The sequence below is a fragment of the Solilutibacter tolerans genome (assembly GCF_900155935.1).
GTDB classification, from domain to species: Bacteria; Pseudomonadota; Gammaproteobacteria; order Xanthomonadales; family Xanthomonadaceae; genus Solilutibacter; species Solilutibacter tolerans.
Window position 1 is genome coordinate 281,420 of record NZ_FTLW01000003.1, and the last position, 108,581, is coordinate 390,000.

97 protein-coding genes, 1 tRNA gene, 2 rRNA genes, 1 other RNA gene, 1 pseudogene and 1 riboswitch (2 of these 103 running past the window's edge) are annotated in these 108,581 nt (G+C 62.1%); of the genes and pseudogenes, 46 read left to right on the forward strand and 56 right to left on the reverse strand.

Annotated features, from left to right (window positions below; translation table 11 throughout):
• The 8 genes from BW989_RS07570 to BW989_RS07605 all read left to right on the forward strand — a co-directional run.
• Positions 1 to 365, forward strand: the 3' portion of a protein-coding gene (locus BW989_RS07570; protein ID WP_076587273.1) for a TMEM165/GDT1 family protein. It extends 211 nt beyond the left edge of the window; only the last 365 of its 576 coding nucleotides appear in the window; its start codon lies off the left edge, out of view; its stop codon occupies positions 363 to 365.
• 27 nt (positions 366 to 392) lie between these two features.
• Entirely contained in the window at positions 393 to 1,691 is a 1,299-nt protein-coding gene (locus BW989_RS07575) for a NupC/NupG family nucleoside CNT transporter (RefSeq protein ID WP_076586958.1), read from the forward strand.
• 4 nt (positions 1,692 to 1,695) lie between these two features.
• Complete coding sequence (locus BW989_RS07580; protein ID WP_076586960.1) at positions 1,696 to 2,643, forward strand: ribokinase; 948 nt, start codon at positions 1,696 to 1,698, stop codon at positions 2,641 to 2,643.
• Between the two features lie 87 nt (positions 2,644 to 2,730).
• Positions 2,731 to 3,066, forward strand: coding sequence for a YegP family protein (locus BW989_RS07585; RefSeq protein ID WP_076586962.1), 336 nt, complete (start codon positions 2,731 to 2,733; stop codon positions 3,064 to 3,066).
• A gap of 109 nt (positions 3,067 to 3,175) precedes the next feature.
• On the forward strand, positions 3,176 to 5,320 hold the full coding sequence (locus BW989_RS07590) for a TonB-dependent receptor (protein ID WP_076586964.1): 2,145 nt from the start codon (positions 3,176 to 3,178) through the stop codon (positions 5,318 to 5,320).
• Positions 5,321 to 5,333: 13 nt separating this feature from the next.
• On the forward strand, positions 5,334 to 6,407 hold the full coding sequence (locus BW989_RS07595) for a PepSY-associated TM helix domain-containing protein (protein WP_076586965.1): 1,074 nt from the start codon (positions 5,334 to 5,336) through the stop codon (positions 6,405 to 6,407).
• Between the two features lie 31 nt (positions 6,408 to 6,438).
• Positions 6,439 to 7,425: a tRNA dihydrouridine synthase DusB gene (gene dusB / locus BW989_RS07600; protein ID WP_076586966.1), complete on the forward strand. Its 987-nt coding sequence runs from the start codon at positions 6,439 to 6,441 to the stop codon at positions 7,423 to 7,425.
• 39 nt (positions 7,426 to 7,464) lie between these two features.
• A complete protein-coding gene (locus BW989_RS07605) occupies positions 7,465 to 8,301 on the forward strand; it encodes a class I SAM-dependent methyltransferase (RefSeq protein WP_076586968.1) in 837 nt (278 codons plus the stop codon).
• Here BW989_RS07605 and BW989_RS07610 read toward each other — a convergent pair.
• On the reverse strand, positions 8,295 to 9,341 hold the full coding sequence (locus BW989_RS07610) for a metal-dependent hydrolase (RefSeq protein WP_076586970.1): 1,047 nt from the start codon (positions 9,339 to 9,341) through the stop codon (positions 8,295 to 8,297). The genes BW989_RS07605 and BW989_RS07610 overlap by 7 nt on opposite strands.
• A 152-nt stretch (positions 9,342 to 9,493) precedes the next feature.
• Here BW989_RS07610 and metK point away from each other — a divergent pair, with 152 nt between their 5' ends.
• Entirely contained in the window at positions 9,494 to 10,729 is a 1,236-nt protein-coding gene (metK, locus tag BW989_RS07615; protein WP_076587275.1) for a methionine adenosyltransferase, read from the forward strand.
• A 79-nt stretch (positions 10,730 to 10,808) separates the two neighbouring features.
• Here the strand turns inward: metK and lnt are convergent, their stop codons facing one another.
• The 4 genes from lnt to BW989_RS07635 form a co-directional block, all read right to left on the reverse strand.
• Positions 10,809 to 13,247: an apolipoprotein N-acyltransferase gene (gene lnt / locus BW989_RS07620; protein WP_076586972.1), complete on the reverse strand. Its 2,439-nt coding sequence runs from the start codon at positions 13,245 to 13,247 to the stop codon at positions 10,809 to 10,811.
• Between the two features lie 12 nt (positions 13,248 to 13,259).
• A complete protein-coding gene (locus BW989_RS07625) occupies positions 13,260 to 13,895 on the reverse strand; it encodes a hypothetical protein (protein WP_076586974.1) in 636 nt (211 codons plus the stop codon).
• A 9-nt stretch (positions 13,896 to 13,904) separates the two neighbouring features.
• Positions 13,905 to 14,993 (reverse strand): SGNH/GDSL hydrolase family protein, encoded by a 1,089-nt coding sequence (locus BW989_RS07630; protein ID WP_076586976.1) that lies wholly within the window; start codon positions 14,991 to 14,993, stop codon positions 13,905 to 13,907.
• 309 nt (positions 14,994 to 15,302) lie between these two features.
• The gene (locus BW989_RS07635; RefSeq protein WP_083688419.1) at positions 15,303 to 17,750 is read right to left on the reverse strand and encodes a S9 family peptidase; all 2,448 of its coding nucleotides are present in this window, start codon (positions 17,748 to 17,750) and stop codon (positions 15,303 to 15,305) included.
• Positions 17,751 to 17,870: 120 nt separating this feature from the next.
• Positions 17,871 to 17,947: riboswitch (S-adenosyl-L-homocysteine riboswitch) on the forward strand.
• A gap of 26 nt (positions 17,948 to 17,973) precedes the next feature.
• Here BW989_RS07635 and ahcY point away from each other — a divergent pair.
• The 5 genes from ahcY (at position 17,974) to BW989_RS07660 (ending at position 22,654) form a co-directional block, all read left to right on the forward strand.
• Positions 17,974 to 19,419: an adenosylhomocysteinase gene (gene ahcY, locus BW989_RS07640; RefSeq protein ID WP_076586980.1), complete on the forward strand. Its 1,446-nt coding sequence runs from the start codon at positions 17,974 to 17,976 to the stop codon at positions 19,417 to 19,419.
• Positions 19,420 to 19,481: 62 nt separating this feature from the next.
• On the forward strand, positions 19,482 to 20,312 hold the full coding sequence (gene metF, locus BW989_RS07645) for a methylenetetrahydrofolate reductase [NAD(P)H] (RefSeq protein WP_076586982.1): 831 nt from the start codon (positions 19,482 to 19,484) through the stop codon (positions 20,310 to 20,312).
• Between the two features lie 93 nt (positions 20,313 to 20,405).
• Entirely contained in the window at positions 20,406 to 21,023 is a 618-nt protein-coding gene (locus tag BW989_RS07650; RefSeq protein ID WP_076586984.1) for a hypothetical protein, read from the forward strand.
• Between the two features lie 84 nt (positions 21,024 to 21,107).
• Positions 21,108 to 21,680, forward strand: a complete 573-nt coding sequence (locus tag BW989_RS07655; RefSeq protein WP_076586986.1) for a hypothetical protein — start codon at positions 21,108 to 21,110, stop codon at positions 21,678 to 21,680.
• A 62-nt stretch (positions 21,681 to 21,742) separates the two neighbouring features.
• Positions 21,743 to 22,654 (forward strand): branched-chain amino acid transaminase, encoded by a 912-nt coding sequence (locus BW989_RS07660; protein WP_129582864.1) that lies wholly within the window; start codon positions 21,743 to 21,745, stop codon positions 22,652 to 22,654.
• A 60-nt stretch (positions 22,655 to 22,714) separates the two neighbouring features.
• Here BW989_RS07660 and BW989_RS07665 read toward each other — a convergent pair whose 3' ends face one another.
• From BW989_RS07665 to BW989_RS07690, 6 genes and pseudogenes are all read right to left on the reverse strand, one after another.
• On the reverse strand, positions 22,715 to 24,049 hold the full coding sequence (locus BW989_RS07665) for a sensor histidine kinase (protein WP_076586990.1): 1,335 nt from the start codon (positions 24,047 to 24,049) through the stop codon (positions 22,715 to 22,717).
• Complete coding sequence (locus BW989_RS07670; RefSeq protein WP_076586991.1) at positions 24,036 to 24,719, reverse strand: response regulator transcription factor; 684 nt, start codon at positions 24,717 to 24,719, stop codon at positions 24,036 to 24,038. The genes BW989_RS07665 and BW989_RS07670 overlap by 14 nt, the downstream gene beginning before the upstream one ends.
• A 213-nt stretch (positions 24,720 to 24,932) precedes the next feature.
• A pseudogene (gene rimK / locus BW989_RS07675) lies at positions 24,933 to 25,790 on the reverse strand (30S ribosomal protein S6--L-glutamate ligase); the annotation flags it as partial.
• Entirely contained in the window at positions 25,787 to 26,233 is a 447-nt protein-coding gene (locus BW989_RS07680) for an ATP-dependent zinc protease family protein (RefSeq protein ID WP_083688383.1), read from the reverse strand. The pseudogene rimK and the gene BW989_RS07680, both read right to left, overlap by 4 nt.
• 49 nt (positions 26,234 to 26,282) lie before the next feature.
• A tRNA-Gly gene (locus BW989_RS07685) sits at positions 26,283 to 26,356 on the reverse strand.
• 62 nt (positions 26,357 to 26,418) lie between these two features.
• Complete coding sequence (locus BW989_RS07690) at positions 26,419 to 28,287, reverse strand: autotransporter domain-containing protein (RefSeq protein ID WP_076586993.1); 1,869 nt, start codon at positions 28,285 to 28,287, stop codon at positions 26,419 to 26,421.
• A 129-nt stretch (positions 28,288 to 28,416) separates the two neighbouring features.
• On the opposite strand from BW989_RS07690, the gene thiS reads away from it, so the two are divergent.
• The 5 genes from thiS to BW989_RS07715 all read left to right on the forward strand — a co-directional run bounded on the left by thiS (position 28,417) and on the right by BW989_RS07715 (position 32,664).
• Positions 28,417 to 28,617 carry a sulfur carrier protein ThiS gene (thiS, locus tag BW989_RS07695; protein ID WP_076586995.1) on the forward strand — a complete coding sequence of 67 codons (201 nt, stop codon included), beginning with the start codon at positions 28,417 to 28,419 and terminating at the stop codon, positions 28,615 to 28,617.
• Between the two features lie 265 nt (positions 28,618 to 28,882).
• Positions 28,883 to 29,101 carry an HP1242/YdcH family protein gene (locus BW989_RS07700; protein WP_076586996.1) on the forward strand — a complete coding sequence of 73 codons (219 nt, stop codon included), beginning with the start codon at positions 28,883 to 28,885 and terminating at the stop codon, positions 29,099 to 29,101.
• 131 nt (positions 29,102 to 29,232) lie between these two features.
• The gene (locus tag BW989_RS07705) at positions 29,233 to 30,027 is read left to right on the forward strand and encodes a thiazole synthase (protein ID WP_076586998.1); all 795 of its coding nucleotides are present in this window, start codon (positions 29,233 to 29,235) and stop codon (positions 30,025 to 30,027) included.
• A gap of 1 nt (position 30,028) precedes the next feature.
• Positions 30,029 to 30,796, forward strand: coding sequence for a tRNA (guanosine(46)-N7)-methyltransferase TrmB (gene trmB, locus BW989_RS07710; RefSeq protein WP_076587000.1), 768 nt, complete (start codon positions 30,029 to 30,031; stop codon positions 30,794 to 30,796).
• Positions 30,797 to 30,825: 29 nt separating this feature from the next.
• The gene (locus BW989_RS07715) at positions 30,826 to 32,664 is read left to right on the forward strand and encodes an SLC13 family permease (protein WP_076587002.1); all 1,839 of its coding nucleotides are present in this window, start codon (positions 30,826 to 30,828) and stop codon (positions 32,662 to 32,664) included.
• A 3-nt stretch (positions 32,665 to 32,667) separates the two neighbouring features.
• Here the strand turns inward: BW989_RS07715 and BW989_RS07720 are convergent, their stop codons facing one another.
• Entirely contained in the window at positions 32,668 to 32,997 is a 330-nt protein-coding gene (locus BW989_RS07720) for a Rieske (2Fe-2S) protein (RefSeq protein ID WP_076587004.1), read from the reverse strand.
• Between the two features lie 77 nt (positions 32,998 to 33,074).
• On the opposite strand from BW989_RS07720, the gene BW989_RS07725 reads away from it, so the two are divergent.
• The 4 genes from BW989_RS07725 to BW989_RS07740 all read left to right on the forward strand — a co-directional run bounded on the left by BW989_RS07725 (position 33,075) and on the right by BW989_RS07740 (position 36,099).
• Positions 33,075 to 33,359: a hypothetical protein gene (locus tag BW989_RS07725; protein WP_076587006.1), complete on the forward strand. Its 285-nt coding sequence runs from the start codon at positions 33,075 to 33,077 to the stop codon at positions 33,357 to 33,359.
• Between the two features lie 12 nt (positions 33,360 to 33,371).
• Positions 33,372 to 34,109 carry a fumarylacetoacetate hydrolase family protein gene (locus BW989_RS07730; protein WP_076587008.1) on the forward strand — a complete coding sequence of 246 codons (738 nt, stop codon included), beginning with the start codon at positions 33,372 to 33,374 and terminating at the stop codon, positions 34,107 to 34,109.
• Between the two features lie 60 nt (positions 34,110 to 34,169).
• The gene (gene mscL / locus BW989_RS07735; protein WP_076587010.1) at positions 34,170 to 34,571 is read left to right on the forward strand and encodes a large-conductance mechanosensitive channel protein MscL; all 402 of its coding nucleotides are present in this window, start codon (positions 34,170 to 34,172) and stop codon (positions 34,569 to 34,571) included.
• An 88-nt stretch (positions 34,572 to 34,659) separates the two neighbouring features.
• The gene (locus BW989_RS07740; protein ID WP_076587012.1) at positions 34,660 to 36,099 is read left to right on the forward strand and encodes a M20/M25/M40 family metallo-hydrolase; all 1,440 of its coding nucleotides are present in this window, start codon (positions 34,660 to 34,662) and stop codon (positions 36,097 to 36,099) included.
• A 1-nt stretch (position 36,100) separates the two neighbouring features.
• Here BW989_RS07740 and BW989_RS07745 read toward each other — a convergent pair whose 3' ends face one another.
• The 11 genes from BW989_RS07745 to gap form a co-directional block, all read right to left on the reverse strand.
• Entirely contained in the window at positions 36,101 to 36,895 is a 795-nt protein-coding gene (locus BW989_RS07745) for a TrmH family RNA methyltransferase (RefSeq protein WP_076587014.1), read from the reverse strand.
• Complete coding sequence (locus BW989_RS07750; protein WP_076587016.1) at positions 36,892 to 40,026, reverse strand: efflux RND transporter permease subunit; 3,135 nt, start codon at positions 40,024 to 40,026, stop codon at positions 36,892 to 36,894. The genes BW989_RS07745 and BW989_RS07750 overlap by 4 nt, the downstream gene beginning before the upstream one ends.
• The gene (locus tag BW989_RS07755; protein ID WP_076587018.1) at positions 40,023 to 41,108 is read right to left on the reverse strand and encodes an efflux RND transporter periplasmic adaptor subunit; all 1,086 of its coding nucleotides are present in this window, start codon (positions 41,106 to 41,108) and stop codon (positions 40,023 to 40,025) included. The genes BW989_RS07750 and BW989_RS07755 overlap by 4 nt, the downstream gene beginning before the upstream one ends.
• Before the next feature lie 193 nt (positions 41,109 to 41,301).
• Positions 41,302 to 42,306, reverse strand: a complete 1,005-nt coding sequence (locus tag BW989_RS07760) for a class I fructose-bisphosphate aldolase (RefSeq protein WP_076587020.1) — start codon at positions 42,304 to 42,306, stop codon at positions 41,302 to 41,304.
• Between the two features lie 106 nt (positions 42,307 to 42,412).
• Positions 42,413 to 43,024 carry an energy transducer TonB gene (locus BW989_RS07765; protein WP_165688573.1) on the reverse strand — a complete coding sequence of 204 codons (612 nt, stop codon included), beginning with the start codon at positions 43,022 to 43,024 and terminating at the stop codon, positions 42,413 to 42,415.
• Positions 43,025 to 43,079: 55 nt separating this feature from the next.
• Positions 43,080 to 44,546, reverse strand: a complete 1,467-nt coding sequence (pyk, locus tag BW989_RS07770) for a pyruvate kinase (RefSeq protein ID WP_076587024.1) — start codon at positions 44,544 to 44,546, stop codon at positions 43,080 to 43,082.
• A gap of 69 nt (positions 44,547 to 44,615) precedes the next feature.
• On the reverse strand, positions 44,616 to 45,788 hold the full coding sequence (locus tag BW989_RS07775; protein ID WP_076587026.1) for a phosphoglycerate kinase: 1,173 nt from the start codon (positions 45,786 to 45,788) through the stop codon (positions 44,616 to 44,618).
• Between the two features lie 75 nt (positions 45,789 to 45,863).
• Entirely contained in the window at positions 45,864 to 46,271 is a 408-nt protein-coding gene (locus BW989_RS07780; protein ID WP_076587028.1) for a group III truncated hemoglobin, read from the reverse strand.
• Between the two features lie 10 nt (positions 46,272 to 46,281).
• The gene (locus BW989_RS07785; RefSeq protein WP_076587278.1) at positions 46,282 to 47,640 is read right to left on the reverse strand and encodes a DUF3999 family protein; all 1,359 of its coding nucleotides are present in this window, start codon (positions 47,638 to 47,640) and stop codon (positions 46,282 to 46,284) included.
• An 8-nt stretch (positions 47,641 to 47,648) separates the two neighbouring features.
• Entirely contained in the window at positions 47,649 to 50,354 is a 2,706-nt protein-coding gene (locus tag BW989_RS07790; protein ID WP_076587030.1) for a DUF2339 domain-containing protein, read from the reverse strand.
• 111 nt (positions 50,355 to 50,465) lie between these two features.
• Entirely contained in the window at positions 50,466 to 51,470 is a 1,005-nt protein-coding gene (gap, locus tag BW989_RS07795; RefSeq protein ID WP_076587032.1) for a type I glyceraldehyde-3-phosphate dehydrogenase, read from the reverse strand.
• Between the two features lie 172 nt (positions 51,471 to 51,642).
• On the opposite strand from gap, the gene BW989_RS07800 reads away from it, so the two are divergent.
• The gene (locus BW989_RS07800; protein WP_076587280.1) at positions 51,643 to 52,410 is read left to right on the forward strand and encodes a S1/P1 nuclease; all 768 of its coding nucleotides are present in this window, start codon (positions 51,643 to 51,645) and stop codon (positions 52,408 to 52,410) included.
• Here the strand turns inward: BW989_RS07800 and BW989_RS07805 are convergent.
• Positions 52,407 to 52,946 carry a protein tyrosine phosphatase family protein gene (locus tag BW989_RS07805; RefSeq protein ID WP_083688387.1) on the reverse strand — a complete coding sequence of 180 codons (540 nt, stop codon included), beginning with the start codon at positions 52,944 to 52,946 and terminating at the stop codon, positions 52,407 to 52,409. The genes BW989_RS07800 and BW989_RS07805 overlap by 4 nt on opposite strands.
• A gap of 109 nt (positions 52,947 to 53,055) precedes the next feature.
• Here BW989_RS07805 and BW989_RS07810 point away from each other — a divergent pair, with 109 nt between their 5' ends.
• Genes BW989_RS07810 through BW989_RS07830 form a run of 5 tightly spaced genes read left to right on the forward strand, consistent with a single transcriptional unit; the run spans position 53,056 to position 57,089 of the window.
• Complete coding sequence (locus BW989_RS07810) at positions 53,056 to 53,337, forward strand: ArsR/SmtB family transcription factor (RefSeq protein WP_129582867.1); 282 nt, start codon at positions 53,056 to 53,058, stop codon at positions 53,335 to 53,337.
• 36 nt (positions 53,338 to 53,373) lie between these two features.
• On the forward strand, positions 53,374 to 54,246 hold the full coding sequence (locus BW989_RS07815; RefSeq protein WP_076587034.1) for an MBL fold metallo-hydrolase: 873 nt from the start codon (positions 53,374 to 53,376) through the stop codon (positions 54,244 to 54,246).
• A 4-nt stretch (positions 54,247 to 54,250) separates the two neighbouring features.
• Entirely contained in the window at positions 54,251 to 54,676 is a 426-nt protein-coding gene (locus tag BW989_RS07820) for a YeeE/YedE family protein (RefSeq protein WP_076587036.1), read from the forward strand.
• The gene (locus tag BW989_RS07825) at positions 54,673 to 55,083 is read left to right on the forward strand and encodes a YeeE/YedE family protein (RefSeq protein ID WP_076587038.1); all 411 of its coding nucleotides are present in this window, start codon (positions 54,673 to 54,675) and stop codon (positions 55,081 to 55,083) included. Before BW989_RS07820 ends, BW989_RS07825 begins: the two co-directional genes overlap by 4 nt.
• A gap of 50 nt (positions 55,084 to 55,133) precedes the next feature.
• On the forward strand, positions 55,134 to 57,089 hold the full coding sequence (locus BW989_RS07830; RefSeq protein WP_076587040.1) for an acetyl-CoA hydrolase/transferase C-terminal domain-containing protein: 1,956 nt from the start codon (positions 55,134 to 55,136) through the stop codon (positions 57,087 to 57,089).
• Here BW989_RS07830 and BW989_RS07835 read toward each other — a convergent pair.
• The 17 genes from BW989_RS07835 to BW989_RS07915 all read right to left on the reverse strand — a co-directional run bounded on the left by BW989_RS07835 (position 57,077) and on the right by BW989_RS07915 (position 77,378).
• Positions 57,077 to 59,146, reverse strand: coding sequence for a M56 family metallopeptidase (locus BW989_RS07835; protein ID WP_076587041.1), 2,070 nt, complete (start codon positions 59,144 to 59,146; stop codon positions 57,077 to 57,079). The two genes, BW989_RS07830 and BW989_RS07835, sit on opposite strands and share 13 nt — an antisense overlap.
• Entirely contained in the window at positions 59,143 to 59,508 is a 366-nt protein-coding gene (locus BW989_RS07840) for a BlaI/MecI/CopY family transcriptional regulator (RefSeq protein WP_076587043.1), read from the reverse strand. The genes BW989_RS07835 and BW989_RS07840 overlap by 4 nt, the downstream gene beginning before the upstream one ends.
• A gap of 88 nt (positions 59,509 to 59,596) precedes the next feature.
• A complete protein-coding gene (locus tag BW989_RS07845) occupies positions 59,597 to 61,396 on the reverse strand; it encodes a monovalent cation:proton antiporter-2 (CPA2) family protein (protein WP_076587044.1) in 1,800 nt (599 codons plus the stop codon).
• A gap of 83 nt (positions 61,397 to 61,479) precedes the next feature.
• A complete protein-coding gene (gene tkt, locus BW989_RS07850; RefSeq protein WP_076587046.1) occupies positions 61,480 to 63,471 on the reverse strand; it encodes a transketolase in 1,992 nt (663 codons plus the stop codon).
• A gap of 78 nt (positions 63,472 to 63,549) precedes the next feature.
• Positions 63,550 to 63,957: a hypothetical protein gene (locus tag BW989_RS07855; protein ID WP_076587048.1), complete on the reverse strand. Its 408-nt coding sequence runs from the start codon at positions 63,955 to 63,957 to the stop codon at positions 63,550 to 63,552.
• Between the two features lie 51 nt (positions 63,958 to 64,008).
• Complete coding sequence (locus BW989_RS07860; RefSeq protein ID WP_076587050.1) at positions 64,009 to 65,325, reverse strand: dicarboxylate/amino acid:cation symporter; 1,317 nt, start codon at positions 65,323 to 65,325, stop codon at positions 64,009 to 64,011.
• Between the two features lie 54 nt (positions 65,326 to 65,379).
• Positions 65,380 to 67,122 (reverse strand): BatD family protein, encoded by a 1,743-nt coding sequence (locus BW989_RS07865; RefSeq protein ID WP_076587052.1) that lies wholly within the window; start codon positions 67,120 to 67,122, stop codon positions 65,380 to 65,382.
• Positions 67,122 to 68,891 carry a tetratricopeptide repeat protein gene (locus tag BW989_RS07870; RefSeq protein WP_076587054.1) on the reverse strand — a complete coding sequence of 590 codons (1,770 nt, stop codon included), beginning with the start codon at positions 68,889 to 68,891 and terminating at the stop codon, positions 67,122 to 67,124. Before BW989_RS07870 ends, BW989_RS07865 begins: the two co-directional genes overlap by 1 nt.
• Complete coding sequence (locus BW989_RS07875; RefSeq protein WP_076587055.1) at positions 68,888 to 69,904, reverse strand: vWA domain-containing protein; 1,017 nt, start codon at positions 69,902 to 69,904, stop codon at positions 68,888 to 68,890. Before BW989_RS07875 ends, BW989_RS07870 begins: the two co-directional genes overlap by 4 nt.
• A 2-nt stretch (positions 69,905 to 69,906) precedes the next feature.
• Positions 69,907 to 70,362 (reverse strand): DUF4381 domain-containing protein, encoded by a 456-nt coding sequence (locus BW989_RS07880; protein WP_076587057.1) that lies wholly within the window; start codon positions 70,360 to 70,362, stop codon positions 69,907 to 69,909.
• Entirely contained in the window at positions 70,362 to 71,270 is a 909-nt protein-coding gene (locus tag BW989_RS07885; RefSeq protein ID WP_076587058.1) for a DUF58 domain-containing protein, read from the reverse strand. Before BW989_RS07885 ends, BW989_RS07880 begins: the two co-directional genes overlap by 1 nt.
• 3 nt (positions 71,271 to 71,273) lie before the next feature.
• On the reverse strand, positions 71,274 to 72,290 hold the full coding sequence (locus tag BW989_RS07890) for an AAA family ATPase (protein ID WP_425476656.1): 1,017 nt from the start codon (positions 72,288 to 72,290) through the stop codon (positions 71,274 to 71,276).
• Between the two features lie 163 nt (positions 72,291 to 72,453).
• On the reverse strand, positions 72,454 to 74,322 hold the full coding sequence (locus BW989_RS07895) for a type IV pilus secretin PilQ (protein WP_076587285.1): 1,869 nt from the start codon (positions 74,320 to 74,322) through the stop codon (positions 72,454 to 72,456).
• Between the two features lie 14 nt (positions 74,323 to 74,336).
• Positions 74,337 to 74,855, reverse strand: a complete 519-nt coding sequence (locus tag BW989_RS07900; protein ID WP_076587286.1) for a pilus assembly protein PilP — start codon at positions 74,853 to 74,855, stop codon at positions 74,337 to 74,339.
• Positions 74,856 to 74,869: 14 nt separating this feature from the next.
• On the reverse strand, positions 74,870 to 75,523 hold the full coding sequence (locus tag BW989_RS07905; protein ID WP_076587061.1) for a type IV pilus inner membrane component PilO: 654 nt from the start codon (positions 75,521 to 75,523) through the stop codon (positions 74,870 to 74,872).
• Positions 75,520 to 76,320 (reverse strand): PilN domain-containing protein, encoded by an 801-nt coding sequence (locus tag BW989_RS07910; protein ID WP_076587063.1) that lies wholly within the window; start codon positions 76,318 to 76,320, stop codon positions 75,520 to 75,522. Before BW989_RS07910 ends, BW989_RS07905 begins: the two co-directional genes overlap by 4 nt.
• Positions 76,320 to 77,378, reverse strand: a complete 1,059-nt coding sequence (locus tag BW989_RS07915) for a pilus assembly protein PilM (protein ID WP_076587064.1) — start codon at positions 77,376 to 77,378, stop codon at positions 76,320 to 76,322. Before BW989_RS07915 ends, BW989_RS07910 begins: the two co-directional genes overlap by 1 nt.
• Positions 77,379 to 77,585: 207 nt before the next feature.
• Here BW989_RS07915 and BW989_RS07920 point away from each other — a divergent pair, with 207 nt between their 5' ends.
• The gene (locus BW989_RS07920) at positions 77,586 to 80,075 is read left to right on the forward strand and encodes a penicillin-binding protein 1A (RefSeq protein WP_076587066.1); all 2,490 of its coding nucleotides are present in this window, start codon (positions 77,586 to 77,588) and stop codon (positions 80,073 to 80,075) included.
• Positions 80,076 to 80,173: 98 nt separating this feature from the next.
• Positions 80,174 to 80,821, forward strand: coding sequence for a hypothetical protein (locus BW989_RS07925; protein ID WP_076587288.1), 648 nt, complete (start codon positions 80,174 to 80,176; stop codon positions 80,819 to 80,821).
• A gap of 68 nt (positions 80,822 to 80,889) precedes the next feature.
• On the opposite strand, the gene BW989_RS07930 is transcribed toward BW989_RS07925, so the two are convergent.
• The 11 genes from BW989_RS07930 to BW989_RS07980 form a co-directional block, all read right to left on the reverse strand.
• Positions 80,890 to 82,179, reverse strand: coding sequence for a citrate synthase (locus BW989_RS07930; protein WP_076587067.1), 1,290 nt, complete (start codon positions 82,177 to 82,179; stop codon positions 80,890 to 80,892).
• A gap of 210 nt (positions 82,180 to 82,389) precedes the next feature.
• The gene (locus BW989_RS07935; protein WP_076587069.1) at positions 82,390 to 82,632 is read right to left on the reverse strand and encodes a type B 50S ribosomal protein L31; all 243 of its coding nucleotides are present in this window, start codon (positions 82,630 to 82,632) and stop codon (positions 82,390 to 82,392) included.
• A gap of 90 nt (positions 82,633 to 82,722) precedes the next feature.
• Complete coding sequence (locus tag BW989_RS07940) at positions 82,723 to 83,658, reverse strand: nucleoside hydrolase (protein WP_076587071.1); 936 nt, start codon at positions 83,656 to 83,658, stop codon at positions 82,723 to 82,725.
• On the reverse strand, positions 83,655 to 83,915 hold the full coding sequence (locus BW989_RS07945; RefSeq protein WP_242651381.1) for a helix-hairpin-helix domain-containing protein: 261 nt from the start codon (positions 83,913 to 83,915) through the stop codon (positions 83,655 to 83,657). The genes BW989_RS07940 and BW989_RS07945 overlap by 4 nt, the downstream gene beginning before the upstream one ends.
• A gap of 34 nt (positions 83,916 to 83,949) precedes the next feature.
• On the reverse strand, positions 83,950 to 86,067 hold the full coding sequence (recG, locus tag BW989_RS07950; RefSeq protein WP_076587072.1) for an ATP-dependent DNA helicase RecG: 2,118 nt from the start codon (positions 86,065 to 86,067) through the stop codon (positions 83,950 to 83,952).
• A 7-nt stretch (positions 86,068 to 86,074) separates the two neighbouring features.
• On the reverse strand, positions 86,075 to 86,458 hold the full coding sequence (locus tag BW989_RS07955) for a RidA family protein (RefSeq protein WP_076587074.1): 384 nt from the start codon (positions 86,456 to 86,458) through the stop codon (positions 86,075 to 86,077).
• A gap of 39 nt (positions 86,459 to 86,497) precedes the next feature.
• Positions 86,498 to 88,693, reverse strand: a complete 2,196-nt coding sequence (locus BW989_RS07960) for a RelA/SpoT family protein (protein ID WP_076587076.1) — start codon at positions 88,691 to 88,693, stop codon at positions 86,498 to 86,500.
• A 111-nt stretch (positions 88,694 to 88,804) separates the two neighbouring features.
• Positions 88,805 to 89,104, reverse strand: a complete 300-nt coding sequence (gene rpoZ, locus BW989_RS07965; RefSeq protein WP_076587078.1) for a DNA-directed RNA polymerase subunit omega — start codon at positions 89,102 to 89,104, stop codon at positions 88,805 to 88,807.
• 105 nt (positions 89,105 to 89,209) lie between these two features.
• Complete coding sequence (gmk, locus tag BW989_RS07970) at positions 89,210 to 89,851, reverse strand: guanylate kinase (RefSeq protein ID WP_076587291.1); 642 nt, start codon at positions 89,849 to 89,851, stop codon at positions 89,210 to 89,212.
• 164 nt (positions 89,852 to 90,015) lie between these two features.
• The gene (locus BW989_RS07975; protein WP_165688574.1) at positions 90,016 to 91,368 is read right to left on the reverse strand and encodes a M1 family metallopeptidase; all 1,353 of its coding nucleotides are present in this window, start codon (positions 91,366 to 91,368) and stop codon (positions 90,016 to 90,018) included.
• 77 nt (positions 91,369 to 91,445) lie between these two features.
• On the reverse strand, positions 91,446 to 92,294 hold the full coding sequence (locus BW989_RS07980; protein WP_076587293.1) for a YicC/YloC family endoribonuclease: 849 nt from the start codon (positions 92,292 to 92,294) through the stop codon (positions 91,446 to 91,448).
• A gap of 73 nt (positions 92,295 to 92,367) precedes the next feature.
• Here BW989_RS07980 and rph point away from each other — a divergent pair, with 73 nt between their 5' ends.
• From rph to BW989_RS08020, 8 genes are all read left to right on the forward strand, one after another.
• Positions 92,368 to 93,102, forward strand: coding sequence for a ribonuclease PH (gene rph / locus BW989_RS07985; RefSeq protein ID WP_076587295.1), 735 nt, complete (start codon positions 92,368 to 92,370; stop codon positions 93,100 to 93,102).
• Positions 93,099 to 93,689, forward strand: a complete 591-nt coding sequence (rdgB, locus tag BW989_RS07990) for an RdgB/HAM1 family non-canonical purine NTP pyrophosphatase (RefSeq protein WP_076587081.1) — start codon at positions 93,099 to 93,101, stop codon at positions 93,687 to 93,689. The genes rph and rdgB overlap by 4 nt, the downstream gene beginning before the upstream one ends.
• A gap of 12 nt (positions 93,690 to 93,701) precedes the next feature.
• Positions 93,702 to 94,859, forward strand: a complete 1,158-nt coding sequence (gene hemW / locus BW989_RS07995) for a radical SAM family heme chaperone HemW (protein ID WP_076587083.1) — start codon at positions 93,702 to 93,704, stop codon at positions 94,857 to 94,859.
• A 44-nt stretch (positions 94,860 to 94,903) separates the two neighbouring features.
• The gene (locus tag BW989_RS08000; RefSeq protein WP_076587085.1) at positions 94,904 to 97,291 is read left to right on the forward strand and encodes a DUF1631 family protein; all 2,388 of its coding nucleotides are present in this window, start codon (positions 94,904 to 94,906) and stop codon (positions 97,289 to 97,291) included.
• The gene (locus BW989_RS08005) at positions 97,291 to 97,629 is read left to right on the forward strand and encodes a PilZ domain-containing protein (RefSeq protein ID WP_076587087.1); all 339 of its coding nucleotides are present in this window, start codon (positions 97,291 to 97,293) and stop codon (positions 97,627 to 97,629) included. Before BW989_RS08000 ends, BW989_RS08005 begins: the two co-directional genes overlap by 1 nt.
• A 94-nt stretch (positions 97,630 to 97,723) precedes the next feature.
• Positions 97,724 to 99,049: a Xaa-Pro dipeptidase gene (gene pepQ, locus BW989_RS08010; protein ID WP_076587089.1), complete on the forward strand. Its 1,326-nt coding sequence runs from the start codon at positions 97,724 to 97,726 to the stop codon at positions 99,047 to 99,049.
• Positions 99,046 to 99,486 carry a hypothetical protein gene (locus tag BW989_RS08015; protein WP_076587091.1) on the forward strand — a complete coding sequence of 147 codons (441 nt, stop codon included), beginning with the start codon at positions 99,046 to 99,048 and terminating at the stop codon, positions 99,484 to 99,486. Before pepQ ends, BW989_RS08015 begins: the two co-directional genes overlap by 4 nt.
• A gap of 5 nt (positions 99,487 to 99,491) precedes the next feature.
• Positions 99,492 to 99,881 carry a fluoride efflux transporter FluC gene (locus BW989_RS08020; protein WP_076587093.1) on the forward strand — a complete coding sequence of 130 codons (390 nt, stop codon included), beginning with the start codon at positions 99,492 to 99,494 and terminating at the stop codon, positions 99,879 to 99,881.
• 15 nt (positions 99,882 to 99,896) lie between these two features.
• Here BW989_RS08020 and BW989_RS08025 read toward each other — a convergent pair whose 3' ends face one another.
• Both BW989_RS08025 and BW989_RS08030 read right to left on the reverse strand, forming a co-directional pair.
• Positions 99,897 to 101,222, reverse strand: coding sequence for an aminopeptidase P N-terminal domain-containing protein (locus BW989_RS08025; protein ID WP_076587095.1), 1,326 nt, complete (start codon positions 101,220 to 101,222; stop codon positions 99,897 to 99,899).
• Positions 101,223 to 101,225: 3 nt separating this feature from the next.
• Complete coding sequence (locus BW989_RS08030; RefSeq protein WP_076587097.1) at positions 101,226 to 101,756, reverse strand: UPF0149 family protein; 531 nt, start codon at positions 101,754 to 101,756, stop codon at positions 101,226 to 101,228.
• Positions 101,757 to 101,873: 117 nt separating this feature from the next.
• Between BW989_RS08030 and BW989_RS08035 the strand changes: the two genes are divergently transcribed.
• The 7 genes from BW989_RS08035 to BW989_RS08065 all read left to right on the forward strand — a co-directional run bounded on the left by BW989_RS08035 (position 101,874) and on the right by BW989_RS08065 (position 106,062).
• Complete coding sequence (locus BW989_RS08035) at positions 101,874 to 102,095, forward strand: TIGR02449 family protein (RefSeq protein ID WP_076587099.1); 222 nt, start codon at positions 101,874 to 101,876, stop codon at positions 102,093 to 102,095.
• Positions 102,092 to 102,397: a cell division protein ZapA gene (locus BW989_RS08040; RefSeq protein WP_076587100.1), complete on the forward strand. Its 306-nt coding sequence runs from the start codon at positions 102,092 to 102,094 to the stop codon at positions 102,395 to 102,397. Before BW989_RS08035 ends, BW989_RS08040 begins: the two co-directional genes overlap by 4 nt.
• Before the next feature lie 53 nt (positions 102,398 to 102,450).
• A non-coding RNA gene (gene ssrS / locus BW989_RS08045) (6S RNA) lies at positions 102,451 to 102,634 on the forward strand.
• A gap of 100 nt (positions 102,635 to 102,734) precedes the next feature.
• A complete protein-coding gene (locus BW989_RS08050; RefSeq protein WP_076587102.1) occupies positions 102,735 to 103,319 on the forward strand; it encodes a 5-formyltetrahydrofolate cyclo-ligase in 585 nt (194 codons plus the stop codon).
• Positions 103,316 to 103,783, forward strand: a complete 468-nt coding sequence (locus tag BW989_RS08055; RefSeq protein WP_076587103.1) for an EVE domain-containing protein — start codon at positions 103,316 to 103,318, stop codon at positions 103,781 to 103,783. The genes BW989_RS08050 and BW989_RS08055 overlap by 4 nt, the downstream gene beginning before the upstream one ends.
• 21 nt (positions 103,784 to 103,804) lie before the next feature.
• Positions 103,805 to 104,467, forward strand: coding sequence for a ribose-5-phosphate isomerase RpiA (gene rpiA, locus BW989_RS08060; protein WP_076587105.1), 663 nt, complete (start codon positions 103,805 to 103,807; stop codon positions 104,465 to 104,467).
• Positions 104,468 to 104,574: 107 nt separating this feature from the next.
• Positions 104,575 to 106,062 (forward strand): Y-family DNA polymerase, encoded by a 1,488-nt coding sequence (locus BW989_RS08065; RefSeq protein ID WP_076587107.1) that lies wholly within the window; start codon positions 104,575 to 104,577, stop codon positions 106,060 to 106,062.
• A 94-nt stretch (positions 106,063 to 106,156) separates the two neighbouring features.
• Here BW989_RS08065 and rrf read toward each other — a convergent pair.
• Together rrf and BW989_RS08075 are read right to left on the reverse strand one after the other, a co-directional pair.
• Positions 106,157 to 106,271, reverse strand: a 5S ribosomal RNA gene (gene rrf / locus BW989_RS08070).
• A 125-nt stretch (positions 106,272 to 106,396) separates the two neighbouring features.
• Positions 106,397 to 108,581, reverse strand: a 23S ribosomal RNA gene (locus tag BW989_RS08075) (it continues 692 nt past the right edge of the window).

The following is a 108,581-nucleotide window of genomic DNA, read 5'->3' on the forward strand; positions in this document are numbered from 1 at the left end:
ATGTGCTGCGCTGGGTCGTCGCAATCAGCTTCATCGCCATCGCGCTGTGGACGCTCAAGCCCGACGAATTGGACGATGACACCACCCTACCCGCGCGCGGCGCGTTCATCGCCACCACCATCGCTTTCTTTCTGGCCGAAATCGGCGACAAGACGCAGGTCGCGACCGTACTGCTGGCCGCGAAATACCCGCCACTGTGGCAGGTCGTCGCCGGCACCACGGTCGGGATGCTGCTAGCCAACGTGCCCGTGGTGCTATTGGGCAGCAAATTTGCGGGCAAGTTGCCGCTGAAGGCCGCGCGAATCACCGCCGCCATCGTCTTTCTTGCGCTGGGTTTGTGGGCGGCATTTCGCGGAATCGGCTAATCTGCGGCGCTATGCATAGGGGATGAGCTGATGGAAGGTCTGGCGAGGATCGGTTTCGGGCTGTTTGGCCTGGCAGTGTTGATTGGCGTGGCCTGGCTGTTCTCGACCAACCGCCGCGCGGTGGATTGGAAGCTAGTGCTGACCGGCATCGCCTTGCAGATCGCGTTCGCGGCCTTGGTCCTGCTGGTGCCCGGCGGGCGCGAGGTCTTCGATTGGCTGGGCCACGGTTTCGTGAAGCTGCTCGACTTCGTCAAGGCCGGCTCCACCTTCATTTTCGGTTCGTTGATGGATGTCGAAACCTTCGGCTTCATCTTCGCCTTCCAGGTGCTGCCGACGATCATCTTCTTCGCTGCCTTCATGGGCGTGCTGTATCACCTGGGTGTAATGCAGGCGATCGTGAAGGCGATGGCCTGGGCGATCACCAAAGTGATGCGCGTATCGGGCGCGGAAACCACCAGCGTCTGCGCGAGCGTGTTCATCGGCCAGACCGAAGCACCGCTCACGGTGCGTCCGTACATCGCCAAGATGACCAACTCCGAACTCTTGACGATGATGATCGGCGGCATGGCGCATATCGCTGGCGGCGTCTTGGCTGCCTACGTCGGCATGCTGGGTGGCAGCGATACCGAAGCGCAGGCGTTCTATGCCAAGCACCTGCTGGCGGCATCGATCATGGCCGCACCGGCCACACTGGTTGTCGCGAAGTTGCTCATCCCCGAGACACAAGAACCGCTCACCCGTGGCACGGTGAAGATGGAAGTGGAAAAGAACACGGCCAACATCATCGACGCCGCGGCATCCGGCGCAGCCGATGGCCTGAAGCTGGCACTCAACATCGCCGCGATGCTCTTGGCCTTCATTGCACTGATCGCGATGGTCAACGCGCCGCTGACCTGGTTTGGCGAAGTCACCGGCATCGCCGCCGCCATCGGCAAGCCGACCAACCTCGAAACCATCCTCGGCGCGGTGCTGGCGCCGGTGGCTTGGGTGATCGGCGTGCCGTGGCAGGATGCATCGACGGTGGGTTCGCTGATCGGCCAGAAGGTCGTCATCAACGAATTCATCGCGTACTCCGAGCTCGCCAAGATCACCAACGGTCAAGTACCGGGCGTGGTGCTCAGCGACGAAGCCAAGCTGATCGCAACCTACGCGCTGTGCGGCTTCGCCAACTTCAGCTCGATCGCGATCCAGATCGGCGGCATCGGCGGCCTGGCACCGGAGCGTCGTTCGGACCTGGCACGTTTCGGCTTGCGCGCGGTGCTGGGCGGCTCCATCGCCACCTTCATGACCGCGACGATTGCAGGCGTGCTGAGTCACTTCGGGTGATCCGATGACACGCGTCGTTGTCGTTGGTTCGTTCAACGTCGATCACGTCTGGCGCTGCGATACATTGCCCGCACCGGGCGCGACCCTGGCCGGCGAATACACAACCGGCCCCGGCGGCAAAGGTTTCAATCAGGCGATGGCCGCGCGTCGGGCAGGCGCAGGCACGGTCTTCGTTTGCTCGCTAGGCAGCGACGGTGGTGGCCAGTTGGCTCGGGCATTGGCCACTGCGGACGACATCGATCTGCGCGATGAAGCAAGCGACGACCCGACCGGCACCGCCGGCATCTTCGTCGGCGCGGATGGACGCAACAGCATCGTTATCGGGCCCGGCGCGAACGCGACGTTAAGCGTGGCGCATGTCGAAGCACAAGCCTCGACGATTCGCGAAGCACGCGTGCTGCTGGCACAACTGGAGTCTCCTATCGATGTCGTCATCACTGCACTACAACTTGCGCGTGAATCCGGCGTGCCCAGCGTGTTGAACACCGCGCCCGCCAATGCTGAGACTACATCTGCGTTATTGGGCATGGCCGATGTATTGACTCCGAACGAGAGCGAATTCGCGTCGCTCGTCGCGCGTCACACCGCGATGGCGATCCCGGCCGACGCGGTGGCTACCGCGGGCGATGATGCCCTGCACCTGCTTTGCCGCACACTGCACCCCAATGGCAGCATCGTGATCACACTCGGTGCAATGGGTAGCTTCGTCTCGCATGCAGATGACGTCATGAGGGGGGATGACATCGCCCACTATCGCGTAGCGGCAGAAACCGCGAACGTCATCGATACCACCGGCGCGGGTGATGCCTTCAACGGCGCGTTGTGCGCGTCGATGGTAATCCGACCGGATGCCCGCTTCGCCGAGCACCTCCGTTTCGCCAGCTATTACGCCGCACGATCCACTGAGTCCGAAGGCGCCGCAGCTGCAATGCCCGTCTTGCCGGTTGGATGACGGATTCCTACTACACTGCCCTAGTCATCGCAGCCGCGGATGGACGTTGCGGCACCGGGTGACGCTTCCCACATTCGAGGAGGTCCCATGGCAGGCAAGTTCGAAATCAGCAAGCGCAAGAACGGCGAGTTCCAGTTCAACCTGAAGGCAGGCAACGGACAGGTAATCCTGACGAGCGAGGGCTATAGCTCCCGCGATGGCTGCAACAACGGCGTCGAGTCCGTGCGCAAGCACGCCAAGGCCGTCGCCAACTTCGACAAGAAGACCGCGAAGGATGGCAGCCCTTATTTTTCGCTGATGGCCAGCAACGGCCAGTCGATCGGCAAGAGCGAGATGTACAAGTCCACCGCCTCCCGCGACAAGGGCATCGATTCGGTGATGCGAAACGCCCCGACCGCCAAGCTGTCGGATCTCTCTGGCTGACCAACCCACCACTGGCGTGTCGGCGCGCGCTGGCACGCCAGTGGATGAGTTTCATTTTCATTTGAGAATTATTATCATTTGTCGTCTCTATTGACCGAGTCGACAGCCGATGTCCACCTCTCCCATCGCCCGCGCCGTGGCGATTGCGTTGCTGACCACCACCCTGCCTGCCCTGGCCAACCAGCCGGCGGAGGATGTCGACGCACAAGATCGCGTCAACGTCCTGGACCGCGTGGTGGTCTCGGCCAGCACCAGCCGGATGCCGGAATCCGAATCCTCGATGCCGAACACCATCACGGTCATCGACCGTGAGCAGCTGAAGCAGCAATTGGCGGTGACCCAGGACCTCTCGCAGGTGTTGGCCAACCTCATCCCCTCGTTCACGCCTTCGCGCCAGAAGATGACGAACGCGGGCGAGACCCTGCGCGGACGCAAGCCGCTGTATCTGGTGGATGGGATGCCGCAATCGACGCCGCTGCGCGAAGGCGGTCGCGATGGCCACACCATCGACCCGGCGATGATCGAGCGCATCGAGGTGATCCACGGGGCGAATGCGCTGCAGGGCCTGGGCGCATCGGGCGGCATCATCAACATCATCACCAAGCGCGCGCCGAGCAAGGACGGCGAGGTTTTCCACGACGTGACGCTGGGCGCATCGACGGCGCTGCCGAGTGAATCCGACGGCAGCAGTTGGCGCGCGGCGTACCTCTTCGGCACCCGCCAAGGCGATTTCGACATCGTCGGCGGCATGTCACTGGCCGATGAAGGCCTGTACTACGACGCGGAAGGCCGGTCGATCGCGGTCAGCGATGTGCAAGGCGATTTGATGGATGCGCGCAGCCGCGGCCTTTTCCTCAAGACCGGCTGGCGGTTGGATGATGACCGTCGCCTGCAGCTGAACCTGCAGAACTACCAGCTGGAAAGCCACAACGGCTACCACACCGTCAATGGCAACGCGGCGCAGGGCGTGTTGGCGACATCGGCGCGCGGCGGCTCGAACCAGGACGGCCCCTACAACCATTCGCGCTCGGCATCGCTCGATTACACCGACCGCGCGTTGGCGGGCGGTTACCTGCAGGCGCAAGCCTACTTCGTCGATTTCTCCGCGCTGTACGGCGGCAGCAACTGGGGCGATTTCTGGGGCGATGGCCGCGATCTGAACTGGATCGACCAATCACAGAATCGCTCGGAAAAAACCGGCGCCAAACTCGGATGGTCGCGCGGCGTGGGCGACAACGGACGCATCACCCTGGGCCTGGACTGGTCGCGCGACACCACCTGGCAAGCGATGGTGCGCAGCGGCCTGGACTGGGTGCCTGAGACCACTTACACGGCGATCTCCCCCTTCGTGCAGGGCGAATGGCGCATCGGCGAGTCGTGGCTGCTGAGCGGCGGCCTGCGCCATGAGCGCGGCAAGCTGTCGGTCGATGACTTCACCACCCTGCCCAGCTACAACGGGGGTCAATTCGTGCAGGGCGGGACGCGCGAAAGCAGCGAAACCCTGCCGAACATCGGCTTGGTATGGGAGGCCAGCGACGCGCTCAAGCTCTACGCGTCCTACAGCGAGGGCTACACCGTCGCCGATATCGGCCGTGTGCTGCGTGCCATCAACACGCCCGACGAGCGCGTGGAAAACCTCGTCGACCTGACGCCGGTCGTCTCCGACAACCGCGAAGTCGGCATGGACTATGACGATGGCCGATGGAGTACGCACCTCGCGTATTACGAGTCGCTGTCCAAGCTGGGCTCGCGCCTCGCCTATGACAGCGTCACCCAGACCTACAACGTCGTGCGCGAGCGCACGGAGATTCAGGGCATCGAAGGCAATCTCGCTTTCCGCCCGAACGACGCCACGCGCGTCGGCGTGTTGTTCGCCTTCACTCGCGGCGAGTACGACAGCAATGGCGATGGCACGGTGGACAGCGACCTGCCGGGCATCAATGTCAGCCCCGATCGCATCGGCGCGTTCTGGGAACAGCAATGGCGCGATGGGTTCTCCACGCGTTTGCAGGCGAACCAGGCGCGCGACCGCGCCTTCGATCGGCGCGGCGTGCAGGTGGCCAGCTTCGATGGTTACACCACGCTGGATGCCAGCACGCGCTTCGCCCTGCCGATGGGCCAGCTGAGCGTGGGCATCGAGAATCTGACCAATCGTCAGTACGTCACCTATTACTCGCAAAGTACGCCGCGCAACGACACCTACACCGCAGGCCGCGGCCGCACGCTGACGCTGGGCTGGAACCACCGGTTCTGATGGCGCGACGTTGATGGTGCCCAGTCTGCCCGCGCTGCGACGCCTGTTGTCCCGCCTGCACTTGTGGACGGGGCTCAGCGTGGGTTTGCTGTTTGCCTTGCTGGGGTTATCGGGTGCAATCCTGGTCTTCCACACGCCGCTACTGGTTTGGCAGCACCCGAAGTTGGGCGCGCATCAAGCGGTAGCGAATGGCGAGGTGCTCGGCGCGATCATGCAGCGCGAAGCGGCGAATGGCCTGCGTTCGCTGGACTTTCCGCGTGACGAATTGCCGGTGTGGCAAGGCTATTTCGAGGATGAAAGTCGGCGCTATTTTTCACCCGAAGATGGTCGCCTGTTGCTCAAGCGCACTATCGACGATGACGCGCTGCTGTGGCTGCACGAATTCCACGTGGAGTTGCTCGGTGGCGAGACCGGCAAAGAGGTGCTCGGCATCGTCGGCTGCATCTGCCTAGCCCTGCTGCTGATCGGTTTGTATCTGTGGTGGCCGAAGCGCGGGCGCATGCTGGCGCAGTTGAAGATGCATGCGAATCCGCCGATCCGTCGATGGCTGACCTGGCATCGCAGCCCGGGCGTGGTCTCGCTGCCGCTGGTCCTGCTGGCCGTGATCACTGGCGTTGGCATGATCTATCACGATGCGTATTCCAAGGCGTTGACCGGCATGTTTGGTGGCGATGCATTGCCCAAGCCTGCCCCGTCCGCGCCCTCCGATGCTGCACCGGCTTGGTCACGCATCATCGCGCTCACCGAGCGCACCCTGCCCGATGCGCGGCTTCGCCGCATCAGCCTGCCTGCAGAGGGCAAGGACGAAGTCAGCCTGCGCGCGCAATCGGCGGGCGAATGGCATCCCAATGGGCGCAGTTCGGTGGTCAGTGATCGCCAAGGCGAGGTCGTGCGCTTGCGGGTTGATGCGCGCGAGCTGGGCCTGGGCCATCGCATGAGCATCGCCATCTATCCGCTGCACATCGGCGCCGTCGGCGGCACGGCTATCCGCTGGCTGACTGCCTTCGCGGGCCTGATGCCGATGCTGATGTTCGTCACCGGCCTGCTGTTCTGGCTGCGCAGGCGCAAACACAAACCGGCCCGCTGAGCCGCGACATCGCCCCATTTACAATGGCGGCATGCAGATCGGCCGCTACCGGATAGAACCGCGCGTCGTGCTGGCCCCCATGGCCGGCGTGACCGACAAGCCGTTCCGGCAGCTGTGCAAGCGCATGGGCGCAGGGCTTGCGGTATCGGAGATGACGATCAGCGACCCGCGCTTCTGGAACACGGCGAAATCCCGCCACCGCATGGACCACGAGGGCGAGCCCGCGCCGATCAGCGTGCAGATCGCCGGCACCGACCCGCAGCTGCTGGCCGATGCCGCGCGCTACAACGTGGACCACGGCGCCGAACTCATCGACATCAACATGGGCTGCCCGGCAAAGAAGGTCTGCAACGTCTGGGCGGGCTCCGCACTGATGCGTGATGAAGCCTTGGTCGCGCGCATTCTTGAATCCGTGGTGGCATCGGTTGATGTACCGGTGACGCTGAAAATTCGCACGGGTTGGGATGCCGACCACCGCAACGCACCCGCCATCGCACGCATCGCCGAGGCGAGCGGCATCCAGGCCCTGACCGTACATGGCCGCACCCGCGATCAGCATTACACGGGGCTGGCCGAATACGACACCGTTGCGGCGATCAAGGCCGACGCGCGCATCCCCGTGATCGTGAATGGCGACATCGACTCACCCGACAAGGCACACCACGTACTTGCGCTGACCGGCTGCGATGCGGTGATGGTCGGGCGTGCCGCGCAAGGACGGCCGTGGATCTTCCGCGAGATCGCGCATCATCTGGCGACGGATGGGTACTTGGCAGAACCCGCGCTGCAGGAAGTACGCGACGTGCTGCTCTCGCATCTCGATGCGCTGCACGCGTTTTATGGCGAGGAGATGGGCGTGCGAATCGCGCGCAAGCACCTGGGCTGGTACGCGAAGGATCGGCCCGAGAACGCGGCCTTCCGCGCGGTCGTCAACCGTGCCACCGATGCCCGCACGCAGCGCGAACTGACCGGCGACTATTTCGATGCGTTGATCGCAGGCGTGGCACTCGCCGCCTGAGACGATGCAAGCACTCCCACTCCGTTGGAAAGCGACCACATGACCGAATCTTCTTGCACTGCCACCGAATTCCCGTACCTGCACGGGTTCTCCCCTACCGAACAAGCCCGTCTGATGAAGCAGGCCCGTCTGGCGGAATCCACCATCTTTCGGGACATCGATTACACGGGCGCAAAGAAGTTGTTGGAAGTCGGCAGCGGCGTCGGTGCGCAAACCGAAATTCTGCTGCGTCGTTTTCCGGATCTGCACGCTACCTGCGTCGATCTCAATGCGCAGCAATTGCAGGCCGCGCGCAGCAACCTCGGCGCGATGCCTTGGCTGGCTGATCGCTATAGCCTGCATCAGGCCGATGCGACCGATCTGCCGTTCGAGCCGCGCAGCTTTGATTCTGCGTTTCTGTGCTGGGTCCTGGAGCATGTGCCTTCGCCGGCGCGCGTGTTGTCGGAGGTACGCCGCGTGCTGGCCCTTGGCTCACCCGTCTATGTGACCGAGGTGATGAACGCATCATTCCTGCTCGATCCGTATTCGCCCAACGTGTGGCGCTATTGGATGGCGTTCAACGATTTCCAGATAGACAGCGGCGGCGATCCCTTTGTCGGTGCCAAACTCGGCAATCTATTGTTGGCAGGCGGCTTCCACGATGTCACCACCGACATCAAGACGTTCTACTTCGACAACCGCAACCCGGCGCAGCGCAAGCAGATGATCGCGTTCTGGGAAGAGCTGCTGCTGTCGGCAGCCGAGCAGCTGCTGGCCGCAGACAAAGTGACGGATGAGGTTGTCGAAGGGGTGCGTCGCGAGATGCGACAAGTGCAGAACGACCCCAACGCCGTCTTCTTCTACTCCTTCGTGCAGGCGCGGGCGGTGGTCTACTGAGATCGCGCAGTCGGCCCGTCGATGCCGGGCAGCTGCCAGATGCGATCCCACACGCGACCCAGCTGCGCAGTACGTGGTTTCGCGCCCGGCAAGCTGAAGCGCTCGCTCGGTTGTAGTGCCTGCCACTGCCCCATCGCATCACGCTGGGCGACTGCATAGTTGAAGAAGTAATCGGGCTCGCTGCCCATGCGCAGGTCGGTCAGCACCAACGCGTTGTCAATCACGCGGGCGCGCTGGAAACCACTATTGAACCAGGCCATGCGCGCGGCGCTGGGCATCTGGGCAGCCGCCCGCTCCGCGGCCTTGTCGCTTTCGTATGGGCGGAACCGGATCGGGCTGTCGCCATCGAAGATCGAACGTTCGCCTTCCACATAACCCGTCGGCGTCATCGCCACCACTCGCCAAAGAAACGTGTTGAAGGGGGTGGGCACAGAGAAGCGCGGTGCGTCGGCAAGACCGGCCGCGGCCAGCACACGCGAAGCGTCGCGATCCACCATCGACTTGGCCAGCATCGACCACGCCAGGTATCCACTCGACACTGCCAATCCAGCGACCAGCAGGGTCTGTGCTGCGGGTCGCCATCGCAAGAACCACGCAGCAATGCACGCCACCAACAGCCATACCGTGTACAGCGGATCAATGATGAAGATGCTCGACCACATGGCGGGCGATGGCCGCAGCGGCCACCACAGCTGCGTGCCGTAGACGGTGAACGCATCCAACAAGGGATGCGTGACCAGCGCGAGCAGGATCGCCCACCACCAACGCACGGGCGATTCAGCAACACGCCCGCCCTGCCGTTTGAAGAACGCCCAAATGAGCGCGGCCAGCACGGGTAAAACCAAGAGCGAATGCGAGGGGCCACGATGCCAAGTCATGCGGTCGATCGGGTCATCCAGCAACAGGTTGACCGGTATCACGTCGAGGTCAGGCAAGGTGCCCAGCGCAGCGCCTGCCAACAAGGCCGCACGTCGATGACGAGGCGGGGCGATGGCCCCGGCCACCGCGGCGCCCAATACGATCTGAGTCAAGGAATCCATTGCGCGATGCTAGCAGCGCAGGCTTGCTTGCAACGGCGGACGGCAACGCCGGCTTAACCTGTTTCAGGCAAACTGACTGCGCTCTGCACAACCCGCGAAACCGCTGTATCATTCGCGGCCATCTTTTCATCCGAATCAAAGGATAAATGCCGATGTCCAGCTATCTGTTCACCTCCGAATCGGTCTCCGAAGGCCATCCGGACAAGATCGCCGACCAGATCTCCGATGCCGTCCTCGATGCCATCCTGGCCCAGGACAAGCGCGCACGCGTGGCCTGCGAGACGATGGTGAAGACGGGCGCCGCGATCGTCGCCGGCGAGGTGACGACATCCGCTTGGGTGGATATCGAAGGCTTGGCCCGTAACGTCATCAACCAGATCGGTTATGACAATTCGGATGTCGGTTTCGACGGCCACACCTGCGCCATCATCAACATGCTCGGCAAGCAGTCGCCGGACATCGCCGCGGGCGTCGACGGCACCGACAAGAAGGCCAAGAAGCCGGAAGAAATGGGCGCAGGCGACCAGGGCCTGATGTTTGGTTACGCCTGCAACGAGGCACCGGAATTCATGCCCGCGCCGGTTTACTACAGCCATCGTCTGGTGGAGCAGCAGGCCAAGATGCGCAAGAACGGCAAGCTGCCGTGGCTGCGCCCGGACGCGAAGTCGCAGGTCACCCTGCGCTACAGCGATGACGGCCATACCATCGAAGGTCTGGATGCGGTCGTGCTCTCCACCCAGCACGATCCGGGCATCAAGCAGAAAGACCTGATCGAGGCCGTGCGCGAGAACATCCTGAAGCCCGTCCTGCCGAAGAAGTGGCTGGAATCGCTGTCGAAGAACAAGATCCACATCAACCCGACCGGCATCTTCGTGATCGGCGGCCCGGTGGGCGATTGCGGCCTGACCGGTCGCAAGATCATCGTCGATACCTACGGCGGCATGGCCCGTCACGGTGGTGGCGCGTTCTCGGGCAAGGATCCGTCGAAGGTGGATCGCTCGGCCGCCTACGCCGCGCGCTACGTGGCGAAGAACATCGTCGCGGCGGGCCTGGCCGACAAGTGCGAAGTGCAGGTCTCCTACGCGATCGGCGTGGCCGAGCCGACCTCGATCTCGGTGACGACCTTCGGCACCGGCAAGATCCCGGACGCGCAGATCGAGAAGCTGATCCGCAGCCACTTCGACCTGCGTCCGTACGGCATCATCAAGATGCTGGATCTGGTCCACCCGATCTACCAGCAGACCGCCGCCTACGGCCACTTCGGCCGCAAGCCGAAGGAAATCACCTACACCGATGGCGCCGGCAAGAAGCAGAAGGCGACTGCCTTCAGCTGGGAGAAGACCGACAAGGCCGACGAACTGCGCAAGGCCGCCAAGCTGAAGAAGTAAGTCGAAGCGATATCGCCGCCATCAAAAAGGCCCGCCGTGATGCGGGCCTTTTCTTTGGGATGTCAAACCTTGGCCGCACTCAGCCCATGCCGATCCGCCACGCCAGCCATAACGGCACACCCAGGTAACAGAGCGCACGCGCGGCGGTTTCCAGGCCGGCGCGTATCGCGATCGCCCGCGCTGGAGATGAACGTGCGAACAGCAGGCAAATCGCTTCCATCAATAACCGCAATGCACCGGCCCACAGCACCATCGCCACGATCCAACGCACCCACCAGATACCGAGCGCGGTGAACCAGGCACCCCAGCCGTAGTTGAGCGCTTCGCCGAAGAGGCCGCCAAAGGTGATTACCTGATGCAGGCGGAAGGCGATCAAGGCGGGCAGCAACGGGAACAGACCAAACTTGATCAGCGGGTGATCCAACCATGGCCGTCGCGCCAATCCGCGCGCGCGGGCCATGAGTAATGCGCGAAGACTGCGCGGATCATCGCCGAGGCGGGCCTGCATCGCCCGGACCAAGGTGCCCGGGTCCACCCCTGCGATCGCGCGTTTGCCTACGCCTTCCACTTCCACCGTCGCACCTTCATCGGGCAAAGGAAGCGCCCAGGGCTGCAATGCGCTGCCGACAAGACGAAAAGTTTGGCCGCGCTTGATAAGCGAAAGACCATCACTGGCTTGGACAAGTCGCGCGACGTGGAGGCGGCGTATCAACCAAGCCATCGCCTCGGGCAGCAACACCAGCCACGCGAAGGTGCGCAGTTGAGTGAGAACGCGATCCTGCCCCGCATCGCCCAACCACCAGGCAATGATCATCCACAGCACCGCGATGCGCGAAAACATCCGCAGCAAGGCGATCGACACACGCCACGGCGGTGTCATCATCGCGACGCGAAGTGGCAGCGCCAATGCCGCATCGTCACGGGATGGACGTGGATGACGCGCGCGCCAGCGTGACCAGGAGGCGATTATCACCAGGCCCATCAAAAAGACCCCTGCAGCCTTGCCCAGCCAATCCCCCCAAGCGCGCATCAGGGTGAACGGAGGGGGCATCGCCGTGACTTCGCCGATCAGCAGGGCTTGTTCGTTCATGCCGGTCGATGCTGTGATCTGACCTGTCGCATCCAACACGGCGCTGATGCCATTAGTGGTGACGCGCAACTGCGGCAGCCGCGTTTCGATACTGCGGAACGCCGCGACCTGCAGATGCAGCTGCGCGCCCAGTGGATGACGCGTGAACCAGCTGTCATTGGACATGCCGAGCAAGGCTTCGGCCCCCAAGCGTGCGCCATCAATGGCCAGGCCCGGGTCGACATCGTCCAGGCAAATCAGCACTTGCACCGGCACTTCGCGACCATCGGCCAGACGCAGCGGCATCACCCGCGCGCCACTGCCCTTCTGCCACGCACCCGCCCACGGCAGGGCATCACGCAGACCAAGCCGCTCCAGCCACGCGGGCATATATTCGGTGAGCAGAAACAGGCGCGTCTTCCGATAGAAGCCCAGCGGTGGCGCACCCGGTGCGATGAACGCCGCCGCGTTGTATTCACCGGCAGTGTCGGTGTCATAGGTGCCGAATACCAGCGGCACGCCGGCAGCATCGACGAAATCGATGATCTCGCGATCAAACGCCGCGCCGTCATCGCTCTTGGGCTGACCAAAGGTGGTTGGATAGATCGTCTCCGACCACAACAGGGCATCCACCTGTCCGGTTTTAGCCAGTGGATAGGACAGGGAGAAATGCGTGTCGAGGACGCGCCTCACGACTTCGTAGCCACCAACTTCGGCACGCAGGCGGTCGTAATCGATGATGTTCGATTGCACCATGCCGATCCGCAGTGGAGGCGTATCGGCATTCTTGGGCGATGGCAACATCGACAAGCGCAGCGCGCCATAACCGGTCAGCAGGAGCGGGATGGCGAGCGCCACCGCCAGCGGTGCGACCCATTCGCGCACGGACAGGCGACGCCGTGTCCACGCCATCGCGATGCCTTCGTTGGCCGCGATCAGCAAAAAGCTCAAACCTGCGGCGCCCGCGACATCGGCGAATTGGCGCAGCCACCTTGCCGGATACAGACCGTGGCCGATGGTGTCGCCTAAGAGCTTCGGCCATAGCCATTCGGTAGCCACCCACGCCGATGCACCGACCATCGCCACCATCCACGGGCCCAGCCGACGTGAGGCAATTCGCCTTGCCCATGCGTAAATGATGAATTGCGGTTGCAGCAATGGCGCGGCGATGACCAGCACCAGCATCGCAAGGATCGGCGACAAGGCGAGGTAGTCGGCGATGGCGGACGCGAACCAGCTGAAGGTCGTCAGCACACAGGCGATGCTCATCGCCCAAGCACTCAGCAGCGTGCCGCGCAGGCGCGGACATGCCGCAAGACTGACAAGCCATGGCAGCAGGGCGACGAAACCGAGCACGAAGCCCCATCCACCCCGTGCATACACACCCAGCAACACGGCGCTGGAAGCGAGACCGGCCAGCGCTCGCCAGCCGGAAAGCAATCGACTCATCGGGTCACTCGGTCAGCCCGCGGGTGGCGGGATACGGATCATCCGGATCTTGAGTCCGGGCGGCGCGTATTCGGGCGGTACCACGCGATTCTCGGGGACCGGAATCGGGTTGCCTTTCGCATCGTAAAAATCGTAGTCGGGCGAAAACATCAGGATGGGCTCGATGCGTTGACCATCGTCGGTGGCCTGGCCGTGGCGCACGAATCCTTCGGGTAACGGAAAGTCCTCGGGCACCGCGATACCGATCAGCGGCGGGCTGGTTCCGGGTGGATTGAACGCGGCGATGCCGGTGTTGATCCCGGCAGCGCGCAAGCGGGCGATCACCTCAGCCGCGCCCGGATTTTGCCCGGGCGGGATGAAGTCCTTGAGGTCCGGCGTGGTATCGCCAGGCTCGATTGCCGTAGCCATGGTGGCGTCCGGTGCACCCAGGTCATTTGCCTGCCCCGTGCCTGCAGGCGATGTCGCATCGCCATTGGTTTGGGCAGCAGCAGGACCAGCTGGGGTACGCGGTTTCATCCGCATGCAACCGTACCCGCCGAGCGCGAGCAACACCGCACCCAGCGCTAGCCAGACGTATCGCATCAGGCCACGCCCGCCTGCGTGTTGTGCAGGCGGGATATCCGAGCCTTGTCCATCATCGACGGGCATGGTGCGCGATCAGGGTGCGGACGGGCCGCGCGTAGAGAGCACCCAGCCCATGCGCTCGTGGCCGTACTGGTTCCAGATCGGGCTACGGCCGTTGGTGTAACTGGTGTAACGCGGCCCCCCGCTGCCGGTCGAGCCGCCCCAGATACCGGCCGAGACCGTGCCACCGGTGTAGGTCGGATGCACGTCATCGGACTGGATGTAATCGAAGCTGCTGGAGGACGAGACGAAGTGCGAATTGGCATCGCGCAGCGTCGAGCGCAGGGTGGAGCTGATGCGCGTGACATAGCTCGATTCGCTCTCGCCGGCGACGTAGCGGATCGCATCGGAATCGATGCTGCCATCGCCATTGCTGTCGTAATCGCCTGCCATGTACTCGGCGAAGCTGTCGACACACTGGAAACCCTTCTGCCGCGCGTACTCGCACATCCAGTAATTCATGCGCGACATCGCCACCAGGAACCTGTCACGCAAGTTGACCTTGGTGCCGGTGGCCGGGTCATTGCAGGAACTTTGCACGTTGTCCGCGTTGTAGCCGGGGTAGTACAGGTTGCTGATGACCTTGAGTTTGACGCCCGGGTAGGCATTCGCGTTGATGAAGTCCATCGAGGCAGCGACATAGGTCTTGCAGTTCTGCACCGCGGTTTCCAGCACGTTGAAATTGCAGGTGCCGGTCTGGTCCTTGAACGCGGTTCGTGCCTGCAAACCATCGTTGCCGCACATCTCGAAGGTCACCACACGCGTTGAGCTCGCCTGCATGTAGGACTTCTCGGCGACGATCTTGTTCTGATAGACATCCGATGCCACTGCACCGGACTTGGCACGACGGATGTTTTCGACATCGGTCCGCCACGCGGCGGACAGGTATTCCGATTCGACTGTCGGCGCGGAGTAGCGAGCCGCGTTGCTGATGGAACCGTTGTAGCCGGCGTAGATCGAATCGCCGTAGGCGACGACGCGGTACTTGGTGCTGGAATCGGAACGATTCACCGTCCATGACACGTTTTGGGACAAGGTGCTGGCCATCGCAGGCAGGGCGATGGTGAAAGCGAGCAAGGCGGAGGACAGCAGGCGAAACGAATTGCCGAAGCGAATGGCCATGGCGGTTTCCCGTAGAGGTATATAGGCGGACGCCCCGGGGGTTGGCCCGATGGCGGCGGATCAAGTGATGCGGTCCCTCTGAAGCAGATACGCCGCGGACTCTCCCCTTCCATGGCGCCGTCGAAACGTACGCCCGCGTACCCTGTGCCGTCAATAGCCCCAAGCAAATTCCGCAACGCAACAAAAGTGCTTGTTTTCCAGCACTTTTGTTGCGGCGCGGCAAATCTCACGTACCCATTCGAAACATCATCACCAGCAAGAAGGGCCGCATCGCTGCGGCCCTTCGTAGATCACATTTGCTAATTAGGGTTATTTCGCCGGCTTGGCGTTCTTGACGTACTTCTCCAGCCAGTCGTTCGACTCGGCCAGCATCGTCATGATCGATTCGCGGGCGCGGTAGCCGTGCGACTCGTTGGGCAGCATCACCAGACGCGCGTTGCCGCCCAAGCCTTTCACCGCGGCGAACATGCGCTCGCTCTGGATCGGGAAAGTGCCGGAGTTGTTGTCCTGCTCGCCATGGATCATCAGCAACGCATCCTTGATCTTGTCGGCGTGATTGAACGGCGACATCGCGGCGTAGATGTTGCCGGCCTGCCAGAAATTGCGCTCCTCGGCTTGGAAGCCAAACGGTGTCAATGTGCGGTTGTAGGCACCACTGCGCGCGATGCCGGCCTTGAACAGGCGCGTGTGCGCGAGCAAATTTGCTGTCATGAACGCGCCGTACGAGTGCCCGCCCACCGCAATGCGGTTGCGATCACCCACACCGCGACGAACGACTTCATCGACCGCCGCTTCGGCATTGGCGGTGAGCTGCTGCACGTAGGTGTCATTGGGTTCGGCGTCGCCCTCGCCCACGATCGGCATGCTGGGGTCATCCAGCACCGCATAGCCCATCGCCAGGAACGGCAGCGGGCCCCAGTAGCTGATCGCATTGAAGCGATACGGCGAATCGGTAACCTGGCTCGCGGCGGCAGCCGATTTGAACTCGGCCGGATACGCCCACATCAAGAGCGGCAACGGACCATCACGCTTGGCGTCATAACCCGGCGGCAGGTACAGCGTGCCGGTGAGATCGACGCCATCCTTGCGCTTGTAGCGAATCAGTTCCTTCTGCACATCGCGCAACTGCGGCGTGGGATGCGCGAATTTGGTCAACGCAACCGGCGCCGCATCGCTACCCAGCGTGCGCAGGTAGAAGTTGGGACGTTCGGTTGGTGATTCACGTGTGGTGAGGATGCGCGAAGCGTTCGTATCCAGCATCGCCAAGGGACGTTCGTACTGCTGCCCGCTGGAATGGAACAGGCGCGTGGTTTCACCCGACTCGATGGCTTGACGATCCAGGAATGGACGGTCACCTTCGGGCGAAGCACCATCACCGATGCGATAGATCTGCGCGCCATCGGTCGAGGTCAACAACACCGATTGACCGCGCGCATCCAGTGTTGTCACCGGCGAACCTTTGTCGGCATAGCGATCTTCCGCACTGCCTTCTTCGAATACTTTTGGCGCGGCCCCCACGACATCCGGCTGCAAGCGCCAAGTCTTGTATCGACGCGTCTTCCACCAATATTCGGTGAGCAAAGCCAAATCGCCACGACCCCAATTGGTGCCGGCGTAGCGCATCGACAATTCCGCGAGCACCTGCGGCTTGCCCGAGAACGGCGCCGCTTGTTGATAGACGATGTCGCGCACAGCCGCCTCGCGCGCTGGGTCACCGCCGTCCTGTGCCTCGGCCCAAACGAGCGTGGCCGGGGCGTCGTTGCGCCATTCGACCCGGCGCACGCCGGTCGGCACTGCGTCATTGCCAGTCGGCAAGCCTTCAACCAAAGGCAGCTTGGCAACGGTATGGGTCACCTTGCCGCTGCGATCACGTACTTCGATCACACGCGGGAAGCTCGAAAAGGGCACCAGATAAGAGAATGGACGGGTGATGCGTTGGGTCAGGATGTGGCGACCATCCGGCGATGGCTCCAGGCCCACGTACAGGTCCGCAGCGCCGATACGCGTGACCTTGCCTTGCACATCGATCAAAGCAGGTTGCGAACGCAACAGGTATTCGAACTGCTTGGCCTGCGCATCATTGCTGAGAAGATCCTGATAGGTGCGGATACTGGTGACGCGACCATCGCTGCCGGTCTGCTGTACGTTCGGGCCGGTCGGCGTGCCATCGACCGCAGGCAAAGCGCCTTCGCCTGCCGCACGCAGATTGACCAAGAGCGCACTGCCATCGGGCATCCAGCGCCAGCCACGACCCGACACGCTGTTGAGCGATTCACGTGTCAACAGGCGGGCGTAGCGTGATGCAACATCGACCAACCACAGCGTATTGATGCCGGTGGCCGGCTCGACCTGGTTGAACGCGTAATACTTTTGATCAGGCGACCACGCGCCGCCCGCAATTGAGAGTGGCTTGGGCAAGCCTTCAATGCGCAGTTCCTTGCCGCTCGTCACATCGACCAACCAAAGATCATCGCCAAAGGTGAAGTTGCTGCGCGCGAACACTTTGGGGTGGATGCGTATGCCCGCGAGCTTGAGCTCCGGCTGGGCGACCACATCGATGCCGGGCAAACCGGGCATGCCGGTGAAGGCGATCAGGTCGCGGCGCGGGCTGAGCGAAGCCTGCGGCGTGCGCGGGGCATCGACGATGGCCTTGAGCGCATCTGGCGGCTCCCGATAGCCCGATTGAGCGAAGCCGGCGAGCGGCACGAAACACAGCAACGCGGCGAGCGACAGCCGCGCAAGATGACGAAGGCGCATCGGTATTTCCCCGTGAATATCCAAGCCCAGCATGGCCTGACCGGGACGCGAGCGGATGGCCCACAAGTCATGTCAGGCCCGGTTATTCATCCCTCCATCCCGACAAAGCGATATACTACGCAGACCGAGGGGCGCTGCGATGGCCGGGTTCTAATCACCCGCCACCAGGCTCGGTACGACAACGGCGCCCGTGACCGCATTCCACCGCATTCACGGAGCCCATATGAACGCACAAGCCAAAACTTTTTCGCAGGACGGCGACTACAAGGTCGCCGACATCTCGCTGGCCGACTGGGGCCGCAAGGAAATCGACATCGCCGAGCACGAGATGCCAGGCCTGATGTCCATCCGCCGCAAGTACCAGGCCGAAGCACCGCTGAAGGGCGTGCGCGTGACCGGCTCGCTGCACATGACCATCCAGACCGCCGTGCTGATCGAGACGCTGAAGGACATCGGCGCCGACGTGCGCTGGGCCTCGTGCAACATCTTCTCCACGCAGGACCACGCTGCGGCCGCGATCGCCGCCTCCGGCACGCCGGTGTTCGCGTGGAAGGGCGAGTCGCTGGAAGAGTATTGGGACTGCACGCTCGATGCGCTGTCCTTCCCCGACGGCAAGGGCGGCTTCCTCGGCCCGCAGCTGGTGGTGGATGACGGCGGCGACGTGACCCTGCTGATCCACAAGGGTTACGAACTGGAGAAGGGCGACGAGAGCTGGGTGAACTCCGCTTCCGGAAGCCACGAAGAGCAAGTGATCAAGAACCTGCTCAAGCGCGTCGCCAAGGAGCGTCCGGGTTACTGGACCCAGGTCGTCGCCGACTGGAAGGGCGTCTCGGAAGAAACCACCACCGGCGTGCATCGCCTCTACCAGCTGGCCGAACAGGGCAAGCTGCTGATCCCCGCGATCAACGTCAACGATTCGGTCACCAAGTCGAAGTTCGACAACCTGTACGGCTGCCGAGAGTCGCTGGCCGACGGCCTGAAGCGTGCGCTGGACGTAATGCTGGCCGGCAAGGTCGCGGTGGTCTGCGGTTATGGCGATGTCGGCAAGGGTTCGGCGGCGTCGCTGCGTGCCTACGGCGCGCGCGTGATCGTCACCGAGATCGACCCGATCTGCGCGCTGCAGGCGGCGATGGAAGGCTATGAGGTCAAGACCGTCGAAGACACGCTGGGCGAGGCTGATATCTACGTCACCACCACCGGCAACAAGGACATCATCACCCTCGATCACATGAAGGCGATGAAGGATCAGGCCATCGTCTGCAACATCGGCCACTTCGACAACGAGATCCAGGTCGATGCGCTGTACCAGTCGGGCGCCGTGCGTACCAACATCAAGCCGCAGGTGGACAAGTTCACCTTCGGCAACGGCAACGCGATCTTCCTGCTCGCCGAAGGCCGCCTGGTGAACCTGGGCTGCGCGACCGGCCATCCGAGCTTCGTGATGTCGAACAGTTTCTCCAACCAGACGCTGGCGCAGATCGACCTGTGGGCCAACAAGGACAGCTACGAGTCCAAGGTCTACATCCTGCCCAAGCAACTCGATGAAGAAGTCGCGCGCCTGCACCTTGAGAAGATCGGCGTGAAGCTGACCAAGCTCAGCAAGGATCAGGCGGATTACCTGGGTGTTGCGGTCGAAGGCCCGTACAAGCCCGATCACTACCGCTACTGATTGCATCACGGCGGGCGGCTTCGGTCGCCCGCTTTCCCATGCACCCCGCAAGGAGCCCGGTGATGGCCAGCGTTCCACTCTCTTTCGAGTTCTACCCACCCAAGACAGACGACCAGGCCGCTCAGCTTGATCGCACGCTGGGCAAGCTGAAGGCGTACTCGCCGGAGTTCGTGTCATGCACGTTTGGCGCGGGCGGCTCCACACTCAGCAACACCTCGGAAACCGTGCGCCGCATGCGTACCGAGCACAAACTCGAAGGCACACCGCACATCACTTGTGTCGGCGGAAGCCGCGAGGAAATTCGCGCCCTGCTCAAACTGTATCGCGCCCTGGGCTGCCGCCGCATCGTGGCACTGCGTGGCGATATGCCCTCAGGCATGATTGGCCAAGGTGAATTTCGTTATGCCAATGAGCTGGTCGAGTTCATTCGCAGCGAACATGGCGATCACTACCACATCGAAATCGGTGCCTATCCGGAAACCCATCCGCAGGCACGTGATGCGCAATCGGATCTCATCAATTTCAAGCGCAAGGTGGATGCGGGTGCAAACAGCGCGATCACCCAATATTTCTACAACGCGGATGCGTACTTCCGTTTTGTCGATGATGTGCGCAGGCTTGGCATCGATATCCCGGTGGTGCCCGGCATCATGCCGATCTCCAACTTCACCCAGCTGCGTCGGTTCTCGGAAGCCTGTGGTGCGGAAATCCCGCGCTGGGCAGAGCAGCGCATGCGCGGCTTTGGTGATGACGTGAACGCTGTGCGTGAATTCGCCACTGACATGGTCGCCGCGATGTGCGAACGACTGATTGATGGCGGCGCACCTTCACTGCACTTCTACACGTTGAACATGGCAAAACCAACACTGAACGTGCTTGCCAGAATTCGCTGAAGTTAGTCGATATTCACGAAAACAAGGCGTTTTGCCACAACGCGTTGACGCAGGCATGGGGAGGATGAGCGCATCCTCCGTTGAGTGCCCCCCATGAAACTCACGCATACCTTGTTGTTGTCTGCCATCGCAACCGTCTGCCTACTCTCCCTCCCCAAACTTGGCGGCATGGGTGAGGCGCATGCTGGCGTGCAGAAGTGCGTGGGCACCGATGGGGCGGTGACCTATACCGATGGTGCTTGCGGCACGATAGGCACACCGGTGGCATTGCCAATGCATGTGGCGCGCGCTGTCGCGAACGAGGCTGACACCACCATCGAATATGACGCGAGCGGTAGCGTAACCGCCCCGAGCCGCTTGGGGCCACGCAGTCCTCAGGCGGGTTGTGCACGCAGCCCGGATCAATTGCAGGCAGACATCGGCTATGCGTTTGCCAGTCGTGACGTAAACCGTATTGCCGGCAACTACCACTGGGTTGGCTTGAACCAGCGCGATGCACGCGTAATCTTGAGCAAACTTGAAAGCATTGCCGATGATCGCGTCATTCGCAGCGAACTTTTCGCAAGCGACCTCGTCCAAGCCTTTACCAATACTCCTCTGGCATCAGGCGATTTAGCGAATGCAGGCTTCCTACAACTCGCGCTGGCCAATGGCACCCCTATCCAGATGAAGGTCACGCAATACCGCGGCTGTTACTTCGCTCGTTTCTGACAACCGGCGTGATCGCACACGCTCCAGCCTGAACCTGTACAAATCAGCACTTGCGCGGCCAGCGTCAAGCGCTAGATTGACGGAGTGAAGTCGCCCGTCGCCCTGTTTGTGTTGCTGATGCCGGTTTGCTTGTGGGCGCATGATGCGCATGCACAGCAGATTCGGCGCTGCACGACGCAAGATGGCGGCACAGTAGTAACCGACAAGCCCTGCGCCGCCATCGATGCCGTTGACCGCATGCCTCGCCTGCCCTCTGGCAATGGCTACCTAAGGCGACCCAGTCGAAATATTTGCGCCCGCAACCTAGACGACCTGAGTTACGAGGTCGCCTATGCCATCGACCTGAAAGATGCCAACCGGCTAGCTGGCGTGTATCACTGGGCCGGGATGGATGCAGACCAGGCTTACAAAGTGCTGTCGCGACTGGAAAATTTGGTAAGGCGCCCCTTGGCCGATATCGGCCCGTACGGAGGCGGCATCCAGGGAGAACCCACCTGGCGCGAAGATGCAGAGGGCAACCTGATCCCCGTCTACCCCAAACCCCGGGCACCGACCGGGCTGAAAATCGAGCAATCGATGGGCCAAGACAATATCCGCACTGCCCGCACCGTGTTTGGTCTGCGCCGCTACATGGGCTGCCTCTGGATCAGCTTCTAGGCACCGGTTTGCCGCCTGCCGCCACACAGGCGAAAATGCATGGTCCTACGATGGAGTGCGCCATGAACTACCCCGATTGGATCTGGCACAACGGTCAGATCAAGCCTTGGGCCGAAGCCACCACCCATGTCATGTCGCACGCCCTGCACTACGGCTCCTCAGTGTTTGAGGGCATCCGCAGCTACGACACGCCCAATGGCCCGGCGATTTTTCGCCTGACCGACCACAACAAGCGCCTGTATGCATCGGCTCGCATCTACGACATGCCGATGCCCTACTCGCTCGACGAAATCAACGCTGCATGCCGCGAAGTACTGAAGAAGAACGGCCTCGGTGTCGCCTATCTGCGCCCGTTCGCTTATCGCGGGCTGGGCGGCTTTGGTCTCTCGGCGGATACGCCCGTCGATATGTCAGTCGCTGCATGGAAGATGGGCGCGTACCTGGGTGAAGGCGTGCTGGAAAACGGTATCGATGCCTGCGTGTCCAGCTGGCAACGCTTTGCACCCAACACCATCCCGGCTGGCGCCAAGGCGGGCGGCAATTATCTGTCCGGTCAATTGGTCGCACGCGAAGCGCGCCGTCTTGGTTTTGGCGAAGGCATCGCCCTCGCATCGACCGGTTTGTTGAGCGAAGGCGCTGGCGAGAATTTGTTCCTTGTCTTCAATGGCGAATTACACACCACGCCGATCAGTGCAGCACTCCTCAACGGCATCACCCGCAACACCATCATGACCCTGGCGCAAAAGGCCGACATCAAGGTGGTCGAACGCGACATCCCGCGCGAATACCTATACCTGTGCGATGAGCTTTTCATGTGCGGCACGGCGGCGGAAATCACCCCGATCCGTTCGGTCGATGGCCGTGTGATTGGTGAAGGCGTAGCCGGCCCGGTCACACGTCAGATGCAGAAGTTGTTTTTCGGCTTGTTCGATGGCTCAACGCCCGACGAGCACGGCTGGCTGGAATACGTCTGATCAACCAAATGAAAGCGAGAACGCCGCCTCGAATAGGCGGCGTTCTCGTTTGAGCCAGGATCAAGTAAATGACAGAGTGGCGATGACACCGCGCTCAGCGCCCGGCACCACGCGTACGTTCCAGCCATACAAATCACACAGGCGGCGCACGATCGACAAGCCGATGCCGCCCCCATGAGTATGTTCGGCATGTGCACCGCGAAAGCCCCGTTCAAACAGACGCGCTGCTTCCTCCGCCGTCAGGCCGGGGCCCGAATCGATCACGTCCACGGTTGATGTATTCACGCGCACCACCACTTCTCCGCTGGTGGTGTACTTGACTGCATTGCCGATGAGGTTGCCCAGCGCCACACTGACTGCCGCCTCGGGCGCATCGACCACCAAGCCAGGCGTGCCTTCCAGACGCAAGTCAAGCGACTTGCCGCGCAACTGCAAACGGTGCGTCTCCAATAAATGATCAGCCAAACGAGCCACATCGGTCGCACCATGCCCACGTTCGTTGCGTGAGAGCTGCAGCAAGGCGCCGGTGAGGTCGGTGCCGTTCTCCTGCGCACGTTGGATCCGTAACAAGCGTTGGCGGGTCTTGTCATCCAGATTGTTCTGCGAAAGGAGCAACTCGGTTGCACTCTTGATGACGGCCAATGGTGTGCGCAATTCGTGGCTGACGTCAGCATTGAATTCGCGGTCGCGCTGCACGACATCCGTCAGGCGGTCGGAATAGTCATCCAATGCACGCGCCAACTCGCCCACTTCGTCATCTGCAAAATGGGGGGCCAAGTCTTCCGGATCGGAACTGCTGCCGGATCGACGCAATCGACGCGCCAGATCGGTCACCGGGCTCATCACCTTGGATGCCGACCACCAACCAAGCACCAATGAAAAAACTCCGAAGATGAGCACCGCAAAGAACAGCCCTTGCGTGATGCGGCCCTCGGCGCGCACTGCCTCCGCACTGTCATAGGCCAGGAAGAACCACGCCTTGTCTGTCTTGCGCACGGCCAGCATGTAGGGCGATGGGGCGTTGTTTTCATCCATGCCGATCATGGGGTGGATGCCGTCGGGGAGCATCGCCCACTCCGGGCGACTAACTCTCACACTGTCGAATTTGTCCGCCGGGTAAACGAACGCCTTCATGTTCGATACGGGCGGCGCGATGTCCGGGTTGCCGGTGCTCTGGTACTGCAAGGCGGCGTCGTTGATGTTCTTGTTCAACATCTCCTCAACCAGCTGGTTCTGCACGCTGGTCCGCACTTGTTCGGTCGCAATGGCGAACAACAACGTCAGTCCGAATCCCAGAAGGAAGAAGGACCAGATGATTCGGCTGCGCAGCCGACGGCGGCGGCGCGGCACCTGAGGGCGCACGCTAGCCCCCGTTTCGACCTTACTGTCCGTCATCCGGCGGTGCGATGCGGTAACCGATGCCATGGCGCGTCTGGATCAACGGGGTCTCGAACGGCTTGTCGACCACGCTGCGCAGGCCATGGATATGCACGCGCAGCGAATCCGAATCCGGCAGCTCCTCACCCCACACGCGCGTTTCAAGTTCTTGTCGCGTCACCACGGCCGGACTCGCTTCCATCAGTGATTGCAGGATCTTCAGCGCGGTCGGGTTGAGCTGCAGCAGCTTGCCTTCGCGGCGCACTTCCAGCGTGTCGAGGTTGTATTCGAGGTCGCTTACCTGCAGCTCGCGGCTCTGGATGCCCTTGCCGCGACGCGACAAAGCATTGAGGCGAACTTCCACTTCCTGCAGGGCGAAGGGCTTGATCAGGTAATCGTCAGCGCCCGATTCGAAACCGGCTAGCTTGTTGTCCAACGTGTCACGCGCGGTCAGCATCAGGATCGGCGTCTGCTTGCGTGCGTCGTTGCGCAGCTTGCGTGCGACTTCCAGACCGTCCATGCCGGGCAAGTTGAGATCGAGCACGATTGCATCGAACTCATTGACCACCGCCAGATGCAAGCCAGTGACACCGTCTGCAGCAAAATCGACGGTATGACCGCGGTCTTCAAGGAAATCACCCAGGTTGGCGGCAATGTCCTGGTTGTCTTCAATCACCAGAATGCGCATGCAAATACTCCAAGGCGGGCACAGGGATGGGCTCGCGATAACAGGATTCTGTCACAACCGGCCGCGCTTGCCTTTCGCGGGACTTGCACTGCCAGCCTTCGGTTTGGGGCCTTTCGGCTTGGCTTTGGCCTTCGCCTTGGTGGTGCCCCGTTTGGTGGACTTTTTGGCTGGCTTGCGATTGCGCTTGAGCGAAGACGCCGCACCACTGGCAAAGACATGGTCGATGATGCTGCCGGCGATATCCAGGCCGGTCGCGCGCTCGATGCCCTCCAAGCCCGGGGATGCATTCACTTCCAGCACCAAGGGGCCACGATCGGAGCGGATCAGGTCCACGCCGGCGATCCCGAGCCCAAGGACCTGCGCCGCGCGCAATGCGGTCTCGATTTCATGCTCGCTCGGCACGACACCCACTGCCGTACCACCACGATGAAGATTGGATCGAAAATCGCCGCGCGCCGACTGCCGCTTCATCGCGCCCACAACATGACCGCCAACCACGAAACATCGCAAGTCGGCCCCTTTGGCTTCGCGGATGAACTCCTGCACCACGAATTGCGCGTACAGGCCGCGTAGCGCTTCGATGACTCCGCGTGATGCCGACAGTTTCTCGGTCAGCATCACGCCTGCACCTTGCGTGCCTTCGTTCAACTTGATCACGTGTGGCGGCGGGCCCAGCATCGACAACAAATCATCGGTGTCGTCCGGGTTATCACCGAATACCGTGGTTGGCAGACCAATGCCCTGCGCTGCCAGCAATTGGTGCGCACGCAGTTTGTCGCGCGCCTTGAGGATCGCATCGGATGGGTTCGGCGTATCCGCACCCATCAACTCGAATTGGCGCAGCACTGCGCTGCCATAACGTGTGATCGATGCGCCGATGCGAGGGATCACGGCGTTGTAATCGGCCAGCGGCGCACCCTTGTAATGCATGTCGAAGCCTTCGCTGCTGATATGCATGTAGCAACGCAAGGGATCCAGCACGCGCACGGTATGTCCGCGCACGCGCGCCGCTTCGACCAGACGCCGGGTGGAATAGAGCTTGCCGTTGCGAGAGAGGATGGCGAGTTTCATCGCGGCAAGCGCCTACGGTTGTGTAGCCATGAGCGTGACGCATCAATCATGAAGGCATCCTGCATGGCGGTGCGACCCAACAGCATCGGAAAGCGCATGCGGCGCCGGTCGGCCAGGTTGACCTCGATATCGCGCACAACGCCGGCAAGCTCAAGCCGGGTCAGGATGAAGGGGCGCAGGCCCCGATGGCCGCCGGAGTCGGTGACAACGCGCTCGTCGACCAAGGGGGATGCCGCTTCGACCAACCCGCCATCGGGTCGACCGGTACGCAGACGGAAGCCAAGCCACGGCGCGCCCGCTTCGACAAAGCGCCACTGTTCTTCGACATGCAGGCAGGAACTTCGCGCACCGGAATCGACTTTCACTCGCAAACGGCGGATGCCCAGCTGCGGCAGGTCCACGCGTTCTCGCCAGCCGAGCACCACACGCGACGCAATTTCCATCTCGACCTCGACGAAAAACGGCGATCCGAAGGGATCGCCGTTACTGAACTGGAGCGGGTGAAGGGAATCGAACCCTCGTCGTAAGCTTGGGAAGCTTCTGCTCTACCATTGAGCTACACCCGCGAGGGCGGAAGTCTATGCCGCCCCCGGCGCGCTTTGCAAACGCACCGGGGAGGTTTCGATCCTCAGAATCGCTTGCCGACCGAAAGATAAGTAGACAGGTTGCTGCCGCCCACGTGGCCGACCGTCACCGAGCTGCCACTGAGCACGTCCAATCCCCATACTTGGCTACGCACACCATAGGTGAGCGTCACGTACTCGTCATCGAACTTCGGCGCCGGCACGGCGAAGGGCATCGTGCCCGGCAGCGAAGTCACCTGCGCGTAGGCCTGCGCCGGTGCGTCCTCGAATTCGCGGTCCATCGTGGCGCGCGCAAACAGCTGGAGGTGCTCCTGCAACTGGAAGTCGGCCTGCCAGCCCAACGAGCCTTGCAGTGAATCGAAACTTTGATCCGGGAAGGCCAAGGCGGTCGAGAGCTCCGGCTGCGACTCGGTATAGCCATCGACGTCGATGCGCTGCGACAACAGGCGAGCGACCGGGCCATGGCTGAGGCGACCATGCTCGAACCGCCAACCGCCACTGACGCCCGCACTCAAGTTTTCACCACTGGCGGAACCGGAATGCGTACGCATCGCCGGGCCCAGCCAGACATCGCGATCCACATCAAAGTCCAACTGCGTCCAGCCGATGTGACCATCGACCCAACCCGATGCGCCATGCCAGCCCACATGGCCGCCGATGCCAGCTTCTTTCTGCTTGTAATCGCCGCGGCGTGCGCCGTAATCCAAGCGCTGCTGCCCGATGTTGCCAAACACACCGTACACAAGTGCGTTAGAACGACGATCGTAGCCGGCCGTCAGGGTCAAACCGCCACCGTCAAAACCATCACCGGCCATGCCGCGCTTGTAGCGCTGGTTGTCATAGCGGACATCGCCCCACACGCGACTGCCGTCCACCCCCTGGCGCGCATCCAGATGGTCGGCCAGCATGTCGGCACGCAGGCGACCGATGTTGGCGGCGGATTGCGGCAGGATGGCGATCTGGCGCGGCCCTTCGATCGTGGCCACGGCGTAATCGGACAAGATCTTGTGCGCCGCCGTGGTCGGATGCACGCCATCGGCGAAGGCATAGGCTTGCGCTGCATCCGGCGTCACGTAGCTGGTCGGGTTGCAGGTCAAGGACTGCGCGGTGATCTGCGGCTGGCAGGCCGTGCCGGTGACGTTGCGGATGTTGTAGGCACCAGGATCGGCCACGACTTCACGTAAGAATGTGAAGGTATTGAGCGGAATCACCCGCAGGTTCTGTGCTGCCAGTGCGCTGAACAGGGCGTTGTTGTAATTGGTCGCCAGAGCGGTGCCCTGCGCCGATGCGGCCGCACCCTGCGCGCGGAAGCCGGGCGTGATGCCCAGGTCCGGAATGGTCGGGACCAAAATGTATTGCGCGCCTGCCGCCTGCAGTCGACCGACGATGCCAACTTGGGCGCTAACGGCACCACCAATGATCGTCGGCGCCGATGCAGGCGTGGTGACTGCGAACAAATCATTTGCCCCCCCCCATACCGTGTAAAGCGCGTTGGGGTTCGCCTTCCCACCGGTACGTGCCAGATAAGCCGTGACCTGCGAATTGAGCGAAGGCGTGTAACCCAGTGCACCCACAGAGTCGGTGCCAACACGTGCACCGCCGACGGCGTAGTTGCTGCCGGTATCAGCGCGCGGCGTGGCACCGGTCGCGAGCCATGCGGTCGATGCATTAGTCCCGTAGTAATCGGCCAGGTACTGCGACCAGACCAGGCCTGGATTGGTGGTGAATTGACCCGTGACCGGCTGTGCGGAAGCCGGCAGCAGTGGTCGGAAGAAACCGGCATCGGTCAGGCTGTCGCCGAAGAACACCGTTTCTTCGAAGGTTTCGGCACTCTGGGCGAAGGCGGGCGAGGCGACCAGTGCGAGCGCGGTGGCGATGGTCAGGCAAAGCGGGTGGCGTGCGTAGCGAGTCATGGTGCGTTTGGCCGTTGGTCGGAATGGCACCCCGATACTTCCACGCCATACGCCAACGTACAAGTCGCGCCGCAGCAGCATCCCATTACCCCTGCTGGCATTCGAGCGAGCAGGCCCCACAATAGGCACATGGACATTCGACTCAATGGCGAGACCCGCACCCTGCCCTCGACGCAAACCTTGCAGCAATTGGTCGAAGCAGAAGGCTTGGCCGAGCGCCGCGTGGCAATCGAGGTCAATGGTGAAATCGTGCCGCGCTCGCGCCACGCCGAGCACCTGTTGCGCGATGGCGACATCGTCGAAATCGTGCATGCGTTGGGCGGCGGCTGAGACTTCACGCGGACAACGAAAACCAAAAGAAAAACGGCCACTTACCGTCATCGCTACGCATTCAGCGACCTTCCCAAAGCCGTCGATGAACGGTCACGTTTTTACGTTGCAATCGTCGCTCGGCCGGGAGTAAGGTGGATCTGCCGACGCGGCTTATGCCGGTCTGCTCCGGATGCCCTGATGCCGCGGCTTGGTGCCGCCCGCCCGCATCCCCTGCGATCGGTCTGCCGTGTTGGCCCCCATTCGCCACGCAAGGAGACTTTGCATGTTCGAAGAGCGTTCACCCAGTGAAGTGGATAGCCTGATGAAGCACAGCGTCGAGTTCAGGCAACTGTATTTCCATCATCAAGAACTCGACAAAAAGGTCAACGATGCCGAACTCGGCGTCCTGCCACTCGGTGACATGGAATTGACGCAAATGAAGCGCGAGAAACTGGCCGCCAAGGAGCGCCTGATCTCGATGGCTAACCGCATAGAGGCCTGACGTAACGCAGGCTTTCCCGCATAGCCACCAGGATGAGGTGGCTGTGCGGGCCGGGGTTCATCGGTAAACCCCATCACGCCTAGAGCGTCCCGTAGCTCGTGCCCACGTCGCCGCTGGGCCATAATTCACGGATGCAGACCTTCCCCGACCCCAAGCCGCTGGTGATCGCCGGCAAGACCTATCGTTCGCGCCTGTTGACCGGCACCGGCAAGTTCAAGGATCTCGAAGAAACCCGCGCCGCGACCGAAGCCGCGGCTGCCGAAATCGTCACCGTGGCCATTCGCCGCAGCAACATCGGGCAAAACCCGGGCGAGCCCAACCTGCTCGATGTCATCCCGCCGGACAGGTACACCATCCTGCCCAACACCGCGGGTTGCTATACGGCCGAAGAGGCGGTGCGCACCTGCCGCTTGGCACGCGAGCTGTTGGACGGCCATAACTTGGTGAAACTCGAAGTCCTGGGCGACCAACGCACCCTGTATCCCGACGTCGTGCAGACGCTCGCCGCCGCACAGACACTGGTCGATGACGGCTTCGAGGTCATGGTCTACACCAGTGACGATCCTCTCCTCGCCAAGCGCCTGGAAGAGATCGGCTGCGTGGCGGTGATGCCGCTGGCTGCGCCGATCGGCTCGGGGCTGGGCGTGCAGAACAAGTACAACCTGATCGAGATCGTCGAGAACGCAAAGGTGCCGATCATCGTCGATGCGGGCGTTGGCACCGCGAGTGACGCGGCGATAGCGATGGAACTCGGCTGTGACGGCGTGCTGATGAACACCGCAATCGCCGGCGCGAAAGAGCCCGTGCGCATGGCGCATGCGATGAAGCTGGCGGTGGATGCTGGCCGCGAGGCCTTCCTTGCTGGCCGCATCCCGCGCAAGCGTTTCGCCAGCGCGTCCTCGCCGATTGATGGCTTGATCGGCTGAGATGACCGACCCTTTTTCCAGCGAAGGCGCGAAAGCGCCACCCAAGCCGTTCACGGTCGAGGAAGGCAAGCGCCGTGTGCGCAGTTTCGTGTTGCGCCAGGGCCGCTTCACGCCCGCGCAGCAACGCGCCTTCGATGCGTTGTGGCCGCGATTCGGACTGAATTATGTGGGCGAGCCACGTGATTTTGATGCAACGTTCGGTCGCAGCGCAAAACGCATCATGGAGATCGGCTTCGGCAATGGCGAAGCGTTTCGTTTTTCTGCTGAGCTGGACCCTGATCGCGATCACATCGGTATCGAAGTGCATGCACCGGGCGTCGGTCGCTTGCTCAACGCGCTGGATGCCGACGATGCACGCAACGCACGCCTCTATCACCACGACGCGGTGGAAGTACTGGAGAACGAAGTAGCCGACGGCAGCCTCGACGAAATCCGCATCTACTTCCCCGACCCTTGGCACAAGAAGCGCCATAACAAGCGTCGCTTGGTAAACCCAGAGTTCGCCGCGCTGCTGGTGCGCAAGCTGAGTCCCGACGGTCGCCTGCATCTTGCCACTGACTGGGCGGACTACGCCGAGCAGATGTGGGACGTGCTGGATGCGACAGCCGGCATCGTCAATCGCGCCGGCCCGCGCGGCCATGTGCCGCGTCCCGACTGGCGACCGCAGACGCATTTTGAATCTCGCGGCCAACGTCTGGGGCATGGTGTCTGGGACCTGCTCTACGATCGTGACGGCAGTGTCGCGCCATCTTCAGCACCGGCCCGCTAAGCTGCCCCGAACTCCGACTCCCTGACGCGATGGACACCGCCCTTACTCTCACCACCGACATGAAGCTCGTCCTCGGGCTGGTGGTGATGACGATGGTCCTGTTCTTGTTCGACCGCCTGCGCGCGGATCTGGTCGCGCTGGTGGTACTGGTATTGCTCGGCCTGACGGGGCTGGTGGCGCCCGAGGATCTGTTCGGCGGGTTCGCCGGCAACGCGGTGATCAGCATCATCGCAACGATGATCCTGGGCGCAGGGCTTGAGCGCACAGGCGCGCTTAATCGACTCGCCGGTTGGCTGCTCCGACGCGCCGACGGCAGCGAACGCAAGCTGCTGTTCCTGACCAGCGCGGTCGCGGGCCTCAATTCTTCGATCATGCAGAACCCGGCGGTGATGGCGCTGTACCTGCCGGTCGCTTCGCGCCTGTCCGCGCGTACCGGCGTCGCACTCTCGCGCATGCTGCTGCCGATCGCGGCCGCCATCGTGATGGGCGGCGGTTTGACGATGGTCGGCAACTCACCGCTGATCCTGCTCAACGATTTGCTGATTTCGGCCAATGCCAACCTGCCCTCTGGCGCAGTCTCGCTCTCACCGCTCAAAATGTTTGCGCCGCTGCCGATTGGTCTGGCGCTGCTGGTGTTATCGCTCGTGTATTTCCGCTGGCAGGGTGATCGCGTACTCAGTCATGAAGGCGACAGCGGTGTCACCCCGGGCCGCACGCAAAGTTATTTCGCGCAGGCTTACGGTATCGATGGCGATGTGTTCGAGCTCACCGTCAGCGCCGACAGCCCACTGGTCGGCATGACCTTGGGCGAAGCCGAAGCACTAACCGGCGCACCATTGGTACTGGCGTTGAAATCCAGCGAAGAAGCGCGCCTCGCGCCGCCCGCCGAAACGCGCATCTGGGTCGGCGACGTGATCGGTGCAATGGGCCCGCGTGAGGCCATCGCGGATTTCTCACAGACCAACTTCCTGCGCATGAGCTCGCGCCTGCGCCAGTTTGCAGATCTGTTCAACCCGAGCCGCGCAGGCATCGCCGAAGCCGTCATCCCGCCCAACTCGCGTTTCATCGGCAAGACGGCCAGCGATCTGCAGCTACGCAAAAAATATCGTCTGAGCCTGCTCGCGGTGAATCGCGACAAGGAAGTAATTCGCGACGGCGTGCGCAAGTTGCCACTGCGTGCGGGTGACATGCTGGTGCTGCACAGCATTTGGCGCAGCCTGGGCGATGCAGCATCGAAAAAGGATTTCGTCGTCGTCACCGATTACCCGAAAGGTGAGCAGCGTCCGCACAAGTTCAAGATCGCCATGGGCATCTTCGCGGTGACGATGTTGATCGCGCTTTCCTCGCGCATCCCGGTACCGATCGCGCTGATGACCGGCGTCGCCGGCATGTTGCTGGCGGGCGTGCTCAACATGGACGAGGCCTATGCCTCGATCAACTGGAAGACCGTGTTCCTGATGGCCTGTCTGATTCCACTTGGCTGGGCGATGGATTCTTCCGGCGCTGCCGCCTGGATCGCGGGCCATACGATCGACAAGATTCCTGAAGGCACGCCGCTGTGGTTGATCGAAATCGCGCTGGCGATCTTGACCGTCGCGTTCTCGCTGGTGGTCAGTCATGTCGGCGCGACCATCATGATGGTGCCGCTCGCCATCAATCTGGCGCTCGCTGCAAACGGAAACCCGATGGTGTTTGCGTTGATCGTGGCGTTGTCCGCCTCCAACAACTTCATGACCGCGACCAATCCGGTGATCTCAATGGTGGTCGGCCCCGGCAACTACAGCCAGCGTGATTTGTGGCGGCTTGGCCTGCCGCTATCGCTGCTGTACACCGCCGTGATCGTGATGATGGTGAACCTGCTCTGGTGACGGTCAATCGCCTGCAGGAACCACTTCGCCATCGCGCACGGTGACATCGACCGGCTGCAAGGATTGGCCGCGACACGGCCCCGCTACGCATTGACCGCCCATCAGTTCAAAGCTGGCACCATGCACGGCGCAGACCAGCAGACCATCGCGACTCTTCAGGAACTGCCCTGGTGCCCAATCCAGGCGGCGACCGGCATGCGGGCACACATTCAGCCAAGCGCGTACACCATCGCCATCGCGATGCACGATGACCGATTCGGCTAGGCCATCGACCGTCATTTCCGTTTCGACGAATCCGCCTGATTCAATCATTTCCAGCTTGATTCCCGACATCGTTTAACGCGCTCCTTACATCTCGACCGGCGCCTCGCCGGATACTATTCCACCCGATTCCTGGGCTGGAGTCTTCGATGTTCGCACAGTGGTTGCACCATCCGCATGTCACCCGGTTACAGGCGCGTTTCGCCGCCCGTCGGCCGCGCAATGCCTTCGCACGCGTGCTGGTTGCATTGGTTGGCGTTGCACTCTTGTTGATTTTGCTGGTGCTGGGTGCCGTACTGGGCGTGGCGATGCTGATAGGTGCGACAATTTGGCGCGCACTGCGTCAACGTGGCCGCCCGCAAGCGACCCCCGGGCGCGTGATCGAAGGCGAATATCGACACGCACGCCACGGCGTGCTGCCGCACCCTCACTGAGCTCACCGCAGCATGACTGACATCGTTCCTGCGCATGCGCCGGTGTGTCTGGACGTGCAAGGTGCGGCGGATTTGGGCGATGCTGCTTTCCCGATTCGCCGCATCTACTGCGTGGGGCGCAATTTTGCTGACCATGCGCGAGAGATGGGCGCCGAAGTCGCCGCATCGAAAGCCGAGCGCGGCACTCCGGTGTTCTTCCTCAAACCGGCGGATGCGGTGGTCACCGATGGTGTGGTGCCCTACCCGCCTGGCACCGAAGACCTGCATCACGAAGTGGAACTGATCGTCGCATTGGGCACCGACGCGCCGTCCGGCATACTGGACCGCGTGAGCGCCGAATCGTTGGTATTGGGATACGGCATCGGCCTGGATTTGACCCGCCGTGATTTGCAGGCCATCGCCAAATCCAAAGGGCTGCCCTGGGACACTGGCAAGAGCTTCGATGCCTGTGCCGTGGCCAGCCCACTGCTGCTGACATCCGAACTACCGGACATCGATACGCTTGGGCTGTCCTTGCAAGTCAATGGCGAACTGCGCCAGCAAGGACGCTTCGTCGATTGGGTATGGGACGTGCCCGACATCCTGATCGAACTCTCTCGCCTGTATTCACTCAAAGCCGGCGACCTTATCTACATGGGCACGCCGGCGGGCGTTGCCGCCCTGCACCCGGGCGATCACTTCATCGCCGCCTTGGACGGCACTGACCTGCGATTGCAAGGCACCGTGGTAGATCGCCGCTCAAACCGGTAAGCTGAATTTGCCGCGCGTCACAGTTTGCGGCCTCCATTCCAAACAATAAGAGAACACAACATGGGCATGATCAGCGAATTCAAGGAATTCATCTCCAAAGGCAACGTGCTCGACCTGGCGGTCGGTGTGGTCATCGGTGCGGCCTTCGGCAAGATCGTCACGGCATTGGTGGACGGCATCATCATGCCCTTCATCAGCATGATCACCGGTGGCGTCAATGTCAGTGATTGGAAACACGTGATCACGCCTGCACAGATCGGCGCGGACGGCAAGGAAATCGCCGCCGAAGTCGCCATCAAGTACGGCGCGTTGTTCCAAACGATCATCGATTTTTTGATCATCGCGTTCGTGATTTTCCTCGTGATCAAGGCCTACAACCGTATGCGCGCACCGGCTGCAGACGCTGCACCGCCGGAAGACGTGCTGTTGCTGCGCGAGATTCGCGATTCGCTGAAGAAGTAATCGCCATCTAATCCGCCATTCGCTGGCGGATGCGGCATCGAAGCCACGCGCGTTATGCTCGTGGCTTCGTCGTTTCTGGAACCTGCCGATGCATGTCGCCCGATTGTCGTTGTCGCTGGCTGCCGCCCTCGCCCTATCCGCCCCGTTGTCATTCGATGCACAGGCGACATCGCCCATCATGAGTGAAGGCAACAACGGCGTATCGGCTGCAGCCATGAAGCAAGCCGACATCCTGCGAGAAGCAGCCCTGCACGATGAGACGGCATGGCATGTGCTGGAGTCACTGACAACGGAAGTAGGCCCGCGTGTGGCCGGCAGCGAAGCCGATGCACGCGCCGTCACTTGGATGGTCGCGAAGTTCAAGGCTCTCGGCTTCGACAAAGTATGGACCGAGCCGGTGACGTTCCCGAAATGGGTGCGTCGCAGTGAGTCGGCCGCCATTGTCGGCGCCAGCGCACAACCGTTGCATGTGACTGCGCTGGGCGGCAGCGCCGGTGGCATAGTCACGGGCGAGATTGTCCGCTTCGCGACGCTCGCTGAGCTGGAAGCTGCACCTGCCGGCTCGCTGACAGGCAAGATCGCCTTCCTCGATTACCGCATGGAGCGCATGAAGGATGGCAGCGGCTACGGACCTGGTTCGCGTGGTCGCAGTCGCGGCCCTTCTGCAGCGATCCGTGCCGGCGCAAGTGCGTATCTGATGCGTTCGGTAGGCACCGATGACCATCGCAATCCGCACACCGGCATGACGCGCTATGACGAAGGCTTGACGCCTGCGCCCGCCGCCGCTGTCTCCAACCCCGATGCTGATCAACTGGCGCGCTTGTTGAAGCGCGGTGCGGTGCAGGTCAAGCTGGCACTTGATTGTGGATGGGATGGCGAATACACCTCGCAGAACGTGATCGCGGAAATCCGCGGCCGCGGCAAGCCCGATGAAGTCGTGGGCATCGGTGGTCACTTGGACTCTTGGGATTTGGGCACCGGCGCGATCGACGACGGCGCGGGCATCGCGATCACCACTGCTGCGGCGCTTCTCATCAAGCAGCAGCCGATGCGCCCGTTGCGCACCATTCGAGTAATTGCCTTCGCCAACGAAGAGCAAGGACTGCATGGTGGCCGTGCATATGCCGAGGCACACAACGCAACGGTGGCGAAGCATCAAATCATGGCGGAAAGCGACTTCGGTGCCGGTCGCATCTACGCGATCACTTTCAGTGAAAGTGGGCGCGACAGCGCAGCCGCTAAACAGATCGAAACGGCATTGGCGCCACTTGGCATCACGCCGGCGACCGAAGGTGGACCCGGGCCTGACGTGATCGCTTCGGCGCAGAACGGTGTGGCCTGGGCGGAACTGCAACAAGACGGCACTGACTACTTCGATCTACACCACACGCCCGACGACACGCTCGACAAGGTGGATCCGGAGGCGCTGAAGCAAAATGTCGCCGCATACGCGGTTTTCGCTTGGCTGGCGGCGAATGCTAGCGACTCTTTTGGTAGCGCGCCAAAAGCGGCCGAGACGGCACGCTGAGCTACTCGCGTCGACTCGTCCAGGCAGCCAACAACACGGCCGTCGCGGAGGCGACATTGAGACTTTCCACCGCGCCCGTGCCTGGAATGGATACGCGGCGGTCGCAACGCTGTGCAAATTCGCGATCCATGCCTGCTTGTTCGGCTCCCATCACGTAGATAAGGCGTGGCGGAAGCGGAGATGCAAACACATCCTCACCGCCATCGACCAAGGTCGCAGCCAATACGAACCCTGCACGATGCAAGGCATCGGTGTTCGATATTGCATCGCCCATCTGCACCCACGGCACGGCTTCTGCGCCGCCTTCCGCCACGCGCGCCGCCGCCCCCGACAATTGCAAATCACTCAACGCAGGCACCAGCAAACCCGCCACCCCAAAGTGCGCAGCACTGCGCAGGATCGCGCCCAGGTTATGCGGGTTGCCCACACCATCCAACCACAGCCCGCACGCCGGGCCATCGCCCAATCCTGCCAACCAGTCATCGAAGCGCATGGGCACTTCACGCAACACATCGGCCACAACACCTTCGTGATGAGTGCTGGCGGCCAGCTTGCGCAGATCGTCCTCGCCTACGATGCGATAACCGATGCGATTTGACGCGCACCACTTCAATATCGCCTTGAGGTCCGGGACACGCGACTCGGCAAGATAAAGCTTGCGGAATGCTTGCGGGCGCCGCTCGAAAGCGGCTTGCACGGCATTGAATCCGTACAGACGCAATTCCTTCGATTCAACCGATGGCGTCACTTGCGTGGCAACGCTTTTGGTGCGTGCTTTATCCCACGGCGAAGTCATGCGTGGCCACCTGCTTGTGGCGTTTCGGCATCCAGCTCATCGAGCTTGCGCGACAAAGCCTCCGGCGATTTCGTACGCGGTGCGAGCAGCGCATAGAATGCAGGTACCACGAAGAGTGACAACAAGGTGGAGAACGCGAGGCCGAAGATCACCACCACGCCAATCGTGCCGCGGCTGGCGGAACCCGGACCACCTGCCAACACCAGCGGGACCGCGCCCATGATGGTGGCGATGGACGTCATCAAAATGGGGCGCAGACGTACGGAGGCCGATTCGACGATCGCCTCGTGCACGCTGCGACCGGCATCGCGCAATTGATTGGCGAACTCGACGATCAAAATGCCATTTTTAGCTGCCAAGCCCACCAACATCACAATACCGATCTGAGAGAACAGATTGAGCGTGCCACCACTGACCCACAAACCTATCAGCGCACCCAGCACGCCCAACGGGACCGTCAGCATGATGACGAGTGGATGGACGAAGCTTTCGAATTGCGCAGCCAAGGCCAGATAAACAATCAGAAGCGCCATCGCGAAGGTCAGCAATACTTCGCCACCCGACTGTTGCAGCTCGCGCGACTCGCCCTTCCAGCTGATCTGCGCATAATCAGGCAGTTCTTTATCCGCGATGTCCTGCGCCCACGCCACGGCATCACCCAGACGATACCCCGGCGCGAGGCCAGCAGAGAGCGTGATCGAACGCAGGCGATTGAAGCGGTTGAACGTGGCCGGCTCGGCGACTTCGCGCAGCGTGACGAGATTGCCGAGCGGAATCAGCGCGCCATCGCGTCCACGCACCTGTAATGCATCAAGGTTGGCGATCGAAGCACGTGCGTCGCGCTCGGCTTGCAGCATCACGTCGTATTCTTCGCCGTTGTCCACGAAGGTGGTGACGCGCCTACCGCCCATCATCGTTTCAAGGGCGCGACCGATTTCCGTCGCAGTGACACCCAGATCAGCAGCGCGTGTCTTGTCGATAATCACGCGCATCTGCGGCCGTGTTTCCTTGTAGTCGGAATCGGGGCCGGTCAGGCCCGGGTTTTCTTCCATCTTCGCGAGGAGGATGTCGCGCCATTGCGCGATCTCGGCGTAATCCGGCCCGCCCAGCACCATTTGAAACGGCTGCCCACGCGTACGCACCAGGCCGCCACCGACTTGGGTGCGCACGCGCACATCGGTCAGGCCAGCGAACTTCTTCTGCAATTCGCCTGCGACTTCCGCCGTCGACTGATCACGCTTGCGCCAATCCTGCAGGAAGATGATCGCGCGGCCGGTGTGCATTTCCTCACTCGCACCCCAACCACCCGGAACGCGCGGATTTGCACGGACGATCAACTTATCCTCACCGACCTCGCCGGCAAGAATCTCTTCGACCTGTTTCATGCGCTGCACGGTGTAGTCGTAGCCGGCGCCCTCGGGGCCATCCATCGACAAGAAGAATGAACCGCGATCTTCCGCAGGCGCCAACTCGCTCGGCAAGAGCTTGAACAGCGCAAACATGCAGACCACGCAGACCACCATTGCCGCACCGAAGAAACCGATGCGATGCACGTGCCGATCCAGGATGCGGCGATAGCGGTTCGCTACCTTGTCGAAGCGCGTGTTTAGCCAGCGGCTGACGCGGTTTTCCTTCACCGCATGTGGCCCGGTGTGCGGCTTGAGTAATTTGGATGCCATCATCGGCGTCAGCGTCAGCGCGACGAAAGCAGAGATCGCCACGGCTGCGGCCAATGCGACCGACAACTCGCGGAACAATCGCCCAGTATTGCCTTGCAGGAAGCCTACAGGCAGGAACACCGCGATCAATACGGCCGTCGTCGCGAGCACAGCGAATGCGACCTGCGCGGTGCCGCGCTTGGCCGCGACCAAGGCTGGCTCACCCAAATCGACACGTCGCTGGATGTTCTCCACCACCACGATCGCGTCATCCACCACCAGGCCGATACACAGCACCAACGCCAGCAGCGTCAGCAAGTTGATCGAATAGCCAAACACCCACAGCGCGATGAACGCGGCGATCAGACAAACCGGTACGGTCACCGCGGGCACCAAGGCCGCGCGCATGCTGCCCAGGAACAACCAAATCACGATCAACACCAAAATCACGGCTTCGATCAGCGTCGCGTAGACGCGCTCGACCGCACTGTCGATAAACATGGTGCTGTCGAAGGCGACATAGATTTCTGTACCTTTCGGCAGACCTTGCTGGATGCGCTCCGCAGCCACCTTGGCCTCGTTGGCGACATCCAGGCTGTTCGCCGTCGATGTCTTGACGATGCCAAGCCCCACGGCTTCCTCGCCATTACTGCGGTAGTACGAACGGCGCTCCGCCGATTCGAGGCGTACCTTAGCGACATCACCCAGTCGCACCACGTAACCATCATCGCCACGTCCGATTGGCATGGCCGCGAAAGCTTCGTCACTGGTGTAGTCACGCGCCACACGCAGAATGAAATCGCGATCTTTTGATTCGATACGACCTGCACCCAGCTCGACGTTTTCCGCACGCAGCGCAGATTCGACATCGGCCGTGGTCAGCCCACGCGCTGCCAACGCATCACCATCAAGCCATACACGCATCGCATAACGCTGGCCGCCACCCAAGCGTACCTGCGCAACGCCCGGCAAGCTGGAAAGTTGATCCAGCACATAGCGTTCGGCGTAGTCCGTCAACTGCAGGCGATCCATCGTGGCCGAGCGCAGGTTGAGCCAGAGAATGGCGTCGGAGTCGCTTTCGACCTTGCTGATTTCGGGCGGATCGGCTTCTTCGGGCAAGCGGTCGGCGACACGACTGACCGCGTTGCGCACATCATTGGCCGCGGCCTCGATGTCGCGTGTGGCGAGAAATTCGATGCTGATGTCGGAGCTGCCGTTGCGACTGCGCGACTCGATGGTGTTGATGCCCTCGATACCCGAGAGCGCATCTTCCATCGTCTGGGTGATGCGCGTTTCGATGACGCTTGCCGATGCGCCCGGGTAGTTCACATCCACCGAAACAATGGGCGGATCAATCGCTGGCAATTCGCGCAAGGTAAGCCGCGTGAACGCCATGATGCCAAGCACGACGAGCAGCAGGCTCATCACCACCGCCAGCACGGGGCGGCGGATCGAGAGATCGGACAGCTTCATCCTTTCGCCGCCGCAGCTGCCGGGGCTTCGCTCGCCTGGGTCACCTTGTCGCCCGCTTTCAACTTACCGACGCCCGCGGTGACGATGCGATCACCTGCTGCCAGGCCCTTGGCCACCATCACCTTGCCGGGGACGCGACCACCGACTTCAATCTGCGCTTTCTCGATGCTGCCGTCTTGCTTCACGCGCCAGACGAAGGTTTCGCTGCCGACCTGCTGCACGGCGATCTCCGGGATCACCAACGCAGGTGCTTCGCCGCGGGCAAGACGCACTTCCATCAACATGCCCGGCTTCAAGGCGCGATCCGGATTGGGGAAGTCGGCGCGCACCGTCGCCGCACGGCTGCCTTCGTCGATGCGTGCAGCCACGGTCGATACCGTGCCATCGAAGCTGCGTCCCGGCCATGCGGTGGTCGTGGCGGTCACGGCTTGGCCCTCGCCTGCACCGGCGATCGCGCGCTCCGGCAGGGGAAAATCGACGTATACGCGCGAGACATCATCGAGTGTGGCGATGACCGTGCCCGGCGTCACCAATGCACCCGGGCTGACCTGGCGGATGCCCAGCACGCCGGCAAACGGCGCGCGGATCACCCGGTCCGACAAATTCGCACGGATTTGCGCTACTTGCGCACGCGCGGCATCACGCGTGGCTTGCTGGCTATCCAGCGATGCGCGCGCGATGAGTTGTTGCGAGGCCAATTGCGCCTGACGCTGGTACAACTTCTCGGCTTCGGCCAGGGCTGCTTCCGCCGAGCGCAATGCCGCGATCTGCTGCTGACCGGTGAGCGTCACCAGAGCCGCGCCGCGACCAACCTGTTGTCCGCTTTCAAAATGCACGCGCTGCACGGTTTCACTGACCTTGGCGGTAACCTCGACCGATTCCCGCGCTTTCACCGTGCCGAGCGCCTGCACCTCATCGACCCAGCGTTCTTGGCGGACGGATTGGATACCGACGGGAACGGCCTGATTGCGGTCAGCACCTTGGCTGCCTGCCTCTTTGCCGCCACCGCATGCACCTAATACGAGCAGCGACGACAACAGGACTGTGCAGGCGGCAGCCCGCGGGGAATGATCGTGGCGCATGCATTCATCGCACGTGGGGATGCATGATTGTAGCGAGCCCGGATCAACGCCCCGTGTGCCATCGGGCATGGCTCTGCACTGTCAACCGCAGCCGATCGCAAGCGTTACGCTTGGATCACGCAAGCCTATTTTTCGTGCTCATGAAAAACGCCGGCACAAGGCCGGCGTTTTCGTCAGGCAGAGGTGGCGGGACTTAGCCTTCCCACTTACCCAGTGCAGCCAGGCCATTAGCCTTGGCGCGGTCGTACACGGTGGCCTGCGCCTTATCCCAGTTCCCGGTCATGTCCTGCGCCCACAACTTGAGCGCGGCCTGCTGCATCGCGCGGCCATAGGAGAACGACAGCGGCCACGGATTCGGGCCCATGCGGTTCATCGCGTCGAGGTGCGCGGTGGCAGCCTCATCCGACTGGCCGCCGGACAAGAACACGATGCCCGGCAGGATCGCCGGCACGGTGGACTTGAGGCACATCAGGGTGGCTTCGGCCACTTCCTCGACACTGGCTTGCTCCGGGCAATCCTTGCCCGGAACGACCATCGAGGCCTTCAGGATGGTGCCTTCCAACATCACGTTATGCTGATACAGCGCATCGAACAGCGAACGCAGGGTCACTTCAGTGACTTCGTAGCAGGTCTCGATGTCGTGGTCGCCGTCCATCAGCACTTCCGGCTCAACCATCGGTACCAGGCCCTGCTCCTGGCACAGCGCGGCATAACGGGCCAGCGCATGGGCATTGGAGTCGATGCAGGTGCCCGACGGCGTGTCTTCACCGATGGTGATGACCGCGCGCCACTTGGCGAAGCGGGCGCCCAGCTTGTAGTACTCGGCCAGACGCTCACGCAGGCCATCCAGGCCTTCAGTGATCAGTTCGCCCGGAAAACCAGCCAGTGGGTGGGTGCCCTTGTCGACCTTGATACCCGGGATCATGCCGTTATCGGCCATAAACTTGGCGAACGGCACGCCGCCCTTGGTTTTCTGGCGGATGGTCTCATCGAACAGGATGGCGCCGGACAGGTATTCGTTGGCCTTCGGCGTGGTAAGCAGCAGCTCGCGGTACGCGCGACGATTTTCTTCGATGTTCTCAATACCCACGCCGGCGAAACGTTTGGCGCAGGTGCCGGAGGATTCATCGATGGCGATGATGCCCTTGCCCGGGGCGACCATGGCGCGGGCGGTTTCAGCGAGTTGTTCGATGCTCATGAATTGTCCTGCAGGCTGGAGGCTTAAAGCGGGAATTATACCGCCAGACGTGGCAACGCCCCCTTTTGGGGGCGTTTGATGCCTGGCAGATGCATCCTGCCGATCGTTACCTGCCGCGTCGCTCTGATCTCGACATGACGGCAGCGGCCTGTCCGCGCATGCTGGCCAGCGTGTCGTTGTAATTACCTTGCGCCACCATGGACTGACGAAACTCCCGGTCGGCCTTTCGGTGGCCATAATGGACAGCCAAGCTGGCGATACGACACCGATCCGCCAAGCCTTCCGTCGCGCCACTGCCCTTGAAGGCGATGGTCGCGACCGTCTGAACGGCTCCGCTGACCTCGGCATCCTTCGGAACGAAACGCCATTGCGACACCGCATTGGCTGCCGCACCGGCGAAACTTTCAAGATAGCGTTTTTGCTGCTCGGCGGCGGCGCGATCGCTACTCCATGCGTTGAGGATGCGAAAATCGCTCGTGGTCCCATCGGGCTTGACCGTGTAGCCCAAAGCAATACACACATCATCCCCGGTATTGACGTACGTCTGGGGATAACCCGGCGCTGCCAACACCGCCCCCGGTGCTAGATCGAAACTTTTACCCAAACCACCTTCTTCAACGATGCGCGCACCATTGTTTTGCGCCATCAATTGTCCCGATGCCAACACCATGGCTGCGAAAAGGATTGCTGCTGGTCTCACGACACGTGCTCCTTGCAATGGGTGTCACCCGAGTTAACGCCTAGTCCAGAGGCGGGTCAAGCTGATGTCGCATTCATATTTTTCCCAGCCCTCGCGCAGCGCCGTTCTCGCCTACTTCCAACAAACGTAATGTATTGGTCGCCCCATGCTGCTCCATGGTGTCGCCACTGGTGAAGACCACACGCTCGCCTTCCATCAGAACGCCAGCATCGAACAGGCGCTTCACTGAACTCACCGCTGCATCGCGCGCGCCCAAACCACGACTGTCGAAATTGATGGGAAACACATCGCGCATCAGGCTCATTCGGCGTCGTGCATCGGCGTGGCGGGTGAAGGCGTAGATCGGCACAGGCGAGCGGAATCGCGACAGATAGCGCGCGGTGCCGCCCGACTCAGTCATCGCGAGGATGCCAGATACCGGGATGTGCTCGGTCAGGAACATGGTCGCCATGGCGATGGCGTGATCGACGCGTTCCAGGCCGCGTTGGGCCTGCTCGTAGTCGGTGTCGCGATCAAATTGCTTTTCCGCACCGATGCAGATGCGGGCCATTGCTTCGACCGCAAGAACCGGGTAACGACCCGCCGCGCTTTCCTGTGACAACATCACTGCATCGGTGCCATCGATGACGGCGTTGGCGACATCGAGCACCTCTGCGCGTGTAGGCATCGGTGAGTCAACCATCGATTGCAGCATCTGCGTCGCGGTGATCACCACCTTGTTGCGCTCGATCGACTCCTTGATGATCTTTTTCTGCAGGCCGGGCAGCGCGGCATCGCCGATCTCCACACCCAGATCACCCCGCGCCACCATCACCACGTCACTGGCATCGACGATTTCGGTCAGATTCTCGATCGCTTCCGCCCGTTCGATCTTGGAGACCAGCGCTGCATTTGAGCCTGCCGCGCGCGCGGTGCGTCGTGCATCCTCCATGTCCTCGGCATTGCGACAAAACGATACGGCGATGAAATCGACGCCGATCGAGGCCGCCACGCCAATCAGTTCACGATCACGATCAGTGATCGCGCCTAACGACAGGCCTCCGCCACGCTTGTTCAAACCCTTGCGATCAGACAGCACCGAATCGTTCAGGACGACGGTCTTGATGCGCTCGCCTTCCACTGATTCCACACGCAACTGCACCATGCCGTCATCAAGCAAGAGCACGTCACCCGGGATGACATCGTCAGGCAAACCAAGATAACTAACGCCGACTTCGTGCTGGGTGCCGGGCTCGGGGTTTTCGCGTGCGACCAGATCGAAGCGATCGCCTGCACGCAACGCCACCTTGCCCTCGACAAAACGCTCGACACGGATTTTGGGGCCAGGCAAGTCAGCGAGAATGCCGATCTCGCGACCCGCGCGCGCCGCAGCTTCACGCAGGGCGTGTGCACGCTGCACCTGCGAGGCGGGGTCGCCGTGCGAGAAATTCAGACGCACGCAATCCACGCCAGCGGCGATCAACGCATCCAGCACCCCGGGGGCGTCGGTCGCGGGGCCCAGCGTGGCCAGAATACGGGTACGGCGACGGTAATCACTCATCCAATCACTCCTTTTCCCGCACGCTAGCACGGCGCCATGTCGGTCAGCACCGCATACGATTGCAATCGATCAGGCGCGCGCCTTCAGTGCGGCGACGGCCGGCAGCTCCTTGCCTTCGAGGAACTCGAGGAAAGCACCACCGCCGGTCGAGATGTAGGAAACCTCATTCTCGATGCCATACTTGTCGACCGCGGCAAGGGTGTCGCCGCCACCGGCGATCGAGAACGCGGGCGACGCGGCGATGGCGCGGGCCAATGCCTCGGTACCGTGACCGAAGGCGTCGAATTCGAACACGCCAACCGGGCCGTTCCAGACCACGGTGCCGGCCTTCTGGATCAGTGCCGCGTACTGTTTGGCGGTCTCAGGGCCGATGTCGAGGATCATGTCGTCCGTACCCACCGCATCGACCGACTTCACGGTGGCAGATGCATCCGCGGCAAACGCCGGCGCGACGACCACATCCACCGGCAACGGGATGTCGGCGCCGCGCGCCTGGGCGTCGGCCATGATCTTCTTCGCGGTATCCAGCAGATCCATCTCGACCAGCGACTTGCCGACGCCATGACCCATGGCGGCGATGAAGGTGTTGGCGATGCCGCCACCGACGATCAACTGGTCCACCTTGCTGACCAGTGACGAGAGCAGTTCCAGCTTGGTGCTGACCTTGCTGCCGGCAACGATGGCGAGCAGAGGTCGCGCCGGGTTATCGAGCGCCTTGGCCAACGCATCGAGCTCGGCCATCAACAGCGGGCCGCCCGCAGCCTGCCTGGCGAATTTGATTACGCCATGGGTCGATGCCTGCGCACGATGCGCGGTCCCGAACGCATCCATGACGAAGATATCGGCCAGGTCGGCGTACTGCTTTGACAGCGCTTCGCTGTCCTTGCCTTCACCGACATTCATGCGCACGTTTTCCAGCAAGACGATCTGCCCCGGCGCGACATCGACGCCACCAAGGTAATCCTTCACCAGTGGTATCTCGCGACCCATCAGCTCAGACAGGCGTGCGGCCACTGGCGCCAGCGAATTCGCCTCGCTCCATTCGCCTTCTGTCGGCCGGCCCAGATGCGACATCACCATCACCGCGGCACCGGCCTCCAGCGCGGCCTTCAGCGTGGGGATCGAGGCGGTGATGCGTTGGTCGGACGTCACCTTGCCCTCCGCGACAGGCACGTTCAGGTCTTGCCGGATCAGGACACGTTTGCCCGAAAGATCGAGGTCGGTCATGCGGAGAATGGACATGCGCGGGCGCTCCAAGGCTGCAAAGAATCGCCTATTGTCCGCCGCGCGGCGGCTTGGTTCAAACCCGGGACGTGATCAAGGCCCGGGGTGCATCGGCAACGGATGCCACCGCCCGTCCAGCCCCAAACCCAACTTCAAGCTGCGCGCAATTCGCTGTGCGTAGGCGTACATCTCTTCGGCATCGACATCGTTCAGCACCTCATGCGCGGTTTGTCGCCAAAGCGCCAGCCAGTGACCGAAGTGTTCGCCAAGGATGGGATGCGGGCGATGCGCAGCCATCGGATTGCCGCGATACTCGCGCGTGCCGAGCGCAACCGAGGACCAAAACTTCACCAGCGTCGCCTTGTGCTCCGGCCAGTCATGCACCGCCGGATTGAATATCGGGCCAAGGATCGGATCGGCCTGGATCTTGTCATAGAAGACATCGACCAAACGCACGATGTCTTCGCGGGTCAGGGTGGTTTCGGGCAGGGCATCGCTCATCGCTGCATTGTCAGCCGCCGCCGGTGGGCGCGTCTTGATCCTTGTCATCACGGGCTGCATTTGCGCGCAAGAGTGAAACGGCGAATCCGACCACTACCAAGGCAGCCAGCAGCAACACGCCCCAGAGCGCGTAATTTTTCCAATCCCGCGGGGCGCTCAGCGCTGCCGGATCGCTCATCTCACCCGGGCCTTCGATACGCGCGGATGCTGGTTGCCAGCCCACACCACGTTCGCCACGAATATCTGCCAGCAAGTCGGCGATGGGTGCATCCTGCCGAAGTTGCTGCGCACTGCCCGCGACCAAGCGATAGGGCGGCTTGCCCGATGCGACAAAGACCAGCACTTCCGGCAACCATGACAATCGCAGCTTGGGGGTCTCGACCACCGCTACATCGGATACCAGACGCCAATAGCGTTGGCGAATCGGCACCAGCAATTGCGCGCGCGAGCGTTGTGTATCACCGATGCGGTACTGCGCCCACGGTCCAGCGCGCAGCTGCCATGGCGACTCGGCGTTGTCGCGGCTTTCCAGCCGCCAGGTCACGGCGCTGTTGCCCGGCAAAACAACGTCCGCCTGATCGAATGGTTGCAACCCGTCGACCAAGAATTCGAACGAACGGCGATCAGCTGCCACCACAGATGGCGAAAAATCCCGTGAATCCGGCGAGCGGACCTTGGCGGCTGGCGTGGTCTCGGCAAAGATCGCGGCGACCGGAACGGCATCCCCGCTTGTTTGCGTCAAACGGAGATAGCGCGCGGCATTGTCCAGCGGTATGCGCAATTGGCTTAACACGCGACCACCACGAGCCAATTGCAGCACGTTCGCATCGGTGGTGAGCAAGCGCCAGCTTGCAAGATCGTCGCTGCCTTCCACGCGGAACCGTGCTTCGACTTGCGCATCGGCCGCAAGTGACAGGTGAAGCGCCGTTACTGCCGAACGAAGCGCGCTGGCATCCACCAACCAGCTCTCCGCCGCGTGAGACGGACTTACACCCTCGCGTGCTTCTAGGCGCAACACGCGACCCTCACTGCTCTGCTGGCTGATGACGCGGATCTGCTGACTGGGAAACTGCGCACCGTTGGGCAAGACGAACCACGGCATCTCAATGCGCTCGGCCTTGCTTGCCACAGGCGCATCCACGTCGAATACCATCGTCGGCACCGGCTGACCATCCACATCAACCACCGTGACATCGCGCAAATCGGGGTTGACGGCCGTGTGATACACCGGCTCGGTGAGTTCGATGCGATAAGCACCTGCATCCGGCTCAGACAAGGTGACAGGCCATTGCCGCAGCCAGCCAGCCGCAGCCACGGTCAAACCCAATACGGGCAGCAAGCAAAGAGCGCGAAGCTTGGGCGATGTCATGACGATGTTTACTCCCTGGCGCGCGGCGGCGCGGGCGCGAGATAGCCCACCACCGTACACAGCAAACCGTACGCGATGAACGAGCCAATGCCGAGCAGATTGCCCAGATGCTGTCGGTCAACCAAGACCAGTTTGGCGAGGACCACGGCCATCAGCACTGCGGCCGCCAGCCACAAACCACGATGCCCGCGGCGCGAACCGATGACCCAGCCGATCACGCCCAACACACTCCACAACACCGTGAGCGTGGTTTGCGCCAGCGAGCTGGACAACAACGCTTCATCCCAGGGCACACCGCCCCAAAAATGCACGGCGCGCAGGGCCACACTGCTGACCCAAGCCAGTGCCACCAGGCCAATGACCAGCGCGCGTTGGCCGCGCACATCCAGCAGCCCACCTTTCGCCAGCCAACGAATACCGAGCAGCAAGATGGCCAGTTGACTCAGCTCCAACGGATTGATCAGCGGCAACCAAGGCAGTGGCGATGCATCGCCACGCACGAAGAGGCCAAGCGAGAACGCCAGCCCCAGCAATACGACGTAAGTCTTGGCCAATCGCGGACGCCACGATGCGACATCCACCCATTGCGCACGTCGGCCACTCAGCCAATCCGGCCGGAAGGACAGCACCACTGACGCCGCCAGCCACGGCAGTAGCACGGCGGCATAACGCCAACCCTGCGCCAGTCCAAAACGCTGCGCCAGGTACTGACCCAACAAGGACAACACCAGCGGCCAGACTAGCCACCAAATCCATTGCGCCCAGCTGGCGATCTTGCTGCTGCCTTGGCGCAAGCAGGCCAGGCTGCGAATACCCAGAACCAAGTACACCGCCCAAGCAAGCCCACCCATGCCCGCGAACGGATGCGCGTGCATACCGCTTTGCCAAAGCGCGATGGGTAATGCCGATGCAAGCGCGGCCACCGCGATGCTTTCCAGCATCGGTGCCTTTTCCATGCGCGCAACCTCGGCGCTGGCCCATGCCGTTACCGCAGCCAGCAGCAACCACCAGTCGGGGTGATGCAGGCGGATAGCGAAGCGATCGATCTCGATGAGGTTGCCGCCCAACCACCACGCCAGACCCCAGGCCAATGCCACGGCGGCCAGCTGGCCATGCTTCGAGCGCCACAAGGCCCATGCGCTGGCGAAGCCGCCGATAGCGATGATCAGGCCGCTCATGTACATGCCATTGAGGACAGGTCGGAGCGCTTCTGCAATGCCATGCATGGCGGAAGCCCCATTGACCCCGACCAATGCGTTGCCATTCGCGAGGACATAAGCAAGCGCTGCTGCGACTTGCAGACCTCCGCCCGTCCACAGCGGCACGCGGCGTGATTGGCGCAGACCAAACATCACCAAGGCCGCGCCTTCCAGAGCGAACACGGCAGCGGTGACACGCGCCGAGAATGCCAGGGGTACCGACAACGTGGCAAAACCCACGGCCAGCAGGGCGTGCGCCTCGAACAAGGCCGAGAACCGCTCGCGACCGCGTTCCCACCACGCCAATGCAAGGTAGATCACCGCCAGTGCGACGGCGCAGAACGCCAGTGCCATCGGGCGATCCGGCATCAATCCCGCTTGCGCCGAGAAAGCAACGAGCGGCGTGCCGAACAACAGACACCCATCAATGGGATCACGCAAGCGAGGTGCGCGACGACGCGCATGCAAAACCGGGATCAACAAGTAGATGACGAAGAACAGCAACAGGAAGGGTTGCGTGCTGCTGAGCAACTCGGGCCGATACTTCAACACGCCCCACGCAATGCCAATGCCCCAAGTGAAGACAAAGCCGAGCAGGAACAGGATGCGCCACGGCTTGACCCAGGCCACGCCAAAGATCGCAAGATTGAGCAAGGCGTAGTACGAGAACAAGGCGACATGGCTGCCGCTGCCATCGGACAACCAGATCGGCGCGAGGAAGCCCGCCAATACGCCCAGCACCGCCAACGTGCGCGAATCCTGCAGTACGGCCAACACGCCCATGCCAGCGATCAGCAACACGCTGATGCCGAAGGCGAGGCCGGTCGGAATAAGCCCATACATCCGCGCTGCAGCGAACACCACCAACAGCAGTACGCCAATGGCACCGCCTTGCAGCGCCCGCGCAAATGCGGGCTTGTCACCGCGTTGCCGCCAGCCGAACACCAAGCCCGCCATCGCGACCAGCGCAATGCCCGCCAAGCGCAACTCGATCGGCATACGCAGCCAACCCTGATCGCTGGCGTACTTGAGCAAGGATCCCACGCCTACCAGCGATACCAACATGCCCACCTTCACCGGCACGTTACCGGTGCTGAACCATTGACGCAGACGACGGCCCAGCACTTGCATGCGGTCTTCGACAGCCGTCTTGCGCGATGCTGCTGCGGGTGCTGGGCGCTGCCAGGACTCGGGCAACTCGGCCTTCACTGGCTGCGATTGTGCGGGCGATGCCGGGATCGGCGGCGGCTGCGCGGCAGCAGGGGGCACCTCAGCCAGTGGCGGCACAAGCTTTTCGGCCGGCACATCGACGCGCGGCGCAACAGGTGGACTGGGCGATGAGGCATCCAAGCCTTCATCGCGACCTTGCTGCCGTGCTTCCGTCATCAAGCCGACGATCTGGCTTTCCAACTCGGTCACCCGTCGCTTCAATCCACTGATCGACGTCAACGCGATCACCAATAACACCGGCACCGCCAACACGGCGAGCGCCAACAGCATGAGCAAGCCTTCCATCGCCTGTCCCTTTCTTGGATGCGCCACTGTACCGCGCCCGGTGATTCGACTGCCCGACAACGAAAAAGCCCCGCACGAGGCGGGGCTTTCGTCTGGCCTGGTCGATGCGGCTTACTTGGCCGCGACAACCTTGACCATTTCAAGGCACTTGTTGCTGTAGCCCCACTCGTTGTCGTACCAGCTGACCAGCTTGACGAAAGTGTCGTCCAGCTGGATGCCGGCATCGACATCGAAGATCGAGGTGCGTGCATCGCCGCGGAAATCGGTGGCGACCACCTTGTCCTCGGTATAGCCCAGCACGCCCTTCATCGCGCCTTCGCTCTGCGCCTTCATTTCGGCGCAGATCTCGGCATAGGTAGCGGGTTTGTCGAGCTCCACGGTCAGGTCAACCACGGACACGTCGCTGGTCGGCACGCGGAAGGACATGCCGGTGAGCTTGCCCTTGAGTTCCGGCAGCACGACACCCACGGCCTTGGCCGCACCGGTAGACGACGGGATGATGTTCTCCAAGATGCCGCGGCCGCCGCGCCAGTCCTTGTTGCTCGGACCATCGACGGTCTTCTGCGTGGCGGTGGCTGCGTGCACGGTGGTCATCAGGCCGCGCTTGATGCCCCACTTGTCGTTCAGCACCTTGGCGATCGGGGCCAGACAGTTGGTGGTGCAGGAAGCATTCGAGATGATCACCTCGCCCGCGTACTTGTCGCTGTTGACGCCGTACACGAACATCGGCGTGTCGTCCTTGCTCGGCGCGGACAGGATGACTTTCTTCGCGCCGGCATCCAGATGCTTCTGTGCGCTGGCTTTGTCGAGGAAGAGGCCGGTCGATTCCAGCACCACTTCAGCGCCGACCTCATCCCACTTCAGGTTGGCCGGGTCGCGCTCCTGGGTCAGGCGAATCTTCTTGCCATCGACGATGAGCGTATGGCCGTCCACGGAGACTTCGCGGTCGAAGCGGCCATGCACGCTGTCGTACTTCAGCATATAGGCCAGGTATTCCGGCTCCAGCAGGTCGTTGATGCCGACGATCTCGATGTCGTCGCCAAAGTTCTGGAACGCCGAGCGGAAGACGTTGCGGCCGATGCGACCGAACCCATTGATACCGACCTTGATGGCCATTGCCTGCTCCTTACGAGAATGGGGCGTGGAAAGACGCGTATTCTAGCGAATCATGGATTGCCGGGCCTGACCTGGGCATTGTCCGACGCGATGCCCACCGCCAGGCGACTATGCTGTGGGCATGAACAACCCCATGACTCCACTCCTGCCGCGGCTCGCCCTGCTGCTTTTCATGGCCGCGATTTCCCTGCCCGCTGCGGCCTGGGGCCCACAGGGCCACCGGCTTGTGGCCCGATTGGCCGATGCAGAGCTCAGCCCTGCGGCACGCCGTGAAATCAATCGCCTGCTCATCGGCGAGGCGGACCCCACGCTTGCCGGCATCGCCAACTGGGCGGATGACATCCGTGACCACGACCCGGTCCTCTATCGCCGCACCGCACGCTGGCATTTCGTCAACCTCGGCGAGCATGGTTGCGAATACATCGCCAAACGCGATTGCAAGAACGGGGATTGCGTCGTCGAAGCCATCCGCAAGCAGGCCGCGATACTGAAGGACCGCCACCAATCCTTGCTTGCCCGCAGAAATGCCTTGAAGTTCATCGTGCATTTCGTGGGCGACGTGCATCAACCCCTGCATGCCGGGTACGCACGTGACCGTGGCGGCAACGACATCCAAGTAAACGATACGGGCTTCGGGACCAATCTGCACGCGGTGTGGGACAGCCGCATGTTGTTCCAGCAACGCCTGTCAGACGATGCCTATATCGATGCATTGAATGCGATGCCCTTGGCCGTCGCCCTGGCGCGCGACCCGATTCCGCCCGCAGCGGCATCCTGGGCGCGGGACAGCTGCGCCATCGTGATGCAACCCGGCTTCTACCCCACCAGGCCCAGGCTAGATGCCAGCTACTTCCCTCTGTGGACGCCGGTGGCCGACACCCAAATGCGTCGTGCGGGGGCGCGATTGGCGCAATTGTTGAACGCGTCGCTGGCGCGTTAATCGACTGACAACACCTCGAGCACGCGCGCTTCGGTGCTCTTCATCCCGGCTTTGCGCCCGAACGCCAATGCGGCGTCATCCGCCATGCCTTCCGCCTCTGCGGCCATCAGTGCCAGCAATGCGCCGGCGCGGTTGGCCGACGCGCAATGCACCAACACGGGAGCACCGTTCGCGCTGCCGATCGCCTCGCTCAGCTTGCGCGCGTTGTCCGGCGTGATGGCCGCGCCATTGGCGACCGGTATCTGGATATAGCGCATCCCGGCAGCGCGCACTTCCGATGCTTCGTCGCGCTCCTGCATTTCATCGGCCGGGCGCAGGTTGACGACCGTGGTCACGCCGCGCGCGGCGATTTCGTGCCAATCGGACGCTGCCGGCTGCCCCGCGCTGTAGAGATGTTCGCGCGGCTGAAGCAGCGTGACGCTGAGCGCCTGCGCCTCCGTGGCTTCGGGCGCTAACGCTTGCTTGTGCGCGGGTGCACAGGCCACGGCCGCCATCGACAGCAAGCCGGTCATCCAAGGCTTCGGGACTTGCATCATCCAACCTCGTGCAGCGTGCGAACATTCGCGCTTGTCTTAATATTAGATTTTTCTTATATTTATGTCAATGCATGGACTTGCCGCAAAAAAACTGCCTGACTCAAACCTGATGCGCCGGCACGTCAGCGACGCCGCACGCATGCTGAAAGCGCTCGCCAACGAGAAGCGTCTCCTGCTGCTTTGCCAGCTGGTCGAGGGCGAATGTTCCGTGGGCGAATTGAATGCACGGGTGGATCTCAGCCAATCCGCGTTGTCGCAACATCTGGCACTGCTCCGCGAAGACGGGCTGGTCACGACGCGGCGCGAGTCGCAAACCATCCATTACGCACTGGCCGAAGGACCGGCGCGCGACATCCTGAAGACCCTGCACGACATCTACTGCGCAGACTGAACCTGTCCACGGACGCATTTTGCTTGAGGGGATGCAATGAGTACTTCACCGATCGTCCAGTCGTTTTTCCACGCCGACAGTTCCACCTGGAGTCATGTCGTGCGCGATCCCGACACCTCCACGGCCGCCATCATCGACCCGGTGCTGGATTTCGATGTCGCATCCGGGCGCACCGGCACCGCGAGTGCGGAGGCGATGGTCGATTACATCGACGCGCATTCCTTGCAGGTGGCGTGGCTGCTGGAAACCCACGCGCACGCGGATCACCTCAGCGCTGCGCACTGGTTGCGCACCAAGCGCTTCCCCCGTGCACGCATCGGCATCGGCGAAGGCATTGCCACGGTACAGAAGCATTTCCGCCCCATCTTCAATCTCGGCAAGCACTTCCCGATCGATGGCTCGCAATTCGACCATCTGTTTCGCGATGGCGAACGCTTCGACATCGGCGGTCTCGAAGCCCAGGTCATCGCCGTGCCAGGCCACACCAGCGACAGCAATGCCTTCCTGATCGGTGATGCGCTATTCGTCGGCGATTCGCTGTTCATGCCCGATGGCGGCACTGCACGCTGCGACTTTCCCGGGGGCAGCGCGGCGACGCTATACCGCTCGATACAGCGTCTCTATGCCCTGCCCGATGCCACGCGCGTGTTCGTCTGCCACGACTATGCCCCCGGTGGGCGCGAACATCGCTGCGAAACCAGCATCGGCGACGAGAAGCACGGCAACATCCATGTCCGCACCGACACGCCCGAAGCCGAATTCGTGCCGCAGCGCGAAGCACGCGATGCCACGCTGGACATGCCCAAGCTGATCCTGCCCGCCGTGCAGGTCAACATCCGCGCGGGCGAGCTGCCCGACGCGGAAGGCAACGGCGTGCGTTACCTCAAACTTCCCATCGACCAACTTTGACGCCATGGAAACCGCCTTCACTCCCGCCACGGCCTTGATCGGCGGCGCACTGATCGGGCTCGCTGCCACATGCTTGTATGCGGGCATCGGGCGCATAGCCGGCATGAGCGGCATCGTCAACACCGCATTGGAACAGCGCGAAGGTCGTGGCTGGCGAGCGGCTTTCATCGCGGGGCTCATGCTTGCAGCAGGCGTGTGGCTATCCCTGTCGGGCGCATCGCCACGTGGCAGTTTCCCGTTGCCGTGGCTCATCGCCGCGGGTCTCTTGGTTGGCTTCGGCACGCGCCTGGGCAATGGCTGCACCAGTGGCCACGGCATCTGCGGCCTGGCGCGCTTGTCGATGCGATCGCTCTTGGCGGTGCTGGCGTTCATGGCAAGCGGCATCGCCACTGTTTACGTGCTGCGACACGTGCTGGCGGTGCTGGCATGAAGCGCATCGTCATCGCATTGATCGCGGGCATGCTGTTCGGCCTGGGATTGGCGCTCTCCGGCATGACCAACCCCGACAAGGTGCTGAACTTTCTCGACATCAGCGGACGATGGGATCCGTCATTGGCCTTGGTGATGGGCGGCGCGCTGCTGGTGTCCGTGCCCGGCTTTGCGTGGACACGTGCTCGCCGGGTTTCGTTCTGCCGCGATGACCTCTCAGATACATCATCCAGGAAAGCCGATGGCCGCCTGCTGCTGGGCAGCGCGCTGTTTGGCATGGGCTGGGGCATCGCCGGTTATTGCCCGGGGCCTGCGCTGGCCAACCTGACGCAGACAGCCGAGGCCGTCATTTTCGTGGTGGCGATGCTGGTGGGTTCGCAGCTTGCCCGCTTGCTGCATCGCGGCTGATGGCACAAGGCAACGAGGCGTCTTGACGTCTGCGCGCGTATCCTCTGGACATGCGCGCTGATAGTCACGTCCCACTGCAACAAGCGGTCGCCGACATCCTTGCCCGGATCGATGGCGAGCTGCGTATCGCCACGCCACTGGGCCTTGGCAAACCCAACCGACTGTTGAACCGCCTCTACGAGACCTGCGTCGACCAACCTGATCGCAGGCTGCAGCTATACACCGCCCTTTCGCTGGAGCCGCCAACAGGTGGCAGCTTGCTGGAGAAGCGCTTTCTCGGCCCGTTCGTCGAGCGGCTGTATGGCGACGACTACCCTCGGCTGCATTACGTGGCGGCCATGAAGCGCGATGCCTTGCCATCGCATATCGATGTCGAGGAGTTCTATTTCCAATCCGGCGCCTTGCTCGGCTCCGCCCAAGCGCAACGCCGCTATGCCAGTCTCAACTACACCTATGTCGCCGATGCGTTGGCGGATCGGCAGGTCAACTGCATCGTGCAGCGGGTGGCATCGCGCGCGGGCGACCCGCGTTTGTCACTGTCATCCAACACCGATCTCACCACCGATACTCTCGCTGCCATTGCGCGCGCAGGCCTGCCGCGCCCCTTGATGGTCGCGGAAATCGACCCGATGCTGCCCTGGCTCGGCGGCAGTGCGCTGGTCGATGACGGCTTCTTCGACATCGTGGTGCAGCCATCGGCCCCGCATCCCAAGCTGTTCGCCTTGCCGCGGCAGCCGGTGGGCGACATCGACCATGCCATCGGCTTGTACGCCAGCACCTTGGTGAAGGATGGCGGCACGCTGCAGATCGGCATCGGTGCGTTGGCGGATGCGCTCTCGCATGCCTTGGTGCTTCGCCACACGGACAATGCGAAGTATCGCGAAGTGCTGCGCACGCTGGATCCCGACATCGAACAACATCCACTGGTGAAACGATGGGGTGGGCTCGCGCCTTTCGAGCATGGCCTCTACGGTTGCAGTGAAATGATCAACGAGGGTTTTCGCGTACTCGCCGAGCGCGGCGTACTCAAGCGGAAGGTAGTCGATGACCTGCCATTGATGCGTCGCGTCGTCGACGGCGATGCCGGCATCGACGACCTGCACACCTTGTCACGCGATGGCAATAGCCTGCGCGGCGCGTTCTATCTGGGCTCGCCGGATTTCTACGACTGGCTGCGCAACATGGATGCCGGCGCCGCGCGTGCCATCGACATGCGTCCGATCAGCGAGATCAACGCGCTCAGCCGAGACAGCGAGGCACTGGAACGACTGCAACGGCGCGAAGGCCGTTTCTTCAACACTTGCATGATGGCCAGCGCACTGGGTGCCGCCACCTCCGATGCACTCGACGATGGTCGCGTGGTTTCAGGCGTGGGTGGCCAGTACAACTTCGTCGCGATGGCACACGAGCTCGACGATGGTCGCTCCGTGTTGATGTTGAGAGCGAATCGAGAGGCCAACGGCAAGACCACCGGCAACATTGTCTGGGACTACGGCCACACCACCATCCCGCGCCACTTGCGCGACATCTACATCACCGAATACGGCATTGCCGATGTACGCGGACTGACCGACGAAGATGTCATCAAGGCGATGTGCAGCATCGCCGATGCGCGTGATCAACATGGGCTGATCGATACCGCCAAGCGCAATGGAAAGTTGGCCAAGGGCTTTTCGATACCGACGGATTGGCGCGAAAACACGACGCCGGCATTGAAACAGAAGCTGGCTCGCCATCGCGCGGATGGCTCACTCCCGGACTACCCGCTCGGCAATGACTTCACCGATGTCGAAACCCGGTTAGTCAGCGCCTTGGGAAAGCTGAAGTCGGCAACCGCAAGCACCTCCGGGAAGTTGCGCACCGTCTCAGCCGCCCTGCTTGCAGCCGCCAACACCCACGACATGGCAGCCATCGAGCGAATGGGCCTGGCATCACCCAAGGGATTCAGCGAATGGCTGCACGCCCGGCTGCTCGCGTGGGCGCTCAGTCAGATTCAGCGGATGTAACCGATGTAGCGCGGTGTCTCGCCGTCCTTGTCGGTGGTGACGATGGCGGATTCGATCCTGAGCGAGGCCGACGCGTGGCCGCTGATCAGCGATTGCATGTCGACCCAGCGATAACCCGGCTCCAGCCCCAGCGAAGCTGCCTGATCCGACGTGAGGACGCGACCGCCCGCCGCCACTGCCTGCGCATGGCTGGCGACCGTGACGGCCTTCGCTACCGTGGATGGCGCAGCACCATTGCGAACCTCACGCTCGATATGCAGTGATGCCTTGCCTGATGCCACCCAAGGGGCTGGCGGAGCAGGGTGCGTGGCGGGTGCCGGCGGCGCTTTCGGCGCACGAGGCATGGCTGGCACACCAGGCGCGCGTGGCGGCGGCGGAGCTGCAGGTGCGCGGGGCGCCATGGCTGCGGTCGGCGGCTGCGGTGGTGCCGGCGGCGCCGGATACGTCTTTCGAATCACCCTGCGCTCGATGCGTGCTTCGTCGGCCATCACCGCTGCTTCGGCGGCCGCCTGTGCTGCATCGGCGGCTGCCTCACTCGCTGCCTCTGCGGCTTCGTTGGCCGCCTCACGCGCCGCCTCTGCTGCTGCCCTCGCTTCCACGGCCGACATGCCGGAGGCCTCATCAGCCGCGCGCGCTGCCTCGTCTGCAGCCAGTCGTGCCTCTGCTGCGGCTTTCTCGGCTTCGGCTGCTGCACTGGCATGGGCCTGATGCGTCATCACCCGCGTGCGCTCCACTTGATGCCGCGCCATCTCCGCCTGATCACGGGCCTGTAACGCGGCAGGATCCACATCGCCGATCTGCACGTTGACATCGACACCGGCGAACTTTCCATTGGCCGCTTCATCCCCCAACTTGATGCGCGCTTGCTTGCCCGCACCCACCACCATCACGGGGTTGCCGACCGACTTGCCGTCACGTTGCAGCCGCGCTTCGATTCGGTACGCCGGCGCACCGTTTGCGCTGGCCTGGGTCACCGTTCCTTCCAGCTCGAAGGAGCCGGTTTCGCTATCGGCGATGCGCACGGTGAAGGGTTCGCCGTAACGACCCACCACCAGTACGTCTTCAGACGGCCCCCCATCCATGGCGATGTCGAAACTGGCCTGGAAATCGCGCCCTTCGGACTTCACGATGACTTCGCTGCTTCGTTGCATCTGGCGCGGCGGCATCGCGGCCCAAGCAGCCGCGGCAACGGCAATCGCCGCCACCCCGACCAGCAGTGCACCGGTCATCCGCGTGCCGCGCGATGGAATCGCATTCTTGAGCAACATGACTCTCTCCTTCATGGGATGCGTGATGCCCCAATGGCAGCCGAGCGGTACCATCAGGGACGGATTGGCGTTTTTCAACATCGCCTCGCCATAAGCGCGACGTGCATGCGGATAGGCTGCGATGACGCGCGCATCGCAAGCCAGTTCCTGGTCATGGCGCATGCGTGATGACGCGATGTGCACCAGCGGATTGAACCAGAACACGCAGCGCACCAACGCCGTGAAAGCATTCGCCCACGCATCGCCGCGATGCAGGTGGATGCGCTCATGGGCCAGCATCAAGCCGCGTTGCTTGTCGTCAAAGCGCGTGTCAATGTCCGCGGGCAGGATGATGCGCGGTCGCAGCAAACCCACCACGGCGGGCAGCCCCGCAGCACTCTCGGCTTGCCATGCGCTTCGCTCGCCATCCAGCGCCCGCATGCGACCCAGCGCACGCTCGAACCGACGCTGCTGCCAGAGCAGCATCCCGATCATCAAGCCAACGCCCAACAGCCACATCGGCATCCACAAGGTGTTCATGTCGAATGACGGATCGGACGTGCCGGCCACGGTCGTCACCGCGACAGGATCAAGCGCCGGGGAGCCCGCTTGCACGGGCACTTCGATCACCCGCGCCGGCAGCCACAGCGCCAGCCAGGTCGCGACCGGCAGCCACCACAGCGCATAAGCGATGCCGGCACCGAAACGACGCCGGACGGGCGCGCGCAGCAGCATCACGATGATGATCGCGATGCTGCCGGTCCACGTGGCCAGCCAAAGGGATTCGAGCACTGCGTTGCCAGCGATCATGCGTCCAGCTCCTCGATCAGTTTGCGCAACTCGGCGATGTCTTTCTTCGACAATTTCCGCTGCTCGGAAAAGTGCGCCACCAGAGGTGCGACGCGTCCGCCAAACAGGCGGTACAGCAGACTGTCGCTTTCATCGCTCAGCCAATCCTCGCGCTTGAGCTCAGGGAAATATCGATACCGGCGCCCTTCGCGCTCGGCACTGATCGCCCCCTTGTTGAGCAAACGATTGAGCAAGGTCTTGATGGTCGGCTCTTGCCAATCGTGCGTGGCCATCAAGGCCGCGACCACGTCCTCCGAAGTCATCGGCGATGGGCCGCGCCATAGCACTTCCATCACGGCGGATTCGGCTTCGCTGATCTGCATCGTTTACATCCGTAATTTTCAATTGAAATTACGCTTGTAATTTTTGAATGTCAAGTGCCCCCGCATGATTGAACGATGGTGATTGCCCTCAGGTTTCGGCGGGCTCGGGTGATCCGCCGTTTCGCGGGGGCGGCGGCACATAGTCGATATTGCCCAGCAGCAATGCGCGCCCCGCGAACGGGCCGCCGTTCGCCTCCAGCACGAAACGCTCTGCATCACGCCGGCGCAGTTCGCTCATCGCTTCGTCGGCCTGGGCTTCATCGGTGCCCAATGCCATGATGGCCTCACGGCTCATCAACAACGCCGATTCGAATGTCTCACGCACTACCCAGTCCGCATCCTTCTGCACCAAGGCCAGTGCATGCTCACGGTCGGACGCGCGTACCAGCACCTTGGCCTGCGGGCATTCCTCCTTGATCAGCTCGACGATGCGCGTGGCGGCCACCGGGTCATTGACGCAGACCAGGATGACGCGCGCATGTTGTGCGCCCGCGGCGCGCAGGATGTCGGCGCGTGCGCCATCGCCGTAGAACACCTTGAACCCGTAAGGTTCGGCGTTGCGGATCACGTCCGGGTCGTTGTCGATGATCGCGATGCGCTCGCCGTGCGCAATTGGGCCTTGGCTGGCGATCTGCCCCACACGGCCGAAGCCGATGATCAATACGGCGGGATGCAGGTCGCGCGCTTCCTCGACGCCCTCCATCGAGGGGGCGAGCGGGCGCGCGAATCGCTTGTGCGCCACCACGACCAATGGCGTCAGCACCATCGACAAGACGATGATCGCGGTCATGTTGGTGTTCACTTCGCCGCTGATCACGCCTTGGCCAACGGCCGCCTGGTACAGCACGAAAGCGAATTCACCACCTTGCGCCATCAAGATCGCGCGATCCAATGCTTCGTCGTGCGGGCTCTTCATCAGCCGTGCCACGGCATAGATGCACAGGCCCTTGACCAACATCATCGCCAGCACGCCCGACAGGATCAGCGTCCAATTGGCGGCCACGGCGGCCAGGTCCAGCGACATGCCGACCGCGAGGAAGAACAGGCCGAGCAGCAAGCCGCGAAAGGGTTCGATGTCCGCTTCCAACTGATGGCGGAAACTGGATTCGGACAGCAGCACACCGGCAACGAACGCGCCCATCGCGGTCGACAAGCCGCCGAGCTCCATCATCAAGGCCGCGCCCAGCACGACCAGCAAGGCAGCCGCGGTCATCACCTCGCGCGCACGGGCACGTGCCAGCAAACGAAACATGGGATTGAGCAGCCACAAACCCGCGGCGATCAGCGCGCCGAGCGATGCAGCCGCGATGCCGATGCTGCGCCACAATTCGCCTGCAGTGCGGGTGTTCTCGGCATCGGGCGGCGCAAGGAAGGCGACGATCGCAAGCAAAGGCACGATCAAGAGATCCTCGAACAGCAGCACCGACACCATCTTCTGGCCGCGCGGCGTGGCGATGTCACCGCGCTCGCCGAGCAACTGCATGACGATCGCGGTGGATGTCAGCACAAAGCCCATCGCGCAAACAAAGGACACCGCCAAGGGAAAGCCGAACGCCAGACCGACGCAAGTGAGCAGCGCTCCACAGGTCAGGATTTGCGCACTACCCAGCCCGAAGATTTGCCCACGCAGGCTCCACAAGTGCGAGGGGTTCATTTCCAGCCCGATGACGAACAGGAACATCACCACGCCCAGCTCGGCCACGTGCAGGATGGTCTGCGGGTCGTCGATGAGTGCCAGGCCGAACGGGCCGACTGCCAAACCCGCGGCCAGGTAACCCAGCACGGACCCCAGCCCCAGTTTGCGGAACAGTGGCACGGCCACCACGGCCGCACCCAACAGGGTGACGACCTCGATCAAGTTGGAACCCCCGCCCGCTTCAGCTGCCATCGCGCTTCCTCATGCATGTCGGCGCGAATGCGCGCATGCATGGGAAGTTACAACATCGTCGGCGATAACTCAGCCGATGAAGCTCAGCGAATGCTGCGTGCGGCCTCGATGACCTTGTCCACGGTGAAGCCGAAGTGCTGGAACAAGGCATCCGCCGGAGCCGATGCGCCATAACCATGCATGCCGACCACTGCGCCATCCAGACCAACGTACTTGGTCCAGAAATCGGCGGTACCGGCTTCGATGGCGACGCGCTGGCGACAGGCCTTCGGCAACACGGCTTCGCGATACGCCGCATCCTGACGATCGAACACATCGGTGCTCGGCATCGACACCACGCGCACACCATCACCCAATTCGTCAGCGGCCTGCATCACCAAACCCACTTCGGAGCCCGTGGCAATGAGGATGAGCTCGGGCGCGCCCACGCTGTCCTTCAGCACGTAGCCGCCACGCGCGATGTTGCGCAGCTGCTCGCCGTCACGCGCTTGATGGTCGAGGTTCTGGCGCGAGAACACCAGGCAGCTCGGGCCATCCTTGCGTTCGATGGCGGCGCGCCAGGCGACGGCCGATTCGACCGCATCGCAGGGACGCCACACATCATTGCCCGGGATGTAACGCAGGCTGGCGAGATGCTCGATCGGCTGGTGGGTCGGGCCGTCTTCGCCCAGGCCAATCGAATCGTGCGTGTAGACATGGATGACGTGTGCGCCCATGAGCGCGCTCATGCGCACGGCGTTGCGCGCGTAGTCGCTGAAGACGAGGAAGGTCGCGTCGTAGGGTATGAAGCCGCCATGCAAGGCCATGCCGTTGCAGATGGCGCTCATGCCGAACTCGCGCACGCCGAAGTAGATGTAGTTGGCGTTGGCGTCGTCGCTGTTCGCATCCTTGCTGCCGCTCCAGAGCGTCAGGTTGGAATGCGCGAGGTCGGCCGAGCCGCCGATCAATTCCGGCAACTTGGGCGCGAACGCTTCGATCGCCATTTGCGAAGCCTTGCGGCTGGCGACGACCGGGCCGTCGGCCTGCAACTTCGCAATGTATTCGTCGGCGCTGCCGGCAAAGCCTTGCGGCAGTTCACCGCGCATGCGTCGGGCGTACTCCGCAGCCAGTTCCGGATGCGCAGCTGCGTAAGCATCGAACAAGGCCTGCCAATCGGCTTCGTTTTTCTGCCCGGCTTCGCGCGCATTCCACGCCTCGGCGATCTCCGCGGGGATCTCGAACGGCGCGTACTTCCAATCGAGCGCATCACGCGTCAGCTGGATCTCGTCCTTGCCCAGCGGCGCGCCATGACTGGATTCCTTGCCCGCCTTGTTCGGCGACCCGAAGCCGATGGTCGTGCGGCAGCACACCAGCACCGGCTTGTCGGAAGACTTCAGCGCGGTCTGGATCGCGGTCTCGATTTCCTGGCTGTCGTGGCCGTTGACGTTGCGGATCACCTGCCAGCCGTAGGCCTCGAAGCGCGCGGCCGTGTCATCGGTGAACCAGCCCTGCACGTTGCCGTCGATCGAGATGTGGTTGTCATCCCAGAAGGCGACCAGCTTGTTGAGCTTCCACGTACCGGCGAGCGAGGCGACTTCGTGGCTCACGCCTTCCATCAGGCAGCCATCGCCCAGGAACACCCAAGTGCGGTGATCGACGATGTCGAAACCTTCGCGGTTGAAACGCTTAGCCAGGATTTTTTCTGCCAGCGCCATGCCGACCGCATTCGCGAGGCCCTGACCCAGCGGACCGGTCGTGGTTTCCACACCCGGCGTCATGAAATTTTCGGGATGTCCCGGCGTCTTCGACTCGAACTGACGGAACGCCTTCAGGTCATCGATGGCGAGGTCATAGCCGGCCAGATGCAGCAGGCCGTATTGCAGCATCGAACCATGGCCGTTGGAGAGGATGAAGCGGTCGCGGTTCAGCCACTGGGGATTGGTCGGGTTGTGGCGGTGGTGGTCGCGCCACAGCACTTCGGCGATGTCGGCCATGCCCATCGGCATGCCCGGATGCCCGGAATTGGCTGCCTGGACGGCATCGATGGCAAGGAAGCGGAGCGCATTGGCGAGGTCGCGGCGGCTGGGCTGCGTCATGGAATCGGTGGATGGCGGCGCCCGCGGACCGGGGCGCCCCTATTGTCCCACAGACCAGAACCGACTTATTTGGCCGATTTACTTGGCCACCGTCTCAAGGATGTCGCACATGCCGCCCTGCACGACCTCTTGCCCTACCGCCAGACCGCCACTCGTGACGAATGTCAGGGACACCTTGGACCCCTTGCCTTGCTCTTCCACCAGCACATTCAGCGGGACGGTCTTGTCGCTGCCGATGACATTCTGCTGGGCGGAGATCGCGCCCATCTCCTTGTCGGCCGTGATGATCTTGAAGCCATCACTCAAGACCTTCTGATAGGCCTTCTTGAAAGCCTTGTCCGCAGGCAACGCAGGGTATTCCTGCCAGGACTTGAACGTCCGCCCCTTGATGAAGCTGCCTTCCTGGGAATAGTTGTCGCGGCATGCCTGGCCCGCCAACGACATGGACGGCACCAGCATGGCCAACACGATCACCATTTTTTTCATCACACCCTCCCTGTGCATGGCTGCCATTGAATGCGGGGCAGTCGGTCCGCTTCAAGTCTGTTCCGAAATTACGCCATCCGGCATCTGGTTGTCATCCTCCCCTTTGGACACCACCGTCGCCAACATCAGGTCACCGGTGACGTTGAGCGTGGTGCGGCACATGTCGAGGAAGCGATCCACGCCGAGGATCAGGCCGATGCCCTCCGGCGGCACGCCCACCATCCCACAAATCAGCGCGACTACCGGCAGCGAACCCGCCGGCACACCCGCCGTGCCGATGCCGCCCAGAATGCAGACGAACATCACCGTGAGCTGCTGCATCAGATTGAGTTCAACGCCGAAGAACTGGGCGAGGAAAAGCACGGTCACGCCTTCGAACAAGGCTGTGCCGTTCTGGTTGGCAGTTGCGCCGACAGTCAAGACGAAACGTGCGACCTTCTTCGGCAGGCCCAGCTTTTCATCGGCGACGCGCAGCGCAACCGGCAACGTCGCGTTGCTGGAGGCGGTGGAAAATGCCATCACCATCGCTTCCTGCGAGCCCTTGAAGAACGCCATCGGCGACCAACCGGCCAGGAACTTCAGCATCAACGGATACACCACGAACATGTGGATGGCGAGCGCCAGCACTACCACGCCGACGTAGTTGCCCAAGCTGCGCAACAAGTCCCAGCCAAACAGCGCGGCCAGATTGAACATGAAGCAGAACACCGCGTATGGCGCGAGGCGGATTACCAAGCCGATCAGCGTCATCGACACTTCGAACAAGCCCTGGATACCGGAGAGCAGCGTCTCGGTCGCCTTGCTGCGCGTCAGCACCAGACCGATGCCCAGCATCAAGGCAAAGAACATCACCGCAAGGATGGTGTTGTCGGCGGCGGCCTTGATCACGTTATCCGGCACGATGGACACCAGCATGTCGAGGCCCTTGGGCTGCGTGGTGCCACTGCCGACGATCTCGCTGGCGCGATCCGCACCCTGCGCCAGCATCGCCTGCGCCGCAACTGGGTCCACACCCGAGCCCGGCTTCAAAGTGTTCACCAGCACCAAGCCGATCACGACCGCCAAGCCAGAGGCAAGAATGGTGTAGCCCAGCGTCTTCCAGCCTACGCGGCCAAGCGAACGCACATCGCCCATCTCCGCCACACCGATGACCAGCGCGGAGAAAAGCAGCGGAATCACCAACATGAAGATCAAACGCAGGAACAACGTGCCAATGGGGCCGGTGATGTAGTCCGTCAGGGTTTTCACCCAAGGCAGATCAGCGCCACCCAGTGAGTGCGCGATCAGGCCGAGCACCAAACCGGCCAAGAAGCCAATCGCCATCTTCCAATGCAATGGCATGCGCTTCTTTTGCGTGGCTTCGGTCATGGGTGCCCCTCCAGTGAATGCCCGGAGCTTAGCAAACCGCCCGCCCTGCGCGGGTCAGTGCTCCGGGTAGAGCGGCGGCAGCAACGACTTTTTCTTCGACTCGCTCACTTTCCAGCGCGGCCCCTTGGCGAAGACTTGCCGGATAGTGGCGCGGACTGCGTCGGCATCGCCATCACTCCATAGCGCACGTTCCAACTGGGATGTCGCATCCATTTGCGCACGATCATCAAGCTGGTCACGTACGTCTGCCAACGACCTTGATGGTGACGACGAGAGGAGCGGCAACAGACGAGCGACCGCCGCCAGATCACCTGATTTCACTGCATGTCGGAAATCCGCCATGTCGGTTGATGGCGCCGACCCGCGCGATGGCTTCGATGTAGTCGATGCCGCTTCTGATGCATTCGGCGAATCTGATGCGTCGAATGCTCGTGGATGCAGCACATCCGCCTTCGCATGACCGCGCTTGCGTGATGCCCACCAAGCCAATATGCCGATCAATGCCAGTGCAATGAATGCCAACGCCCATGGAAGCGCTGGCCCAAGTCGTGACATTACGCTGGTTAGTGCAGCTGATGCCTCCGTGTTGGACTCCGGGACATCGGCAGGTGGCGCGGATGCTGCATAACGCCCCAAGCCGGGCGCAATCTTCAGCGTGATCGGCGTGACTTCTGCACGCCGGGATGTGTCCGATGCAACATCCCACCAATCCACCGGCGTGACCTGCAGACTGACCGTCCCGGCCTGTTGCGGAACGATGGAAAAGCGACGGCTGACTACGACGTGTGGACGACCATCGGCGAAACTGTCCGTCGGTTGCGCAGGCTGTGCGAACACCTGCACGCCCGCACCGGTGATTTGCAATTCGGGCAACTGCGCCGAGGTCACGCCCTCTGCACGCAGCTCGACCACGATATCGAATGCCTTGCCTGCGCGCGCCTCGGCAGGTGGCGATGCCACGCGCAAGCTGACCTGTCTTGCCGGCAGCCAAGGGCGTTCTGCCGAGGACGGAATCGCCTGTACCTGCAGCGTGCGCACAGGTGCCTGGGCAGATACCAACTCGCGGCCATCGCCAAACAGTCCATCGAAAAATCCGCTTTCCCCTTCGCCACTAAAGCTCGCCCCCGGCATACGAAGCACACCACTACGCTCGGGCACGAGCAAGTAATGACGCTCCAGCACTTGGTATTGGCGCCCGTTCACCATGCGCATGCTTCGGCTGTCACTGCCCATCGGCTGCAAACTGGCGCCTTCGGGCGGCTCGGGTTGGCGGAACTCGCCATTGAACAAATTGATCGCGTAATGCAGGCGCACGGTGACACCCACGGCCTGCTGTACATACGGCGTGCTGTCATCGATCACAGTGTCGATGAAGACAGGTCCATCCATCTGCGTGCTGGCTGTGCTGCTACGCCCAGGTGCTATCGAACGTGTGCCGGGATTGGTGACGACCTCCAACATGAGCGGCGCGGTGCGTTGGTTGCCGATCGTCAATGCCGGGATCGCCAACATGCCCGCACGCAAGGGTTTGAGCGCGATGCGAATCTGCTGGCTGGCGCGCACGCCTTGACCATCGAAGCCGATTTGGCGCGAACTATCGATGTCGCCAACGCTAAAGTCGGCGCGCAAGGGGCCGAGATCGGGTGAAGCAACGGGCTGATCCGTGTCTATGGTCAGGACGACGGTTTCGCCCATGGCCACCGCATCTCTGGACAAGGTGACACGGGTGTCTGCCAAAGCGGGCAATGCCATCAGCACCGCCAAAGCACATGCCAGCCACCAGGATCTGCGGTGCATCACGGATCATCTCCAAGGCGACGGCGCTGGTATTCGATCCAGAATTTTTGCCGCAGCCAGTCGCCAGGCGTATCCGGCACGCGTCGCAACCAGGCATCGACCGCTTCGCGCTTTTCACGCTCGGCCTGTGTTTCAGCCTTACCGTTTTGATCGCGAGCACTTGCCGGCCTTGTTCCTTGCCTGGCCTGGCGCGCGGCCAATTCACGTTCCATGCGTTCACGCTGTGCTTGTTCGGCAGCACGCTGCGTTGCAGGGTCCGTCCGCTTGGAAACATCGGATGATGCACCTTGGCCCTGTTGCGATTGGCTTAGCTTCTGCTGCGACCTTTGCTGTTGCTGTTGCTGTTGTTGTTGCTGTTGCTGTTGCTGTTGCTGTTGCTGTTGCTGTTGCTGTTGTTGTTGCTTCTCCTGCTTGTCACGGTTTTGTTGTGACTGGCCGCCCTGTGCTGGTGGTTGCTTGCGGGCCTTTTCTACAGCGGCACGGTTTTCGCGCACATCCGCCAAGGTCGAATCGATCAGCAGCGCTCGATCATATGCAGCAATTGCCTCGTCATATCGCCCTGACTTGGCCAGGGCATTGCCCAGGTTGTATTGCGCGTCGGCGCCCGACGCGCGTGCATAGGCCTCCACAGCGCTTGCGTAATCGCCCGCTCTGTACGCACGGTGCCCCGACTCCATCCATCGATGCTGCTTCTGGTCTTCGCGCAACCACCAACTTCCCTTCGCATGATCATTGGATACCTGCGCATAGGCGAGATGAGGCGAAGCCAGACTCATCATCACTGCACTCAGCATCAGCGCAGTCAAAGCGCGTCGTCTGAATGTCCAAAGCGACAACAGCATCAACGGAAGCAATAGCCAATAGCCTTCATCTTGCCAAGCGATGCCACGCTTCCCACGCGTCGCCCCATCCGTCCTTGGGCCAGCATCCAGCAAACCCAGTGCACGCAAATCGCCATCATCGACGCTCAATTCCATCATTCGCCCACTGCCGGCTGCAGCCAGTTTGCGTAACGCGGCTACATCTAGGCGGACCGAACGCATGTCGCCATCCCGCCCACGCACCTCGGCACCTTGCGCACTACCGACACCCAATGCCGAGACGTGATAGCCATTGCCCGTGGATTTGCGCGCGGCAGATATCGCCGAATCGTCCACATCCCCGGTGATCAAAAGGATGTCGCCCTGCGTTGCACCAGCTTGCTTCATCAGCTGTCCCGCGAACTCGATCGCGCGTGCAGGATTTTCTCCATCGACCGGCATGATCTCAGGAGCCAACGCATCAATGAACAAGGCCACATTTGCCGTATCCGATGTCAGTGGCGTCACCGCATGCGCGTCTTCGGCGTAGGCCACCAGACCGATCAAGCCATCGGCCCGAACGTCCAGCAATTGGTGCAATTTTTCGCGTATCTGCAACAAGCGCGAGGGCGGCACGTCGCTGGCGTTGGCTGCACTGGACAAATCCACCGCCACGACCAACGCGCGACCGCTTTGCCAGAGGGATTGCGGCAACTGCCGCCAAGCAGGGCCTGCCAAAGCCAGGATCGCCAGCACCCAAGCCAACATCCATGGCCAAACACCTACCCGTCGTTCACTGCCACCTTCCAGCACATGCGGGCGAAGGTGCGGATCGATGCGCTCGACCCACGCATCATGTGGTCGCCGACTTCGCCTGGACCACCACCAAATCAATGGCAACACACACAGCAGCCACAGTGCTTGCGGGCGCATGAAATGAAACGGCAAAGAAAAGGCATCGAAATTCATCGCCGCCCTCTCAACCAGGAAAGCACCGCCGATAACACTGCGACGGAAAGCGCAGCCAGCAGCCACTTCCAATACAGTTCGACTCTTGGCCGCACCGCCGCACCTTCATGGCGCACGGGCTCCAGCCGATCTATCTCTGCATAGATTCCCGCCAGCGATTGCGTGTCACGAGCGCGGAAAAATTTCCCACCCGTCGTCTCAGCCACCTGGCGCAAGGTTTCTTCATCGATGCCACCCTGCATGCCAGGCACAGGCATCTGCATGCCGAATACGGAAATCACCCCACCCTCCCCACCAAAAGCGATGGTATGGATGCGGACGCTTTCGGCTTGCGCGAGTTCGGCGGCTTTGCTCGGCGTCATTACGCCTGCAGTGTTTTCACCGTCGGTCAACAAGATCAGCACGCGATGTTCGGCAGGCTGCGTGCGCAGACGTTTGACCGCCAAACCAATCGCATCACCAATCGCGGTTTCACGGCCGGCCATACCTACCATCGCATCACGCAGTTGCCGCCGCACGCTCTCGCGATCCAGCGTCAATGGTGAAACAGCGTATGCGCGCTGGCCAAACACCACCAAGCCGATGCGATCGCTGGCACGACGATCAAGAAAATCCGCCAACACGGCTTTTGCAGCGGTCAGGCGATCCACTCGCCGGCCGCCCAATTCCATGTCTGGCTCTTCCATGCTGCCTGATAGATCCACCGCCAACATCAGGTCGCGTCCGCTTTGCGGCGGCGCTTGCACTGGGCCGAACTCCTGCGGTCTGGCAGCCGCGACACACAACAGAGACCAGGCAATGTACGCAAGCCATCGCATGCCTCGCATGCGCGTCACGCCGCCGACACCCGGCACGATGTGCAGGCGCGATGTCGCATTCGGCAATTTGACTGCTGGCGTCTGAACATGGCGTGCGGGCGGCAACCACCAATGGGCGAGCAATGGAAGCGGCAGCGCAGCCAACATCCATGGCCATGCAAAATATTCAACGAAGGATGCCCAAGCCGCGCTCATCACTACACACGCATCCACTCAAGAAAACGCGTGCGCGCCATCTTGCGCAACACATCGACATCACCAGGGTCAATATCTTTCCGATATCCGCCATCCAACATGAGCCTTCCGATTCCCGACTGGAACAAGGGAACTTTGGCCCCCTCATCCAACGCCTTCAGCCATTCATCGCCATCCAACACATCGGCATCCGCGCGATGTCGGCGAGAGGCTCTGCGCAGCAAGGCAGACATGGCCGCGACTTGAGCCGGGGCATCGAACGCCTCGCTCATTGCGTCATCAAATATTTTCTCGATTGCTATCCGCCGCAAGCGACGACGGCGCAACCAAAGATGCACTCCAAGGCTGACGACCAGCACTACTGCCAACACCCCCCACCAACCCGGCGCAGGTGGCCACAGAGAAGGCGCAGGCAATTGGTGGATGTCGCGAAGAGCGATCTCAGGCGCAGGTTGCATTAGGCCACCTCGCGTCGTCGTGGCGCTGGCAACCAGGCTGAGCTATCCGCATCCGCAGACAACTCGATTGCGCGTATACCACGTGCTTTCAGTTTTGCCGCGGCCTCTTGCAGCGGCATCGAAAAATCCTTGGCCCATTGCGCGCGTTGCGCCTTCCCTGCCAAGTCCAGCTCCAGCCGCGAACTCCCATGGGCGAAGCGCAATCGGTCATGGGGCGGCTGTTGTTCGAATGCATCGGTGATCAGCAATACGATGACTTCGTTGTGGCGAGCGAGCGCAGCCCATCGAGCATCCGGCACTGCCATCACGCTCGCCGGCTCGGCCAACACGATCAAGCGCGACCCCGGACGCAACACGCGTTGCGCATGATCAAGCCCCACTGCAAGTCCAACATCTTCATCAGGCGGCGAGGCATACCAGCGGCGCAGGGCATCCAGCACACGCATCACGGCCTTCATGCCATTACCTGGCGAAATGGGCGGCTCTTTAAGCGAGCCACGCATGGCCGCGACTCGATCCCCATCACGCAGCGCAGCCCAGGCGGCCACGGCCCCGGCTCGCGCCGCTTGCACAGATTTAAAACGAGTCCGCGTGCCGAAATAGAGCGCAGGACTGGTGTCGCCAACGATCAGAGTCAAGCGGTCACGCTCGGCCTGGTACAACTTGGTGTGGGTGCGCCCGTTGCGCGCCGTCAGGCGCCAATCGATATGACGCGCATCATCGCCCACCACGTACTCGCGGGACTCGGCGTACTCCATCCCACGCCCACGCAGAGGCGACAAGGCGATGCCACTTGCTCCATGCCGTCCCTTGCGCGCCGGCGCACGCCCTTGCACCGCTTGGCGCAAGGCAACCAGCGCCGGCAGTGTCGGCGCGACAGCATCTTCAGGCGTGCCGGAACGGGACATCGATCAGGGATGTGGGACCTTGGCCAGGACTTCCTGCACCAGGCGCTCGCCATCCCAACCCTCGGCGCTGGCTTCGAAGCTTGGCAGGACACGATGGCGAAGCACATCAGGTGCCACGGCGCGGATGTCATCAGGCGTCACGAAGTCGCGCCCCGCCAGCCATGCCCGCGCACGCGCGCAACGTTCCAAGGCGATCGAGCCACGCGGACTCGCGCCCCAACTGATGTGCCGTGCAAGTTGCGGGTCATAGCGCGAGGCATCTCGCGTGGCCAACACAATCTCGATGAGGTATCGCTCCAACGCAGGCGCCATGTGCAGACCAAGCACCGCCTTGCGTGCGGCGAGCACATCCGCCTGCGGCATTTTTTCATGTGTCTGCCCGGCCCCGCCTACGGCACCGGCCAAAGCTTGCTCGCGGTTCAAGCGCAAAATCTCGGATTCGCTCTCAGCATCCGGATAACCAATGCGCACATACATCAGGAAGCGATCAAGCTGCGCCTCGGGCAACGGGAACGTACCTTCTTGTTCAATCGGATTTTGCGTCGCCATCACCAGAAACAGCGGAGGCAAGGCATAAGTATGTCGGCCGACCGTGACTTGCCGCTCACCCATGGCCTCAAGCAGCGCGGACTGCACCTTGGCTGGCGCGCGGTTGATTTCGTCAGCCAAAAGCAATGAGTGGAAGATCGGCCCGGGCTGGAACTCGAAGCGAGATTCCTGAGCCCGCCAGATCTCGGTGCCAGTCAAGTCCGCCGGCAACAAATCCGGGGTGAACTGCACGCGAGCAAATTCAGCCTCGATGCGCGTGGCGAGCGCGCGGATGGCCGTGGTTTTAGCCAAGCCCGGCGCTCCTTCGACAAGAAGATGCCCGTCCGCCAACAAGGCAATCAGCAGGCGTTCGACAAGCAATCCCTGCCCGACGATCTCGAGTGAAAGTGCAGTCTGCAGGGCCTTGAACGCATCATGCAAGCGACCAGCACTCACATCATCTCGACGCTCTGGCAGCGGAGGGGGTTGCAACGGATCCATGGCGTGGCCTTGGCTGGGAAGCGTTCATCTGACCACTTCCAGGGGCTTGGGTTCAACCAACCCGCGGCACCTTGTTCAGACTGCAGCCTCGGAAATGCAAACGGGGCCCAATGGCCCCGTCTGCTATGACTATCGCCTGATCACTACGATCTGATCAATGCCTCTGCTGTTGCACACGCAAGATCTTGGGCGTCATGAAAATGAGCAGCTCGACCTTGTCACTGTTGCGGCTCTTGTTCTTGAACAGATTGCCGATGATCGGGATATCAGCCAGGAACGGCACCTTGCGGATCGCATCCTGATCCTTGAACTCGTACACGCCGCCGATCACCACGGTCTGGCCGTTCTCGATCAGGGCAGCCGTATCGATCTGGCGCTTGGCGATGATCGGCACCTGGCCGATCGAGGTGTTCAGCCAGCTATCGAGCTCGTTCTTGCTGACCTTCATGCTCAGGAAGACACGATCGTCGTTGGTAATGGTCGGCGTCACGCGCAGCTCCAGCAGCACGTCCTTGAAAGCGACGGTCGGCGTCACGATGCCACCGGTCGATGCCGTGACGGTCACGTAACCGATTTCGCGGCCCTGCTGAATCACAGACTCACGCTGGTTGGTGGTCAGGATGCGCGGGTTGGAGATCACTTCACCACGCTGCTGTTCCTGCATCGCGGACAGCTCGACATCAAGGTTGAAGTTGTTGCCCAGCAACGTGTAGGCCAAGCCTGCCGCGCTGATACCGGAAACTGGTGCCGCTGGCAGGTTGAAAACCAGCCCACGAGGCGTTGCGCCGTCCGTATTCGAACCCAAGTTGCCGCTGATCATGTGCGTGCCGTTGGAACGATCACTTCGCCCACCCACGCCAAAACGTGCGCCCAGGTCGCGGGCATAGGTTTCCGTGGCGATGACGATGCGCGACTCAATGACCACCTGATCGACCGGGCGATCAATCTCGTTGATCAGTTGACGCATCGCCTCGACCTTCTTCGGGATGTCGCTGATCATCAAGGTATTGGTGCGCTCATCAGCCACGATGCGGCCACGCGGGGACAAGAAACCGTTCTCGCCGGCACCTTGCTGGTTGCCACCACCGCCTTGACCACTGTTACCACTATTCCCGATGCCCTTGGCTTCGGTCAGCGCCTTGAAGATCGCAGAAGCGCTGTGATAGTTGATTCGGAAATATTCCGTGATCATCTCCTGGCGGTTTTCCAGGTTGATGCGCGCATCTTCCTTGTCTTGCTCATACTTGGCGATCTCGGCCTGCGGCGCCACCCAAACCACGCTGCCATTGCGGCGCTTATCCAGCCCCTTTGACTGGAGGATGATGTCGAGCGCCTGATCCCACGGCACGTTAACCAGACGCAGGGTGATGTTGCCCGCGACCGTATCGGACGCCACGATGTTCAAGCCCGACTCTTCGGCCAACAATTGCAGCACGGTGCGGACAGGTACATCCTGGAAGTTGAAGTTCACAGGACGGCCACGATAGGCCCGTCGTTCGGCATTGCCTGCTACGGCCTGTGCTGTGCCTGCGATCGTCGAGGAGAGACCACCCTGCGCCACTTGCGGCGCACGCGGCATGATTTCAACGATGTATTCGCGGCCACGCTGGTAGGCCATCGATTCAAACGCGCCGTTCGTGCCGAGGACAATCTGCCCGCCGGTCGCATCATTGCGCGAATCGATGTTCTGCACCGGGGTAGCGAAGTCAGCGACATTCAGGCTACGTGCGAGCGATGCCGGGATGGCGCTTCGACCAAGATCCACCACCACGCTATTGCCCTGGTTCCGCAAGTCAGGCGCAGCACCTTCGCCATTGAAGCTAACGACCAGCTTGCCGCCACCGCCTTCACTGCGCTTGAAGTCGATGTTAGTAACCGATGCCGGCGTCTGCGCGACAGCCGAGCCCCCCGGAGCAGGCTGCAAAGCGGTCTGAGGCGCGGCATCTGCCGTTGCCACGCCGAAGCTACAAATCAGGCCTGCAAGCAGCACCGGGCCCAGACGGCGTTTCTTGGAAGACTGCATGCGGATGTCCCTCATCATTGATTCTCCAGCGCGATCGAAGCCGGACGTTCCAGCCAACCACCGGCACCATCAGGCACCAGCTCGATCAGTTCAATATGGTCTTCATAGACCGCAACCACGCGGCCATCGCTTTGTCCGATATAGGTCCCCGGGCGAACCCGGTAAGTGACCTTGTCCGGCCCCATCACCAACGCCACGACCGAGCGCCCGCCCCCGAGTGTGCCGACCATGTCGAGCGCATCAAGCGGGAAGGATTCAAGTGGCTGGCGGCGGCGATTGGAATCCGGGCGCATGCCGCCACTGTTGCTTTCCACCGCCTGCACATCAAAGGGGTCGCGGAAACCACGGCCATCGAACTGGAACGACTCGAAAGGTTTGATAACCGGAATAGGGTCCAGCGGCGGCGCCGGGCGGGCGCGCACTTGCGCGACCCACTCGACGAGATTTGGCGCTTCGCCGGGCGTATCGGTAACGGTGCGCGTGCAAGCCGACGTTGCCAGTACGGCGCTGGCCAACACGCACAATTTGATCATGTGGGCGGCGTTTTTCATTTCTTGGCCTCCGCCTCTTTAGCCTTCGCGGCGGCGGCGGCACTGTCGAGCGCGGCCTTGTCGGCCGGGTCGTTCTCATCCAGATACCGATAAGTCTTGACCGTGCCTTCCATTACCAGGCTGCCGCTCTTGTCCTTGGGCGTCAGCGAGATGTTGTGCATCGTCATGATCACAACGCGCGGCAAGGACGCCACACCACTCATGAACGCACCGAACTGATGGTAGTTACCCACCATGCTGATCTGGATCGGCTGCTCGGCGTAGAACTCTTGCGCAACCTCAGGCTGTGGCCTGAACAGGTCGTTACGGAGGCCCGAAGCCAATGCTGTTTGCGAAATATCGACGATCAGGTCCGGCATCTCGGTCTTGCTGGGCAGTTGGCGGAGCATTTGCTGCAATTCCTGCTCCATTTGCGCCAACTGCTGCTTCAACGGCTCGAGGTTGGCGGCCTGACCTTGCTTGTCTTCGAAGGTTGCACGCAGTGTCGTTTCCTTGGCTTCAAGCGTGGCCAGCTCTTCCTGCTTCCCACGGAAGACGAACAGATAAGCCAGCAGCAGAATGAAGACAGTAACTACGCCTGCCGCCACCAACTGCATGTTCTGCGGCCAATTGCCGATGTTGTTGATGTCTAGCTTGCGGCGGGTGCTCATTTCCCCCCCTCCGATTGAGCTTCGGCCTGTTGTGCCGGGGCTGCTGCTGCAGGTGCAGGCGCAGGTTGCGCCTGAGGCGCTGTTGCTTGCGGCGTAGCTGGCGCCATCACCGGTTGCACGGGTGTCGCTTGGGCCGGCACCTCTTGGACGGGCACTGGATCAGGCGTCAATGGCGCATTCGGGTCACGCGGCTCATTGGGATTGGCCATGGTCACCGTCATGGTGAACATGTACGGCAGCAATGCGGCCGCCGAGCCAGCCGGCGGCGCTGCGCCCACGCTTTGCTGACTCGGCTGTGAGCCGGAGTTAGCCTGGCTGGATTCGATCACGGTGACCTGCGGATTCTTCATCCAGCCCGCGCTTTCCAGGTTGCGCATGTAACTGGCGACGCGTGCATTGGATTGCGCGCGCCCCTCCAAGGTCATCTGTTCGCCGTCCTGCTTGAGACCGGTCAATACCAAGCCATCCGGCACGGTGCGCATCAAAGAATCGAAGAGGTGGACCATCTTGTAACGATCCCCTTGCAGCTTCTCGATCACTTCCTTGCGCGCGAGCAAGGATTGATGCTTGTTCTCAAGCTCCTTGATGTCCGCAATCTGCGCCTCGACCTTCTTGATTTCAGTGTCGAGGAAGGCGTTGCGATCTTGCTGGCCCGATATCTGGCCATTGAAGTAGGCCCAGACCAAACCGGATAGCAGCACGCCCACGCCGACCGCCCCACCCATCATCAGGTAGAACTCTTGCTGGCGCTGCTTGCGGCGCTCCTCGCGCCAGGGAAGTAGGTTGATCCTGACCATCAGTCGAAGCTCCTCAGTGCCAGGCCACAGGCAATCATCAGCGCGGGCGCGTCCTGCGCCAGTGCCTGGGCCTGCACACGCGGGCCGAGCGTCATCTGCGCCAACGGATTGGCGACGACAGTGGACACGCCGAGCTGTTCTTCGACTTGCTGGGCAATGCCCGGGATCGATGCACAGCCGCCGGACAGGACAATCTGATCCACGCGGTTGTACTCGCTGCTGGCGTAGTAGAACTGCAGCAAGCGACTGACCTGCTGGGCCAACGTCTCGCGGAACGGCTCAAGGACTTCGTACTCGTAGCTTTCCGGCAGGCCGCCGAGGCGTTTGGCGCGACCGGCTTCCTCATACGTAAGGCCGTAGCGGCGCATGATTTCCTCGGTCAGCTGGCGGCCGCCGAAGACCTGTTCGCGTGCATACAGGCTGCGGCCGTCGCGCAGGATGTTGAGCGTGGTCATCGAGGCCCCGACATCGACCAAGGCGACCAATCCGCCCGCCGGGATCTTCAGCGAGGGCTGCATCAGCGCGAAGGCGTTCTCGATCGCGAACGCTTCCACATCCATCACCTGCGCCTTCAAACCGGCGATTTCCAGCGCCGACTGGCGCGTGCCGACGTCCTCGGAGCGCGCGGCCACCAGCAGGATCTGCTGCATGTCGGCGGCACCGGGCATTGTGCCGATCGAATTGAAGTCGATGTTCACTTCCTCGATCGGGTAGGGGATGTAGTTGGCGGCCTCAAGTTCGACCTGCGCTTCCAGCTCGTCCTCGCTGAGGTCGGCCGGCATCGGGATCAGCTTGGTGATGACCGAAGAGCCGGCGACAGCTGCCGCTGCGAACTTGGTCTTGCTGCCCGATCGATCGACCGCGCGACGGATGGCGTCCGCGACCTGGTCGATCTCGACCACGTTCTTTTCCACCACCGAGTTCGGCGGCAAGGGCTCGACGGCGTAGTGCTCCACGCGATAACGGTCGCCCGTCCGCGACAGTTGCAAAAGCTTGACCGCAGTCGAACTGATGTCGACGCCAATCAGCGTCGTCGGATTATTCCTGACGAATCTCACGCAACCTTCCTCCCCAAGTGGATCCCGCTATGCGGGCCCATTCCCGCGCCATTCATAACGGAGATTTCACGCCGACACAATACCCCAAGCCAAATCAATCATTTCCGTTGCATTTCTGCAAAACATCGAAAGTGTGCGGAAACGCCGGTTTCCGGCGTCGGCCCTATACTGCGAAACTGTTCGTCCGGTGGCCGGAGCCGCTCACTTATGTCACGCATTCCTCGCGCCCTTCGTTGGGGCGCTTTGATTTTCCTGGCTTTGGCGCTGATTGGCCTGGTGGCCGGTGGCCTACTGTACGCCAACGCATCTTCCAAGCTGCCCAGCGTAGACACGCTCCGCAACACTTCCCTGCAGGAGCCGCTGTACGTCTATTCCAAGGACGGCAAGCTGATGGCGATGTTCGGCGAGGGTCGCCGCTACCCGATCGACATCAAAGAGGTGCCGCAGCAGGTCAAGAACGCCTTCATCGCGGCCGAGGACGCCGACTTCTACAAGCACAGCGGCGTCGACTTTAAGGGCATCGCCCGCGCGGTATGGCTGACGCTGACCACCGATGACCGCCGCGTTCCGGGTGGTTCCACGATCAGCATGCAGTTGGCCAAGCTGTTCTACCTAGAGGGCCAGAAGAGCAATTACAGTTACAAGCTCTCGCAGATCCTGCTGGCCCGCAAGATCGAACAGGAGCTGACGAAGGACGAGATCTTCGAGCTCTACCTCAACAAGAGCTTCTTCGGCAATCGCTCCTACGGGATCGCGGCCGCGGCCGAGTATTACTACGGCAAGAAGCTCAACGAACTGACCCTGGGTGAAATCGCGACGCTGGTCGGCACGCCGAAGTTCCCGTCGAGCGCCAACCCCATCAGCAATCCCGAGCGCAACCTGGAGCGTCGCAACGCCTACATCCTGCCGCGGATGGTCGAGCTGGGAATGATCTCGCAGGCGCAAGCCACCGAAGCGGCGAACGAGCCGATGCACGCTGCGCCGCACGAGCGGCCGATCGAGGTCTATGCCCCATACGTCGCCGAAATGGTGCGTCAAGAAATGATCAAGCGTTATGGCGAGGAAGCGCTGACCAAGGGCTACCACGTCACCACCACCATTGAGCCGGAGCTGCAGGCGGCAGCCGATGTCGCGGTGCGTAATGGCTTGCGCATCTACGACCATCGCCACGGCTGGAGCCCGGTCGAAAAGCATTTCGACCTCAATGCCGGCGAGACCGATACCCAAATCGGCAAGCGCCTTTCTGCCATGCCCACGCAAGCCGGCCTAGTCCCCGTGCTCGTGGTCGACACCGCCAGCGATGGCAGCGCCACCGCGGTGGATGGCGATGGCAAGCGCATCACCCTGCCCGCCTCCGCTGGCCGCCCTTGGCCGGGCCGCACTCCGGCTAGCCTCTACAAGCGCGGCGATGTGGCGCGCATTCGCGCGGGAGACAAGGAGGGTGAGTGGAAGCTTGACCAGTTGCCACGCGCGCAAGCGACGCTGGTCTCGGTCAACCCCGAAAACGGCGCACTGGTGGCCCTGATTGGCGGCTACAGCTTTGCCGGCAACAAGTTCAATCGCGCGACCCAAGCCCGTCGCCAGCCGGGCTCCAGCTTCAAGCCATTCGTCTATTCGGCGGCGATGGAGCGCGGCTTCAGCCCGGCGTCCATCGTACTGGACGCACCCGTCGTGTTCCGCCAGGGCAACGGCAAGGTGTGGCGCCCACAGAACGATGGTGGTCGCTTCGCTGGCCCGATCCGTCTACGCGAAGCGCTGGTGCAGTCGCGCAACCTGGTCTCGGTACGCCTCTTGGATGCGATCGGTGTGGATTACGCACGTCGTTACATCAGCCACTTCGGTTTTGATGAAAAAGAGATGCCGCCGAACTTGTCGATGTCTCTCGGCACCGCATCCCTCACTCCATTGTCGGTGGCACGCGGCTATGCGGTGTTCGCCAATGGTGGCTCACGGGTCAACGTGTGGTTCATCGATGAAGTTCGCGATGGCGACGGCAAGGTGGTCTTCAAGGAAAACGCACCCACAGCCTGCCGCGGCTGTGGTGGTCTGGCCTCGGCCAGTGATACCGGCACCACCGCACCCACCAAGCCCGAGATCGTCGACGGCTTCAACTTGGGCGGCGCGGCGGCACCGAAACCCGTGGCCACGGAAAAATCCCCGGCCAGCAAAGCTCCGCCCAAGGCCTTGCCGCAAGGCAGCGTGCTGGCGCCTCGCGCCATCGACGAGCGCGTCGCCTACCAGACCATGTCGATGATGGCGGATGTGGTCAAACGCGGCACGGGCACCGCCGCAAAGGTCTTGAACCGCGAAGACATTGGCGGCAAGACCGGCTCGACCAACGATCACCGCGACGCGTGGTTTGCTGGCTATGGCGGCCCCTACGTCACCGTGGTCTGGGTTGGCCGCGACGACTTCAAGTCGCTCGGCTACCGCGAATACGGCGGCAAGGCCGCGCTGCCGATCTGGATCGATTACATGCGCGCCGCGCTGAAAGACAAGCCGGTCGTCTCGCTTGATCCACCCAGCGGCATGGTCAAGGTGGGCGTAAGCGCGGGAGGCCAGCTGATCCCGGGCGGCGGTGGCATCACCGAATGGGTGAAAGCCGAGGACCTTGAGCGCATGGAGACCTACATCGACTACGGCCCCGAGCAGCAACAGGAAGTCGAGCAGGTTGAGGAAACCTACGACATCTTCTGATCTAAACCCCCGCAAGTGTCGGCGTCACCATTGGCGCCGACACCACGCTCACGTCTCGATGCGCTAGAGTCCCCGTAACCGACAGGGGGATGACTGACATGCATCATGCACGCCAGCACGCTGAAACCCGCCTACGCGAGCGCCGACACCGGCTGGCGCATGAAGCCGCCCGACTGATGGCCGAAGACGGCATCCGAGACTTCCACCAAGCCAAACTCAAGGCTGCCGAGCGCCTGGGGATCTTTGAAGATGCGTCCCTGCCGCGCAACAAGGAAATCGAAGAGGCTTTGGCCGAGTACCAGCGCCTGTTTGGCGCAGGCGAGGCCCAAGTGGATCGCCTGCTGGGCCAACGCGAGGCCGCGCTGCAGGCGCTCGAATTTTTCGCCCCATTCCAACCCCGTCTCGTCGGCGGCGTTCTGGACGGCAGCGCGGATGATCACAGCGCCATCCAGCTGCATCTGCACAGCGACGAGCCACATGAGGTCGTCGCCTTCTTGCATGACCAGCAGATCCCGGCCGAATCGCGCATGCGTCGTTTCCGGCTGGACCGTGTCCGGCATGTCGATGTCGATGTGTGGTTGTTCGCCGCCGATGCACACAGCTTCGACATCGCCGTGCTGCCGTTGACCGCGCTACGCCAGGCACCACTATCGCCTGTCAACGAGAAACCGATGCCGCGCGCCTCGGCTTCACAATTGCGGATGCTGTTGGCTGAGAACGAGATGCGCGAACACGAAGGCAACTAGTCCGCGCCATCCCTTGACAAAAACGCCCCGCAATGCGGGGCGTTCGGTTTGCGGCGATGTCGGTTCGATCAGCGCTGGCCGATATCCACGTAATCGCGACCGGTGCTGCCGGTATAGACCTGGCGCGGGCGACCGATCTTGTTGTCCGGGTCGTTCTGCTGCTCCAGCCAATGGCTGATCCAGCCAGCGGTGCGTGCGATCGCGAACATCACCGTGAACATTTCGGTCGGGATCTTCAGCGCCTTGTAGATGATGCCGCTGTAGAAATCGACGTTCGGGTAGAGCTTGCGCTGGACGAAGTAATCGTCCTTGAGCGCCGCTTCTTCCAGCTTCATCGCCACGTCAAGCAGCGGGTCGTTGATGCCGAGATCGTTGAGCACCTTGTAGGTCATCTCGCGGATGATCTTGGCGCGCGGGTCGAAGTTCTTGTAGACGCGGTGACCGAAGCCCATCAGGCGGAAGCCCGATTCCTTGTCCTTGGCCTTGTCGACGGCGCTCTGCACGTTCGACGCGCTGCCGATCTCTTCCAGCATCTTCAGCACGGCTTCGTTCGCGCCACCATGCGCCGGGCCCCACAACGCGGCGACGCCGGCAGCGGTGCACGCATACGGGTTGGCGCCGGTCGAGCCGACCAAGCGGACGGTCGATGTCGAGGCGTTCTGTTCGTGGTCGGCATGCAGGATGAACAGCAGGTCCAGCGCCTTCGCGGCGACCGGCGAAATGTTCAACGGCTCGCTCGGCACTTCGAACATCATGTGCAGGAAGCGGTTGACGTATTCCAAGTCATTGCGCGGATACGCGCTCGGCCAGCCGATGCGGTGGCGATAGCACAACGCGGCGATGGTCGGCACCTTGGCGATCAAGCGCACGGCGGCCAAGCGGCGCTGTTCCGGATCTTCGTAATCGTGGTCGTTGTGGTAGAAGCTGGCCATCGAGCCCAGCATCCCCATCAGCATCGCCATCGGATGCGCATCATAGCGGAAGCCTTCCACGAACTGCTTGAACTTCTCGTTCAACATCGTGTGGTGGGTGACTTCCTGCTCGAAGGTGGAGAACTCGCCCTGGGTCGGCAGGTTGCCGTTCATCAGCAGGTAGGCCACTTCGAGGAAGCTGGACTTCTCCGACAGCTGCTCGATCGGGTAGCCGCGATACATCAAGATGCCTTCGTCGCCATCGATATAGGTGATGGCCGATTTGCAGCTCGCCGTGGCGGTGAAGCCGTTGTCGTAGGTAAAGCAGCCGGTTTCTTTTGGCAACTTGGCAATATCGATGCAAGGCTGGCCAAGCGTCGGCTGCAGCACGGGCATGGAAAGGGACTTGTCGCCGGCGGCCAGGCGGACGTCTTTGAGGTCGGACATTCAAACTCTCCTCGGTAAGCGGCCATGGCGCGCATGCGCGCTGGCGGTCGGTTGACGCAACGCAGCATTATCGCATACCGGGCCGTTCGGTCGCGAGCCGACGAAAGTCCAATGGGAGGCCAAGACATAGGGCCGGACACGAAAACGGCCACCCTGGGGCGGCCGTCGTCATATTGCCAGTCGTTCGCAAGGAACGACCGCCTAAAGCGCTTACTTGGCGTAGCGCTTCTTGAACTTATCGATGCGGCCGGCCGTATCGACGACGCGGTTCTGGCCGGTGTAGAACGGATGCGAGGCGGAGGAGATTTCCACCTTGACGAGCGGATACTCGTTGCCGTCTTCCCACTTCACGGTTTCCTTGCTGGCAAGGGTCGAGCGGGTCAGGAACTTGAAGTCCGAGGTGACGTCGTGGAAAACGACTTCGCGGTAATCGGGATGGATGTCGGCCTTCATGGCGGCACCAGAAAAATGGATTGAGCCGGGCATTATAGCGGCCTCTCTGGCTGCCGTGCAAGCAGGGGCTTCAACCCGACTTTGACCTGCTCAGCCGGCCGCCAAGGCCTTGGCCACCAAGGCCTCGAAAGCTTTTTGCGGGTAACGCAACAGAATGCGGGCATTCGCCGGACGGCTGCCCAAGTCCTGCCAGTCGACCAAGGTTACACCCCGCCCCGGTCCATCCAGTGACACGCTGAGACGGTGGGTGGCGGTTTCGGCCGGATCCGGTGCCAGGGCGAAGGCCATCGCCAGCGAATCCGCGCTATGCCAGCGGTTCCCTCGCCGCTCACCGGACCACGCACGGGTCTGGCGCGAGATCGCGTCGTAGAAACGTGCGCGTTCGGAATCCGCGCCACACCACGCATCAACATCCGCATGCAAGAGCCCATGGGCCAGCGTGGCTTCCCAGTCGGAGAGATCGAACGCCTCGAATGCTTCGAACACGATGTGCGCGGCCTCGGGGTCGAAGTGGGTGTTGAACTCGGCAAATGGCGTGATGTTGCCCCGGCCATTGACTGCGCCGCCCATCACCACGAGGCGCGCGATGCGCGAAGGCAGCGTCGGATCCAATTTCAAGGCGAGCGCCACGTTGGTAAGCGGTCCGAGTGCAACCAACAGCAAACAACCGGCGTGCTCGTGCGACAAACGAATGATCGCCTGCGCGGCATGCTCGGCTTCGGCGGTGTGCGTGGCTTTGGTGTATCCGATGTCGCCGAAACCGTCCGCGCCGTGCACGTCCGCTGCATCGGGCGCGGGATGCAACAGCGGTTCCGGACAACCCGCAAATACCGGGATGTCGCTTCTCCCCACCACTTCGCACAATTTCAATGCGTTGGCGAACGTGTGTTTCAAGCCCACATTGCCGGCTGCGATGGTCAGCCCGACGATGTCGTGGCGAGGATCATCGAAGGCCATCAGGATGGCGAGCGCGTCGTCCACGCCCGGGTCGGTGTCGATCAGCAAAGGGATGCGGGTATTGCTCATGCGTCGGGGCTTCCTTGTCGGGCCAGTTTGATGGCGGCGGTGATCGCGGCGCGTGCCTGCGGACTGTTCTTCCAGCAACTGCTGCCAGTGATCGATGCGCCCCCGGCCAACAGATGATCGACATCCACGCGGGCCAATTGCGCAAATGAAGCAATGCCCATTTGTTCGAACCGTGCAACCACGGTTGGGCCGACGCCTTTCAGCGCCAACAAGGCTTCACGTTCAAGCGGAGCAAAGGCCATCACAGCGTCAGTCATCTTGGGTCGATTGTAGGGCCAGGCATGCCAGGACTCAGGCCGAAGCGTAGCGCGCCGCGCCGCCAACCCAGCGCTCGATGATGCGATCCGCGAGTTCGGGCGAATCCGCCAGCAGCGCATCGGCCATCGACTGCACGCGCGGCAAGAGGTCCGCATCACGCGATAGGTCCGCGATGCGGAATTCGGCAAGCCCGGTTTGCCGCGTGCCTAGCAGCTCTCCCGGCCCGCGCAATTGCAGGTCTTTCTCGGCGATGACGAAGCCATCGTTGGTCTGCCGCAGTGTGTCCAAGCGCTCACGCGCAATCGCACCCAGCGGCGCCTGGTAGAGCAAGACACAACTCGATTCCGCACTGCCGCGCCCCACCCGCCCGCGCAATTGATGTAGTTGCGCAAGCCCAAGACGCTCGGCGTTTTCGATGATCATGAGGGACGCATTCGGCACATCCACACCAACCTCGATCACCGTCGTCGCGACCAGCAAATCCAATTCACCTGCCTTGAACGCAGCCATCGCCGCCTGCTTTTCCTTCGGCTTCATCCGTCCGTGGACGAGACCAATGCGAATGTCTGGCATCGCATCACGCAAGGTCTCGAAGGTGGTCTGTGCGGCCTGTGCCTCGATGCGCGTCGCGCCGTCTTCCTGCTCTTCGATCAACGTGCAAACCCAGTACGCTTGCCGTCCTTCCGCAATGGCCGCGCGAATTCGGTCGATCAGTTGCGGACGGCGCTCTGCGGAGATCGCCACCGTCTGCACAGGCGTGCGCCCTGGCGGCAGCTGGTCGATGACGGAGACATCCAGATCCGCGTAGGCGGCCATCGCCAACGTGCGTGGAATGGGTGTCGCCGTCATCACCAATTGATGCGGTACGTTGCCATCCACGCCGCCCTTGTCGCGCAGGGCCAGGCGCTGCTGCACACCGAAGCGATGCTGCTCATCGATGATGGCGAGCGCGAGATCCTTGAAGTCGACGCCTTGTTGCATCAGCGCGTGCGTACCTATGACCATCTGTGCAGCACCACTCGCCACTTCGCCCAGCACTGCCTCGCGCGCCTTGCCTGTCACCCTGCCCGCCAACCATGCAATGCGAATGCCAAGCGGCTCCAGCCAGCCGCGCAAAGTGTTGGCGTGCTGCTCGGCTAGCAATTCAGTGGGTGCCATTAACGCAGCTTGACGGCCTGCATCAATCGCGCGGAGCGCAGCCAAAGCGGCGACCACGGTCTTGCCCGCGCCGACATCGCCCTGCACCAGGCGCAACATCGGCATGGGCCGCGCAAGATCGCGCTGCACTTCGTCGAATACGCGCGATTGCGCTTCGGTCAGTTGGAACGGCAGTGCGGCAAGCAGTTGGGCGACAGCTTTGCCTTTTGCCGGCAACGGCGTTGCGGCATGTGCTTGCAGGCTGATGCGTTGGCGGCGCAACGACAAGTGATGCGCGAGCATTTCCTCCAGCGCGAGGCGCCGCTGCGCGGGGTGGCGACCGGCTTGCAACAAGCCCATATCCACATCAGTCGGCGGTTGATGCAGCGTCAACACGGCATCGCGCAAGGTCGGCAAACCTTGCTCGGCCAACCACTCGCAAGGCAACAGCTCCAACGCATCATCACCGGGCAAGGCGCCGAGCGCGCGTTCCACCAATTTGCGCAAGGTTTGCGGGCCGATGCCTTCGATGGCGGGATAAACGGGGGCCAGCGCTTCGTCCAGCGCAGCATCTTCATCCCCCAGCACACGATAACTGGGATGCACCATCTCCAGCCCCAACTGGCCCGGACGCGGCGTGCCATACGCACGCAAGCGTGCGCCTGCACGAAACGCATTGGCCTGTTGGCCGCGGAAGTGGAAGAAGCGCAGCGTGAGCGTGCCGCGCGACTCATCCGCCATCGCCACCTTCAGCATCGGGCGGAATCGAAACGCCGTTTCGGTGGCGAGGATGCGGCCTTCGACTTGCGCGGCGACGCCCGGCTGCAAAGCAGCCACAGGCGTCAGGCGGGTGCGATCTTCGTACTCGCGCGGCAGCCACAGCCACAGGTCGCGCAGCCGTGCGAGTCCACGCGCGGCGAGTTTCTCGGCGCTTTGCGGGCCGATGCCACGCATCGACGACAGCGGTGTGTCGCCGCCTTCGATCGCCGGTGCGGGCCGAGCCTTGCGCGCCACGCGCCGCTTACGGCAGGACGAGGATCGCGTCGACCTCGAACATCACGCCCTTGGGCAGTCCCGACACTTCGATGGTGGAACGCGCCGGATACGGGGAAGCGAAGTACTCGCTCATCACCGCGTTGACGGCGGCGAACTGCGACAAATCGGTGAGGTACAGGCCCAGGCGCTGCACATCATCCAGCGCGCCGCCCGCGGTTTCACACACAGCTTTCAGATTGTCGAAGGCACGACGCGCCTGCGCTTCGATGTCGCCGGCGACGACTTCGCCCGTCGCCGGGTCCAGCGGAATCTGCCCGGACAGGAATACGGTCTGCCCGGCGCGCACCGCCTGCGAATACGGGCCGATGGCGGCGGGGGCGCGGTCGGTCTGGATGGGCTGGCGCGGCATCGGGCATCTCCTAGTGTGATGCCCCATTCTACGGTGCGATCAGAGCCGCTCCACACCATGCACCACCGCAAGGCGGCGGACACGGCGAATCACTTCGTCCAGATGCCCGGTGTCGTGCACTTCGATGCCAAAACGAATCACAGACACGCTGCCATCGCGCTCCAGATAGTCGACGCTGTCGATGTTGGATTCGGCCTGCGCGATCGCCGCAGCGACTTGGGCCAAGACGCCGGGCCGGTTGTCGACCTCCACCCTCAAGCTGGTGGCGTAGTCGCCGGACACGTCCGAATCCCAGCCTACATCGACCCAACGTTCGGGCGCGCGGCGGTAGTCGGCCAGGTTCGGGCAGTTCATGCGGTGCACAACCACACCCTTGCCCGTGGTGTGGAAGCCCATGATGTCGTCGCCCGGGATCGGCTGGCAGCACTGCGCAAAACTGATCACGCCACGCTCGGCGCCGGTGATCAGGATGCGGTCCTTGCCCAGCGCGGCGAGCGCTTCGTGCGGCTGTCCGCGCATCGCGGACGCCTCGCCCTCATCACCACCGGCCAACGCCTGTGCCACCAGGAGCGGCATGCGATTGCCCAGCGCAATATCGGCCAGCAAGGCTTCAAGGCGCGGGTAACGTTGTTCGGCCAGGTATTTGTCGAGGCGACCCTTGGGCAGTTTTTCGATGCTGGCTTCGTGCGCCTCCAAGGCGGACTCGAGCATGCGCAGGCCGAGCTGCACGGCATCCTCGTGACCGATTTGCTTGAGCTGCTGGCGAATCGCCGTGCGCGCCTTGCCCGACACGACAAACTCCAGCCATTGCGGCTTCGGGCTGGAGGTCTTCGCAGTGACGATCTCAACCGTCTGCCCGCTCGCCAACTTGCTGCGCAGCGGCACCAACTTGCCATCGACGCGCGCGGTGACCGCGTGATTGCCCACATCGGTATGCACCGCGTAGGCAAAATCGAGCGCGGTCGCATTGCGCGGCAGCGACAGGATGCGGCCCTTCGGGGTGAACAGGTAGACCTCGTCCGGGTAGAGATCGACCTTGACGTTCTCAAGAAATTCCATCGACGAGCCGGTGCCGCCGTGGCTATCCATCAAGTCCGCCAGCCAGCTGCTGGCACGACTGAGCGGGCTGTTGCCACCTGCGCCACCCTGCTTGTAGCTCCAGTGCGCCGCGATCCCGCGCTCGGCGATCAAGTCCATTTCCTCGGTACGGATTTGTACCTCGATCGGCGCGCCGTACGGGCCAAACAAGACCGTGTGCAGTGATTGGTATCCATTGGCCTTGGGGATGGCGATGAAGTCGCGGAAGCGCCCATCCAGCGGCTTGTACGCCGAATGCACGATACCAAGGGCGTGGTAACAATCCGCCACCGTTTCCACGATCACGCGGAAGCCGAACACATCCAGCACCTGCTCCAGCGATTTGTGTTCTTCCAGCATCTTGCGATAGATGCTCCAGGGCGACTTCACCCGCCCAATCAATCGATGTTTCAAGCCCTCTTTGGCAAGCTGCTGGGCCAAGCGCGCTTCGATCCCGATCATCGCCTCGCGGCGAACCAGCGGCTGCTCGCGAATGCGTTTGTCAAGCGCTGCATAACGCCACGGATGCAGTGCGGCAAAAGCCAAATCTTGCAGCTCCGCCTTGACCAGGTTCATGCCGAGGCGCTGCGCGATGGGCGCGTAGATCTCCAGCGTCTCACGCGCGATGCGTCGACGTGACTCCGCGCTTTGCGCGCCTAGCGTGCGCATGTTGTGCAGGCGATCCGCCAGCTTGATCAGAATGACCCGCAGGTCACGCGACATCGCCAAAAGCATCTTGCGGAAAGATTCCGCCGCTGCCTCCTGACGATCACGAAACTTCAGCTTGTCCAGCTTGGTGACGCCCTCGACCAAGTCGGCCACCGTCTGCCCGAAATCGGCAGCGATCTCTTCGGCGGTGAGCGGCGTGTCCTCAACGGTGTCATGCAGGATCGCCGCGGCCAGCGTCTTGAAATCCATGCCTTGTTCGGCCAACACCTGCGCGACCGCGACCGGGTGGGTGATGTAGGGCTCGCCGGATTTGCGCATCTGGCCCGCATGCGCGGCCGCGCCCACCTGCCACGCATGAATCAGCTGGGCCAGCTCTTCCTGAGTCAGATAGCTCGCCGCTGCCAGCAAGGCATCGACATAATCGGGCAGCGGCGCGTTAGTCGGCGCGCCGAGGCCATGACCGGCAAGGGCGGGGTCTGAAGCAGGCATGGGTTGAGCCTAAGCGCTGGCGCGCGTACTGGGAAGAGGGCGAAGGCGCTCACCGGGCAAACAAAAACCCCGCCGAGGCGGGGTTTTGAGTGGGTCGATGTCGACTCAGGATCAGTCGTCGCCCTTCATGTCGTCGTCGGCGGCGACCATTTCGGCGGCAGCCCACTCCAGCGCCTCGCGCTCCTTGCGTTCCTTCTCGGCCTTTTCGACGGCATCGATATAGGGCTCGTCGATGACGCGACCGGCGATTTCGCGCAGGGCCAGCACGGTCGGCTTGTCGTCGTGCTCGCTGTTGTCGAGACGCGGCTCGACACCCTTGGCCAGCTGGCGAGCACGCTTGGCGGCCATCATGACCAGTTCGAAGCGGTTATCGACCACTTCCAGGCAATCTTGTACGGTGATGCGAGCCATGTATCTGTCTCCACGGCCAAAGCCGCGCGGGGTGAATTCGGAACCGGACATGATACGAGCCCGAGCCTGAAAAAGCAAGCGCACAAGCACCATTTTCCTTTGTGCTCAGGGACTTGCGTCGCCCTTGGCGGCCTCGTCCGTCAACAAGGTAGTCAGCAGCTTGGAATACCTGGCCACTTGGCGGTCACGACGCAGGCGGCTGGCGGTAAAAATCGCGCACATCTCATCCACCGCCTCATCGAAATCATCATTGACGATCAGGTAGTCGTATTCGCCGAAGTGGCTCATTTCGTCCCGCGCAGCACCCAAGCGCCGGGCAATCGTTTCCTCACTATCCTGCGCGCGCTTGTGCATGCGCTCATCCAGTGCGCCGCGCGAGGGCGGCAGGATGAAGATGCTGATCGCATCGCGCACCTGCTCGCGCACCTGGCGGGCACCCTGCCAGTCGATCTCAAGCAACACGTCGCGTCCGGCGGCCAGCATCGGCTCCACCGATTGGCGGGCGGTGCCCTTCCAGTCGCCGTGGACCAGCGCGTGCTCGAAGAAATCCCCCGCGGCGATCATCCGCTGGAACTCCGCCTCATCGACAAAATGGTAGTGCTCGGCATGGCGCTCGCCCGGCCGCGGGCTTCGCGAGGTGAACGAGATCGACAGACTGATCTTCGGGTCCTGCGCCAGCACCTGGTTGACGATGCTGGACTTGCCGGCGCCCGAGGGGGCGGAAACGATGTAGAGGGTGCCGCGCATGGGCATTCCAAGGCTTCTAAAGGAGGGATGCTAAACGAATCCGCTCGCAGGCCCTACCCGGGCAAAAGACCCCGCAGACCACATCGGGCGCAAACCATTGATTCACAAGACGCCGGCGGCGGTAGCCACGCTGCGCCCAGCTTAAATCCACCCGAGCATCCCGCTTATTCCCCGCTCCCCGCCCACCGCGCGAAGAAGGCCGACAGATCACGCCCGCTGCTGCGCTCCATCGCGGCGCGCAGGTCGGATGTCACCACCGACTGCCCCTGGTTTGCCTGCGTATACGCGCGAATCCCGCCCCAGAATGCCTCCTCGCCCAGCTCCTCGCGCAGCTGGGCGATGGCATAGGCCCCTTTGACATAGACCACCGCACGATCATCGGCCGTCGGCGCGACCCATCGCGCATAAACCAGCGGCCGGTCCTTGCCCTCCGCACGCAGGCGCTCCACCCGCTGCTTCCAACCCGCCACGCGCTCCCGATATACCGCATCGCCATGTCGATGCTGCAGATAGGCCGCCGTCATGAACGTGACCAGCCCTTCGTTGAGCCAGAAATGGCCCCAGTCGAGACAGGTAACGCCAACACCCCACCATTGGTGCGCCACTTCATGCGCTATCAAGCCCACATCATGGCTGCCATCCAGCACACCTTGGCCATAGGCCTCGGACAGCACGGCCAGGCCCGCCATTTCTTGCCCGATGGTCTTGGCCACCAAGGCCTGGCTGTAGCGGCCGCGATAGGGAATGCCCGTCTTCTCACCGAAAAACCGCAGCATGTCGGGGGTTTCGGCAAACACACGGCGCAACTGCCGCTCATCCAGCGCCCCGGAGAGATAGCGCAGGCTCAACCCGCCATCATGCAGCGCCACTTCGCGATACCGCCCGGCGGCGAACCCGTACGTGAAGCTCGGCACGGACTCACGCAGACGCCAATGATGAAGGCGGCGACCATCGCGCTGCTTGCGTGCTGAGATCTCGCTGCCATTGCCGATCATTCGCGCATCAATGGGCAGCAGCACGCGCAAGTCGAGCGAGGCGCGTTCGTCCGGCGCATCAATGCACGGCATCCACTGGCTGGTGGAGAAGATGGTGTAGATCTCTCCACGCTGCGGATGGAACTCCATCCCGAATTTCGGCGCGCCGTGGTAATCCACCTCGATGCGCAGCCGTTTCCCGCGCGGGTGCTTTCGCGCAAGCGTTACTTGCAAGCGTCTGTCGGCGACTTCAAACGGCAAGGACTGTCCGTCGGCACGCACGGCATCGATCGTCAATGCACCCACATCAAAATCCAGGCGAGTCGCCCCGGCAGCGACCAGATCCAACTGGATCACTACCTGGCCGCGCAAGGTGCCGGCGTCCACATCAGGATCGAGATGGACGCTGTAATGCTGCACATCAAAGGAGCGAAGCGGCGCAACATCGCCCTGCGGGCTCTTCTCCTTGGCAGGCGTCGCCCAAACGCCGATCGGCATCAAGCCGAGGCAGGCAAGGATCATCAACATGGCCCGGATGCGCATCGACCAAGTATGCCGTGCGGAAGTGTTCCGTCCGAATCGATGTCGCATGAAACCTCGCTTTGCCGGCACCCGGGGCGTTACTCGATGTTCTGAACCTGCTCGCGGATCTGGTCGATCAGCACCTTCAACTCCACCGCCGCATTGCTGGTGCGTGCATCGACCGACTTGGAGCCGAGCGTGTTCGCCTCACGATTGAATTCCTGCAAAAGAAAGTCCATGCGGCGGCCCACCGGCTCGCGCTGCTTCAACACACGACGGGCTTCAGCGACGTGGCTGTTCAGGCGGTCGAGCTCCTCATCCACATCGAGCTTCTGCAACCACAGCACCAGCTCTTGTTCGAGGCGTCCCGCATCCAAATTGCCGGCCACTTCACTCATGCGCGCGGTGAGCTTGGCGCGCTGGCCTTCGCGGATCGTGGGCACCAGCGTACGTACTTCATCGGCAATCTTCGCCACGCCATCTACGCGCTCGCTGATCGCTTCGCTCAACTTGCTGCCTTCTCGCTCGCGGGCGGCGATGAAATCGTCCAAGGCGACATCCAACAAGGCCAGGGCTTGCGCCTGAAAAGCATCGGTGTCGATGTCGCGTGCCTGCAACACACCGGGCAATTGCAGCAATGTGCCAAGGTCAACGCGCAACGCCGGCAAGGCCGCGTCCAAATCCTGCGCGATGGCCGACAGTCGCTCGACATAACCGGTGTTGAGCTGCAGGGCATCACCGCCTTGCTGGCCGGACAGGCGCATCAACACCTCGATCTTGCCGCGAGAGGCGCGCGCTGCGATGCGTTCGCGAAATTGCGGCTCCAGTGCGCGCAGTTCCTCCGGCAGACGGAAACCGATCTCCAGGAAACGATGGTTCACCGCGCGCAATTCGCAGGTCAAACGCCCCGCCTCGGTCTGGCCTTCGGCGCTGGCGAAGGCGGTCATGCTGCGGATGGACATACGGTCACCAAGGCTTGGGGAATGGTGAATGGTAAACTCGCCCGCCGTTTTCCGAGGAATCGCGATGGAGCGTCCCAGCGGCCGCCAACCGGACCAAATGCGTGAAGTGAGCTTCGTGCGCGGCTTCACCCGCCACGCGGAAGGCTCCGTCCTGGTGTCGTTTGGCGATACCCGCGTCCTGTGCACCGCCAGCATCGAGAACAAGGTGCCCGGCTTTCTGCGTGGCAAAGGCGAAGGTTGGGTGACGGCGGAATACGGCATGTTGCCGCGCTCGACCAACACCCGGAATGATCGCGAGGCCGCACGCGGCAAGCAGGGCGGGCGCACGCTGGAGATCCAGCGATTGATCGGCCGCAGCCTGCGCGCCTGCGTGGATCGCGGCGCGCTGGGCGAGCGCACCATCACCCTGGACTGCGACGTGTTGCAGGCCGATGGCGGCACCCGTACCGCGGCCATCACCGGCGCCTATGTCGCGCTGGCAGATGCGGTTAACAAGCTGATCGCCAAGGGTGAGCTGAAGAAGAATCCACTGCACGGCGCGATCGCCGCAATCTCGGTCGGCATCTATCGCGGCGTGCCGGTACTGGATCTGGATTACGCCGAAGACAGCGACTGCGACACCGACATGAACCTCGTCATGAACGACGGCGGCGGTTTCATCGAGCTGCAGGGCACCGCCGAGGGCCATGCCTTCCGCCGCGATGAACTCGACGCCCTGCTCTCGCTGGGCGAGGCCGGTTGCACGCAGTTGTTCGAAGCGCAGCGACAGGCGCTGGCGAACGACGCGGCATGAACAGACTGGTCCTCGCCAGCGGCAACCCCGGCAAGCTGGCTGAGTTCAGCGCACTGCTGGCCGATGTTGGCTTCGAGGTGCGTCCGCAATCGGAATTTAGCGTGGAGGATGCGGAGGAAACCGGCCTCACCTTCATCGAAAACGCCATCCTGAAAGCACGTCACGCATCACAGGCGACGGGTCTGCCCGCGCTGGCGGATGATTCCGGCTTGGTGGTCGATGCGCTCGGCGGCGCGCCCGGCTTGTACTCCGCGCGTTACGCGGGCGAGCACGGCAATCATTCGGCCAACATCGACAAACTGCTGCACGAATTGCGCGATGTCCCCGATGAGCGCCGCTCCGCGCGCTTCGTCTGCGTGCTGGCTTTGCTCCGCCATGCCGAGGATCCGCAACCGTTGATCTCACAAGGCCTGTGGGAAGGCCGCATCCTGCACGCACGCCAGGGCGATGGCGGCTTCGGCTACGACCCGGTGTTCTTCTCGCCGACCGATCACATGAGCGCCGCCGAATTACCTTCGGACGTGAAGAACCTGGTCAGCCACCGCGGGCGGGCGCTCGCGATGCTGCGGGCCGCGCTGGCCGGCTGATTCACAGCAACCATGCTGACCCCGCCACCCCTGTCGCTCTACGTGCACTTGCCGTGGTGCGTGCGCAAATGCCCGTACTGCGACTTCAACTCGCACGAAGGCAAGGGCGCGCTGCCGTTCGATGACTACATCGATGCGTTGATTCTCGACCTGGAACACGATCTGCCGCTGGTCTGGGGCCGCACCGTGCATTCGGTGTTCTTTGGCGGCGGCACACCCAGCCTCTTCGCGCCCAAACACATCGAGCGTTTCCTGCAGGCGGCCAGCGCGCGGTTGCGCATCGCGCCGGGCGCGGAAATCACACTCGAGACCAACCCGGGCACGGTCGAGCATGGCCCGTTCGCGGGCTATCGCCGGGCCGGTATCAATCGCCTCTCTTTCGGCGTGCAGAGTTTCGATGATGGTTGCCTGGCCCGGCTGGGCCGCATCCACACTAGCGGCGACGCCGAGCGCGCGGTGAAGGCCGCGCAGGATGCGGGCTTCGACAACCTCAACCTCGACCTGATGTACGCGCTGCCCCAGCAGACCTTGGCGATGGCTGAGGCCGATGTCGAACGCGCCATCGCCTTGGCGCCGACGCACCTCAGTCATTATCAATTGACGCTCGAACCCAACACCCTGTTCGCCGCCAAACCGCCGCCGGGCATCCCCGATGACGACCTGGGCTGGGACATGCAGGAGCGCTGCCAAACCTTGATGGCCGATGCCGGCTACGCGCAATACGAAGTCAGCGCCTACGCGAAACCCGACCGCCAGTGCGCGCACAACCTCAACTACTGGACCTTCGGTGACTACCTCGGCATCGGCGCAGGCGCGCACGGCAAGCTGACGATCGGTAGCGAACAACGCATCCTGCGCCGCTGGAAGCACAAGCATCCGACCACCTATTTGCAGCATGCGGGCACAGCCGCAGCGATTGGCGGCGACGAAAATATTGGTCGGGACCGGCTGGGCTTCGACTTCATGTTGAATGCCTTGCGTCTGAATGCGGGCTTCACCCTCGAGCTGTTCGAGTTGCGCACAGGTCTTGTGCGAAGTGACATCGCAACCGAGCTCGATGTTGCGGTGGTGAATCGTTGGCTGGAGATCGATGCAGATGGCAGCGTGCGTCCGACCGAATTGGGGCGACGCTTCACCAATGATGTGATCGCCCTGTTCTTGCCGGATTAAGCCTGGGGCGTCGCCAAGCCGCTTGCCGTAGGTATGATGCGGAAATGGGGGAACAACGGGACATCGCTAGCCTGGCCGACAACGGCCTGCCGCCACGTGTGCGTAAAGTGGCGACCCAGCTGCTGCAAGTCACCGAATCCGTGCTGGGGGATCGCATCCGCTTGATGCTGGAGCACTTCGAAACCCATCTCTTCAAGCAGGCCGAACGTGCCCGCTCACCTGCCGACCAGTCTGAAATGCTGAAAGCCGTGCAAGCGCTCCGCACGCAGAGCGCGCAGTTTCGGCCAGCCTATTTCAAGGCGCTTGAAACGCGCCTGGCCCAGATCCGCAGCAACCTACCTTCTCGCACCGATGAGCTACTCACGGGCGCGGCAAGGCCCTCATCGGAATGGACGGTCCACGACTCCGTCCCCGAAGTTGAGACCGCAGAAGCGCAATTGCGCGACCTCGCCTCGCCTATCGAAGGCACGGCCAGTCTCTCGCTCTACTTGCTTGGCCAACGCTTCGGCGTGCTGGCCGGCGCACCCGCGTTCTCCCCCGCACAGATCTGCCTTGGCCCTCGCACTTTGGTGGATTTGGCAGGACATGTTTCGCACGATGTCTTTGGTGATCGCGTGTCAGCGTCCACCATCCAGTCGCACTTCGCGCAGCAAGTGCTGGGGGACTATGCAAGCTTTGCTGACCGCATCAACGAGACATTGGACGCTGCCGGGGTACTGCCCGGACTGACCTATGTGCCTGTGCGCCCGACCAAAGCGTCGAAAGCCAGTCCCGCCCCCACCCCGCCGCGGACAGCGGCTGAGCCTGCCGCGGAGAACACCCCCCCCGCATCTCCCTCCCAGCCTTCATGGACGCAGGGGCGCGAGAAGGCGCAGGCCGCAGGTCAGCAACCTGCTCAGCCCCACATGGGCACAGCTCATGCCGCTTCGCCCACATGGGGCCGGGATGACGTGACCGGCTGGCTGGAGCAGCCAGCCCACACCCCGCTGGTTCCGCAAGCACCGCCCGCCGACTTCCGTTATCTGCAGCAGTTGCTGACCGCGCACCGCATCGCCGGTAAGTTGCCGCCCAGGGTCGTGCCGCCGCCGGGCGCCGAGATCGACAGCGCGGATGTCGACCGCTTCCTTCACGAGATCCAATCGCAACCGACATCGGGCGCCAACCAAGCGCGCTCCATCCACGGGCTGCGTGAAAGCCTGCTTCAGCGTGCGCGCACCGAACAAGGACCCGCCGCCAACCTGGGGCGAGAGGACGCAGACACATTCGAAATCCTCTCGATCCTGTACGCAGAGGTCGCACGCGAAGTCCGCGCGGGCTCATCGGTGCATGGTCTCTTGGAGCGCCTGCAGCTGCCGGTACTGCGTCTTGCGCTGAAGGATCGCAGCTTCTTCGAGGAAGCCGCGCACCCTGCCCGCCAATTGCTCAATACGATTGCCGAGTCCGATGCATCGACTTATGGCGATTACGCGATCGATCCGTATTTCGAAGCGGCCATGCGCAAGGCAGTGGAGCGCATGGAAGACGACTTCCATGGCCAGCCGGAAATCCTCACCGAGGTCAACGATGAGCTGCAGTCGCAATTCCGCCAACAGGTAAAGCGCTCGCAATCCAATGAGAAGCGCCTGGTCGAAGCGGCGCGCGGCCGCGAGCGCATGGCGATCGCCAAACAAACCGCGACGATGGCCCTACAGGCCTTGCTGGATGAACAGAAGCCGCCACGCGTCGTCGAAATACTGATGCGTCGTGCATGGCTGGATGCGATGACGCTGACCGCTCTGCGTAATGGAGAAGCATCGCCGGCGTGGCAGAAGCAGATCGATACAACCCGACAGATTCTGGAAACGGTCAACGCACCCGAGCCAGTCCAGTCACCGGAGTTGGCGAAAGAAATCGACTCGGCCATGCGTCGCGTGGGCTACCACGAGACCGAGGCCAACGCGCTTTCCCGCCACCTCAGCCGCAGCAGCACCGCACCCCGCGACGATAACGAGCCCACGGCCACCGAAATCTCTGCGCAAATCAAGGCACATACACGCCTGGGTGAAGAAGATGTCGAAAGTCGCGAGGAAAAGATCGAGCGCGCCAAGCTGCCGCCACGCACACGTGATGAGGAGGAGTGCTATCGGCATTTGCGCACTTTGCCTTTTGGCTGCTGGATCGACTTCATCCAGAACCAGCAGGGCGAAGCCGAACGCCGGCGCCTGTCGTGGTACAGCACGGTCACCGACCGCGCATTGTTCGTGAATCGTCGCGGCCAACGCGTCGCTGAAATGCACATGGATGCGCTGGCGCGACTCATGGCTCAAGGCCAGTTGCGCGTGGTCGAGCGCAACCAGCTTCGCCTTATTGATCGCGCCTTCCGCTCCACCGTGGAGATGTTGCGCAACACCCTGCGCGGCGACCCCAAAAAACCTGTGCAGGCCGCCTCCTGATGAACAGCGCCGACTATCGCAATGCCACCCGGCGCGAGCTGAAAGGCTCCTTCGAGGTCACCGACAGCATGACCGGCCTGCGCGTCGGCCATTTGATCGACTTGTCCGGCACGGGTCTGCAAGTCGCTACCGGCACGCCGCTCATCCAGGACGCGCTCTATCAATGGCGCTTCCCGCTGCCCTCACCGGGTGGCCAGGCGCCACTGGAAGTCGAATGCGGCATCCACGTGCTCTGGGTCAGCTCGGAGACACCGGGCGAGTACACCGCAGGCGGGCGCTTCATCCAGATTTCGCGCAACACCCGCGATCGCATCCGCGCCTGGAGCGAAGGTCACTGAAACGGCCGCAAACGTGAACCCCGTCCCCGCGCATTCCGGGACAAGCCCAGTCGATTGCGTCAAAATCAAGAGCCCCGCCTCCACGGAGCACCTGATGTCGTCCGACAATATCCACGCACACTATGCCGACCATCTGCGCACGGCCATGCAGCGCGCTGACACGGCCTTGGCGCGCGGCGGCTTCGACCATCTGGTGATCCCGAGCGGCACTCTGCACTATCAAGCCTTCGATGACCGCGACTACCCCTACGCGGTCAACCCCAACTTCAAGTTCTGGCTGCCGCTGACCAATGCGCCCGGCAGTTGGCTGGTCTATACGCCGGGCCAAAAGCCCAGGCTCATCTTCCTCCAGCCCCATGATTATTGGCACGTGGTGCCGAGTGACCCGTCGGGCGCCTGGGTCGAGCACTTCGACATCGTCGTCATCCGCACCGCCGATGAAGCCTTGCAACACTTGCCGGACGCCTCGGCACGCACCGCCATCCTTGGCGAGCCGCAAAGCGCACTAGGCAATGTCATCCCCAACAACCCGCAGGCCGTGCTCGCCTATCTCGACTTCCATCGCGCCTTCAAGACGCCGTATGAAGTCGCGATGATTCGCCTGGCCACGCGTCGCGGCGTACGCGGGCATCGTGCGGCCGAGCGCGCGTTCCGCGCAGGCGCCAGCGAATTCGGCATCCATCTCGCTTATTGCCAAGCAGTCGGCCAGGATTCGGCCGAGCTGCCCTACGGCAACATCATCGGCCTGAACGAACACGGCGCAGTGCTGCACTACATGGACCGCGACCGCGTACCGCCGCGGCCTTCGCGCAGCCTGTTGATCGATGCGGGTGCCAGCCACAATGGCTACGCCTGCGACATCACCCGCACCTATTCCGCAACCAATGACGACTTCCAGTCGATGATCAATGCGGTCGACATGGCCCAGCGCGCCATGTGCGACCAAGTCCGCAACGGCACCGACTACCGCCAGATCCATCTCGATGCGCACCTGGCCTTGGGCCGTATCCTGAAAGACTTCGGCGTGACCACGGTCGATGCGGAAACGGCAGTCGAAACCGGTGTGACCAGTGCTTTCTTCCCGCACGGCATCGGTCATGGCATCGGCCTGCAGGTGCACGATGTCGCCGGCTTTGCCGAAACCGATGCCGGCGGCACGCTGGACAAGCCCGATGGCCATCCCTACTTGCGCATGACGCGTGTCTTGGCGCCGGGTATGGTGGTGACGATCGAGCCCGGCATCTACTTCATCGACATGCTGCTCAACGAGCTGAAAGACAAAGGCTTGGCCGGCAGTATCGATTGGGCGAAGGTGGAAGCCTTCAAGCCCTATGGCGGCATCCGCATCGAAGATGAAGTCGTCTGCACTGACGATGCCCCCATCAACATCACCCGTGAAACATGGAGTGAGATCGCATGAACCGCATAGCCATCACGAGCTCCACCCTCGCGCTGATGCTTGTCGCCATCTCTGGCTGCAAGCAAGAGGCGCCGCCCGCACCGCCCGCCGCCAACACCGCCGCGAGCAACTGCCTGCAATATGCACCGGGCATGGTCACGCTGATCGGCATGGCCTCCACCCAGACCGTCAGCGCACCCGACAAAGACAGTCGCGAAGCGCTGCTGTTAACTCTGGACCAGCCTATCTGCATCGCCACGCATGCAGCACGCGCGGCGGAATACCCAGCCGTCGAAAGCGTCAGCGTCATCGAGTTGGTGCCGCAGAGCGATTTCGCCGCGGTCTATTCCCTCGCTGGCCAACGCGTCAGCGCGCACGGCGGCTTGGTGCCGATTTCCGGCGATGGCGCTGCAGCCAAAACCGGCCTGGTCCTGCGCACGATTAAGCCCGCCCCATAACCAGCATGGGCACCGGCTGGCCGCAATGGGCGCTGGTCATGGCCGGCGGCGCATTGGGCGCTGCTGGGCGATTTTGGCTGGGTGGCCACTTGCTGCGCCAATTCGGTGATCGCCTGCCGTGGGGCACGCTGATCGCCAACTTGATCGGTGCTTTCGCGATCGGGTTTCTCGCTGAGTGGTTGCAGGAGCGCGGACAAGCAGCACTGTATTGGCGCGCGTTTCTGATCGTCGGCGTGCTGGGCGCACTGACCACCTATTCGTCGGTGATGTTGGAGCTGCTGTTGTTCACCCGCGGCGGGCGCATCGGCACCGCAGCGCTCTATCTCGGCATCACCTTGGTCGGCGGGATGGCGCTGATCTGGGCCGGTGCACGATTGGGTGCGCTCTTGCGTTGAGGTCGCACGGCCGCGTCATGCCGCCATGAAGGCCTCGATCTCATCCGCGCTGCGTGCCAGCTTGTCGGTCAGTACGCGATGCCCCGTCTTGGTGATGACGATGTCGTCTTCGGTACGGATGCCGATGCCGCGCCACTTCGCATCAACCGTGTCGTCATCGCTTGAAACATAGAGCCCGGGCTCGATGGTGAATACCATCCCGGGCTCCAAAAGACGCGGCAGATCGTCAACGCGATACTCACCCACATCGTGCACATCCAGCCCCAACCAGTGGCCGGTCTTGTGTCGATAGAAACGCTGGTAGCTGCCGTCGTCGATGTTTTTCTTCAGCCTGCCTTTCAAAAGACCGAGCGATAGCAAACCATCGGTCAAGGTTTCCACTGCTGCGTCGTGGATAGCAGACCACGGGTTACCGGGTAGCGCCATCGCCAAGGCCGCGGCCTGCGCCTTGCCGACAAGATCGTGCAACGCGCGTTGGGCCGGATTGAATCGCCCGTTCACCGGAAACGTACGGGTGATGTCCGATGCATAACCGCGATACTCCGCGCCTGCATCGATCAGCACCAGCTCTCCATCGCGCGCCTTTCCGCGGTTGTCACGGTAATGCAGCACGCAGGCATTGCTGCCTGCACCCACGATGGAGCTATATGCGGGATGTGCATCGTGCATGCGAAACACGCGCTCGACCTCGGCCTGCAACTGATATTCATGGATGCCGGGACGTGCGGCGCGCATCGCCGCTTCGTGTGCTTGCACAGAGATGTCCGCCGCCCGCTGCATCAATGTCAATTCGTCCGCGCTCTTGAACAGGCGCATCTCATCCAACAGATGGCCCAGCTCCAGGAACTCGTGCGGCGGCTGCGCGCCCATGCGCATCTGCGCGCGCACGCGGTTAAGCCAGCCGATCAGCTTCAGGTCGAACTCGGTATCCAGGCCAAAGTGGTACCAGACCCGCGAACGCCCTTCGATCAAGCCAGGGAGGATGTCGTCGATGTCCTCGATGTCCCAGGCATCGTCCAGCGCCAACGCATCCACCGCACCCTCGGGCCCTAGGCGCGGGCCGTCCCAACCTTCGCGCTCGGGGTCGCGTTCGCGACAGAACATCAAGGCTTCGCCATGCTTGCGGCCAGGCGCCAATACCAGCACCGCCTGAGGCTCGTCAAAGGCGGTCAGGTACCAGAAGTCGGAATCCTGCCGATACGGGTAATGGGTGTCGCGACTGCGAATACGCTCAGGTGCGGCGGGCAGGATGAGGATGGCGTCCTCGCCCACCATCTGCATCAGCTGGGCGCGACGCTTGGCGCAGGCTTTCGGCGACAGGGCCCGATCAATCGAAGGCATGGCTCAGTGCAAACGTTTGCGATGCCGCGGGCCAAGCGCGCAATCGCCGTGCAGCAACAACGCAGCGACGCGCACGAATTCCTCGATCTCGGCGAACGCCGCTTCGTCTTCTTCGTCACCATCGGTTTCAGCTTCCGCCATCGCCAGGCGCGCCATGTCTTCCAGCGCCTCGGTGCCCTCCTCCGACAGCGGCGGGTTGGGGCCGGCGGCAAGGCCAAAGCCGCCGAGGAAGGCGCGACACCAATCGAACAGCGCGTTGCCGCGCACATCAACCGAGGCATCATCATCCGGCAACAACAGATGGAAGTTCAGCTCACGATCTTCCATCGCGGCGGCCGTGGCGTCACGCAGTTCATTGAGTGTTGCGTCATCCGGCTGGGCCAATCCCTCATCGGCCAGAATTTTCCCTAGCCAGGCACCATCGACCGCGCCGCCGCCGGCCAACCAGCCGGCCAATGCACCGTGGAGTTCTGCGGGACTGACCGCCAATTGCAACGGCGCCAAGGCGGCTTGTACATGTTGCCAATCGGGCATGGAAGGCTGGGCCGACAAGGCGAAACTCCGTGGAAGCAGGCCCCAAGTGTATCGCGCACGCCCGCCCAACGCGTCTTTCAACTTGACCGCTGGCCCGCCCCCTGACATCGTGCGCGGATGGATGAGAAGGATCCTTTCGACCGCCTGCTGCAGATGATCGAGCGCATCGAGTCGCTGGCCGAGCGTCAGCAGCGCCTGGGCGAAGAAAATCGCAGCCTGCGCCAGCAGCAGGAACAGCTCATTCATGATCGCGCCCAGCTGATCAGCCGCAACGAAGAAGCGCGTAGCCGCGTGGAAGCCATGATCCATCGCCTCAAGGCGCTGGAGCAACACACGTGAGCGCGCCGGAGGGGAAGGCAGAGCCGGTCAACGTCCGCATTCTGGATCGTGAATACACCGTCGGCGTCACCGAGGAAGAACGCGAGAGCTTGGTTGCGGCATCGCGCGTGCTCGACAGCCGGATGCGCGAATTGCGCGGTAATAACCGCATGGTCGCGACCGAGCGCGTCGCCGTGCTGGCCGCCCTCAACCTGGCCCACGAGCTGGAAATTCTGCGCGAGGAAAACCGCAGCCGTGACCGTGCACTGGCCAGCGCCTTGGACGCGCTGGAGCGTCGCCTGGCCCAACTGCCGCAAGAATAAATTTCGCCACGGCATTCACCTTGCATGCGGCAGTCGGCGCTATACTTCGTCTGCGTCCTCTGCCTTGAGCGACAGCGTGCAAAACATTTGCCTTGTCCCTTAAGAACGACACCGGGTTCGCGATAAAGTCCGGCGTGCATGTCCGCCCTGTAGCGGGAAGCCCAACGACCTTAAAGCGTTCCCACTTGAGCCCAATGGTTCAAGGTCGTTTCGCCGCATCGCCACGGCGGAGGATGTCATCTCGAAACCCGCGCTTCGGCGCGGGTTTCTTCTTTTCGGCGCCGTATGCCAGCCTTTCGACATCGTGATAAACACATGACTCGCCTACAATGACGACATGGGTTCCGCCAACCTTTCCAGCCGCCTTGAATTGCGCGAACGTCGCCGCGCCATCCCGCCGCAAGCGCGCATGGCAGCCGCCGAAGCCGTCGCCGATAGCCTTCTCTTGCTGGCCGCCGGACCCGACCTGCACGTCGCTGGCTATTGGGCGATGGATGGCGAGTTGCCGCTGCATGTCTGGCAGCTGAAACTTCGCCCCAATACCGTGTACTGCCTGCCGGTGCTCTACGAAAAAAGCATGCAGCTGAAGTTTGCACCCTGGCGGTCGGGTGACCCGCTCACCACCAATCGCTTTGGCATCCCGGAGCCCGATCTATCGCCAAGCTCAATGTTCGACGTGCACCAGATGTCGTTGATCGCGATGCCGTTGACGGGATTCGACGCACGGTGCCATCGCATCGGCATGGGCGGCGGTTGGTACGATCGCACCTTGGCGTTCCGCCAGCACAACCCAGCTCCACCGCTAGCCGTCGGCATCGGATTCGACGTGCAAGAAGTCCCCGCCATCGAACTGCAGCCCTGGGATATCCCTTGCGATGCGATCGTCACCGAAACCCGCACCCTACTTCGACCATCGACATGAGCGCGCGCAAGAAATACTGGCTGATGAAGTCGGAACCGACCGATTTCTCCATCGACGATCTCGCCCGAGTGAAGACCGAGCCATGGACCGGCGTGCGCAATTACCAGGCGCGCAATTTCATGCGCCAGATGAAACCCGGTGATGGCGTGCTGTTCTATCACTCCAATACCGATGTGCCGGGCATCTACGGCATCGGCGAAGTCGCCAGCCTGCCGTATCCGGACAAGACCCAGTTCGACAAGAAGTCAAAGTACTTCGATGAGAAGGCCACGCCCGAGCAGCCTCGTTGGGAACTGGTCGATGTCGGCTATGTACGCACGCTCAAACGCCCGCTCTCGCTCAACGAAATCCGCGAACATCGCGACGCGTTGGGCGAGGAGTTCGCCCTCATCCGCACCGGCTCACGCCTGTCGGTGATGCCGGTCACCGCAGCTCAGTGGAAACTGTTGCTGTCCCTCGAATAATCGCCCTAGGAAGTCAGACCGATGTCGGAAGCCAAACGTCTTGCCGCCGAAAAGGCCATGGATTATGTCGAAGACGGCATGATCGTCGGCGTCGGCACAGGTTCCACCGTTGCGTATTTCATTGATGCACTGGGCCGTGACCCGAACCGCATCAAGGGTGCCGTATCCAGTTCTGATCAAAGTACCGAACGACTCAAATCACATGGCATCGAGATCCTCGATTTGAACAGCGCCGGCGAGCTGTCCCTGTATGTCGATGGCGCAGACGAATGCGATTCGCACAAGCGGCTGATCAAGGGCGGCGGCGCGGCGCTGACGCGCGAGAAGATCATCGCCGAGGCCAGCAAACAATTCGTGTGCATCATCGATGCATCCAAGCAGGTCGACGTGCTCGGCAAGTTTCCGCTGCCCGTCGAAGTCATTCCCATGGCGCGCAGCTTGGTCGCCCGTGAAATCCTGCGCATGACCGGCGGCCAGCCGGTGTTCCGCATGAATGCGCAGGAAAAGGCCGTCATTACCGACAACGGCAACGTCATCCTCGACATTCACCATCTTTCCATCGTCGACCCGATTACGGTCGAGGCCGCGATCAACCAGATCCCGGGCGTGGTCAGTGTCGGCTTGTTCGCACGCCGGCCGGCCGACGTGGTGATCGTGGGCGGGGAGCCGCCGCAAGTCCTGTAATCGTGTCGCGATCAGCGAGATCGCCCCGCGCTATTTAGTCAAATCGTGAAGTTCGCGTCCGGCGTTGAGATTCGCCGGGCCGATACTGTTTTCCCATACAGGACACGATGATGACGCTGCGCTGCCTGTTCGTTGATTTCAACTCGTATTTCGCCTCGGTCGAACAGCATGACGAGCCGCGTTATCGCGGACGACCGCTGGGTGTGGTGCCCGTGCTTTCACCCACCACCTGCTGCATCGCCGCCAGCTACGAGGCCAAGGCCTTTGGGGTGAAAACCGGCACGCCCGTGTGGGAGGCGTTGGAGAAATGCCCGGACATCATGCTGGTGCAGGCTCGCCCTGCCCGCTATATCCAGTTGCATCACGCCCTGATGGCGCTGATCGAGGATTGCATCCATCACGAGAGGCCCGGCTCGATCGACGAAGTGCATTGTCATTTATTGGGCCGTGAGCGCCAGCGAGAGAATGCCGTTGCGATCGGCATGCAGATCAAGCGCCGGCTCGCCGATTTTTCGGATGCCATTCGCTGCTCGATAGGCATCGCGCCCAATCGCTTCCTGGCCAAAACCGCTTCCGACATGCAAAAGCCGGATGGATTGACCGTGCTGGAGCAAACCGATTTACCGCACGCACTTCATGACTTGGCGCTGCGAGATCTATGCGGTATCGGCCATTCGATGGAACAACGATTGCAGGATGCCGGCATCAATAGCGTCGAAGCGCTGTGCAGCTCATCGCGCGAACGGTTGCGGCGCGCGTGGGGCAGCATCGAAGGCGAACGTTTCTGGCTGCAATTGCGCGGTCATGAACTGCCAGAACGCAAAACAACCAAAGGTTCGGTCGGGCATTCGCATGTGCTGGGTCCAGAACTTCGGAATTACCCAGGCATGCGCTCGGTGTTGTTCAAACTGCTGGCCAAGGCAGCGATGCGGATGCGCCATGACGGATATGTGGCGCGGGGATTGACCTTGCATATCCGATTTGTGGGCATTGATGAGCGCTATAGCCGGTTCAATGCCTTCGAGCCCTTGTCGGATACCCCGACCTTACTTCAATTGCTGGCCCGCCAGCTTCAGTCTCTGGAACGAGCCGAACGTAGCGGGCGCTGGAAATCAAAACGTTATCCGCCACTTTCTGTCGCAGTGACCTTGTCTGGTGTGGAAGAAGTGGGTCGTCAGAGTGGTGAGCTTCTGCCAGAACGCGGACGCGCCTTGCGTGTCACCCAAGCACTGGATCGTATCAACGACCGCTTCGGCAATAACACCCTCTACTTCGGTGCGATGCGCGAAGCCATACGCCATGATGCCGCGCCCATGCGGATCCCGTTTTCGACCATTCCCGATATCAAACGAGAGGATGAGGGCGGTGATCAGCAGGCTTCGTCGCCCCAGAATGACAGTTGCGACCACGACCTCTGGCTACTGCGAGAGCGTCAATTCAAGGTTCTGGCCGAGACCGCACATCGCGAATCACGCAGCAAATCGCATCAATATGGCGAAGACGCCCCGCGTATGGGCGCAGATAGCTGGAACTGGCGCAGCCCATCGTCGCTTAGCGAGGTAAAGCGCGGACAAACATTGCCTCTATTTCGCTGATGGCGAAAGCAACTCGGCGGTCAAAGTGGTTGGGGCCAACAGAAATCTAGAAAAAGAAAATGCCCCGGTCATAGACCGGGGCATTTGGGAATAAATCTGGCGATGACCTACTCTCGCATGCTCAACTGCACACTACCATCGGCGCAGCTACGTTTCACTTCCGAGTTCGGGATGGGATCGGGTGGTTCCATAGCGCTAATGTCGCCAGAAAGCTGGGAAGTGTCGCGGCTAGATCATGGACCTATCGCGCCAACTTTCATAGGGACGGAACGTAGCGAGTGCTTGGCGAAGAACACGTTGGACGTGCGCTCGGCTCAAGGCCACTTGAGGTTATATGGTCAAGCCTCACGGCTCATTAGTACTGGTTAGCTCAACACATTGCTGTGCTTACACACCCAGCCTATCAACCACCTAGTCTTGATGGTGCCTTTAGGGGGCTTGTGCCCCGGGAGATCTCATCTTGAGGCGCGCTTCCCGCTTAGATGCTTTCAGCGGTTATCGCTTCCGAACATAGCTACCCGGCAGTGCCACTGGCGTGACAACCGGAACACCAGAGGTTCGTCCACTCCGGTCCTCTCGTACTAGGAGCAGCCCCTCTCAAATCTCCAACGCCCATGGCAGATAGGGACCGAACTGTCTCACGACGTTCTGAACCCAGCTCGCGTACCACTTTAAATGGCGAACAGCCATACCCTTGGGACCGACTACAGCCCCAGGATGTGATGAGCCGACATCGAGGTGCCAAACTCCGCCGTCGATATGAACTCTTGGGCGGAATCAGCCTGTTATCCCCGGAGTACCTTTTATCCGTTGAGCGATGGCCCTTCCATACAGAACCACCGGATCACTAAGTCCTACTTTCGTACCTGCTTGAGCCGTCACTCTTGCAGTCAAGCACGCTTATGCCTTTGCACACAGTGCGCGATGTCCGACCGCGCTGAGCGTACCTTCGAGCTCCTCCGTTACTCTTTGGGAGGAGACCGCCCCAGTCAAACTACCCACCATACATGGTCCCCGACCCGGATCACGGGCCTAGGTTAGAACGTCAAGCACATCAGGGTGGTATTTCAAGGTTGGCTCCACAAAAGCTAGCGCCTCTGCTTCAAAGCCTCCCACCTATCCTACACAGACGAACTCAACGTTCAATGTAAAGCTATAGTAAAGGTTCACGGGGTCTTTCCGTCTTGCCACGGGAACGCTGCATCTTCACAGCGATTTCAATTTCACTGAGCCTTGGGTGGAGACAGCGCCGCTGTCGTTACGCCATTCGTGCAGGTCGGAACTTACCCGACAAGGAATTTCGCTACCTTAGGACCGTTATAGTTACGGCCGCCGTTTACTGGGGCTTCAATCAAGAGCTTCGCCTTGCGGCTGACCCCATCATTTAACCTTCCAGCACCGGGCAGGCGTCACACCCTATACGTCCACTTTCGTGTTTGCAGAGTGCTGTGTTTTTGATAAACAGTCGCAGCGGCCTGGTATCTGCGGCCCCTCCGAGCTCAGTCACGCACGTGACCACCCAGAAGGGCGTACCTTCTCCCGAAGTTACGGTACCATTTTGCCTAGTTCCTTCACCCAAGTTCTCTCAAGCGCCTGAGAATTCTCATCCTACCCACCTGTGTCGGTTTACGGTACGGTCTTCGTAAGCTGAAGCTTAGGAGCTTTTCCTGGAAGCGTGGTATCAGTCACTTCGCTCTAATGAGCTCGTCTCGGTGCTCGGCATAAAGATTCCCGGATTTGCCTAAGAATCATGCCTACCGCCTTTCCCCCGGACAACCAACGCCGGGTAGACCTAACCTTCTCCGTCCCTCCATCGCACTTACGCGAGGTGCAGGAATATTAACCTGCTTCCCATCGACTACGCATTTCTGCCTCGCCTTAGGGGCCGACTCACCCTGCGCCGATTAACGTTGCGCAAGGAAACCTTGGGCTTTCGGCGTGCGGGCTTTTCACCCGCATTATCGTTACTCATGTCAGCATTCGCACTTCCGATACCTCCAGCAGACTTCTCAATCCACCTTCAACGGCTTACGGAACGCTCCTCTACCGCGCATAACAAAGTTATGCACCCCAAGCTTCGGTTTACCGCTTAGCCCCGTTAAATCTTCCGCGCAGACCGACTCGACCAGTGAGCTATTACGCTTTCTTTAAAGGGTGGCTGCTTCTAAGCCAACCTCCTGGCTGTCTGTGCCTTTCCACATCGTTTCCCACTTAGCGGTAATTTGGGACCTTAGCTGTGGGTCTGGGTTGTTTCCCTTTTCACGACGGACGTTAGCACCCGCCGTGTGTCTCCCATACAGTCCGTCTCGGTATTCGGAGTTTGCAATGGTTTGGTAAGTCGCGATGACCCCCTAGCCATAACAGTGCTCTACCCCCGAGAGGATACATATGAGGCGCTACCTAAATAGCTTTCGAGGAGAACCAGCTATCTCCGGGTTCGATTAGCTTTTCACTCCTAATCACACCTCATCCCCTACCTTTGCAACGGGAGTGGGTTCGGGCCTCCAGTTCGTGTTACC

Coding starts and splice junctions, on each gene's coding strand:
- BW989_RS07580 (WP_076586960.1), top strand. CDS start 1,696: ATGACACGCGTCGTTGTCGTTGGTTCGTTCAACGTCGATCACGTCTGG.
- BW989_RS07585 (WP_076586962.1), top strand. CDS start 2,731: ATGGCAGGCAAGTTCGAAATCAGCAAGCGCAAGAACGGCGAGTTCCAG.
- BW989_RS07590 (WP_076586964.1), top strand. CDS start 3,176: ATGTCCACCTCTCCCATCGCCCGCGCCGTGGCGATTGCGTTGCTGACC.
- BW989_RS07595 (WP_076586965.1), top strand. CDS start 5,334: ATGGTGCCCAGTCTGCCCGCGCTGCGACGCCTGTTGTCCCGCCTGCAC.
- dusB (WP_076586966.1), top strand. CDS start 6,439: ATGCAGATCGGCCGCTACCGGATAGAACCGCGCGTCGTGCTGGCCCCC.
- BW989_RS07605 (WP_076586968.1), top strand. CDS start 7,465: ATGACCGAATCTTCTTGCACTGCCACCGAATTCCCGTACCTGCACGGG.
- BW989_RS07610 (WP_076586970.1), bottom strand. CDS start 9,341: ATGGATTCCTTGACTCAGATCGTATTGGGCGCCGCGGTGGCCGGGGCC.
- metK (WP_076587275.1), top strand. CDS start 9,494: ATGTCCAGCTATCTGTTCACCTCCGAATCGGTCTCCGAAGGCCATCCG.
- lnt (WP_076586972.1), bottom strand. CDS start 13,247: ATGAGTCGATTGCTTTCCGGCTGGCGAGCGCTGGCCGGTCTCGCTTCC.
- BW989_RS07625 (WP_076586974.1), bottom strand. CDS start 13,895: ATGCCCGTCGATGATGGACAAGGCTCGGATATCCCGCCTGCACAACAC.
- BW989_RS07630 (WP_076586976.1), bottom strand. CDS start 14,993: ATGGCCATTCGCTTCGGCAATTCGTTTCGCCTGCTGTCCTCCGCCTTG.
- BW989_RS07635 (WP_083688419.1), bottom strand. CDS start 17,750: ATGCGCCTTCGTCATCTTGCGCGGCTGTCGCTCGCCGCGTTGCTGTGT.
- ahcY (WP_076586980.1), top strand. CDS start 17,974: ATGAACGCACAAGCCAAAACTTTTTCGCAGGACGGCGACTACAAGGTC.
- metF (WP_076586982.1), top strand. CDS start 19,482: ATGGCCAGCGTTCCACTCTCTTTCGAGTTCTACCCACCCAAGACAGAC.
- BW989_RS07650 (WP_076586984.1), top strand. CDS start 20,406: ATGAAACTCACGCATACCTTGTTGTTGTCTGCCATCGCAACCGTCTGC.
- BW989_RS07660 (WP_129582864.1), top strand. CDS start 21,743: ATGAACTACCCCGATTGGATCTGGCACAACGGTCAGATCAAGCCTTGG.
- BW989_RS07665 (WP_076586990.1), bottom strand. CDS start 24,049: ATGACGGACAGTAAGGTCGAAACGGGGGCTAGCGTGCGCCCTCAGGTG.
- BW989_RS07670 (WP_076586991.1), bottom strand. CDS start 24,719: ATGCGCATTCTGGTGATTGAAGACAACCAGGACATTGCCGCCAACCTG.
- BW989_RS07680 (WP_083688383.1), bottom strand. CDS start 26,233: ATGGAAATTGCGTCGCGTGTGGTGCTCGGCTGGCGAGAACGCGTGGAC.
- BW989_RS07690 (WP_076586993.1), bottom strand. CDS start 28,287: ATGACTCGCTACGCACGCCACCCGCTTTGCCTGACCATCGCCACCGCG.
- thiS (WP_076586995.1), top strand. CDS start 28,417: ATGGACATTCGACTCAATGGCGAGACCCGCACCCTGCCCTCGACGCAA.
- BW989_RS07700 (WP_076586996.1), top strand. CDS start 28,883: ATGTTCGAAGAGCGTTCACCCAGTGAAGTGGATAGCCTGATGAAGCAC.
- BW989_RS07705 (WP_076586998.1), top strand. CDS start 29,233: ATGCAGACCTTCCCCGACCCCAAGCCGCTGGTGATCGCCGGCAAGACC.
- trmB (WP_076587000.1), top strand. CDS start 30,029: ATGACCGACCCTTTTTCCAGCGAAGGCGCGAAAGCGCCACCCAAGCCG.
- BW989_RS07715 (WP_076587002.1), top strand. CDS start 30,826: ATGGACACCGCCCTTACTCTCACCACCGACATGAAGCTCGTCCTCGGG.
- BW989_RS07720 (WP_076587004.1), bottom strand. CDS start 32,997: ATGTCGGGAATCAAGCTGGAAATGATTGAATCAGGCGGATTCGTCGAA.
- BW989_RS07725 (WP_076587006.1), top strand. CDS start 33,075: ATGTTCGCACAGTGGTTGCACCATCCGCATGTCACCCGGTTACAGGCG.
- BW989_RS07730 (WP_076587008.1), top strand. CDS start 33,372: ATGACTGACATCGTTCCTGCGCATGCGCCGGTGTGTCTGGACGTGCAA.
- mscL (WP_076587010.1), top strand. CDS start 34,170: ATGGGCATGATCAGCGAATTCAAGGAATTCATCTCCAAAGGCAACGTG.
- BW989_RS07740 (WP_076587012.1), top strand. CDS start 34,660: ATGCATGTCGCCCGATTGTCGTTGTCGCTGGCTGCCGCCCTCGCCCTA.
- BW989_RS07745 (WP_076587014.1), bottom strand. CDS start 36,895: ATGACTTCGCCGTGGGATAAAGCACGCACCAAAAGCGTTGCCACGCAA.
- BW989_RS07750 (WP_076587016.1), bottom strand. CDS start 40,026: ATGAAGCTGTCCGATCTCTCGATCCGCCGCCCCGTGCTGGCGGTGGTG.
- BW989_RS07755 (WP_076587018.1), bottom strand. CDS start 41,108: ATGCGCCACGATCATTCCCCGCGGGCTGCCGCCTGCACAGTCCTGTTG.
- BW989_RS07760 (WP_076587020.1), bottom strand. CDS start 42,306: ATGAGCATCGAACAACTCGCTGAAACCGCCCGCGCCATGGTCGCCCCG.
- pyk (WP_076587024.1), bottom strand. CDS start 44,546: ATGAGTGATTACCGTCGCCGTACCCGTATTCTGGCCACGCTGGGCCCC.
- BW989_RS07775 (WP_076587026.1), bottom strand. CDS start 45,788: ATGTCCATTCTCCGCATGACCGACCTCGATCTTTCGGGCAAACGTGTC.
- BW989_RS07780 (WP_076587028.1), bottom strand. CDS start 46,271: ATGAGCGATGCCCTGCCCGAAACCACCCTGACCCGCGAAGACATCGTG.
- BW989_RS07785 (WP_076587278.1), bottom strand. CDS start 47,640: ATGACATCGCCCAAGCTTCGCGCTCTTTGCTTGCTGCCCGTATTGGGT.
- BW989_RS07790 (WP_076587030.1), bottom strand. CDS start 50,354: ATGGAAGGCTTGCTCATGCTGTTGGCGCTCGCCGTGTTGGCGGTGCCG.
- gap (WP_076587032.1), bottom strand. CDS start 51,470: ATGGCCATCAAGGTCGGTATCAATGGGTTCGGTCGCATCGGCCGCAAC.
- BW989_RS07800 (WP_076587280.1), top strand. CDS start 51,643: ATGGCCGCGATTTCCCTGCCCGCTGCGGCCTGGGGCCCACAGGGCCAC.
- BW989_RS07805 (WP_083688387.1), bottom strand. CDS start 52,946: ATGATGCAAGTCCCGAAGCCTTGGATGACCGGCTTGCTGTCGATGGCG.
- BW989_RS07810 (WP_129582867.1), top strand. CDS start 53,056: ATGCGCCGGCACGTCAGCGACGCCGCACGCATGCTGAAAGCGCTCGCC.
- BW989_RS07815 (WP_076587034.1), top strand. CDS start 53,374: ATGAGTACTTCACCGATCGTCCAGTCGTTTTTCCACGCCGACAGTTCC.
- BW989_RS07820 (WP_076587036.1), top strand. CDS start 54,251: ATGGAAACCGCCTTCACTCCCGCCACGGCCTTGATCGGCGGCGCACTG.
- BW989_RS07825 (WP_076587038.1), top strand. CDS start 54,673: ATGAAGCGCATCGTCATCGCATTGATCGCGGGCATGCTGTTCGGCCTG.
- BW989_RS07830 (WP_076587040.1), top strand. CDS start 55,134: ATGCGCGCTGATAGTCACGTCCCACTGCAACAAGCGGTCGCCGACATC.
- BW989_RS07835 (WP_076587041.1), bottom strand. CDS start 59,146: ATGATCGCTGGCAACGCAGTGCTCGAATCCCTTTGGCTGGCCACGTGG.
- BW989_RS07840 (WP_076587043.1), bottom strand. CDS start 59,508: ATGCAGATCAGCGAAGCCGAATCCGCCGTGATGGAAGTGCTATGGCGC.
- BW989_RS07845 (WP_076587044.1), bottom strand. CDS start 61,396: ATGGCAGCTGAAGCGGGCGGGGGTTCCAACTTGATCGAGGTCGTCACC.
- tkt (WP_076587046.1), bottom strand. CDS start 63,471: ATGACGCAGCCCAGCCGCCGCGACCTCGCCAATGCGCTCCGCTTCCTT.
- BW989_RS07855 (WP_076587048.1), bottom strand. CDS start 63,957: ATGAAAAAAATGGTGATCGTGTTGGCCATGCTGGTGCCGTCCATGTCG.
- BW989_RS07860 (WP_076587050.1), bottom strand. CDS start 65,325: ATGACCGAAGCCACGCAAAAGAAGCGCATGCCATTGCATTGGAAGATG.
- BW989_RS07865 (WP_076587052.1), bottom strand. CDS start 67,122: ATGCACCGCAGATCCTGGTGGCTGGCATGTGCTTTGGCGGTGCTGATG.
- BW989_RS07870 (WP_076587054.1), bottom strand. CDS start 68,891: ATGAATTTCGATGCCTTTTCTTTGCCGTTTCATTTCATGCGCCCGCAA.
- BW989_RS07875 (WP_076587055.1), bottom strand. CDS start 69,904: ATGAGCGCGGCTTGGGCATCCTTCGTTGAATATTTTGCATGGCCATGG.
- BW989_RS07880 (WP_076587057.1), bottom strand. CDS start 70,362: ATGCAACCTGCGCCTGAGATCGCTCTTCGCGACATCCACCAATTGCCT.
- BW989_RS07885 (WP_076587058.1), bottom strand. CDS start 71,270: ATGTCCCGTTCCGGCACGCCTGAAGATGCTGTCGCGCCGACACTGCCG.
- BW989_RS07895 (WP_076587285.1), bottom strand. CDS start 74,322: ATGCAGTCTTCCAAGAAACGCCGTCTGGGCCCGGTGCTGCTTGCAGGC.
- BW989_RS07900 (WP_076587286.1), bottom strand. CDS start 74,855: ATGATCAAATTGTGCGTGTTGGCCAGCGCCGTACTGGCAACGTCGGCT.
- BW989_RS07905 (WP_076587061.1), bottom strand. CDS start 75,523: ATGAGCACCCGCCGCAAGCTAGACATCAACAACATCGGCAATTGGCCG.
- BW989_RS07910 (WP_076587063.1), bottom strand. CDS start 76,320: ATGGTCAGGATCAACCTACTTCCCTGGCGCGAGGAGCGCCGCAAGCAG.
- BW989_RS07920 (WP_076587066.1), top strand. CDS start 77,586: ATGTCACGCATTCCTCGCGCCCTTCGTTGGGGCGCTTTGATTTTCCTG.
- BW989_RS07925 (WP_076587288.1), top strand. CDS start 80,174: ATGCATCATGCACGCCAGCACGCTGAAACCCGCCTACGCGAGCGCCGA.
- BW989_RS07930 (WP_076587067.1), bottom strand. CDS start 82,179: ATGTCCGACCTCAAAGACGTCCGCCTGGCCGCCGGCGACAAGTCCCTT.
- BW989_RS07935 (WP_076587069.1), bottom strand. CDS start 82,632: ATGAAGGCCGACATCCATCCCGATTACCGCGAAGTCGTTTTCCACGAC.
- BW989_RS07940 (WP_076587071.1), bottom strand. CDS start 83,658: ATGAGCAATACCCGCATCCCTTTGCTGATCGACACCGACCCGGGCGTG.
- BW989_RS07945 (WP_242651381.1), bottom strand. CDS start 83,915: ATGACTGACGCTGTGATGGCCTTTGCTCCGCTTGAACGTGAAGCCTTG.
- BW989_RS07955 (WP_076587074.1), bottom strand. CDS start 86,458: ATGCCGCGCCAGCCCATCCAGACCGACCGCGCCCCCGCCGCCATCGGC.
- BW989_RS07960 (WP_076587076.1), bottom strand. CDS start 88,693: ATGCCTGCTTCAGACCCCGCCCTTGCCGGTCATGGCCTCGGCGCGCCG.
- rpoZ (WP_076587078.1), bottom strand. CDS start 89,104: ATGGCTCGCATCACCGTACAAGATTGCCTGGAAGTGGTCGATAACCGC.
- gmk (WP_076587291.1), bottom strand. CDS start 89,851: ATGCGCGGCACCCTCTACATCGTTTCCGCCCCCTCGGGCGCCGGCAAG.
- BW989_RS07975 (WP_165688574.1), bottom strand. CDS start 91,368: ATGCGCATCCGGGCCATGTTGATGATCCTTGCCTGCCTCGGCTTGATG.
- BW989_RS07980 (WP_076587293.1), bottom strand. CDS start 92,294: ATGACCGCCTTCGCCAGCGCCGAAGGCCAGACCGAGGCGGGGCGTTTG.
- rdgB (WP_076587081.1), top strand. CDS start 93,099: ATGAACAGACTGGTCCTCGCCAGCGGCAACCCCGGCAAGCTGGCTGAG.
- hemW (WP_076587083.1), top strand. CDS start 93,702: ATGCTGACCCCGCCACCCCTGTCGCTCTACGTGCACTTGCCGTGGTGC.
- BW989_RS08000 (WP_076587085.1), top strand. CDS start 94,904: ATGGGGGAACAACGGGACATCGCTAGCCTGGCCGACAACGGCCTGCCG.
- BW989_RS08005 (WP_076587087.1), top strand. CDS start 97,291: ATGAACAGCGCCGACTATCGCAATGCCACCCGGCGCGAGCTGAAAGGC.
- pepQ (WP_076587089.1), top strand. CDS start 97,724: ATGTCGTCCGACAATATCCACGCACACTATGCCGACCATCTGCGCACG.
- BW989_RS08015 (WP_076587091.1), top strand. CDS start 99,046: ATGAACCGCATAGCCATCACGAGCTCCACCCTCGCGCTGATGCTTGTC.
- BW989_RS08020 (WP_076587093.1), top strand. CDS start 99,492: ATGGGCACCGGCTGGCCGCAATGGGCGCTGGTCATGGCCGGCGGCGCA.
- BW989_RS08025 (WP_076587095.1), bottom strand. CDS start 101,222: ATGCCTTCGATTGATCGGGCCCTGTCGCCGAAAGCCTGCGCCAAGCGT.
- BW989_RS08030 (WP_076587097.1), bottom strand. CDS start 101,756: ATGCCCGATTGGCAACATGTACAAGCCGCCTTGGCGCCGTTGCAATTG.
- BW989_RS08035 (WP_076587099.1), top strand. CDS start 101,874: ATGGATGAGAAGGATCCTTTCGACCGCCTGCTGCAGATGATCGAGCGC.
- BW989_RS08050 (WP_076587102.1), top strand. CDS start 102,735: ATGGGTTCCGCCAACCTTTCCAGCCGCCTTGAATTGCGCGAACGTCGC.
- BW989_RS08055 (WP_076587103.1), top strand. CDS start 103,316: ATGAGCGCGCGCAAGAAATACTGGCTGATGAAGTCGGAACCGACCGAT.
- rpiA (WP_076587105.1), top strand. CDS start 103,805: ATGTCGGAAGCCAAACGTCTTGCCGCCGAAAAGGCCATGGATTATGTC.
- BW989_RS08065 (WP_076587107.1), top strand. CDS start 104,575: ATGATGACGCTGCGCTGCCTGTTCGTTGATTTCAACTCGTATTTCGCC.